This is a genomic window from Anabaenopsis sp. NIES-4685 (genome assembly GCF_059725405.1).
The window spans coordinates 2018307-2133649 of record NZ_AP043602.1 but is presented as its reverse complement, the minus strand read 5'-3'; the positions used below and the strand labels follow the sequence as shown (position 1 = coordinate 2133649).

94 protein-coding genes and 19 pseudogenes (2 of these 113 cut by a window edge) are annotated in these 115343 nt (G+C 42.0%); 54 read left to right on the top strand and 59 right to left on the bottom strand.

Annotated elements, in window-relative coordinates; all coding sequences use genetic code 11:
• The 5 genes from AC6IZ0_RS09460 to AC6IZ0_RS09440 form a co-directional block, all read right to left on the bottom strand.
• Positions 1-286, bottom strand: the start of a protein-coding gene (locus tag AC6IZ0_RS09460) for a site-specific DNA-methyltransferase (protein ID WP_497725891.1). The gene continues 1163 nt to the left of window position 1, outside the view; 286 of the gene's 1449 nt are visible here — the first part of the coding sequence; it begins with the start codon at positions 284-286; its stop codon lies off the left edge, out of view.
• A 334-nt stretch (positions 287-620) separates the two neighbouring features.
• Positions 621-1709, bottom strand: a complete 1089-nt coding sequence (locus AC6IZ0_RS09455; protein ID WP_271733218.1) for a fatty acid desaturase family protein — start codon at positions 1707-1709, stop codon at positions 621-623.
• 130 nt (positions 1710-1839) lie between these two features.
• Positions 1840-2910, bottom strand: a complete 1071-nt coding sequence (locus AC6IZ0_RS09450) for a fatty acid desaturase (RefSeq protein WP_271733220.1) — start codon at positions 2908-2910, stop codon at positions 1840-1842.
• 195 nt (positions 2911-3105) lie between these two features.
• Complete coding sequence (locus AC6IZ0_RS09445; RefSeq protein WP_497725890.1) at positions 3106-4164, bottom strand: fatty acid desaturase; 1059 nt, start codon at positions 4162-4164, stop codon at positions 3106-3108.
• Between the two features lie 213 nt (positions 4165-4377).
• Positions 4378-5196 (bottom strand): acyl-CoA desaturase, encoded by an 819-nt coding sequence (locus tag AC6IZ0_RS09440; protein WP_271733222.1) that lies wholly within the window; start codon positions 5194-5196, stop codon positions 4378-4380.
• Between the two features lie 87 nt (positions 5197-5283).
• Here AC6IZ0_RS09440 and AC6IZ0_RS09435 point away from each other — a divergent pair, with 87 nt between their 5' ends.
• Positions 5284-6516 (top strand): methionine gamma-lyase family protein, encoded by a 1233-nt coding sequence (locus AC6IZ0_RS09435; protein ID WP_497725889.1) that lies wholly within the window; start codon positions 5284-5286, stop codon positions 6514-6516.
• Between the two features lie 12 nt (positions 6517-6528).
• On the opposite strand, the pseudogene AC6IZ0_RS09430 reads toward AC6IZ0_RS09435, so the two are convergent.
• Positions 6529-7721 (bottom strand): annotated as a pseudogene (locus tag AC6IZ0_RS09430) (Coenzyme F420 hydrogenase/dehydrogenase, beta subunit C-terminal domain).
• A gap of 1121 nt (positions 7722-8842) precedes the next feature.
• Between AC6IZ0_RS09430 and AC6IZ0_RS09425 the strand changes: the two are divergent.
• The 4 genes and pseudogenes from AC6IZ0_RS09425 (at position 8843) to AC6IZ0_RS09410 (ending at position 13990) form a co-directional block, all read left to right on the top strand.
• Entirely contained in the window at positions 8843-10291 is a 1449-nt protein-coding gene (locus AC6IZ0_RS09425; protein ID WP_497725888.1) for a glycoside hydrolase 100 family protein, read from the top strand.
• Positions 10292-10623: 332 nt separating this feature from the next.
• Positions 10624-12038 (top strand): annotated as a pseudogene (locus AC6IZ0_RS09420) (glycoside hydrolase 100 family protein).
• Between the two features lie 121 nt (positions 12039-12159).
• Positions 12160-13511: pseudogene (locus tag AC6IZ0_RS09415) on the top strand (16S rRNA (cytosine(967)-C(5))-methyltransferase).
• A 59-nt stretch (positions 13512-13570) separates the two neighbouring features.
• Positions 13571-13990, top strand: coding sequence for a tellurite resistance TerB family protein (locus AC6IZ0_RS09410; protein ID WP_497726031.1), 420 nt, complete (start codon positions 13571-13573; stop codon positions 13988-13990).
• A gap of 60 nt (positions 13991-14050) precedes the next feature.
• On the opposite strand, the gene psb35 is transcribed toward AC6IZ0_RS09410, so the two are convergent.
• Positions 14051-14278 (bottom strand): photosystem II assembly protein Psb35, encoded by a 228-nt coding sequence (psb35, locus tag AC6IZ0_RS09405; RefSeq protein ID WP_497725887.1) that lies wholly within the window; start codon positions 14276-14278, stop codon positions 14051-14053.
• 140 nt (positions 14279-14418) lie between these two features.
• Between psb35 and AC6IZ0_RS09400 the strand changes: the two genes are divergently transcribed.
• From AC6IZ0_RS09400 to AC6IZ0_RS09385, 4 genes are all read left to right on the top strand, one after another.
• The gene (locus AC6IZ0_RS09400) at positions 14419-14832 is read left to right on the top strand and encodes a secondary thiamine-phosphate synthase enzyme YjbQ (RefSeq protein ID WP_200989534.1); all 414 of its coding nucleotides are present in this window, start codon (positions 14419-14421) and stop codon (positions 14830-14832) included.
• A 44-nt stretch (positions 14833-14876) separates the two neighbouring features.
• Positions 14877-15626, top strand: coding sequence for a hypothetical protein (locus AC6IZ0_RS09395; protein ID WP_497725886.1), 750 nt, complete (start codon positions 14877-14879; stop codon positions 15624-15626).
• Positions 15626-16282, top strand: coding sequence for an NAD(P)H-binding protein (locus tag AC6IZ0_RS09390; RefSeq protein WP_497725885.1), 657 nt, complete (start codon positions 15626-15628; stop codon positions 16280-16282). The genes AC6IZ0_RS09395 and AC6IZ0_RS09390 overlap by 1 nt, the downstream gene beginning before the upstream one ends.
• A 76-nt stretch (positions 16283-16358) precedes the next feature.
• Complete coding sequence (locus AC6IZ0_RS09385; protein WP_497726030.1) at positions 16359-17003, top strand: glycoside hydrolase family 24 protein; 645 nt, start codon at positions 16359-16361, stop codon at positions 17001-17003.
• A 135-nt stretch (positions 17004-17138) separates the two neighbouring features.
• On the opposite strand, the pseudogene menH reads toward AC6IZ0_RS09385, so the two are convergent.
• The 4 genes and pseudogenes from menH to AC6IZ0_RS09365 form a co-directional block, all read right to left on the bottom strand.
• Positions 17139-17941 (bottom strand): annotated as a pseudogene (gene menH, locus AC6IZ0_RS09380) (2-succinyl-6-hydroxy-2,4-cyclohexadiene-1-carboxylate synthase).
• An 86-nt stretch (positions 17942-18027) separates the two neighbouring features.
• Positions 18028-18726, bottom strand: coding sequence for a YARHG domain-containing protein (locus AC6IZ0_RS09375; RefSeq protein WP_497725884.1), 699 nt, complete (start codon positions 18724-18726; stop codon positions 18028-18030).
• A 581-nt stretch (positions 18727-19307) separates the two neighbouring features.
• The gene (locus tag AC6IZ0_RS09370) at positions 19308-20507 is read right to left on the bottom strand and encodes a CBS domain-containing protein (protein WP_497725883.1); all 1200 of its coding nucleotides are present in this window, start codon (positions 20505-20507) and stop codon (positions 19308-19310) included.
• A gap of 208 nt (positions 20508-20715) precedes the next feature.
• Entirely contained in the window at positions 20716-21057 is a 342-nt protein-coding gene (locus AC6IZ0_RS09365) for a recombinase family protein (protein ID WP_497725882.1), read from the bottom strand.
• Positions 21058-21538: 481 nt separating this feature from the next.
• Here AC6IZ0_RS09365 and trxA point away from each other — a divergent pair, with 481 nt between their 5' ends.
• The 4 genes and pseudogenes from trxA to AC6IZ0_RS09345 all read left to right on the top strand — a co-directional run bounded on the left by trxA (position 21539) and on the right by AC6IZ0_RS09345 (position 23030).
• Positions 21539-21862 (top strand): thioredoxin, encoded by a 324-nt coding sequence (gene trxA / locus AC6IZ0_RS09360; protein WP_271730752.1) that lies wholly within the window; start codon positions 21539-21541, stop codon positions 21860-21862.
• Positions 21863-21958: 96 nt separating this feature from the next.
• Positions 21959-22351: pseudogene (locus tag AC6IZ0_RS09355) on the top strand (CBS domain-containing protein); the annotation flags it as partial.
• A 9-nt stretch (positions 22352-22360) separates the two neighbouring features.
• Positions 22361-22414: a CP12 domain-containing protein gene (locus tag AC6IZ0_RS09350; RefSeq protein ID WP_497726029.1), complete on the top strand. Its 54-nt coding sequence runs from the start codon at positions 22361-22363 to the stop codon at positions 22412-22414.
• A gap of 43 nt (positions 22415-22457) precedes the next feature.
• On the top strand, positions 22458-23030 hold the full coding sequence (locus tag AC6IZ0_RS09345) for a CBS domain-containing protein (protein ID WP_271761037.1): 573 nt from the start codon (positions 22458-22460) through the stop codon (positions 23028-23030).
• A 54-nt stretch (positions 23031-23084) separates the two neighbouring features.
• Here AC6IZ0_RS09345 and AC6IZ0_RS09340 read toward each other — a convergent pair whose 3' ends face one another.
• The 10 genes from AC6IZ0_RS09340 to AC6IZ0_RS09295 all read right to left on the bottom strand — a co-directional run bounded on the left by AC6IZ0_RS09340 (position 23085) and on the right by AC6IZ0_RS09295 (position 33583).
• Complete coding sequence (locus AC6IZ0_RS09340; RefSeq protein WP_497725880.1) at positions 23085-25199, bottom strand: protein kinase domain-containing protein; 2115 nt, start codon at positions 25197-25199, stop codon at positions 23085-23087.
• Positions 25200-25247: 48 nt separating this feature from the next.
• Positions 25248-27041: a PP2C family protein-serine/threonine phosphatase gene (locus AC6IZ0_RS09335; protein WP_497725878.1), complete on the bottom strand. Its 1794-nt coding sequence runs from the start codon at positions 27039-27041 to the stop codon at positions 25248-25250.
• Between the two features lie 27 nt (positions 27042-27068).
• Positions 27069-27674 carry a double zinc ribbon and FHA domain-containing protein gene (locus AC6IZ0_RS09330; protein WP_497725877.1) on the bottom strand — a complete coding sequence of 202 codons (606 nt, stop codon included), beginning with the start codon at positions 27672-27674 and terminating at the stop codon, positions 27069-27071.
• A 163-nt stretch (positions 27675-27837) separates the two neighbouring features.
• Positions 27838-29232, bottom strand: coding sequence for a vWA domain-containing protein (locus AC6IZ0_RS09325; RefSeq protein WP_497725876.1), 1395 nt, complete (start codon positions 29230-29232; stop codon positions 27838-27840).
• A gap of 108 nt (positions 29233-29340) precedes the next feature.
• Positions 29341-29724 carry a hypothetical protein gene (locus AC6IZ0_RS09320; RefSeq protein ID WP_271761028.1) on the bottom strand — a complete coding sequence of 128 codons (384 nt, stop codon included), beginning with the start codon at positions 29722-29724 and terminating at the stop codon, positions 29341-29343.
• Entirely contained in the window at positions 29717-29860 is a 144-nt protein-coding gene (locus AC6IZ0_RS09315) for a hypothetical protein (protein ID WP_497725875.1), read from the bottom strand. The genes AC6IZ0_RS09320 and AC6IZ0_RS09315 overlap by 8 nt, the downstream gene beginning before the upstream one ends.
• 25 nt (positions 29861-29885) lie before the next feature.
• A complete protein-coding gene (locus AC6IZ0_RS09310; RefSeq protein WP_497725874.1) occupies positions 29886-30449 on the bottom strand; it encodes a hypothetical protein in 564 nt (187 codons plus the stop codon).
• Positions 30450-30646: 197 nt separating this feature from the next.
• The gene (locus AC6IZ0_RS09305) at positions 30647-32200 is read right to left on the bottom strand and encodes a VWA domain-containing protein (protein ID WP_497725873.1); all 1554 of its coding nucleotides are present in this window, start codon (positions 32198-32200) and stop codon (positions 30647-30649) included.
• Positions 32201-32204: 4 nt separating this feature from the next.
• Positions 32205-33110: a hypothetical protein gene (locus tag AC6IZ0_RS09300; RefSeq protein WP_497725872.1), complete on the bottom strand. Its 906-nt coding sequence runs from the start codon at positions 33108-33110 to the stop codon at positions 32205-32207.
• 107 nt (positions 33111-33217) lie between these two features.
• The gene (locus tag AC6IZ0_RS09295) at positions 33218-33583 is read right to left on the bottom strand and encodes an ARC6/PARC6 family protein (RefSeq protein WP_497726028.1); all 366 of its coding nucleotides are present in this window, start codon (positions 33581-33583) and stop codon (positions 33218-33220) included.
• 248 nt (positions 33584-33831) lie between these two features.
• Between AC6IZ0_RS09295 and AC6IZ0_RS09290 the strand changes: the two genes are divergently transcribed.
• The gene (locus tag AC6IZ0_RS09290; RefSeq protein ID WP_272012089.1) at positions 33832-34845 is read left to right on the top strand and encodes an IS701 family transposase; all 1014 of its coding nucleotides are present in this window, start codon (positions 33832-33834) and stop codon (positions 34843-34845) included.
• A gap of 35 nt (positions 34846-34880) precedes the next feature.
• Here AC6IZ0_RS09290 and AC6IZ0_RS09285 read toward each other — a convergent pair whose 3' ends face one another.
• From AC6IZ0_RS09285 to AC6IZ0_RS09240, 10 genes are all read right to left on the bottom strand, one after another.
• Entirely contained in the window at positions 34881-35477 is a 597-nt protein-coding gene (locus AC6IZ0_RS09285; RefSeq protein WP_497725871.1) for a hypothetical protein, read from the bottom strand.
• Between the two features lie 43 nt (positions 35478-35520).
• Positions 35521-35682, bottom strand: a complete 162-nt coding sequence (locus tag AC6IZ0_RS09280; RefSeq protein WP_497725870.1) for a hypothetical protein — start codon at positions 35680-35682, stop codon at positions 35521-35523.
• Between the two features lie 203 nt (positions 35683-35885).
• Positions 35886-36722 (bottom strand): hypothetical protein, encoded by an 837-nt coding sequence (locus AC6IZ0_RS09275; RefSeq protein WP_497725869.1) that lies wholly within the window; start codon positions 36720-36722, stop codon positions 35886-35888.
• Positions 36719-37969 carry a vWA domain-containing protein gene (locus AC6IZ0_RS09270; protein WP_497725868.1) on the bottom strand — a complete coding sequence of 417 codons (1251 nt, stop codon included), beginning with the start codon at positions 37967-37969 and terminating at the stop codon, positions 36719-36721. The genes AC6IZ0_RS09275 and AC6IZ0_RS09270 overlap by 4 nt, the downstream gene beginning before the upstream one ends.
• Positions 37953-39035, bottom strand: a complete 1083-nt coding sequence (locus AC6IZ0_RS09265; protein ID WP_497725867.1) for a hypothetical protein — start codon at positions 39033-39035, stop codon at positions 37953-37955. Before AC6IZ0_RS09265 ends, AC6IZ0_RS09270 begins: the two co-directional genes overlap by 17 nt.
• A 289-nt stretch (positions 39036-39324) precedes the next feature.
• Positions 39325-40977 (bottom strand): hypothetical protein, encoded by a 1653-nt coding sequence (locus tag AC6IZ0_RS09260; RefSeq protein WP_271734149.1) that lies wholly within the window; start codon positions 40975-40977, stop codon positions 39325-39327.
• Between the two features lie 851 nt (positions 40978-41828).
• Positions 41829-42098, bottom strand: a complete 270-nt coding sequence (locus AC6IZ0_RS09255; RefSeq protein WP_271734151.1) for a hypothetical protein — start codon at positions 42096-42098, stop codon at positions 41829-41831.
• Between the two features lie 133 nt (positions 42099-42231).
• Positions 42232-42459, bottom strand: coding sequence for a DUF4351 domain-containing protein (locus AC6IZ0_RS09250; RefSeq protein WP_271734152.1), 228 nt, complete (start codon positions 42457-42459; stop codon positions 42232-42234).
• A 423-nt stretch (positions 42460-42882) separates the two neighbouring features.
• Positions 42883-43545, bottom strand: coding sequence for an Rpn family recombination-promoting nuclease/putative transposase (locus tag AC6IZ0_RS09245; protein ID WP_497725866.1), 663 nt, complete (start codon positions 43543-43545; stop codon positions 42883-42885).
• Positions 43546-43631: 86 nt separating this feature from the next.
• Positions 43632-44744 carry a restriction endonuclease subunit S gene (locus tag AC6IZ0_RS09240; RefSeq protein ID WP_497725865.1) on the bottom strand — a complete coding sequence of 371 codons (1113 nt, stop codon included), beginning with the start codon at positions 44742-44744 and terminating at the stop codon, positions 43632-43634.
• A gap of 113 nt (positions 44745-44857) precedes the next feature.
• Between AC6IZ0_RS09240 and AC6IZ0_RS09235 the strand changes: the two are divergent.
• Positions 44858-45969: pseudogene (locus tag AC6IZ0_RS09235) on the top strand (IS630 family transposase).
• Here the strand turns inward: AC6IZ0_RS09235 and AC6IZ0_RS09230 are convergent.
• The 3 pseudogenes from AC6IZ0_RS09230 to AC6IZ0_RS09220 all read right to left on the bottom strand — a co-directional run.
• Positions 45968-46480: pseudogene (locus AC6IZ0_RS09230) on the bottom strand (ABC transporter ATP-binding protein); the annotation flags it as partial. The pseudogenes AC6IZ0_RS09235 and AC6IZ0_RS09230 sit on opposite strands and share 2 nt — an antisense overlap.
• 62 nt (positions 46481-46542) lie before the next feature.
• Positions 46543-48035: pseudogene (locus AC6IZ0_RS09225) on the bottom strand (ABC transporter ATP-binding/substrate-binding protein); the annotation flags it as partial.
• Positions 48032-48379 (bottom strand): annotated as a pseudogene (locus tag AC6IZ0_RS09220) (IS4 family transposase); the annotation flags it as partial. The pseudogenes AC6IZ0_RS09225 and AC6IZ0_RS09220, both read right to left, overlap by 4 nt.
• Positions 48380-48844: 465 nt before the next feature.
• On the opposite strand from AC6IZ0_RS09220, the gene AC6IZ0_RS09215 reads away from it, so the two are divergent.
• Both AC6IZ0_RS09215 and AC6IZ0_RS09210 read left to right on the top strand, forming a co-directional pair.
• Entirely contained in the window at positions 48845-49375 is a 531-nt protein-coding gene (locus AC6IZ0_RS09215; RefSeq protein ID WP_497725864.1) for a PM0630 family protein, read from the top strand.
• A gap of 90 nt (positions 49376-49465) precedes the next feature.
• Positions 49466-49834: a pentapeptide repeat-containing protein gene (locus tag AC6IZ0_RS09210; protein ID WP_497725863.1), complete on the top strand. Its 369-nt coding sequence runs from the start codon at positions 49466-49468 to the stop codon at positions 49832-49834.
• Between the two features lie 3 nt (positions 49835-49837).
• Here AC6IZ0_RS09210 and AC6IZ0_RS09205 read toward each other — a convergent pair whose 3' ends face one another.
• Positions 49838-50650 carry a DUF1838 domain-containing protein gene (locus AC6IZ0_RS09205; RefSeq protein WP_497725862.1) on the bottom strand — a complete coding sequence of 271 codons (813 nt, stop codon included), beginning with the start codon at positions 50648-50650 and terminating at the stop codon, positions 49838-49840.
• 15 nt (positions 50651-50665) lie between these two features.
• Complete coding sequence (locus AC6IZ0_RS09200) at positions 50666-51853, bottom strand: AbrB family transcriptional regulator (protein WP_497725861.1); 1188 nt, start codon at positions 51851-51853, stop codon at positions 50666-50668.
• A 213-nt stretch (positions 51854-52066) separates the two neighbouring features.
• On the opposite strand from AC6IZ0_RS09200, the gene bchI reads away from it, so the two are divergent.
• The 7 genes and pseudogenes from bchI (at position 52067) to cruG (ending at position 58891) form a co-directional block, all read left to right on the top strand.
• Entirely contained in the window at positions 52067-53191 is a 1125-nt protein-coding gene (gene bchI, locus AC6IZ0_RS09195; RefSeq protein WP_271730908.1) for a magnesium chelatase ATPase subunit I, read from the top strand.
• Positions 53192-53425: 234 nt separating this feature from the next.
• Positions 53426-53821: a 50S ribosomal protein L21 gene (gene rplU, locus AC6IZ0_RS09190; RefSeq protein WP_271730907.1), complete on the top strand. Its 396-nt coding sequence runs from the start codon at positions 53426-53428 to the stop codon at positions 53819-53821.
• 27 nt (positions 53822-53848) lie between these two features.
• On the top strand, positions 53849-54130 hold the full coding sequence (gene rpmA, locus AC6IZ0_RS09185; protein WP_271730906.1) for a 50S ribosomal protein L27: 282 nt from the start codon (positions 53849-53851) through the stop codon (positions 54128-54130).
• Positions 54131-54803: 673 nt separating this feature from the next.
• Positions 54804-55604 (top strand): annotated as a pseudogene (locus tag AC6IZ0_RS09180) (IS630 family transposase).
• A 75-nt stretch (positions 55605-55679) separates the two neighbouring features.
• Complete coding sequence (locus tag AC6IZ0_RS09175; protein ID WP_497725860.1) at positions 55680-56114, top strand: helix-turn-helix domain-containing protein; 435 nt, start codon at positions 55680-55682, stop codon at positions 56112-56114.
• A 603-nt stretch (positions 56115-56717) separates the two neighbouring features.
• A complete protein-coding gene (cruF, locus tag AC6IZ0_RS09170) occupies positions 56718-57626 on the top strand; it encodes a gamma-carotene 1'-hydroxylase CruF (protein ID WP_497725859.1) in 909 nt (302 codons plus the stop codon).
• A 98-nt stretch (positions 57627-57724) separates the two neighbouring features.
• The gene (cruG, locus tag AC6IZ0_RS09165) at positions 57725-58891 is read left to right on the top strand and encodes a 2'-O-glycosyltransferase CruG (RefSeq protein WP_497726027.1); all 1167 of its coding nucleotides are present in this window, start codon (positions 57725-57727) and stop codon (positions 58889-58891) included.
• Between the two features lie 8 nt (positions 58892-58899).
• Here cruG and AC6IZ0_RS09160 read toward each other — a convergent pair.
• A pseudogene (locus tag AC6IZ0_RS09160) lies at positions 58900-59810 on the bottom strand (ribonuclease H family protein).
• A 217-nt stretch (positions 59811-60027) separates the two neighbouring features.
• Here AC6IZ0_RS09160 and AC6IZ0_RS09155 point away from each other — a divergent pair.
• The 5 genes and pseudogenes from AC6IZ0_RS09155 (at position 60028) to purU (ending at position 64956) form a co-directional block, all read left to right on the top strand.
• Positions 60028-60997: pseudogene (locus AC6IZ0_RS09155) on the top strand (ABC transporter ATP-binding protein).
• Between the two features lie 9 nt (positions 60998-61006).
• Complete coding sequence (locus AC6IZ0_RS09150; protein WP_497725858.1) at positions 61007-61819, top strand: ABC transporter permease; 813 nt, start codon at positions 61007-61009, stop codon at positions 61817-61819.
• Between the two features lie 32 nt (positions 61820-61851).
• On the top strand, positions 61852-63420 hold the full coding sequence (locus tag AC6IZ0_RS09145) for a GldG family protein (RefSeq protein ID WP_497725857.1): 1569 nt from the start codon (positions 61852-61854) through the stop codon (positions 63418-63420).
• A gap of 9 nt (positions 63421-63429) precedes the next feature.
• Positions 63430-64041 carry a DUF4340 domain-containing protein gene (locus AC6IZ0_RS09140; protein ID WP_497725856.1) on the top strand — a complete coding sequence of 204 codons (612 nt, stop codon included), beginning with the start codon at positions 63430-63432 and terminating at the stop codon, positions 64039-64041.
• A 60-nt stretch (positions 64042-64101) separates the two neighbouring features.
• Positions 64102-64956: a formyltetrahydrofolate deformylase gene (gene purU / locus AC6IZ0_RS09135; protein ID WP_497725855.1), complete on the top strand. Its 855-nt coding sequence runs from the start codon at positions 64102-64104 to the stop codon at positions 64954-64956.
• Positions 64957-65170: 214 nt separating this feature from the next.
• Here the strand turns inward: purU and AC6IZ0_RS09130 are convergent, their stop codons facing one another.
• Complete coding sequence (locus AC6IZ0_RS09130) at positions 65171-65350, bottom strand: hypothetical protein (RefSeq protein WP_497725854.1); 180 nt, start codon at positions 65348-65350, stop codon at positions 65171-65173.
• Positions 65351-65580: 230 nt separating this feature from the next.
• On the opposite strand from AC6IZ0_RS09130, the gene AC6IZ0_RS09125 reads away from it, so the two are divergent.
• Positions 65581-69042, top strand: a complete 3462-nt coding sequence (locus AC6IZ0_RS09125; RefSeq protein ID WP_497725853.1) for a DUF4347 domain-containing protein — start codon at positions 65581-65583, stop codon at positions 69040-69042.
• A 1171-nt stretch (positions 69043-70213) separates the two neighbouring features.
• Here AC6IZ0_RS09125 and hisS read toward each other — a convergent pair.
• The 3 genes from hisS to AC6IZ0_RS09110 all read right to left on the bottom strand — a co-directional run bounded on the left by hisS (position 70214) and on the right by AC6IZ0_RS09110 (position 74388).
• Positions 70214-71626 carry a histidine--tRNA ligase gene (gene hisS / locus AC6IZ0_RS09120; RefSeq protein WP_271732261.1) on the bottom strand — a complete coding sequence of 471 codons (1413 nt, stop codon included), beginning with the start codon at positions 71624-71626 and terminating at the stop codon, positions 70214-70216.
• An 88-nt stretch (positions 71627-71714) separates the two neighbouring features.
• Complete coding sequence (locus tag AC6IZ0_RS09115) at positions 71715-73145, bottom strand: aldehyde dehydrogenase family protein (RefSeq protein ID WP_497725852.1); 1431 nt, start codon at positions 73143-73145, stop codon at positions 71715-71717.
• Positions 73146-73425: 280 nt separating this feature from the next.
• The gene (locus AC6IZ0_RS09110; RefSeq protein ID WP_497725851.1) at positions 73426-74388 is read right to left on the bottom strand and encodes a metal ABC transporter substrate-binding protein; all 963 of its coding nucleotides are present in this window, start codon (positions 74386-74388) and stop codon (positions 73426-73428) included.
• A gap of 87 nt (positions 74389-74475) precedes the next feature.
• Between AC6IZ0_RS09110 and AC6IZ0_RS09105 the strand changes: the two are divergent.
• From AC6IZ0_RS09105 to AC6IZ0_RS09085, 5 genes and pseudogenes are all read left to right on the top strand, one after another.
• Positions 74476-75227: pseudogene (locus AC6IZ0_RS09105) on the top strand (metal ABC transporter ATP-binding protein).
• 268 nt (positions 75228-75495) lie between these two features.
• Positions 75496-76347 (top strand): metal ABC transporter permease, encoded by an 852-nt coding sequence (locus tag AC6IZ0_RS09100; RefSeq protein WP_497725850.1) that lies wholly within the window; start codon positions 75496-75498, stop codon positions 76345-76347.
• 80 nt (positions 76348-76427) lie between these two features.
• A complete protein-coding gene (locus AC6IZ0_RS09095; protein ID WP_497725849.1) occupies positions 76428-77213 on the top strand; it encodes an HAD family hydrolase in 786 nt (261 codons plus the stop codon).
• Between the two features lie 277 nt (positions 77214-77490).
• Positions 77491-78666, top strand: coding sequence for a DNA double-strand break repair nuclease NurA (locus tag AC6IZ0_RS09090; protein ID WP_497725848.1), 1176 nt, complete (start codon positions 77491-77493; stop codon positions 78664-78666).
• Positions 78663-79618 (top strand): annotated as a pseudogene (locus tag AC6IZ0_RS09085) (DNA polymerase III subunit delta'). The gene AC6IZ0_RS09090 and the pseudogene AC6IZ0_RS09085 overlap by 4 nt, the downstream one beginning before the upstream one ends.
• Positions 79619-79822: 204 nt before the next feature.
• Here the strand turns inward: AC6IZ0_RS09085 and rpaA are convergent.
• Positions 79823-80566 carry a two component system response regulator RpaA gene (gene rpaA, locus AC6IZ0_RS09080; RefSeq protein WP_271732249.1) on the bottom strand — a complete coding sequence of 248 codons (744 nt, stop codon included), beginning with the start codon at positions 80564-80566 and terminating at the stop codon, positions 79823-79825.
• Positions 80567-80940: 374 nt separating this feature from the next.
• Between rpaA and AC6IZ0_RS09075 the strand changes: the two are divergent.
• Positions 80941-82375: pseudogene (locus AC6IZ0_RS09075) on the top strand (alkaline phosphatase PhoX).
• Between the two features lie 68 nt (positions 82376-82443).
• Here the strand turns inward: AC6IZ0_RS09075 and AC6IZ0_RS09070 are convergent.
• Both AC6IZ0_RS09070 and AC6IZ0_RS09065 read right to left on the bottom strand, forming a co-directional pair.
• Positions 82444-83799, bottom strand: coding sequence for a (Fe-S)-binding protein (locus tag AC6IZ0_RS09070; protein WP_497725847.1), 1356 nt, complete (start codon positions 83797-83799; stop codon positions 82444-82446).
• Positions 83800-83855: 56 nt separating this feature from the next.
• Positions 83856-85139, bottom strand: coding sequence for an FAD-binding oxidoreductase (locus AC6IZ0_RS09065; RefSeq protein ID WP_497725846.1), 1284 nt, complete (start codon positions 85137-85139; stop codon positions 83856-83858).
• Positions 85140-85588: 449 nt separating this feature from the next.
• On the opposite strand from AC6IZ0_RS09065, the gene rbp reads away from it, so the two are divergent.
• Positions 85589-85888: an RNA-binding regulator gene (gene rbp, locus AC6IZ0_RS09060; RefSeq protein ID WP_497725845.1), complete on the top strand. Its 300-nt coding sequence runs from the start codon at positions 85589-85591 to the stop codon at positions 85886-85888.
• Between the two features lie 147 nt (positions 85889-86035).
• Here rbp and AC6IZ0_RS09055 read toward each other — a convergent pair whose 3' ends face one another.
• Positions 86036-86653, bottom strand: a complete 618-nt coding sequence (locus AC6IZ0_RS09055; protein ID WP_497725844.1) for a gamma-glutamylcyclotransferase family protein — start codon at positions 86651-86653, stop codon at positions 86036-86038.
• Between the two features lie 133 nt (positions 86654-86786).
• Positions 86787-87266 (bottom strand): DUF8738 domain-containing protein, encoded by a 480-nt coding sequence (locus AC6IZ0_RS09050; protein ID WP_497725843.1) that lies wholly within the window; start codon positions 87264-87266, stop codon positions 86787-86789.
• Between the two features lie 193 nt (positions 87267-87459).
• On the opposite strand from AC6IZ0_RS09050, the gene AC6IZ0_RS09045 reads away from it, so the two are divergent.
• The 5 genes from AC6IZ0_RS09045 (at position 87460) to AC6IZ0_RS09025 (ending at position 93466) form a co-directional block, all read left to right on the top strand.
• Positions 87460-88662 (top strand): glycoside hydrolase family 10-like protein, encoded by a 1203-nt coding sequence (locus AC6IZ0_RS09045; RefSeq protein ID WP_497725842.1) that lies wholly within the window; start codon positions 87460-87462, stop codon positions 88660-88662.
• 354 nt (positions 88663-89016) lie between these two features.
• On the top strand, positions 89017-90489 hold the full coding sequence (locus AC6IZ0_RS09040) for a S1 family peptidase (protein WP_497725841.1): 1473 nt from the start codon (positions 89017-89019) through the stop codon (positions 90487-90489).
• Positions 90465-92483 carry a tetratricopeptide repeat protein gene (locus AC6IZ0_RS09035; RefSeq protein WP_497725840.1) on the top strand — a complete coding sequence of 673 codons (2019 nt, stop codon included), beginning with the start codon at positions 90465-90467 and terminating at the stop codon, positions 92481-92483. The genes AC6IZ0_RS09040 and AC6IZ0_RS09035 overlap by 25 nt, the downstream gene beginning before the upstream one ends.
• Before the next feature lie 112 nt (positions 92484-92595).
• Positions 92596-92790, top strand: coding sequence for a hypothetical protein (locus tag AC6IZ0_RS09030; RefSeq protein WP_497725839.1), 195 nt, complete (start codon positions 92596-92598; stop codon positions 92788-92790).
• Positions 92726-93466: a hypothetical protein gene (locus tag AC6IZ0_RS09025; RefSeq protein WP_497725838.1), complete on the top strand. Its 741-nt coding sequence runs from the start codon at positions 92726-92728 to the stop codon at positions 93464-93466. Before AC6IZ0_RS09030 ends, AC6IZ0_RS09025 begins: the two co-directional genes overlap by 65 nt.
• Positions 93467-93646: 180 nt before the next feature.
• On the opposite strand, the gene AC6IZ0_RS09020 is transcribed toward AC6IZ0_RS09025, so the two are convergent.
• Positions 93647-93790 (bottom strand): hypothetical protein, encoded by a 144-nt coding sequence (locus tag AC6IZ0_RS09020; protein ID WP_497725837.1) that lies wholly within the window; start codon positions 93788-93790, stop codon positions 93647-93649.
• Positions 93791-94339: 549 nt separating this feature from the next.
• On the opposite strand from AC6IZ0_RS09020, the gene AC6IZ0_RS09015 reads away from it, so the two are divergent.
• From AC6IZ0_RS09015 to AC6IZ0_RS09005, 3 genes are all read left to right on the top strand, one after another.
• Positions 94340-95302, top strand: coding sequence for a XamI family restriction endonuclease (locus AC6IZ0_RS09015; protein ID WP_497725836.1), 963 nt, complete (start codon positions 94340-94342; stop codon positions 95300-95302).
• Positions 95303-95362: 60 nt separating this feature from the next.
• Positions 95363-96895: an Eco57I restriction-modification methylase domain-containing protein gene (locus tag AC6IZ0_RS09010; protein ID WP_271733305.1), complete on the top strand. Its 1533-nt coding sequence runs from the start codon at positions 95363-95365 to the stop codon at positions 96893-96895.
• A 318-nt stretch (positions 96896-97213) separates the two neighbouring features.
• Positions 97214-97471, top strand: a complete 258-nt coding sequence (locus AC6IZ0_RS09005) for a hypothetical protein (RefSeq protein ID WP_497725835.1) — start codon at positions 97214-97216, stop codon at positions 97469-97471.
• 198 nt (positions 97472-97669) lie between these two features.
• Here the strand turns inward: AC6IZ0_RS09005 and AC6IZ0_RS09000 are convergent, their stop codons facing one another.
• Complete coding sequence (locus tag AC6IZ0_RS09000; RefSeq protein WP_280801948.1) at positions 97670-97930, bottom strand: Txe/YoeB family addiction module toxin; 261 nt, start codon at positions 97928-97930, stop codon at positions 97670-97672.
• Positions 97923-98177 (bottom strand): type II toxin-antitoxin system Phd/YefM family antitoxin, encoded by a 255-nt coding sequence (locus AC6IZ0_RS08995; protein WP_271733300.1) that lies wholly within the window; start codon positions 98175-98177, stop codon positions 97923-97925. The genes AC6IZ0_RS09000 and AC6IZ0_RS08995 overlap by 8 nt, the downstream gene beginning before the upstream one ends.
• A gap of 162 nt (positions 98178-98339) precedes the next feature.
• On the opposite strand from AC6IZ0_RS08995, the pseudogene AC6IZ0_RS08990 reads away from it, so the two are divergent.
• Positions 98340-98405: pseudogene (locus AC6IZ0_RS08990) on the top strand (type I restriction endonuclease subunit R); the annotation flags it as partial.
• A gap of 360 nt (positions 98406-98765) precedes the next feature.
• Positions 98766-98924 (top strand): hypothetical protein, encoded by a 159-nt coding sequence (locus tag AC6IZ0_RS08985; protein WP_497725834.1) that lies wholly within the window; start codon positions 98766-98768, stop codon positions 98922-98924.
• On the opposite strand, the gene AC6IZ0_RS08980 is transcribed toward AC6IZ0_RS08985, so the two are convergent.
• From AC6IZ0_RS08980 to AC6IZ0_RS08970, 3 genes are read right to left on the bottom strand one after another with little or no spacing between them, the layout of a single operon-like run.
• Entirely contained in the window at positions 98900-99112 is a 213-nt protein-coding gene (locus tag AC6IZ0_RS08980) for a hypothetical protein (protein ID WP_497725833.1), read from the bottom strand. The two genes, AC6IZ0_RS08985 and AC6IZ0_RS08980, sit on opposite strands and share 25 nt — an antisense overlap.
• A gap of 47 nt (positions 99113-99159) precedes the next feature.
• Positions 99160-101112, bottom strand: a complete 1953-nt coding sequence (locus AC6IZ0_RS08975; protein ID WP_497725832.1) for a hypothetical protein — start codon at positions 101110-101112, stop codon at positions 99160-99162.
• Entirely contained in the window at positions 101112-101348 is a 237-nt protein-coding gene (locus AC6IZ0_RS08970) for a hypothetical protein (protein ID WP_497725831.1), read from the bottom strand. The genes AC6IZ0_RS08975 and AC6IZ0_RS08970 overlap by 1 nt, the downstream gene beginning before the upstream one ends.
• A 1026-nt stretch (positions 101349-102374) precedes the next feature.
• Between AC6IZ0_RS08970 and AC6IZ0_RS08965 the strand changes: the two genes are divergently transcribed.
• Entirely contained in the window at positions 102375-102503 is a 129-nt protein-coding gene (locus AC6IZ0_RS08965; RefSeq protein ID WP_497725830.1) for a hypothetical protein, read from the top strand.
• A 705-nt stretch (positions 102504-103208) separates the two neighbouring features.
• Here AC6IZ0_RS08965 and AC6IZ0_RS08960 read toward each other — a convergent pair.
• The 4 genes from AC6IZ0_RS08960 to AC6IZ0_RS08945 form a co-directional block, all read right to left on the bottom strand.
• Positions 103209-105347: a hypothetical protein gene (locus AC6IZ0_RS08960; protein ID WP_497725829.1), complete on the bottom strand. Its 2139-nt coding sequence runs from the start codon at positions 105345-105347 to the stop codon at positions 103209-103211.
• A gap of 4 nt (positions 105348-105351) precedes the next feature.
• Complete coding sequence (locus AC6IZ0_RS08955) at positions 105352-106254, bottom strand: hypothetical protein (RefSeq protein ID WP_497725828.1); 903 nt, start codon at positions 106252-106254, stop codon at positions 105352-105354.
• Positions 106251-107072: a TRAFAC clade GTPase domain-containing protein gene (locus tag AC6IZ0_RS08950; protein ID WP_497725827.1), complete on the bottom strand. Its 822-nt coding sequence runs from the start codon at positions 107070-107072 to the stop codon at positions 106251-106253. Before AC6IZ0_RS08950 ends, AC6IZ0_RS08955 begins: the two co-directional genes overlap by 4 nt.
• A gap of 165 nt (positions 107073-107237) precedes the next feature.
• A complete protein-coding gene (locus tag AC6IZ0_RS08945) occupies positions 107238-107990 on the bottom strand; it encodes a hypothetical protein (RefSeq protein WP_497725826.1) in 753 nt (250 codons plus the stop codon).
• Between the two features lie 18 nt (positions 107991-108008).
• Between AC6IZ0_RS08945 and AC6IZ0_RS08940 the strand changes: the two genes are divergently transcribed.
• Both AC6IZ0_RS08940 and AC6IZ0_RS08935 read left to right on the top strand, forming a co-directional pair.
• Positions 108009-108221 carry a hypothetical protein gene (locus AC6IZ0_RS08940; protein ID WP_497725825.1) on the top strand — a complete coding sequence of 71 codons (213 nt, stop codon included), beginning with the start codon at positions 108009-108011 and terminating at the stop codon, positions 108219-108221.
• A 47-nt stretch (positions 108222-108268) separates the two neighbouring features.
• On the top strand, positions 108269-108967 hold the full coding sequence (locus tag AC6IZ0_RS08935; protein WP_497725824.1) for a hypothetical protein: 699 nt from the start codon (positions 108269-108271) through the stop codon (positions 108965-108967).
• A gap of 34 nt (positions 108968-109001) precedes the next feature.
• Here the strand turns inward: AC6IZ0_RS08935 and mutL are convergent.
• Positions 109002-110664: pseudogene (gene mutL / locus AC6IZ0_RS08930) on the bottom strand (DNA mismatch repair endonuclease MutL).
• Between the two features lie 150 nt (positions 110665-110814).
• Between mutL and AC6IZ0_RS08925 the strand changes: the two are divergent.
• Entirely contained in the window at positions 110815-111150 is a 336-nt protein-coding gene (locus AC6IZ0_RS08925) for a rhodanese-like domain-containing protein (RefSeq protein WP_497725823.1), read from the top strand.
• Between the two features lie 58 nt (positions 111151-111208).
• On the opposite strand, the gene AC6IZ0_RS08920 is transcribed toward AC6IZ0_RS08925, so the two are convergent.
• Positions 111209-112234, bottom strand: a complete 1026-nt coding sequence (locus tag AC6IZ0_RS08920) for an adenosine deaminase (protein ID WP_497725822.1) — start codon at positions 112232-112234, stop codon at positions 111209-111211.
• Between the two features lie 369 nt (positions 112235-112603).
• Here AC6IZ0_RS08920 and coaD point away from each other — a divergent pair.
• Together coaD and AC6IZ0_RS08910 are read left to right on the top strand one after the other, a co-directional pair.
• Positions 112604-113095: pseudogene (coaD, locus tag AC6IZ0_RS08915) on the top strand (pantetheine-phosphate adenylyltransferase); the annotation flags it as partial.
• On the top strand, positions 113065-113718 hold the full coding sequence (locus tag AC6IZ0_RS08910) for a DivIVA domain-containing protein (protein WP_497725821.1): 654 nt from the start codon (positions 113065-113067) through the stop codon (positions 113716-113718). The pseudogene coaD and the gene AC6IZ0_RS08910, both read left to right, overlap by 31 nt.
• Before the next feature lie 31 nt (positions 113719-113749).
• On the opposite strand, the gene AC6IZ0_RS08905 is transcribed toward AC6IZ0_RS08910, so the two are convergent.
• Positions 113750-113887, bottom strand: coding sequence for a hypothetical protein (locus AC6IZ0_RS08905; RefSeq protein ID WP_497725820.1), 138 nt, complete (start codon positions 113885-113887; stop codon positions 113750-113752).
• 51 nt (positions 113888-113938) lie between these two features.
• On the opposite strand from AC6IZ0_RS08905, the pseudogene AC6IZ0_RS08900 reads away from it, so the two are divergent.
• Positions 113939-115343: pseudogene (locus AC6IZ0_RS08900) on the top strand (AAA family ATPase) (it continues 145 nt past the right edge of the window).

The following is a 115343-nucleotide window of genomic DNA, read 5'->3' as shown; positions in this document are numbered from 1 at the left end:
AAGGATCTAATATCTTGCCCTGATTAAGCCTGTATTTTTCCAGTAAAAGCTCAACAAGAGAAGCAGAGAACGCTTCTTTATACTTATACCATCGGTAAATAGGTCTTGTTTTATTAGCTTGAAAACTTACTAAAAGTCTAGTAAGTGCAGGCTGAACTAAAAACTTAGTTTGAAAATGATGCTGCAATTGTTTGTCAAGGTTATCAATTTTTCTAAGAGCACTATTTTGGACTTCAGGGGTGATGTCGGAGATGCTTGACAGACTTGTCACAAGTATTGTCCCCATAAAACACGCATATGGTTATTATATCAGTGTCTTTATATAGTCTGCTGACTCTGGGCTACATCCCATTTGCCCTAACAGATGTGTGGAGGACAATTGGCTACAAGATTTAAGAGGATGTTTTAAAAGGGGGGAGGGTTGGGAAAAAAGCTCACAAGGTATAAGCTGAGATTTGTAGATATCAGCACCTTGTGAGTAAACGAATAAAGTATATCCTAGCAACCTAACATGGGAACAGTATCGCCATGATTCCCATCATACTCAGACGACTGGCTTGATTATTGACTAACTTTGATTTTTAAAACATCTTCTTAAGTTTTGTCAACATTGTATGAACTTAGTCTAGATGAGGTGCAGTTCCCATGAGTTTTAACCAGCGATAATTAGAAGCCAATGCGGCAGTAAAATTTGGGCAAACATTGTATTTAACGCCAAAATCTTCACAAACATCAGCTAATATTTTAGATATTTGAGGATAATGAATATGGCAAATATTCGGAAATAAATGATGAACAACTTGATAGTTAAGACCACCAAGATACCAGGTTAAAAATTGATTATTGGGAGCGAAATCAACGGTAGTTCTTGTTTGAAATATTGCCCATTCATCCTCAATCTTTAAATCACCACTGGACTCAATAAAGTCTGCTGCTTCCATAACATGAGCCAGCATGAAAATTGTAATACTCACCAAGCCATAGGTCATATAAGTAATACAAAATCCTATAAGCGCCTGAATAGGTGTATATCCGATAGTAATTGGTATTCCCAAGAATAGCCCTAGCCAAATAAATTTCCCACTCACAAAAATCAACAGGTCTATTGGTTTAAGCTTAGGAATATCATAGGTGTGATATTTCCGGTTAACCGTAATGAAACCAATATCATGTATAGACCAATAAAAGGGTATGATAGTATATATCAACCAGATGAATATATGTTGAAACGAGTGATACCATTTATGCTCAACATAGACAGTCATCCTCACTAATCCACCACCATGTATTTCTACATCATGCCCTAATAAATTAGTGTATTTATGGTGGAGAAAATTATGTCTAAACTTCCACAAATAACTAGATAGACCAATGATATCATAAGTGATACCCAAGATATTATTGACAATTTTTTTGCGAGAGTAAGCACCGTGATTTGCATCATGTCCTACATTAAAAGCAACACCAGCAATTCCCAATCCTAAGAAAATACAGCTGATGACTTTTATCCATATTTGTGGTGGTCCGAAGAGAGTAAATACCCAAGCAGAGATTACCCAGGAAAAAAGGACTGCTGTTTTAATGTACATTGCAGGATTATCTCTAGTAGAAATATTCTGCGACTGAAAATAAGCATCAACCCGGCGATTGAGTTCTTTTCTAAAACCGTAGTTTTTGGTAAAAGTTACTTTTGGTTGTGTTTCTGTCATATATGTTCTTGCACTGGATTGTATTGTGGGAGAACTTGATTCTCCTGAGCTTCTCTTATCCACCGGGTGTGTGAGATCAAAAAAGCCCGCCAAAGCGGACTTTCTTGGTATGGTTGTGGATGATATTAGCCTAGTTTTGACTCTTAGAAGTATAGTAAACCTTGCTACCTGTATCCGGTACAAATTTACAGCTAACAGCAGAACGCCATAGAGACTTCCAAATAGGTTCCTCTGACTTGCGGAAATATTCACCCATCACTGGTTTAATCGCCTCAGTCGCCTTCAACAAATTGTAATGGGGAATGTTAAGGAATATGTGGTGAGCAACATGAGTACCAATATCATGATGAATGTGATTTACCCAACCGTAATCACGGTCAATACTAGAAATTGCGCCTTTGAGAAAAGTCCAATTTTCCCCACGGTACCAAGGAATATCTGGCTCAGTATGATGTAGAAATGTTACCAAATCTAACCAAATCACAAACACAATGTAGGGCATAGCGTAGTATTTTAGCAGCCACATCCAACCCCATTGATAGGTGAAGAAACCTAGTAAACCTACCATAGCAATCCACAGTATAGTACTAGTCAACACATCCGATTTTTCCGATGGCTTAAACAGGGGGCTGCTAGGTGAAAAGTGAGAACCTTCCTTACCTGGAGAACGCTTAAATAAATACACCGGATAAGCCAAAAGAAAGACATAATATCGCCCTATCTTTTGCAATAGTGGCATTTCCTTGTACTGGGATTCAGTCACAGGATACCAGCTTTCATCATTATCGATACTGCCAGTATTTTTGTGGTGAGTTCTGTGGCTAATTCTCCAACCATGATAAGGGACTAGTATTGGTGTGTGGGATAAGTGTCCAATCAAATCATTGAGCCATTTTTGCTTAGAAAAAGATTGGTGTCCGCAGTCATGTCCAACTACAAACAAAGCCCAAAACATTGTTCCTTGCATGAACCAGAAAACTGGCCAAAAATACCAAGAATCTAGATAATAAGCCACTGCATAAAGTAGGCTAATAATCAAGATGTCACGAAAAAAGTAAAATAGGGATTTAGTTACATTTGGCTGAAAGCATTCAGCCGGTATAGCAGCTTTCAAATCCTGAAGAGTAAAGGGAAGTTGGGTTTTTTCCTCAGACAATTTACAGTCATCAGAATTATTGAAAGCGATAGTATTTGATGGCACTTGATTCTTTTGTGGGATAGAAATCAGACTTTTTTGACATATTTTTGGGATTAGCTTTCACTAATACCCTATAAGGTAATCTCTGGTAATTCAACTCAGCTTAAAAGTAGATTAAGAATTACCAGAGCCTATTTAATTTACAGGATAATCAGCACTGTTGCAAGTATTGAGAATGCAATTTATGCCGGGTGGTATTTATTGTTGTTTTCCTGCGTAATACTCATTGAAGGTCTGATAGCCAATATCAGTTTGATACAGTTGACATTGGTCTGTGATTTGCTTCATTAAAGACCAAGAAAACTGACATTCATCATGTAGATAAGGCTGCCAATTTTTCTTAATGCTGCTATAGGCTAGACGCAAATTATAAGCAGGGATAGCAGTAGAAATGTGATGGGGAACGTGGACATTGATATCATGGCAGAGGATTTCTACCCAGCGGGGATAATCACAATGAATGGTACCAAATAGTTGTGCTAAAGCCTCATTCCACTTGTTAGCTGTTTCAAAAGAAACATCTGGGGCGGTGTGATGAACAATTGTGAAGGTACTCATCCAAAAATGGTAAACCATCCAGGGTAGTAGCCAAAATTTGACAAATCCCCAAATACCAGTTGTAGCAATCAAAAGAGGAAAAACGATGGCGGCAAACACAACTACTACAGCCACAGAAAGCTTAACACTTGATTGGTCTTTGGTTTTGAATTTCCGCCAATCAAAATGTACCACTGCCCAATGTCCAATGGAACCTACCCACCACAGACGCTGACGCATAAACCTTTCAAAGGCAAATTGCTTTAAGGGTGACCAATTGGTAAACACATGTGTTCTAATGGGATGCCAAGCATTATCCTCATCCAACTTGTTGGTATGAGCATGGTGATGATTATGCTTAATTCGCCAGCTGTGGAAGGGGTAAATTAACGGCATCATAAATAAATGCCCCACTAAATCATTTACCCACATACTTTTAGCAAAAGACCTGTGACCACAATCATGGCCGATGACAAAAAAACCTGTTAAAGCAGTACCGGTAAAAATCCAAGCTAGGGGTAAGAGAAACCAAGGACTGATGGTGAGCAGATAGTAGCCCAAGGCTACCATAGAAACACTGATGAGAACTTGTGTCCAAGCTTTGCGACTGTTTTTCTCAAAACATTCCCTGGGTAAGCTTTTGATAATATCTTGTAGCTTCAGCTTGGGTTCGCCAAGGTCGTCACCTAGTTTTTGGCTGTTGATTATTGATGTAGTCATGAATACCTGGAAAACAACAGACTTCCCTACCAATTCACCAAAAAGGTGGATGGATGTAAAGTTTCTTAACATTAGCGTCTTGGATTATAGCAATCTCAGCTACACAAGCGCACTATTTTTATTAGCTATAGGAGATAATTTTCCCGGTGGTGAATGGTTATTAGTTTTTCAGGGAAATTAGCTTTGACCCACTATTAACCAATCACCTGTAAATTACTGCCTTTTACCTGCCAACTTGACATTTGTAGCTAGACCGAGTAATTGCAGTAATTGAATAGTCATCCAAGTTAAATCGATTTCCCACCATTCCAGGCCGTGACGAGCAGAGTATTGATAGGCATGGTGGTTATTATGCCAGCCTTCACCGAATACTAGCACCGCCACCCACCAGCAGTTAGTGGAGCGATCGCCAGAATCATGACTACGATAACCAAATTTGTGAGTAGCGCTGTTCACCAACCAGGTGCAATGGTACACCCAGACAATGCGAACAAAGATACCCCAGACCACAAAAGGCCAGCCACCCAGATACATGAGTAATAAACCCAGTGCCACCTGAATCAAAATAAAATATTTCTGTAAAAACTGATAAACTGAGTCTTCGGCAATATCTTTGGTGAACCGAGGAACGTCAGCATGAGCAGGAGAGTGATAAATTAACCAACCCATATGACTCCACCAGAAGCCTTTATTGGAATCATGGGGGTCTGTTTCGGTATCAGAATGTAAATGATGAATGCGATGTGTACCTACCCATTCAATTGGACCTCCTTGACAGGCCAATGTCCCACAAAACACCAAGAAATATTCCAGCCATTTGGGAGTTTGAAAACTGCGGTGAGTTACCAGACGGTGAAAACCTAGAGTAATACCCAATCCACCGGTTATCCAGTAAAGTAATAAAGCGACACCAACGGCATTCCAGCTAAAGTTACTAGGAACCAAAGCAAATAAAGCGCCGATGTGCAGAGCAATGAAAAACAGGGTATTCACCCAGTTAATTTGAGGTTTAGTTGAAGTAGCAATTGTCATGCAATAACCCGAGTAGAAATTGTCTAGCCTAATCTGCGTGATTGGAAAATCCGCATATCTAACTAATTTTTTGTGAAAGAGGAACTAATGAACAGCGTGGAACAGCTGCGGCAAGCAGAACAGGCACTGTTAGAGATTTTTTCTGGAATTGACGCTCAGGTCAAGCATAATCTGAAAAGAGTCCTGGATGCCTTTGGTCATCACCGTGTTGGGGCACACCATTTTGCTGGTGTCAGTGGTTATGGCCACGATGATTTAGGAAGACAGACGTTAGATCAAGTGTTTGCCGAAGTCATGGGTGCTGAAGCGGCGGCGGTGCGAGTGCAGTTTGTTTCTGGTACTCATGCGATCGCCTGCGCCTTATTTGGTGTGCTCCGTCCTGGAGATGAGATGTTAGCAGTAGCTGGTTCTCCCTACGATACGCTTGAAGAAGTCATTGGTTTACGAGGTAAAGGCCAAGGTTCCCTTCTTGAGTTTGGCATAAATTACCGCCAATTGGAGCTAACCCTCCAAGGAACTATAGATTGGCAAACCCTAAGTAGTAGCATTAGTGAGAACACCCGGTTAGTGTTGATTCAGCGTTCTTGCGGGTATTCCTGGCGGCCGAGTTTATCAATTAGCGACATAGAAAAAATCGTTTACCTAGTGAAACAGCAAAACCCCAACACCGTTTGTTTTGTAGATAACTGTTACGGGGAATTTATTGAAACCAGAGAACCCACAGATGTTGGTGCCGATTTAATCGCCGGGTCATTGATTAAAAATCCTGGGGGGACAATCGTCACAGCAGGGGGTTATATTGCTGGTCGTGCTGACCTAGTAGAAGCGGCCGCCTGTCGTCTCACAGCTCCTGGGATTGGTAGTTATGGTGGTGCTACCTTCGACCAAAATCGCCTGTTATTCCAGGGCTTATTTTTAGCTCCCCAGATGGTAGGGGAAGCCATGAAAGGAACTCACCTAACTGGTTATGTATTCCATAAGTTAGGTTATCCAGTCAATCCTGCACCCCTAGCACCCCGTGGGGATGTCATTCAAGCCATTAAACTCGGCTGTGCTGCCAAACTAATTGCCTTCTGTAAAGCCATACAACAGCATTCACCCGTAGGTTCCTATCTCGACCCCATTCCCGATGATATGCCGGGCTACGAGAGCCAAGTAGTCATGGCTGGGGGGACGTTTATTGAGGGAAGCACTTTAGAATTTTCCGCTGATGGTCCTTTGCGTGAGCCTTATGTGGTTTATTGCCAGGGGGGGACTCACTGGACCCATGTGGCGATCGCATTAGAGGCGGCGATAGAAGCGGTGGGAATGGCTACATAGGTCGCGGGAGATTTACTCTGGTAACTTATACTGTCCTACAATCTTCTTAGCAAACTCCGGCACATGAGCCGCTAATTTCTCTGGATAATTGCGCCTTACATACAAATAATTCCGCGTAAAATGGGAATCAATAGAAAAACGCGCATACTCTAAACCCTTGGGTCCGATTTTTTCTATTACCACACCCATGAGTTTTGCCGCCCACATGGGTAGTGTTACCCCTTTGTCGTAGGCGGGAATACTTTGTTGTACTGCTTCTTTGCGGTTCCCTTGGGATGTGACTGGCTGGGTGTTTAATTGGTCTTGCACTAAGTCAAGCATTTGTTTACCTGTATCATTTCTAACGACAATCCACTGCCAGCCAAAGGGTGCGCCCATGTAACCTACCACTAGGTCTGCTAGGGAGTTAACGTAGTCAAAGCAGGTCATGCAGGAGGGGACAAGACATCTTTGAGTTGATTGGTTTTTAAGCCAAAAAATGGTACTTTCTCGATGGATCCGTCTTCATGTTTGAAGTGAATGCGGAAGTCTTGCATGAATTCATAATGTACCACTGTCTCTGGTGAACGGCTGGTAGTTTCTAGGAATTTTTGTAGTCCGGCGCGGGTAACGTTATCTACACAGGGTGTACCTAAAACATACAGTTTTTCTAACCCTAGTTGTTTTTCTACGGCTCTGAGGGCTTGAATTTGGCAACCTACACCAATTACTAATAACTTTTTCAGCCCCGATTTTTCTATTTGTTCTAAAACCGAAAGGTTGGGGGATAATGTGGGTTTATTTACCCTGGCTGCCAGTATTTCTTCTGGTGTACGGGCGATGATGGGCATGGGTTGAAAGCGGTCTTCTTTGGTGTTTTGCACACAGATAACGCCTTCTACTAAGCCGCGATTGAGCATTTCAATGGCAATGCTACTGACAATACCCGTCCATTGTGCGCCTTCTATGGGCTGCTGTTTTTGCGCTGCGATCATGTCTTGATGAACGCCAAAGTAGAGTTCGGTTTCGTTATCTAGGTCGCGCGATCGCTTATGGGTTTGTTCTTCGAGTCCCTCTATCTGTTGATTAATAAAAGCGCAGGCTTCCTTGACATAATGAATATAATATGTATCACATAGTCCGCACTCGCTACACAATTCTTTGGCGGGGCGGCGGTTGGTCGGTTTCAGGGCTTTGGCCTTTTTATGGGGAGAAACTGAGGTCATATAAATTTTTTTTGTTTTATCCAGGAATCGCTTTTATTACCATACCTGCTATATAAAACCTAGACCAAGCTAGAGTTTACTTTCTACTTCAACGGGAGCATGGGAGCGGTTATCCCTTAGTAGACTTGCACGCCTTAGCCAGACGCGATATTTCTCTTAAGATTTACAAGAAAGACTACCGCTATCATTGCTTGGTTTTCGCCTTGGCAATAGTCTTAATTCAATACTTGATATCGTAGGATTATATATCAAGTGGGCGATTTTCTTAACTCACTTATGTCAACCCTTGTTAATATAAGTATAGTTTTGTCTATAAAATACTCAGCTTAGGACTAGCTCTACCAGCTAGAAACTTGTAGATGTCTGTGGAAGAGGAAGCCAAACAGAGAACTGGTATTGTTTGACTATTGTTTGACCCCACCCTCACCCTCCCCTTGTCAGGGGAGGGGACTGGATTTGATTGTTTTTTGTGTATTCGGTGTTCCTTCCCATTCCCTGTTCCCTGTTCCCTGTTCCCTAAGATAAAAATTACCTGTTTAATACTTTCCAAACATCCTCTTAGACGTTACTCGCAAAATTTCCCTATATTATTGGTAATTTAGGTAAAATATACACATCCTTAGAAGTATTGACATCTAAAGTTGTTTAACTTTTATATTGCATATTCTGAAAAAACATTATAAATTATGAGGTTGTAGGGGAATAATCTAATTTACTGCCTCAAAGCCCAATCTTGATTAAGTAAATATACCGTAAATAGTTGAAAGCAACTTGGAATAGTAGCGAAAATTCTTTGTTGTTTGGTAAACCCAGGTTGGAGATTGACACACAGAACACAGAACAACCTGGGACTATGTATTTTATGGCGATTCTTAGGATTTATGACGTTGCTTGAGGTAAAAAATACCTGGCTGCGCTTCACCTAAAAGATAATGAAAGAAAAGCTAATTGTGGCTTAATTTCTAGCTCAATTAGTAGCTTAAGTGACGATTTCTAACTTATTTGCTCAAAGCAGGTTGCTATTCAAAATATGGTTTTTGTTATGCTAAAGATAATAGCATAAATAATCCATCACGGTGCATCTAGTAAACAATTACCCCCTCAATGGAGTTAGTCTAGTGATGCCAATAAATGAATTAGTAACAGATGAAAATATAGAAGAACAAGCATGGTCAGCGCTAGAGAAGTCAATTCTCTATTATCAAGGTCGTCCTGTGGGAACTGTAGCGGCCTATGATGCTTCTGTGGAAGCACTTAATTATGATCAGTGTTTTATCCGCGATTTTGTCTCTTCGGCGTTAATTTTTTTGATTAAAGGTAGAACAGATATTGTTCGTAATTTCCTGGAAGAAACATTAAAGTTACAGCCTAAAGAAAGAGAACTAGATGCTTATAAGCCTGGGCGCGGTTTAATTCCAGCTAGCTTTAAAGTTGTATGCGACAATGGAGAGGAATATTTAGAAGCTGATTTTGGTGAACACGCGATCGCTAGAGTCACTCCAGTAGATTCTTGTCTATGGTGGATTATTTTATTGCGTGCTTATGTAGTGGCTACAAAGGATTATTCCATCGCCTATCAACCTGATTTCCAAAATGGTATTAGGTTAATTATGGAAATCTGCTTGGCCAATCGCTTTGATATGTACCCCACGCTGTTAGTTCCCGATGGTGCTTGTATGATTGACCGTCGCATGGGGATTTATGGTCATCCTCTGGAAATTCAGGTGTTATTTTATGGGGCTTTACGTGGAGCTCGTGAGCTGTTGATTTGTCAGGGTAATCAAGATATAATCTCAGCAATTGATAACCGCCTCCCACTGTTGTGCGCTCATATTCGCCAGCATTATTGGATAGATATTAATCGCCTCAATGCAATTTATCGTTTTAAGAGTGAAGAGTATGGCAAAGGGGCTGTGAATCTATTTAATATCTATGTAGACTCTCTTCCCTATTACGAATTAGACAAGTGGTTACCCCGTAAAGGTGGTTATTTAGCTGGTAATGTCGGTCCATCTCAGTTAGATACCCGTTTTTTTGCCCTGGGTAACTTGATGGCGATTATTTCTGACTTAGCTACAGAAGAACAGTCACAAGCTATTATGAGTTTGATTGAGGAAAGATGGGATGATTTAGTAGGAGATATGCCTATGAAAATCTGTTTCCCGGCCTTAGAGCATGAAGAATACAGAATTGTCACCGGGTGTGATCCGAAAAATATCCCTTGGTCATATCATAATGCTGGTAGTTGGCCGGTATTAATGTGGATGTTTGCCGCAGCAGCTGTCAAAACCAACAAAACTGGTTTAGCTAGAAAGACTATTGAAATTGCCAAAACCAGGTTGATTGAAGATGAATGGCCAGAATATTATGATGGTAAAAAAGGACGACTCATTGGTAAGCAAGCTAGGAAATATCAAACTTGGAGTATTGCAGGTTTTTTATTGGCAAAAGAACTGATGGATAATCCCAATTATTTACCATTGGTGAGTTTTGATGAATTACCGCCTGAAGCTGTTTCTCGGGCTTGTGAGTTTGAAATTGGGAGTGTAGAACCTTATATGCCTGGATAGTCAATCTCACGAGGTTAATTAGTTGTATTGGTCTAAGATGAAAATAAGGTTTAAAGCCCGATGTAACTACAAAGTAGTTACATTTTGCTTTTGCTATTCTCTAAATTGCTCTGAGTGATCATTTGGGAAATTGCGGCTATGGGACAATAAATTAAATCAGAAACCTTGGTGATCTTGGTTTAGGCTTGAATATCGCCCTAGATATCTTGTGGATCGACAAAAACCAGTTGTCTATATATTCATCACTCAATTAACAAGTATTGTAACTATAGCAGAGAATAAGCAGATTTTATCTGGTGCTAAAATACCATCTAAATGGAGTATTTCTCGGAATGGAAACAGAGAAATTAGTAATAGTTGATGATTTAGAAAAACAGGCCTGGGAAATTTTAGATAAGTCGATTATTTACTACCAAGGTCGTCCTGTGGGTACTCGGACAAGCTGTGAGCAGATAAAACAAGGTTTAGAGCATGACCATTGTTTTATTAGGGATTTCGTCCCCTCCGCTTTACTTTTTTTAATTAAAGGTAAATATGATATTGTTCGTAATTTCTTGGAAGAAACTTTAAAGTTACAGCCTAAAAAGAACCAATTGGATGCTTATATACCCGGACAAGGTTTGATACCAGCAAGCTTTAAGGTTGTATCAGACAATGGTCAAGAATATTTGGAAGCGGATTTTGGGGAACATGCGATCGCTAGAGTTACACCTGTTGATTCTTGTCTGTGGTGGATAGTTATATTACACGCCTATGTCAAGGCTACCAAAGATATTAGTTTCGCCTTGCAGCCTCAATTCCAGCAAGGAATTATGCTGATTATGGAAATTTGCTTGGCGACCAGATTTGATATGTACCCCACCCTGTTGGTTCCCGATGGCGCTTGTATGATTTACCGGCGTATGGGTATCTACGGTTATCCTTTGGAAATTCAAGCCCTATTTTATGCAGCCTTACGGTGTGCGCGGAAGTTGCTGATTTGTGCTGGAGATAATAAAATTGTCATCGGTATTGATAATCGCTTACCTCTATTAAGAGATCATATTCGTCGTCACTATTGGATTGATATAAAGCGATTAAATGCGATTTACCGCTTTAAGGGTGAAGAATACGGACAGTCAGCAGTGAATCAATTTAATATTTATCCTGATTCTATTCGCTATGCTAATTTGGCTATTTGGTTACCAAAACATGGTGGTTACTTAGCGGGTAATGTCGGATGTCTCAATTAGATACGCGATTTTTTGCACTGGGAAACATGATGGCGATTCTTGCTTCTCTTACCAGTGAACAGCAATCTCAAGCAATTATGAATCTGATTGAGGAACAGTGGGATGATTTAGTCGGAGAAATGCCGATGAAAATCTGTTTCCCAGCAGTGGAAAAGGAGGAATACAGAATTTTTACCGGGTGTGACCCCAGAAATATACCCTGGTCATATCATAATGGTGGTAGTTGGCCTGTGTTATTGTGGTTTTTGATTGCTGCGGCTCAAAAAACAGGTAGGACTGATGTGAGTCAACGGGATTGGGACATTGCTCAAGAACGTCTGAGTCAAAATCAATGGCCAGAATATTATGATGGTATTCGGGGGGTTTTAGTGGGCAAGAAGGCCAGAAGATATCAAATTTGGACAATTTCTGGTTTCCTCTTGGCTAAGGAGTTGATACGCAACCCGTCCCATTTAGCTTTAATCAGTTTTGCACAGTTGGATTTAGAGAATGCTTCCCAGTCTTGCGAGTTATGAGTTTTGCTTGGGCGTTGGTTGTGGTGCCGCAGTACAATAAAATAATTGTCAGAATATACTTAATTACCTCGAATTTCCATGACTCGGCGGGGTAGACAAATTATACAGTTAAAATTAGTTCATGATAAATGCCCGCCAAATAGCTTTTAATGCCTTGCGAGATGTTCATAAGGGGGCTTATGCTGATGTAGCTTTAAATAGGGTGCTGCAAAAGGTGAGCTTGCCTAGTCACGATCGCGGTTTGCTGACGGAATTAGTCTATGGTAGTGTGAGGAGGCAACGGACTCTTGATACCCTCATTGACCAACTGGCTACTAAAAAATCTCATCAACAACCCCAAGACCTGCGCACTATCATACATCTGGGTTTATACCAATTGCGTTATCAAGAGCGTATCCCGGCTTCGGCGGCTGTGAATACTACTGTACAGTTGGCTAAGGAAAATGGTTTTTCTGGTCTGACGGGTTTTGTGAATGGTCTGTTGCGCCAGTATATTCGTCTAGGGGAGAGGTTACCGGAGCCTTTGAAGTTACCTGAAAATCCTGTGGAACGTTTGGGTATTTTATACAGCTTTCCCGATTGGATTATTCAGGTTTGGTTAGATGAATTGGGTTTGGCGCAAACAGAACAACTTTGTGACTGGATGAACCAAACACCGACAATTGATTTACGGGTTAATCCCCTGCGGGCTGCTATTGAGGAAGTTGAGGGGGCTTTGGCTTCAGTTGGGATTTTAACTCGCAGGGTGCGGGATTTACCGCAGGCTTTACGATTAGTTGGGAGTACTGGCGCTATCCAAAATCTGCCAGGTTTTAGTGAGGGTTGGTGGTCTGTGCAAGATGCTAGCGCTCAACTTGTGGGTTATGTCCTCAACCCTCAAGCAGGTGAGGTGGTGATTGATGCTTGTGCAGCACCGGGGGGGAAAACAACCCATATTGCTGAATTAATGGGGGATGATGGGGAAGTTTGGGGGTGCGATCGCACTGCTTCCCGTCTGCGTAAACTCAGGGAAAATGCCCAACGGTTACATCTAAAATCTATCCGTATTTGTACTGGTGATAGTCGTCATTTACCCCAGTTTAATTCTCGGGGCGATCGCGTCTTACTAGATGCACCCTGTTCTGGGTTGGGAACCCTACACCGCCACGCCGATGCACGTTGGCGACAAACACCTGAATCTGTCCAGGAACTATCGAGGTTGCAAACAGAACTCATAGCACAGACATCTCAATTTGTCAAGCCTGGGGGTGTACTAGTTTATGCCACTTGTACACTGCATCCGGCGGAAAATGAAGGGGTGATTTCTAGGTTTTTAACTGACCATCCCGATTGGGAAATTCAGCCCCCCGGGGTTGACTCGTATGAGGCTAGGTATTCCACACCCCAAGGTTGGTCTGAAGGTTTCGGCCTCACCGACAAAACATGGATGGCTTTTTCATGGTGCGATTAAGAAAAACCAACAATTACCAATGAATACAGTTTGGGATTGTACTATTTTCTTGAAAGCTACCAACCTAGCGGAGGAAGCAGCAATGGTTACTGATTCCCATGTCAAAAAGTTAGTGAAAATCCTAATTGCTGCGGCTTGGATTGATGGTAAAATAGAACCCGAAGAACGGCAATATCTGCGCGAGATAGCTCAAGTAAAAGGGTTAGCAGGTGATCCGGAAATTAAACCTTGGCTGTATAAGTTAGTTCCTGTGCAACCGCAAGAATATTCTAGCTGGTTACGAGAATATTTAGGCGATCGCCCTAGCCCAAAAGGTTACCAAAATCTGATTTCGGCTATTAGTGAATTAATTTATAGTGATGATGAAGTAGGTGTAGAAGAAGTATGGCTGCTGACAAAAAACGAGTCAATGAAGCTGAATCAATGCAGTGAAGCAGACTATAGAGAGTTGCTCAAACAAATTCAAAAGCTTTATCGTCGCTGGGTGGAGGTGCAGAACTAAAGCTTTGAGTTGAGCAGACGCGATTCTTCGCGTCTAGCCATCCCCATGCAGAAGTAATACTTAAGACTTCGTTTTACCCGAACCTGGAGTTTCTTCTGGTTCTACTTTAGGTACAAAGTCGGGGCGATCTTTGCTTTCCCAACCGGGGGGACGTTTGGAGTTATACCAAGCTATAGAACCAATAGTGACAGCAGCAATAAAACCAACCACATACACTAAGGTAAAGGCTAAGGGAAAATGAGACCCCCCGGCTACTGCTTCCGCAGCCGTTTGCATGAATAAATTCATATAAATACCTGATATAGGTAAACTCAGTCACCAAAGGCGCTGAGAGGAAACTAATTATTGAAAGCATTTTAACATCAAAGGCACCTCAAGGTACACTCACCTTTGCTTAAAATAAAATCAACAGTCAATATAGTATCAAGATGCCGCACTACCAAAAACTACTCAGAATTTCTACCACAGGGAAAAACTTTCAGAACATCACCGCCAAAATTGCGGCTATAGTTACAGAATCAGGGGTGGAAACTGGACTTTGTACCTTGTTTTTGCGTCACACTTCCGCTAGTTTAGTGATACAAGAAAATGCCGACCCGGATGTTTTGGTAGATTTAGCCAACTTTATGGCTAAACTCGTGCCTGAGTCGGGTAAGTATATTCACGATGCTGAAGGTGCGGACGATATGCCAGCACATATCCGCACGGCACTGACCCATACTTGTGAACAGATTCCCATCAATCGCGGTCATTTAGTCCTGGGAACTTGGCAAGGTATTTATATTTGGGAGCATCGTCAGCGTAGTCATACCAGAGAATTAGTCGTCCATATTTCCAGCTAGGAACTGGATCTAGTAACTCTGTCCCCATCTCCCCTGATGTCTTTATGAACCATGACCTGAAGGGAAATCACCCTTTTCAATGCCTAGATGAGATTTTAGCCCAACAGTGTGTTAATCCATTAACTCTCAACCCCGACAAAACCTTAATCACTAGTTTTGTAGAACTGGGAAACTTAATTACTACCATGACCACAGATGAGGAATTTATTCTAGCCCTGGGGGATACCTTAAAATTGATAGTTTATGCTCAGTTGCAAAACTTCCCAGAAAATATCTTCTGGGATTTTGATTTTATGGTTAGTAGTATGGTCAGACAGGCTTTAGTAGCCGATGGGGGTTTTATGTCTTTTTTAGAATCCTTTGGTGATAAAATGGTCTTGCTCATTGAGCTATTCGGCATCAATAAAGAAATTCGCTTCCGCTACGTTCACGATTTTATTTATGGGTTTGATTGGGCAAGATGGGTACAAAGAGAACCACAAACGCGCTCAAATTCTGAGCCTTTTAGTTTGGTTTTTTTAGAGGAGTTATTGAGCAAGGGTGAAAAACTAATCAAACACATTAACTATGGTCAGTTGACATCTTATAATCTTTCTCATACAGGATACCGTAACCCCTTCGATTTTTCCCGGGAGCCGGAAGATGAGCACCTGCTACTAACTTCTTTAGCTAAAGCAAACCTCATCCCTGTGGCTACATGGGATTGGGATACCTGTCCTGTATGGGATAAACCCTTTCAAGAAATGCGCCAGCAGTTAGCATTAAAGTTAAATATTCAACCCCAGAAACACTGATGAAAGCATTTGTAGCCGGAGCAACAGGCGAAACAGGTCGCCGCATTGTCCAAGAACTCATAGCGCGCAATATTCCTGTGCGGGTTTTGGTGAGGGATATAGAGAAAGCTAGAGCTATTTTACCCAGTGAGGCACAGTTAGTTGAGGGTGATGTGTTACAACCACAAAGCCTGAATGCTGCTTTAGGAGATAGTACGGTTTTGCTGTGCGCTACGGGTGCTAAACCCAGTTTTGACCCCACTGGCCCCTATAGAGTGGATTTTGAGGGTACTAAAAATCTGGTCGCTGCGGCTAAGTCTCAGGGAATTGAGCATTTTGTTTTAGTGTCTTCTTTGTGTGTTTCTCAGTTGTTTCATCCTTTAAATTTGTTCTGGCTGATTTTGGTATGGAAAAAACAGGCTGAGGAGTATATTCAAAAAAGTGGTTTGACTTATACTATTGTCCGCCCTGGTGGTTTGAAAAATGAAGATAATTCTGATGGTGTGGTAATGCAAGGTGCTGATACGTTGTTTGATGGTAGTATTCCCCGTCAGAAGGTGGCGCGGGTGGCGGTTGAGGCTTTGTTTGAGCCTGCTTCCCGGAATAAAATTGTTGAGGTGGTGGCTAAATCAGAGGCTCCCCAAAAAAGTTGGGGGGAGTTATTTGCTAATGTTTAGTTAATTTCACTAAGTTTCTAGGATTGTGACACTCAAAGGTTTTAAACTCAAGGGCGTTGAGCATCTGATTGGCCCCATGGCGGCACTGCTGGGGTTTGTATATTTGTTACAGTGGTATATACATGGCTCGGTGCGATCGCCAAGGGATCTGGTATTTATGGTACCACAGCCACCTTTAGTCATGAGTGGGGGTGATCCTTACATCCGTGCTTTGATGCGCACCATCTCCGCTAGTGAAGCTAGTGGTAACCGTCCCTATTCTCTGTTATATGGTGGTCAGCAGGTCAATGACCTCAGTCGCCATCCAGAAATATGCGTTAGAATCGTCAGCGGACCGAATAAAAATAACTGCTCTACTGCGGCGGGTAGGTATCAAATTATTAATAAGACTTGGTTTGAAATCGCCCCTCGCTATCATCCCCAACCTCCCGGAGCCATGTTTTGGTCTACTTATAGTCTTGCACCGGAGTATCAAGATATAGTGGTTTACCGTTGGTTGAAGGATACCAGAGTTTGGAGAACTGATATTGCTCAACTGTTACGACAAGGAAAAATTCACGATGTTTTGCGGCGACTATCTCCCACCTGGACAAGTTTGGGATACGGTATAGAAACTAATTCAATTAGTAGGTCTTTGCCCCAAATTTATGAGAAAATGTTACAGGAAGAATTAAGAGCTGTGAATCAAGGAGCATTTATCACCATCAGTCCCCAGCGGTGATTTTGTCTGAGGATTTTATAGGTTTAATTATATAGGACTCCTATTTGATTTCTGAACAATTTCTGTTCCCTGTTCCCTGTTCCCTGTTCCCTGTTCCCTTTCCTCACTGATAATTTCTCAACTCAAATAGGATGACTATATAAAGTTGCGGATACTTTTGACAAATTCTCTAGTATTTTCTAAGTGAGTATTATGGCCAGCATCAGCAATAACTCTTACCTGGGTCAACATTTTTGCGCCATTTGTGTATGAATATCTCTAAATTTATGGTCATATTCCCCGGTTAATAACAGTAAAGGTATGGTGTTTTCTGGGAGTTTATGCCATAATGAGGGTTGCTTTCCAGTTCCCATAAATTGCAATGACTTGGCTAGTTCCACTGGGTGATTTTGCAACCGACTTTCTACCATGGTGGTAAATTGTGGATGGTCTTTGAGTCTTCCAAAGATGGGTTGACTATACCAATGGAGTAAGAAGTTAGTAAAGTCTTGTTTGGTAGTAGTTCTAACTAACTTTCTGGCGATTTGACCATCGGTTTTAACTCTGGTTAATTGTTCTGTTGCTGTTGCTAACCCAGGGGATGCAGATTCTAAGATGACTTTAGTAAAACGGTGGGGAAAATGTAGCGTTAGATATAAGGCTAATCTTCCACCCATGGAGTAACCGACTAAGTAGCACTGTTGAATGTTTAACTGGTCTAGTAAGTTAATCACCCCCTGGGCGACATTTTCCATTGTATAGTATTCATCCCCTCCCCATACTTGAGTTTTGCCATGTCCAGGTAAGTCAAGTGTTAAATAGGAAAATTCCTCACCCAGTAATGTAATCACTGGATCAAATTCATGAAGATTGCCAATAAAGCCATGCAAAAATAGCATAACTGGTGTGTGGGGGTGATTAATTAAATGATAGTGAATATTGTATTTTGGCAGAGTCATAAACCTATCAAAACATACTGGGAGCGTTGTTACCTTGAGTAAGATGCAAATCTCAAATATGCCAAATCAATGATGTAAACGTTCAGTTAAAAATATCTTAGTCCGGTGCGTTTTTGATATCGCAGAATCATGTCTACATTATGTTGTTGTATAGGTGTAAGCAAACGGGATGGAAATTGATTAGGCTGGTAACGTGGCTTATACCAAGGTTGACTATTGAAGTAATTTTGTAAAGTGGGATTCACAAATCGGCGACCATGAACAGCAAAAATCGCATTACGCAATAAATCCAGAGACAATGCACTGTAACCTTCTAAATCTGCTTCTTTTTTGATTTTCTTTTGAGAAAGCCAGCTATAGTCATGGAAATAGCCGGGGTAATCATAAGTAATTATGCCATTTTCATCAACTCGTGGCTCGACAGCTTTTGGTTGTCTGGCTAAGGCTGTCATCGAGGTTGGTATAATTGATAAATAGACAATATAACAAGATAAATAATTGGAATTTACCCAACCTGTTAAACCATTAACCCCAGGGTTGGGAACTTGCATAACCTGAACATAAACCCAAGGACTATGATGGTCTTTCAACAACTTAACAACATTCCCATTATTCAAACCAGCACGGGCTTCACCACCAGGTGTAAAACGCAAAGCAAGTTGTCCTGTTTTAATGTTGATTACATCACAAAACACCTGTGGAGTTTGGGCTATTAGAGTATTTTTGATGCTAAGAGATGGATTAGTAGCAACGGAGAGATGTGGGACAGTTGCTAGTATTGGCATCGGACTAAAGATAGTTAATCCAACTATGCACTTCAACAGAGATATCTTTTTAAAGATATTTATTCTTATGATACTCATTATTCTAGTTCAACTATAAATAATCGTGGTTTGATCAACTTGTTTACCTGTTTTCTGGAAAGTCATCTTTTCAACTTGATAATTTTTTAAGTTGGGATTTACAACCTCCTCATTTAGTCGGTAAGGGTCGATGGTTTCATACTACCGTGCCCATCTTTCCAGTGGGGTAGTGCCTGGGGTAAGTTTAAGAGGGTGTTTGAAAAGTTTTAGATGGTGACTTTATACACTTGCAGATCCCCCCTAACCCCCCTTAATAAGGGGGGAACTAGAATCAAAGTCCCCCTTTTCAAGGGGGATTTAGGGGGATCTAAAATTTTTGATACATCATGAGGGACTTTTAAAACATCCTCTAAAAGGTTAAATAAATCATATCGTAAACGTTGCGTAGCATGGCTTGGGCCTGCGTAGCAACATCAGTTTAAAATCCCCTGTGATTCCATCCAGGGGAGAAGTCAAGTAAATCCCTTGTAATTCAGGGTTGAGGTTAATAACAATAAAGGATTCTACTCAGAAATTCCAGCACGCAACCAATGGCGAATTGTTTGAATTTCCGTGGTGGTGGAGCTTAAATACTGTTGCTGTAATTCTGGAGATAAATTAGGGTGGTTGAGTAAGTATTCTATACGGCTTTGCACATTAGAAATCAAGGTATCTAAGTTGTCGTAAGGAATGATGTTTTGTTTGCTGTTGCTGTGGTCAGATGGGGGTACAGGTACTTGTGTATAATTAGTTTGGGTTTGGTGGGTGAGATATTGGGCTTTTTCTGCTTCTAGTTGGGATACTGTTTGTTGCAGTGTTTCTATGACTCCATGCATCTCTAGGGGGTCAAATATGCGTAACAAGCTGGTTTGAGTAACTATACCTAACTTTGCGCCCCAATCCCAGGATACTACTAATCGCTGTACTCGCCGGCGTTGCATTTGTTGATGGGCAGACCACAGGGAATCTTCGGGACTGAGTAAGAATAAGGGTGTACTCATGACTGTTTGTGCGGAAATTTTCGCCAAATTTAATCCTAATGCTTGAAATTGCACAATATCCCTTTCTGTGACAATACCCACTGGTTGAAAGGTGTAGAGAATATCATTCCAGGAATCGGTTTTGGTGATGACAATGCAACTAACTTGATGTTGTGCCATCATCTGTGCTAGGGTAAGTACCGAGGTTGCAGGTGGTGCATGAATCACTCTAGTGGTCATGACTTCTGATACCCGCCGCATTTTCAGCAAGTTGGTGGGACGTAAGACCTGTCTGAGACTTTCTGGGGAAACGATTCCTACTAGTTGTTGGTTTTCATCTACGATGACTAAGTGACGAATCCGATACCGCCGAAATAAAAATAGGGCGGCAAATATATCCTGGAATGCAGTATGAGAAAGGGTAATTACCGGATGTACCATGACTTGGGATATTTTTACCTTAGCAAAGTCCTCACCTGCTGCGGTGAGTCTGACAATATCTCGCTCTGTAAAAATACCTAATAACTGCGCCCCATCCATGACTAAAACACTACTGGAACGAACCCCAAGCATTGAATAATAACCAATTGCTGAATCATATTCAGGCAATGAGCAGGTATTACCTCGGGTTCGACTCATTAAATTAATCACGTCAGTTAGAGATGTATCCGGTGTGACAACTAGTGGCTGCCGATCTATGGCATCTTCTACACTGGGAACGCCAATCAATGGGTCATCAAGCATACTTTAGAGTTGATGTTAATTTATGAATTTTTGTAAAGATATTCGTCAGACATATATTACACATGGGACAATTGAGATACAATCCGAGGGATGTAAAGGTTAAAGTTGCTCAAGGCATTAGATGCTAAGGCTTTGAGTTATGAAGAGGTAAATATAATGTCTTAAAATAAGGTGAGTGAAAAAGGGGTTAATGGAGGGAATCTTGCCATTAGGTTGCGTCCATACCGGAAATTCTGGGAGTTTTACCATAAAGCCTGTCTAAAACCCTTTTGACTGACACAGGTCGCCACTGACTTCCTCGCTTGGTTGTATATCCTTGCTGGTTTAACCAGGTAGCAATTTGTGGAAGGGATTTTCCTGACTTGTGATGGCGGCGAATTAAGTCAATAATCTGTTGTTCGGCGGGATTGTCTACTAATTCGCCATGTACTGATTGTTGACCAAAAGCGGGAGAACCATAGCCAGCATAGCCACCGCGAGTAGCTTTCGCTTTCCGCGCCTGTTCTAGCTTGTGCCATAGGTAATAGTCTTTTGATTGTTCAGCAGTCATTGGTTTTACAAATGAAATCACCTCTGATGACATAGTATCTCAAGTTATGACAGATGCTAATCAATCAGTGGGATTTTTGAGGTAATTCTTTACCAATCAGTGAGCGGTTGGAAATGGGAAGATTGCAACAACAGGGTTAGTTAGGTGGTTGTCCTGAAGTTATTTAGAGGTAAACAGAGTTGTTTGTGAATTAGGTGGGATTTTTGACTATAAATCCCAAATTCCCAGGGGGACAGGAATCTACACCTTAAATTATGTTCATACCAAGGAAAAGGTAGGGTATTGTATGCGTAATCCTCGAAAAATCAAATTACTAAAACTTATATGGCACAAGGGCTGTAGTAATTTTGAAACCTTGACATCAAGGGAAAACTTCGCTCATTATGATTCTATCATATCCTTTACCATTGCCCGCACAAATACTGAGCGTTGATGGTACTTGGGGGGAGAATCAAGTATTAGCAATAACAAAGAGGTTCACGTGACAACTACAGTTGAATATATTCAAGAAACAGAATTTGATACCTGTTTAAGCAATAACCCATTGGTGGTGTTAGATTGCACTGCGACTTGGTGCGGTCCGTGTAAGATGGTGAGCCATTTTATGGATAAACTGGCCCAGGAATACCAAGACAGAGCCAAGATAGTGAAATTAGATGTAGGGGATAACCCCGGTATGGCTGAAAAACTGGGTATCCGTAGTCTACCGACAGTGATATTTTTTAAGGATGGTCAGCCATCAGAAACTATTGTCGGGGTAGTGGGCTATGAAAAATTTACCGCAGCTGTAGAAAAGATACTTTAAACATTTTTGAGGGATTTATCCATGCACATCAGTGTAAATATGGGGATGTCCTAGGTAAAGCATAAATTCATACTCATTGATGGGGGAAATTTAGCGATGATGAAAGCAGAAGAAATCATGACCACGGAAGTGGTAACAATTAGTGGTTCTGCAACTGTTGCAGAAGCAGTAAAACTGATGAAGGATCGTAAACTACGCTCTTTGGTGGTGGAACCGCGGACGGAAAATGACCCCTATGGGATGGTGACTGAAACGGATATTGTCTATAAAGTGGGTGCTTACGGTAATGATCCTAAACAGGTGCGAGTTTATGAGATTATGACTAAGCCCTGTGTTGTGGTTAATCCTGAGCTAGGGGTGGAATATGTGGCTCGGTTGTTTGCTAATACGCGGGTTCGTCGCGCTCCGGTAATTAAGGGTAAGTTGTTGGGAATTATCTCTATTACTGATATTCTCAGAAAAAGTGACTTTGTGGAAAATCCCAAAAGCAATTTTGCTATGTACTGCGAAGAATTTCCCAATGCTCCTGAGGCGAGAATCTACGAAGATTAATCAAGATTGTTCAACCTAAATATTAACAGGGAGTTGTCAACATATGATGAAAGCTGAAGACATCATGACCACGGATGTGGTGACAATTAGTGGTTCTGCTACTGTTGCTGATGCAGTGGATTTGATGAAGTATAAAGGGTTACGTGCTTTGATTGTGGAACCGCGCACGGAAAATGACCCCTATGGGATGGTGACTGAAACTGATATTATTTATAAAGTTGCGGCTTACGGTCAAGACCCGAAACAGATCCGGGTTTATCAGATTATGACTAAGCCTTGTATTGTGGTCAATCCTGAGCTAGGGGTGGAATATGTGGCTCGGTTGTTTGCTAATACGCGGATTCGTCGCGCTCCGGTAATTAAGGGTAAGTTGTTGGGAATTATCTCAATTACTGATATTCTCAGAAAGAGTGATTTATTTGATAATCCCAAACCGATTTTTATTGAAGATGAAATAGAAGTTGCACGGGAAGAAGCTAGACGCATTTGTGCAAGTAAGGGCGATTCTTCGCGAGAATGTGCCGCAGCTTGGGATGTTGTGGAGGAACTACTCGCATCAGCTTCTCACCTGCGATCGCAAAAGCAACAGATGGAAACACAAGAACCGGTTGATTGAGGATATCGCCAAAACAAGAACTTGATTAAGTTTCCCGTGGGGAAACTTAATCACTCAAATATTCATCCCAATCAGTTGAAAGGCCTGTTGAATATCTGCAGCTAATGAATGTTGCTGCTGTTGTGTATAGAGTTGAACAGCTTGACGATAAGCTGACAACATTTCCCGGAAGTGTTCTACTTGATTATCTTGGGCGCGAATGTTGAGTAAGACCCAGCCTAGGTTATGATGAGCTTGGGGATAATCAGGTTTAATTTGAATTGCTTGTTGTAGATAAAGGCGGGCTTTGTTCCATTCATTTAGTTTACCATGTAATGTACCTAACCGGAATAAAACAAAGGCATCACCAGGGAACTTGTGCTGGTGAGTTTCGTAAATTCGGATAGCATCGGCGCAATTATGCAGATTTTCCTGGGTAATGGCGTAATTAATTAACACCCAACTGGGGACTTGTGATTTACTGCTAGCTGGTGTAAAATTAGATAGGGCTGGAGACCATAACCCCTGTAGGGCTTGTTTCCAACCTTGAAACCCTAGGGCGAAAGCACTATCAGGGACTTGAGTAATAAATTCTTGTATCCGTCGTTCTACATCCCTGGCTTGCTGGGTAACAGTGGCGTGGTCTAGGGAGATAATCAAATAAGGATATACCCACTGTTGTAATAGTTGACTATCACTAGATGGGGTGCTGTGAGACTGTAAGTTAGACTGTAAATTAGATTTAAAAATTGCTTGGGTAGCAGCCTTTACTCCTGTTTTCCATTGCTGTTGATTAACTGCAATCCAAGCTTGGAGTCCTAAAGCAAAAGTAGAGTCAGGGGCTAACTGTAACGCTCTATTCACGGCTATTTCTGCTTGAGACCAATCACCAGACTTACCTAAGCACCAACCTAGATTAGCCTGTATCCACGCTTCCTGGGGGCTGAGTTTGGCTGCTTGTTGTAAATATTTAATGGCTTCTGACCATTTAGACTGACGACAATTCACCAGACCTAAAACCCCATAACCTCTACCATCTTGTGGTTGTAATTGTATGGCTTTTTCGGCGGCAATTTTGGCTTGATTGTCGTTGAGATACATCTGTACTAATGCGAGTTCAACTGCTGATTCACCATGGTTGGGTTCTGTTTTCAGATATTTTTCATATGCTTGTACAGCTGCTGTTAATTCCCCCTTTGCTAGTAATTCCCGGGCGCGTTTTTGGCTAGGTGAAACAAACCTCCCATTTAAAGCGTCGATTAATTCATCTGCTGTTTGAAACCGGTCTTCAACTCTAAATTGCATCCCGGTTAAAATGACTTTTTCGATTAAGGGACTCAGATGGGGGGAAAGTTGACGGGGGGGGATGAGTGTATCTGCGCTAGCTCTTTCGGGAGCGGGTGCGGGTAATTGAGCAGTTAATAACTCATACATGGACGCACACAAGGCGTAGAAATCTGTGGCTGGCCAACGTTGACTGCGGTAGCTATACTGTTCTAGGGGAGCATAACCCTGGGATAGGGTGACGCTCATTTCCCGGGTTTGTCCGGCGATAAATTCTTTAGTAGCGCCAAAGTCAATTAAGACGGCTCTGTTTTGCTGGTCAATGAGGATATTATCTGGTTTAATATCTCTATGTAATAGTTGGTTTTGATGTACTACTTTGAGGGCTTCGGCTATTTGAATAAAATAATCTGTGATTTGATTTTCTGGTAGTTTACCTTGTTGTTGGAACATTTGATATAGTGTTTTACCAGCGACAAATTCCATCACTAGGTAAACTGTATTGTTCTCCTGAAACCATTCATAGATTTTGACAATGTTTCTATGAGAGCATCGTGATAAATAACTGGCTTCGGTTTGAAAGCTGTCTAGTTGTTTTTGGCGTTCTGCTGGGGTGATGGAATGGGGCGAGCAGACTGTATTACCTGTTCTGGCGGCTTTTTCTGGCCAGAGTTCTTTAATGGCTACTTTGGCGGAGTTTTGCAGGTAAACCCCTTGATAGGTAATCCCAAAACCACCTTCTCCTAAGAGTTTTTCAATTTGATATTTTCCCTGTCCTAGGATGGTACCACTAGGTAGGTGGTATGTTGATGATGTTTGGGTGGGAGTGAGGGCAAAACCACAAGCAATGCAGATTGTAGCATTGTCTGGGTTTTCTGTCAAGCAGGTAGGACACTGAATAGTCATTGGGGTGGTAAGTCAAGGTTAGTAGACAGCGGTTTGAGTACCAGTGGTTTAACCACTGGCTACGTTTTTTTGGATGGTACACTTTAAAGCCAGGAGGGTGGCGTTATCTGATGCGCCTTTTTGTAATACTTGTGTAATGGTTTTGTCAACAGCTAGTTGTAAATCTAAGTCCGGGTGATGAGAATTATTAAAGATATCTGCAAGGTCTGAGGGGGGGACTAAATCCCATACTCCGTCGGAGCAGAGGATGATAATATCTGCATCCTCTAGGGTGAGGGATAATTCCGGGGTGGTGCGTCGGAGGTCTTGGACGTAACCATCACTTAATCTGGATTTGGAACCTATGGATTTAATTAAAACGTTGCGATCGGGATGGTCTATACTTTCTTCTAGTGTGATTTGACCACTAGCTACTAACATGGCAACTAGTGAATGGTCTTCACTTAATTGGCGAATTTCCCCTTGGCGTAACAGATAAATCCGACTGTCTCCCACATGGGCGATGATTAATTGTTGGGCGATCGCCAAAATCATGCTCAGAGTGGTTCCACCATCCTTAACTTGGTCATTAATAGCTTCATTAGCTGTGTGGAACAGTGAAGTTAACCATTGCTGATATTGTTCTAGGGTTTTACAGTCGGGAGGGATGGCGGTTTGTAGGGGAATTTCCACAGCTATTTTACTAGCTAATTCTCCGTGAGACATTCCCCCCATACCATCAGCCACAACTGCTAAAATCATGGTTTGAGAATTGCTGAGTTGTTCTTGTCTGACTCCATAGTTATCTTCATTGTGTAGCCTATGGGGAGAAAGTCCCACAGTGGAACCACTGGCAATCTGCCATTGAGTTTTAATTGTGCTATATGATTTACGAGTTTCTACTAATACGTTGAGGAGTTGAGATAGGTTAAATCTTTGCTCTGCAAGGGGAGACAGAGAAATTTTGAGGATTTGGTAAATTTGGGGTATGGGTTTGATTTGGAACTCAAGGGATAGTTCTTGAGGCAAAGGGTGTTGATGGATGATATGATATAGTAATGCCCCCACAGTATAGGTACTCATAGATTCCTGAATGGGATTCTGACTATAACCCAGTTCCGGGGCTAAATAATCTCCTAATAATCCTGATGGGAGGGTTACACCCAGGGGGTAAGCTGTGGTTAAATCAAAGAATTTGATAGGGATTCCCATTTGCACCCATGGGGGGAGAAGGGAAATCAAACACCAGTCTCTTTGATGTATATAGCGGAAAAATTGACAGACTTGGGTAGTGAGAAACAAAGACTCTTCTAGGGTATGTTCTGCTGTTAACCAAGTTTCTATGGTTTGACTCTGGTCGGGGAAATCCGTGAGGAGCAGAATTTTCTCGGTAGATGAGGTAATTTCTACTTCGGGGTAATATTCTTCTTCTAAATAATTAGATGAGGTAGTTTCTGCTGGTGACTCCCCTTCTAGTTCTTGAGTATCTGTGATCAGACTCCCCTCATCAACAGTGTCTGTTTCCTGGGGAGGGGGGGGAGTTGTCTCTAGGTTAATAGTTACAGATGCAGCTTGACTGTGGGCGAGTAACTGTGCAATTAGTTTATAGTCCCCTAGGATTTCTCTAAGTTGCAATTCTCGGTTCAGTCCACTGTCTAAAGACCCCACCCGCAGTAAACCTAATTTCATAGGTTCAGATGGGGTGGTACTATCATCTGGGGGGAAGATATTGACCTGGAAGTAATAAACATCGGCAGTTTGACCCAAGTATGATATAATTTCCACTGGGATATCACCAATGGTCAATTTACTATGGGTCTGAATGACTAAACTATTGCTGGTATCAATGGTGGGTGAAGACATGGTAAGTAAGCATGGTAATTAAACTAATTAAAGACTTTGAAACACAAGCCGAACCTTACCAAAAGCAATTTCATCACCGGGGTTGAGGGTTTCTGGGGTGGTGATTCTAGCGCCAAAGCGAGTTTGTCCCACGGGTTTGATAAATATACCGTTGGTAGACCCTAGGTCTTTGATCAACCAAGTACCGTTACTTTGGTATATTTCCCCATGGTTGCGAGAAACCGTTTCACCACCCATAAAGGCTTCTAGGTCAATATCTACTGGTCCCATATCGGGGTCAAAGACTCCCACGATCGCATTACCATCTAAGGTAAATTCTGGAACCGGGGAACCGCTTTGTTTAGGAATTAATTTGGCGATCGCACTGGGGAAGGTTTGGGGGAAGGGTGCGGGTGTAGGTATGGGTGTAGGTGGGGGTGGGGTTTGGGGTTGAATGAGGGTAGGTGATAAGGGTGTGGGTGTGGGTGTGGGTGTGGGTATGAATGGTTCTGGTATGGGTTTTAATAATTCTTGTCTAATGCGATCTAAATCGTTCATAGCTTGGGTTGCGGGTTGCAGTTCAGAACCACAAACAACGCAAAATTCAGAGTTAGGTGGGTTCTGGTCGTGTCCACAAGCGGCGCAGGTAATCATAATTTTGTGTGTCCTTGGGGTAGTTGTGTAGTGATTTTGTAGTTACAGCAGTTTTCAAGTAAATAAAGCACACACCCTAATATCATAAATCTTGTGGGGTGGGCATCTTGCCCGCCCTTTTTTAACTCAGATAACAGGGGCTTTATCTAGTTAAATTAAGGGTTTAGGTTCCAGTAATTTGACGTATTTTGTCCTGTGATATCTGCTCGTTAATGTCGTCACCCATTTTCACAGTTTTACCTTTAGCTCCTGTTTTTATGGTTTTGCGGGTTCCGGCGGATATCTTCTGAGTTTTGCGTAATTCTTCTTGAGCGCCGTTGATAGAGTCGGTTATAGCTTGGTTACCAATCTTGACTGTTATTCTGCGCGCGTTTTCTAGGAGTTGTTCAGCTTTTCCGGGGTCTTTATCGGCGATTCTTGTGGCTTCCCCAATCATTTGGGAAATATTACACTGTTGTAAGTAACCCATCACTTCTTGGTCAACTTGTGCTGCGCCCCCTTGACCAGAGACAAATTGTACCACCACGTTTTGGGGGGGTAGTTCACTGCGGATTTTTTGACCGGGGACTTCGTAGGTTAAGCCAATTTGAGCAAGGCGCGCCCGGGAAGGGGGGCGACTATCCATGCTAAATTCTAAAATAAAAATGGTTTCGTCGTTGGCGGCGGCGTTTCCTATGGGGTGGGGGTCTTGATGTAGGGGAAATTCCGCCTGGGTGGGATAGGCGCGAATAATACGACACAGTTCTACGCCTTTAAGAGTTTTCACTGTTAAGGCCAGGTTGGTGATCACTTCCTGCTGGGCAAGTGTGTATTGTTCTATGATTTGGTTGGGTAGGTCTAAGATGGAAACTTGCGTACCAATGGCGTTACCGGGAACCACATAAAATAAGCTCCCCCCGGTGGAGTCGCTCAGGTGGGTAAGTAGGTCTTCGTTAAATTCTTCTCCCACACCCAGAGCAGTGATGGGGATGTTATGGGTGGCAAAATCTGAGGCTATGTTACGACATTGGTCATCGTCAAAGGTTTGACCGTCGGTAAATACTAGGGCGCGCCGTACGGACATTTCTTGATCTTTCAAGATATCTAGGGCGCGACGTAACCCTAAACCCATGCGTGTCCCACCGGAAAAGGTGCGCAGTTTGCTGATGGCGGTTTCTAAGTTGCTGATTTCGGTGGCGCTGGTTAAGCCGATGATTTGAGAGGCTGAGTCATCAAATTGTACTATACTAATGCGATCGCTCGCCCCCAATCTACCAGAATTGACTAGGGCTGACAAGGATTCGATGACAATATCTATTTTTGTTTTCCCCCCTGTGACCTGTGTATATTCTTTGCCATCCATGACATAGCTTTTACCTGTGGGTCTGGTCTCCCCAGCGACAATTTCATACATTGAGCCACTGGTATCAATCACGAAAGTAAAAGCTGTGGGGGGACGGGTTGCAGCTACTTCTTTTGTGGGTCGCAGTTTCAGCATCACAAATAGTTTTTGTCCTGCTTGTTCTGCTGGTAGAAATTCCCGATGGGGGGTAATAGTAATGTTGAGTAGATTTGACATGGTTTTTTATCTAAAGGGAACAGGGAACAGGGAACGGGGAACGGGGAACAGGGAGAGGGTGGGGTAAAACAATATTTGATACACTAATCATAAGTTTTTAAACATCCTCTAAGCAAACACTAGGGGGGGTAGCATTCCCAGTAGTGGTTCTATCCCCGATAGGTCCGGGGTCACTAGGGCGGGAATTTCTTGATTACCTGGTTCAGATAGTTGTTCTAAATTGGCTTGACTGAGTAAGGGTAAGTTAAGTGTGATGTTACTGGCCCGGAAACCTTCTTTAATATCTTCTGACCAAGTTTTAATTATTTGCTGGAGGTGATGATCTTTGATGGCGCATAGGCTTTGATTTTGCAAGGAGGCGCGGATGTCTTCTTGGCGTTGGGGGGTAAATGCTTTTTCCGGTGTGTTTTCTTCATGGGGTTGTAGGTCTAGTTCATATCTGTATTCTTCTGGTGAACCTTTGACTTGTAGGTAAAAGAGGTATTTAATCATGGGTGACGGTTGACTGTTGACTGTTGACGGTTGACGGTTGACTGTTGACTGTTGACGGTTGACGGTTGACGGTTGACTGTACTAGAGAGCGATCGCTATGAATACTGGAAGGGAAGTAAAAGAATATTTGATACACTAATCATGACTTTTCAAACATCCTCTTAGGATAGTTGTCTCATTTCCTCTTGTACGTTCACCCCTATTTGTAAGGCTTGATCTAATATTTGACTATATTCACTCGCAGTCGCACTTACTTGTAATGCTTGTAAACCTGTGAGGTCAACAGCAAAGGATTCTGGGTTAAATCCGGGATTCTCTCTTAATATTTTGTCGGTTTGTATGGCTAGTAGTAAATCTTTTTTGGTGATTTTGATGGCTTCAATCACTTTTTCTCTGTTGCTTAAATCAATGGCGTTACCTACTGATTTCAATTGATCTAGGGTGTCAATATTTTTAATTATTTGGTTATGTCTATCTACCTCTTCTAGTAATTTGCAAAGTAGCAGCATGGGGGAATTTTTCCCAGAAAGCTGCATATATTTTTCCAAAGTTTTATAAACCGGAACTGCGGTACTGACTGACACCAGTAGGGCAAAGCCTCCTATAATATAGTCGAAAAAGCCTTTATATTCTTTGAAAATAAATAATATGGAAAAGTAAGCAGAGATGGCAAAAGCAAATCCTAGTCCACCCATATCTTGTTTGATAAATACAAAACTTAACATCTTGATTGGGTCCTCACAACAGAGAGTTTCGGAACTTTGTTGATATCTAATCCGGTTAAGTCATTTAACTCTGTACGGCTGATTTCTAGGTCTTGTAAATCAGTTTGCATAATAGTTACCCGGTAGTTGGTGCTGGATTTGACTCAACCATTTTGGCATAATTTTGACATGAATTTAACATAAATTAACATATGGGTCTAATTTTCTATGGGGGATGACATGATTTCTAGGGTGATGTTTCCTAGTTTACGGGTGTCTCCTGGTTGTAGTTGTTGAAGAGGTTTTTTCATGTTTTTTCGTTCTGCATATTCGGGGTGAAATTCCATGAGAATGTTTTCTCCTTGTTTGTAGAATTTCGCAGTGATGGGGGTGAAACCTTCCGAGGCGTTCAGGGGTATTTGTGCATCTACGGAACTACCTATAATAATCGGTTTTGCACCTAATAAGTAGGTTGTTTTTTCCGTGGGGGTCCAACGGACTAAAAGATAGGGTTCTTGACTCAGTTGTTTTTGTTCAATCCACGCAATCATTAAACCAATACAAAAACCTAGAATCACCGCACCTGATAACCGACCGGAAACATCTCCCAGGGCGATCGCAGTAATTAAAAAGGCTATGGCTCCCATGGCTCCCCCTAAAGTACCACCTAATAAGGCGTTTTTTAGCTTCAGGTTAGGTACAAAAAAGTGGGTTCCTCCTCCTAGTAAGGTTCCGAGTATTACCCAAGCAATGATTCTGCTCCCAGTTTGTAGTATGGTAATTTCTGGGAGGGAGAAAAATAAAAATTGACTCACCCCACCTGCAATCATACCCGCGCTGAGACTTCCTAGGGTGCTGATGGTTCCTTTTTTGGCTGTCAATAGGGGACGGTGCATATATTGGTTTTGTCCTATAATTAAAGATAGGCAAATACCCATGGCCAAAAATGCAGTCCAACCACCTATGCGCAGCATGGAATATTCTAAGCTCAGGTAACCTGTGGGTGCAGATTCTACTAACTCTTTACCGATGATGGCTTCGGCTTCGCGAAAGGCTTGATCAATGTCCCCTGAGTCGGCGTAGAATACTAGGGAGCGATCGCCTGTGAGTTGGGTCAGGTAGTGAATATCAGCGTCACCAGTACCTACAGCAATCAGGTTAACGTTATTATTTCTCACATCTTGGGCGGTTTTTAGAGCTTCTTCTGCACTGTCCGGTTGTCCGTCGGTAAATAAGAGGATGTTCGGCGTAAGGTTGCTATATCTTAATTGGTCGTAGGCTTTTCTTATCCCATCGGCCATGTTAGTACTACCGTCAATGTTACCCAGTTCCTGGATGGCTGTTTGTAGTTTATCCTTTTCTGTGGGGTTGGTGAGTCCAATGATGGGGGAAGCGTCACTATCAAATTTGACGATGGCCAGGCGATCGTTTCCTCCCAGTTTGGTAGTATTTACCAGTTTTAACAGGGATTCAATGACGACATCTATTTTAGATTTACCCCCGGTGACTATTCTATATTGTTTCCCATCTACGGTTTGAGTGTCTCCTGTGGGGGTAACATCCCCTGAGACTATTTCCCCCATGGAACCGCTGGTATCTATTAACAGAACTACTGCTTTTCCCGTTGCTGTGGGTGCGATTCTGGTTAGGGCTAAAAATGGTTCCCCTAGTATTATGGCTGCTATCAGGCAACCGATCGCGGCATATATGCCAAATAGTAGGGGTTTATTTCTTCTTAGGTTTCTCAATATATTTGGCATTTTATTTTGCATAATTTTAATATCTGTCTACTAAAGCCCAAACTCTGGTCTGATTGAAATCTGAACTTTCATCTACAAAAGCTGTAATATCACGAATAATTAACTTTTCACCTACTTTCAAAGGTTTATCAACTTTCTTCCCTAATTTATAATTAGGTGCTTGTGGTGGATTTTCTCTAATATTTGTTGCAGTTGTAATAGTTACAACTGTACCGGGAGATGGTACAACATAAGGATAAATTGTGACTGGTTGACGTTTTGACGGAAATAGTCTTTCTCCTTCATAAAAATCACCTGATGTATTCTCAACTAAACCTAGCCAAATCCACCCACTTGATTTATTAGAAGTATTAGAAATAGGTATAGTTTTTGGGGATGGTGTTAAGGGTGGAGGAACAACAACAGCGGGGGGTTGTTGCGGTGTTGCTGGTTGAGGGACGGGGGCAGGTGTATAAATTATTGTATGTGTGGTATTCGAGGGAGGATTGACACCAATAGGTTCATTACTTACCGGTTGAGGAGTGGTTAAGGACATTGATAGGTTAAATGTTCTTGTACCCTGGGGTGCGGAAACTTCCAAAACATATTTTCCGCTGGTGGTTAATTCCCCACTGTCAATAATTTGATTATCTGGGGTATAAACCACAATACAAACATCATCATTAGTGCTGTAGTTAAGTGTCTGACCCGATTCTGCATCAAATCTATAACCCACAGATTTAGTAGCAGTCACACGACCAGATTTAATTAATGATTGATCTAGGTCAATGTCTTCTACCGTTTGCTGGTCTAGCTTGAGTGTGGGTTTCTCTGGACAACCAGCGGGTGAGTCCACAGGTGCGATCGATGAGGAAGAATTTAATATTGGTTGACTACAGCCGTAAGTTATTAATAATATTAGTCCTAAAATGAGTTTATTCATAGTTTTTTGTAGGTAGGATCTCAACGCAGATAAAATAAGGTTAATTTATTCAAGTTAATACAGAGTATTTTTTTTAATTTTCCAAAGAAGTTTAGTATTATTAGCCATTAATTTACCTTGTTATAGTCATAGATTTTCCAGACACCGTTTTCTTGTGCAAAGACGTAAGTAAATGTACTTCTATAAGAACCTGAGTTTTTTCTATCAATACCTTGTTCTCCCTCAAGATATAACTCTTCAAAAACTCTCACTTTTATATATGGTCGTGTACCAGAGTTAGAAAATTCTTCAACATCTGTAATTTCAGATGTCGTATATGTATAGTAAAAGTTGTTATCGCGTAACCAAGCAACTGAACCATCATCTTTTGTGGTGTTATAATAAAGATTCCCTGTTGCTAATTGGTCTACTAAGTCTAAATCGTAAGGTGGCCCAAAAATTTGCGGTTTCGCCTCATACCAACTTTGAACTATTTGTAATGCTTCATCTTCAGAAATATTATTAGGACTTACGCAACTGGCACAGGCGATCGCTACGCAGAGCTTGCATCAGTGTGTAGCAATTGCTAAATGAAAGCACATTGGTATTATATAAGTGATGTCAATGGCACGGGGGGATGCCTAGTGCAGTTGATAGTAAAAAAGTATGAATAAAACCAGATTCAGATAGCGATTCATGAGAAAATAGGTAGAGGGTGTAAGAGATAATGTTGGTGATGAGCATGAGATTTACAAAGCTTAATTACTGCCAATACTTATTAAGCAGTCAAATTAATTACACGATTACCAATTTAGCAGAGCATTTAGAGCAGATTAGCCATGATGCAATTAATTATTATTTGAAGAGAGAAAAGCTAACACCTAGGTTACTATGGGAAAATGTGAAAGACATAATTGAGGAAGATGCCAATGGTTACATAATATTTGATGATAGCGTTTTAGACAAAAGATATTCTCAAGAAATAGAGATGGTGAGGAGACAATATAGTGGGAATGAACATGGTGTAGTCAAAGGAATTGGTGTGGTTAGTTGTGTATATGTGAACCCTCAATTTAAAAGATTTTGGGTAGTAGATTATCGAATTTTTAATCCTGATGTGGATGGTAAAACCAAGATAGACCATGTGAAGGATATGCTGTCAAACCTGGTGTATCAAAAGCTTTTACCGTTTGATACGGTGTTGATGGACACGTGGTATGCGGTAAACAGTTTAATGCTTTATATTGATAGTCTAGAGAAAGTTTATTATTGCCCTTTAAAAAATAATCGGTTAGTTGATGATACATTGGGTAAAGAAAAATATAAACGAATTGAATTATTAGAATGGAGCGAAGAAGAATCAGAATGTGGTAAAATCATAAAAATTAAAGGATTTCCCGCCCAGAAAAAAGTGAAATTATTCCGGGTTGCTGTTTCTAACAACAGAACGGATTATGTCGCTACCAACGATTTATCTCAAAGTTCCACGAATGTTGTACAAGAAGTGTGTAAAATTCGTTGGAAAATTGAGGAGTTTCACAGAGAGATTAAACAACTAACAGGGATTGAATCTTGTCAATGTCGTAAAGCTAGGCTTCAAAGAAATCATATTGCTTGTGCAATGTTGGTTTGGATTAGATTAAAGAATTTAGCCTATCAAACTGGCCAAACTGTTTATCAAATCAAGCATAATTTGCTGTCTAATTATTTAATACAGCAACTCAAACGCCCAAGTATTCCTATGTGCTTGGTTTAATTGAAATTGTCCCGTGGCGCGGCTCCCTCCGCTCCCTATTTGTGCCAGTTGCGTAAGTCCTGATTATGTACTGGTTGACTTACCCTCCGGGGTGAAACCCTGGGGGGTTGGGGTGTTGGTTGTTGAGTTTGTACAGGGGTAGGTGTGGGAGTCGGGGGAGGATTGACAGGGGTAGGTGTGGGAGTCGGGGGAGGATTGACAGCAATAGGTTCCTCATTTACTGGTTCAGGATTGGTTAAGGACATTGATAGGTTAAATGCTCTTATCCCCTGGGGTGCGGAAACTTCCAAAACATATTTTCCGCTGGTGGTTAATTCCCCACTGTCAATAATTTGATTATCTGGGGTATAAATCACAATACACACATCATCATTAGTGCTGTAGCTGAGTGTTTGACCCGATTCTGCACTAAATCTATAACCCACAGATTTAGTAGCAGTCACACGACCCGATTTAACTAATGATTGATCTAAGCTAATCTCTTCTACGTTTTGCTGGTCTAGATTGAGTGTGGGTTTCTCTGGACAACCAGCGGGTGAGTCCACAGGTGCGATCGCAGATCCAGAATTTAATATTGGTTGACTACAGCCGTAGGTTAGTAATAATGTTAAGCCCAAGGTAAGTTTATTCATGGTGTTGGATGACTAAATACTGATTGAAAGATGGTTTTGATAATTAGGGAGATGATTTACGGACAAATAACCAACTGTTAGCCTCATCACTCCACATCAGAGAAATTCTGGTTTTCTTATCTTCCGCAACTCTACCATTATTCATTTCATACCATAGTTGAGCATCAACTACAGCGCGATCGCTATTTTGACTAATTAGCTCCACATTACCAATTCTGATTTCTGCTACACTATCCCACCACTCTTGATAATTAGAAAAATCTCCCGATATACCTTTAAACTGGGGAGATAACCTAGTCCATGTTTGATCATATTGACGGTTATTCAGTGCTGTATAGTGGTTTCTGACAAAATCATCAGCTGGTGGCCGTGAAATAGATGGTTCTGGGGAACTAACCGACTGAGATACTAAAGCGGGGTTTGAAGGTACTGGGATAGGTATAGACTTACGTGTTTGAGTGCTTGGGGTATCGTTGACAGTAGTTTGGTCGTGGTTGGGGAACTACTAGCAGTGTCTACAGTTGTCGGTTCTGGTGTTTCAGCGCTGGGAGTATCGTTGACAGTAGTTTGGTCCGTGGTTGGGGAACTACTAGCAGTGTCTACAGTTGTAGGTTCTGGTGTTTCAGCGCTGGGAGTATCGTTGACAGTAGTTTGCTCCGTGGTTGAACTACTAGCAGTTTTTACAGGTCTAGGTCTTCGTGTTTTAGTCCTCCTGGGAGTATTTTTGACGGTAGTTTGGTTAGTGGTTGGGGGTGTCGCAGCAGTGTTTACAGTTGTCGGTTCTGGTGTGGGAGTCTCTGGAATATCTTCCACAACAGGACTGGTTAAAGACATTCCTAAACCAAATGCTCTATCATTTTGGGGTGAGGAAACCTGAACAATATATTTTCCCCTGGTCGGTAATTCCCCACTGGTAATGATTTGATTATCTGGGGTATAAACCACAATACAAATATCATCATCAGTATTGTAGGTGAGTGTTTGACCTGGTTGTGCATCAAACCTATAACCCACAGCTTCCGTAGCAGTCACACGACCAGATTTAACTAACATCTGTTCATCTAGTACAACTTCGGTGATATTTTGTTGATTGAGGTTAACTTTAGATGTCTGTGAACAATCGGAGGGTGAGGTAACAGGTGCGATAGCGAAGCGCTGCTGAAAGATCGCAGAGCGAGAATTGAATAGGGGTTGACTACAGCCGTAACTCATTAATAATATCAGGCTTAAGGTGAGTTTATTCATGTCTCTAAAGCCTGCTCTTTTAAATACTTACCCCAAAAGTAAAATGGTACCACACCAGCCAAACCAATCCCCCCCAATGTCAGTATAAATATAGTTAGGCGCACTACTCCAGGGAGCGATCGCCCAAATACAGTGATTCTGTAATCTTTAGTATCAGACTCTGCTGGTTTTTTACTTCCGGGGACATTCACCACCACTTGGACTTGATGCTTTTTCCCCCGTTCTGCATTTGGTTGGGTGTAGGTAATTTCATATTCACCTAATAAAGCATTGAGAAATAGTTGTAAGTTTTCAGCGATACTTGTAGCGTTTCCCGAAAATTCCGCAACTCCCCCCGTTAAATCAGCAATTTCCTTTAACCGTTGTTGGTCTACAAACTCATCTTCTGGAACCTTACCCGCACCAGTCCCAATATCAGCACGGGTCGCAGCTCTACCCAGCTGATATTTTTTTCCCAACTCTGCGGGAGTCAAACCATAACCCAAAGTATGTACATTAATATGACTATAGCGGTTAAATAAACTCTTTAAACTCTCAAAGTCTCGTTTTTCATTCCCCTGGTTGTGAAACCCATCCGATAACAGAATAATTGATAATCTCGGTTGTGGTTGACTGGACTTTTGCGAAATCTCAAAACGCGGGTCTTTCTCATTTCCCAAAAACTTCACCGCTTCCTTAATCGGTTCATAAAGGTTAGTAGCAGCGCAGGGTTTGACCGTTCCTAAATAGTCTAGATAGTTTTTTAGTTGAATATGACTTGCTGGGTAAAACTTATCCAAGGTTGTAGGATTCACCGGTAAATCTTGACACTTACTCCCACCCACCCCAAAGGGAACAATAGATATTTGTGTATTACCCCCCCGTTGACTAGACCTATCCACGAACTGACCCACAGCACTGATTGCACCAGCAAACCTAGTTTTACCAGTACTGTCTAACCGGTTCATACTCCCACTGTAGTCTAACAGCACAATTACCCAAGCTGGCGGGGGTGAACTTTCTTCTGGACTTTTCCAGTCTCTGGGGAGAAATTTAAATTCTTTGTTGTCTACAAGTAACTTAAAATTATTTTCTTGTAGACCCATAATTGGCCGCCTATTTTCTGCGTTAGTTACCTGAACGCGAACAGTAACCCGGTCATCGTTAACTTGAGGATTACCAACAATTTCCGCTTGATTTTGCTCTCCCCAACTGGGAGCAGCTAAGGAAGCTACTACCAACACCGACAAACTAAGCTTGTGGGTCAAGGAACCGATTATAGTAGACAAAACGATAAAATTTTTCTTCATGTTCGCCATCGGTTTTGACTGTGTGAAAAGTCAAAACGTAATTATGCTTTAAGGGTATTTGCTTTGAGGAATTTAACCGGGAACCGTTAATTTCTATTTTTTTGTAATGCTCCCTCTGAGGAACTAAGACCACCTCACGCTGTTTCACTATTAAGTCTGCCATGTGTGGAGCTACTCCAGGCAGATAAATATGTGCTCTATCTACCCCAGAGCCAATGGTTACCTTACCATTGCTGGGTAGTTGAATTGATAAACCTTCTTCAATATTCTCAACTTCACCATCACTGACAAATCTTAATAGAGATTTATCTATATATGCTGATGTTTTTTGCGAATTTTCTAATACTAGTTCACCATCCTCATCATGACTATACTCATCTTTTTTAAACCCCGTATACTCAAAACCTGTACCAGCCCTTAAAGCCGCCATATAGCTCGGAGAATTAGTAATACTAAAAACTGTCCCCAGCACTAACCCTAGAACCGCAAAACCCAAAGGGTCTTCAACACTTCTAAATTCCGCCGTTACCGTTCCCGAAGCAGCACGGATGACCTCAAAAAGCGCCGCCGCCAATAAACTGGCCGCCATCGCCCCAACACAGCTAGTATTTAAGCGTTTGCGGAACCGTTTCGGGTCCCCCGCTTCCATACTGTGCCAACGCCAGCTTAAACCCTCAGCAATACCCACCGCAGCACCAATTACCAACCATCCCAAAGTTCTCACAAATGCACTGGGAACCCCCAGCACCGGTAAAAAGAGAACCTGGGAAATTACACCACCAATCAACCCGGCTAAACCACCCAAACCCAGAGCAATTAATAAAGGTCTTTTGACAATGCGCAAGTTGAGTTTATACCTGGTGGGGTTGCTGATAAATATTTCATTCATCACCATACCCGCAGCTAAAGATATAGCTACACAGGGAAATAACACGATTTCGGGAAACTGTCTTAATATCCCCAAGTCGGTGAGGAAAAATTGACCCAAATTCCAGCCGATTAAGGCTGATGTGAGTCCAGCCAAAATGTACAGGTAGATTCTCACTTTATCTTACACTCCCATAGGGGTAAATTTTTATGTGTACGGACACTTTCTGAATAAGTACTAAACACAGGGAACAGGGAACAGGGAACAGGGAACACAGGGAACACCAAAATCAAGTTCCCTCCCCTGACAAGGACAAGACAAGGTGGACAAGGTGGACAAGAGGGGACTGGATTTTATTGTTTTTTGTGTGTTACCCAATCCTTCCGTGTGTTCCGTGTGTTCCCTAATATAAAAATTACCTGTTGAACACTTTCCAAACATCCTCTCAAAAGATTCGCTTAATTGAGTTGTTTAATACTTTCCGAACATCCTCTAAGTTATAATTAAAAAACATCCTGTGTTCTCGTCTTAACCAACCAAGTGTAATAAATGCTAATAATACCAAAACAGGTAATAAAATTTCATTCTTGCTCTTAAACTTTACTAATCTTATAATTGTCTCTACTGGGCTAATTTTTCTTTTAAAAGTCAAACCTAAAATAGTGGGTGAATATGATTCATTACTACGGTTAGGACAAGCCCCTAAAAATACCTTTTTAGAAACTATAGCATCACTTACCTGATAGAAGTAGGCAGATAAATCATATTCTTGTAGTAACTCGAATAATTGCGCCAAAGGCTTGTAGTAAGATAACTTGTAGGAATCATAAATAACAAATTCCCGACACATAATTAACTCTTGCCAAATCTTTTGAGGGAAATTCAAATTATCAAATTGTTTGGCATCAGTATCTGATTGTTGATGAATTAATTCCAAATCATAGCGCACATCATTAATGAAACGATGACGAAAAACAGCCCAAGCACCACCTTTAAGCAGTAACCAATTTATAGACTCCGGGGAAATGTGCTTTTGGAGTAACTTAGGTAAAAGTAATTTAATTCCCTTGGCTAGTTGCTCTTGGGGAAAATAATCACCGATCGCACCTTGAAACTGTAAAGAAGTATTGTGATATTCACTGGGTTGTTTACCAGGCTGAATATTTAACCATTTGAGAAACTCTGGTAAAGTCTCAGGGATGACCATGGCGCGCAGGGTGATGAGTCGCACCGAGGAAGAGCTATGGATTTTTTCACTCATGGCGGTGGTTGCACCCTCGGCATCAAATAAGCTGTACCATTCTTCTGTATTCAGTTGTTGATTTTCTAAGGTGTCAATAATTGTCTCTACAGCTGGGGGTTCAACTTGTGATATATTGATTAAGCTTTGAATGGCGGCTTTAATGGCTTTTTTAGTCGATGCTGTTTCAATAATCTGTCTTGCCAAAATCTCACAGGCTTCTAGGGAAGCGGGTTGGATGATCTGAAAACTGTGGGGTTTTACCAGTGCTTCTACATTAAACGCCCAGGAAATGGGCTGAGTTTGATCCAGATTATGTTTCCCAATGGCTAGGGTATTAACATTTGTTAAGTTATACTGCTGTGGGTGCAATAATGTGGGCTTTGTAGTTACTAGTTCTAGATCATTGGGTGTGGGGTCATAGTCAGATGAACCAGCCAAAGCTGGGTCAAAATAGGCATATTCTCCTACATATTTACTATCAAAGGGGTTAAATGTGGGTTTACCCTGACTTTCCCACCAAGCTATGAGACAGCCCAGGTTACTGGCTCCGGGGGTGAAAAAATAACGATAGAAAGAGAACTTGTAGCCGCCTTCATCCCTTGCTTGTGTGACCACAGCCATCACAGACCAAGTCTCTTCCCCAGTCCCCACCACTCGGCCAATAATGGCGGGTTGCTCGTCGGAAGCTCCTCCTATGGTCGCAAATTCTTGGTTAGCAATGGAACGCTCTACAACCGGGGGAATGGGGTCTAGGGTGGCGTTGATATATTTACCGGTAAATCCTAGAGATACCCAACCACCGTTAGGGTTTTTTTCTAGCTCAATACCTTTGCTAAATTCATATACTGGAATCATGGTTACTATGTATAGTCATCCTATTTGAGTTGAGAAATTGTCAGTGAGGAAAGGGAACAGGGAACGGGGAACAGAAATTGTTCAGAAATCAAATATGAGTTTTATATTTGTATTCACACCACCGGTCAAGTAAATAAAGTACACACATTAAGATTATAAATCTTGTGGGGTGAGCATATTGCCCGCCCTTTTCTAAATTGCTTTTCGAGTCACTCCAGATCCCCAGAATTTCTTAAAGAAGTCCAGGATCTAAATTGGTTAGGCGACTGTGTTAACTTGACTGGGTGCTATGTTATGTAGATCTTGGTACATTGCTCCAAGAAGCAAATCGCTCTGGGTTGAAAAATTCCCTTTGACGCTACACCACCGAACCGGGGGTTAGAAACCCCCGTCTCAAAGCTAAAGTCAGATAAATCTGACTAGAAAATCATCTATTTGATTATCTGGAGCTAGAAGTCGGGGTGCTGTGGGAGGGGTGCAAGATCCCCACTTCTCACATCATTAGAGGTAATCTAGGATAATTTATCTAGAAGTCGGGGAGCTGTGGGGCGATAGCGAAGCGCTGCTGCAAGCAGATCACCACCGAACCGGGGGTTAGAAACCCCCGTCTCAAAGCTAAAGTCAGATAAATCTGACTAGAAAATCATCTATTTGATTATCTGGAGCTAGAAGTCGGGGTGCTGTGGGAGGGGTGCAAGATCCCCACTTCTCACATCATTAGAGGTAATCTAGGATAATTTATCTAGAAGTCGGGGAGCTGTGGGGCGATAGCGAAGCGCTGCTGCAAGCAGATCACCACCGAACCGGGGGTTAGAAACCCCCGTCTCAAAGCTAAAGTCAGATAAATCTGACTAGAAAATCATCTTACGCAAAACATCAAGCATTCCTCGGCTTTTGAGTTCTTTGGTAAGGCTATCTATAATAATTTTCTGGACATCACTAGGGCTAGTATTAGCTAGGTATTCCCATTGTTTAGGTTGGGTGGTTTGAATAAAGTTGATGATTTGGGTGGGAAAAAAGGCGGTTTCTCGGTCGTAGTCTTTCGGGTTCCCCTGGTGGTATCCACTGATGTCTAGGAGTTCTCTTTCTATGATTTGTTCAAAGTCTTTTTCTTTGTACATTACTTTTGTTGTTCTAAGAGGATGTTTTAAAAGTCTCTCATGATGTATCAAATATTTTCATATCCCCCTAAATCACCCTTTTGTTAAAAATTTATCCCCCCTTTTTAAGGGGGGTTGGGGGGATCAATCAGTGTCATTGATGACAATAAAAAACTTTTGAAACAACCTCTAACCAGTTAGTTAAATCTGCTAGAGATTGGAGGTCAAAAATTACATCTGCTAGGTTTTCTAATTGTGCTGAAGATAAGCTATTAATTTGGCTTTCCAATGTGGGAGTAATATTGTTAAATCGCCGTTTTACTTGTCTTCTAATAATTTTTTGTTCTCCTTGTTTAATTCCCTTCTCAATTCCCTTTTCCATCCAACTGGTAACAATTTACATAATTTGTTCCTCTTCAACTAAGTTGGCTTGTTTTAACTCGGTGTTTAATTCTTCTTCTTCCGCTGTGTTTAACCTGAAAGGATGTTTAGTAAGTGATGATTAGTGTACCAAATATTCTTTTACCCCTCCCCCTTCCTTACAAAGGTAGGTTTTTAATATAATCTGTGAACGCAAGACCACCGAAGACAAGGAAGGAAAGTGGACAAGGAAGATTTTATCCGGAAAATGGTCTTTTAATGGGCTATTTTTCTTACTAAGAATACAGACTTTGTGCTGTTTTTCTCCGGTGGTCACCTTGTCCACCTTGTCCACCAAGTCTTGTCCTTGTCAGGAGAGGGGACTGGATTTAATGAATTAAATGGAGTAAAGATGTGATAAAAATTATCAAATAACCGCCATACTTTACTTTTGTTGTTCTAACCAGTTAGTTAAATCTGCTAGAGATTGGAGGTCAAAAATTACATCTGCTAGGTTTTCTAATTGTGCTGAAGATAAGCTATTAATTTGGCTTTCCAATGTGGGTGTAATATTGTTAAATCGCCGTTTTACTTGTCTTCTAATAATTTTTTGTTCTCCTTGTTCAATACCTTGTTTAATTCCCTTCTCAATTCCCTTTTCCATCCAACTGGTAACAATTTCCATAATTTGTTCCTCTTCAACTAAGTTGGCTTGTTTTAACTCGGTGTTTAATTCTTGTTCTTCCGCTGTGTTTAACCTGAGATAGGTGTCAATAAAACCTGAAATTAGTTCTATTTTAGCAGGATTTAATTGTAATGTGACTAACATTCTCAAGCATTCTAGTTTAACTCTCACCCTTTCTTGTGGCTGAAAGTCCATTTTGGTCATTAATGCAGCTGCTACGGGGTTGGGTTGGTTTAAAAAGTTGCGCCATTTGAGGTTATTTAGCTGAATGGTAAAGTAGTTAAATTCCAGTATTTTTCGGTTGGGAAAGTTAACGGTATATTGGCTTTTTTCTGGGCGTTTTGGTTCGTCGTATGAGAAGATAACTATAGGAAATATGGGAAGTAAATATTTAGCATCTAACCGAGCGAAGTAATGGAACATTCGCCGTTCAAATTCTTTTTGATTATAGGCTTGATTTTCTAGGTGAATGAGGAAATAACTGTTTTGTTTTTCCCATTTTACTTGTGCTAATTTTGTTCTTCTAGGGGGGGAATGGGAATAGATAAACTGGCATATTTTTCAGCACTAATATTTTGGATTGTTGCTTGTATAAAAATACTATTAACCCAATCCCAATAAGATTTTGACTGTAAAAATTTATAAATAAAATTGCTATCATTTCGCTGAGATATGCGCGCACGAATTAAGTAACCAGCATAAGCACATTTGCCCCAATATTTACGGTAAAAAAAAGTTTTCCCTACTGTCGCGCCACTCCTAGCTAGTAAAATATCACTTTCTTCTAAAAGGTAATCTTTTGCAATATTTTCAGGTATAGAGCGAAAAGTATCTTCTTTTAAAAAACCATCATCTTTTACATCCGTAATTCTGATATATCGAGGTAAACTAGGATCATTTACTTGTGCTGGTTCATTTGCACCGTATTTTAAAGGGTGAGACAGTAAAAATTTAAATTTTATTACTTCCCAATGCTCAGGAATATTCCCCAACCACTGAACCCCAGAATCTTTGATCGGGACGGTTGGATCTAGTCCTTTAGTGACGGCGTTGGTTATTAAAGCGGTGCGTTTTTCGTTGAGTTTGGTAATGAGGGTTTCTTGCTTACTGATGAGGTCGTCTATTTGCTTGGTTTTATAGTCGAGAAAACGGGCGATCGCCTTTTGTTCTTCTAGTGGGGGAAGGGGAATTTTTAATCTGCTGATTTGTTCAACAGATAAGCCAGGTTGTGCTCCAGAAGTTGAATATTGATTCAAATCCATTGTTTTTAATAGTTCTCCCAACCAAACCACATTAAAATTAGTTAAAGGATTAACAACAACAGCGTGTTCTGATGCCCAAAATTGGCCATTAGCATAATTAATATTTCCACATAATGCACCTTGTCTACCAATTAGAATATAGTGACCACTATGTGTATATAAATTAAAATAACCTCTTAATCCATTTCCTCCAAAAACAGGATATAAACCTTTATTTTCTATTTGTGATGATGTGATATTTTCACCACTTTTTAAACGCGCAATATATTGGATTTTTATTACCTCCCAATGCTGAGGAATATTCCCCAACCACTGAACCCCAGAATCTTTATACTGTTCATAACCCTGATACTTACCCATCACAGCACCTCCCCGAATATCGCCATAATATCTGAAGTTAAAGACCTAATAAGCTATTGTGCAGCTAGATTATATAATAAAGAATTAAGTAACTAAGCGATCGCTTCTGAAGTATGCCAGCAAGAAACCATCTGTCTCAAGAGCAAAGAGAAAAGCTATTAAAACACCTAAAAGAGGAAGATAATCCTTATGTAAGAGAAAAAATACTAATATTATTGTTGATGAATGATGGGAAAACTTACCAAGAAATAAGTGATTTTTTAGACATAGCATATACAACAGTAGCATATTGGGCAGTGCATGGTGATCCAGATAAAATAGAAAGTTTTTTAGATGGAAGAAGAGAAGGTAACTTCCGTAAAGTAACAAAAGAATATGAGAATTTATTGTTGGAAGTAATTGAGAAAAACCCTGATGAATGTGGATATGAATTTGGCAGATGGACATCAGCCAGACTAGCGACATATCTAGAAATAGAGACAGGAATAAAGTTAAGTAGTTCGCAAGTAAGGAGAATTTTAGAGAGAAAAAAGTACGTTTACCTTTGGGCAAAGTACAGCCTAGAGGATAAACAAAATCCAGAGAAGCGTAAGTTATTTAAAGAAAAATTAGCCGAATATTTAAAAATAACGAAATCAACCCCTGAGCTTTTACAGGTATGGTTTTGGGATGAGAGTGGATTTAGTTTAAGAGTGATAAGAAGAAAAACATGGGGAAAGAAAGGTAAGAGAAAAGAGGTGACAGGACAAAGGAGAAGGGGAAGAGTGAACATTATGGGAGGGTTGCGTTATCATGACAAAAAAAGAATAAACTTTGTGATTAAACAGGGAAATGCAGATGTGTTTTATGAGCAGTTGAAATCTCTGAATCATTTTTTAAGACAGGAATGGATAGAAGCAGGAAATAAGCCGGAAAATTTTCCTGATAATTCGGCTAAAATAGTTATTATTCTTGACAATGCTAGTTAAAAAAAAGAAAAGATATTTTAGCTCGGATTGAAGCCGAAATGCCAAATATTATTCTAGAATTTTTACCACCTTATAGTCCAGATTATAATTTAATTGAACTGGTATGGCATTCGGCGAAAGAATATATAGCTCACAGATTATTTGAATCGGTAGAACAGTTAGAAGAATTATTAACTAAATTGCTAAACGAAGGAGGTCTTATTATTAAATGGGAGCGCAAAGTTAAAAATAAAGGTAATGCTGTTTATTCGATTTAGCTGCACAACAGCTTACCCGTTGTCTCATACCCCCCGACATTTGTAGGGGTTTTTTCTCCATCGCGTCAGCTAGTCCCACCATGGCCAAATGTTCCCGCACAATTGCCCTTTTCTCTGGTTCTGACTTATCGGGATAAACGGCGTTGACAGCTAGGTAGATGTTTTCAAATGCAGTCCGCCAAGGGAGCAAGGCATAGTTTTGAAACACCACCATTCTATCAGGCCCTGGTTTGGTGATTGGTTGACCTTCGAGTAAAACTTCCCCAGAGGTAGGAAAGTTAAAACCAGATACCATATTTAGCAGTGTGGATTTACCGCATCCAGAGTGACCGATGACGCAAATAAATTCACCCTGTTCAACATTTAAGTTAACGCCATCCAGGACAGTGAAAGGGCCTTTCTTAGTGGGATAGACTTTGGTAACGTCTTTAATTTCTAAAAAAGGTCTGCTGCTCTTAATAGCACTTGCTGATGGTGTACTTTCGTGAAAACGCAATCTGGGGTTTTGCATGGTGGTGACCGTAATATTCAGGTTGAAGTAAATATCTAGACAAATTCGCCAATATTTTTGATTTAAGCCACTTTCCTGCGGGGTAAGTCAAGGACGACCTCTGCAATGGCGAAATCACGTTTAATCTGCAAGCTGTTGAGATATCCTATGGGGTCGTCGGAGTTAAAGGGAGTACCATCAAAAAGCTGGATCGGCTGACGAGTATAGCTGATGTCCATACCTAATTCCCTGGCGGCGGTGCTGAAGACCCGTACACGGCAGACCCTTTCTACAACTTCTACCCAGTTTCTGGGGAACGGCGTGTCACCCCAACGGGCTAACTGACTCATAATCCAGATTTGTTCGGTACGACTGGGGCGGTTGATGGCTGACTGAGCAAAAAATTGGTGGTGGGCGTATTCCCTTAATGGGCGATCAGAGGTTAGCTGAATGTATTCTAAATCAGTGCTGACATAATTTCTACCGGCCACAATTGATCTGACTTCTGCAGCATTTTCTGGACTAGAACAATATTGGCAAGCTTCCAGCAAAGCTTTAGTTAAGGCGATATGGGTGTTAGGATAGCTCTCAGCCCAATCTTCCCGCACACCGAGAACTTTACCGGGGTGTCCTAACCACACTTCCAAATCCGTAGCAATGGTAAAGCCTACACCTTCCACCGCCGCGCGGTAGTTCCAAGGTTCACCGACACAATAACCGTCTATACTTTTGTTTTGCAAGTCGGCTACCATCTGGGCGGGGGGAATGGTCTGCATATCCACATCTATATCAGGGTCAATACCACCACCGCTAACCAGTAACGCAGTAACAAGTTGTGCATGGATGCGGGATGAACTACCCCCATTGTGTGGCGTTGCTCGCCGGTACGCAGCAGGTATGTTTTGAAGTCTGATAAGGTGCGAACACCTTGATCATAAAAGTGTTTTGCTAAGGTGATGGCGTTACCGTTACGGGTCATGGTCAGGGGGGTGACTACAGGTAGGGGTCGGTTGTTATTTCCCCCCAATGTTAACCACATGGGCATTCCTGAGGGCATTTGGGCTGCATCCAGATAACCGCCACTGATACCATCAACGATACCCCGCCAGCTACTTTCTCGCACCAGGTTGACTTCATCTAAACCATGCTTAGTGAAAAACCCTTTTTCTTGAGCAACTGCTAAGGGGGCGCAGGCTGTCAAGGGTAAGAAACCTATTTCTAAGTTAACTTTTTCTAACCCATGACGAGAAACATCTGCGGTTTTGCGGGCGCGAATTTTTTTGATGCGTTTTTGCTGGTTGAGGAAGTAAATCATTTCACTGCGCAAGCTGTAGTAGCTGGGATGTTCTACTACTTCCATGCGTTTGCGGGGTCTGGAAATATCAACTTCCAGGATGTCACCAATTTTGGATTCTGGACAGTTGGTGAGCATGACAATTTTGTCCGATAACAGCACTGCTTCATCTACATCATGAGTCACCATGACGGCGGTAACTTGATTTTCTTCGCAGATTTGCATTAACTGTTCTTGTAAGTTACCTCTGGTCAGAGCATCGAGTGCGCCGAAGGGTTCATCTTGCTCGTTAATGTAATTACTGTTGAATCAATTGGACAAATTGCATATTTGTCATGTAATTTTTTCTGAACTTTTTTCTGGACTAATTGATTCAATTGATGATAAATCTTTCGGAATATTTCTCGGTTTCTATGTGTGTTAGCCTTGGAAAATGTTGAAATACTTACGTCAATTCCCGTATTATTTAATCTTTTAAATAAGTCCCGCATACTTGTTAAGCTATTATCCAAGGCATAAGCCAACCAACACTCAACATAAAGACGGCTGTTCAAAACTGGATAATCATTTTTTGGCAACGGTCTGAGGATGTCTTTGACAATCTTGGGAAATGAATTTATAATCATTATCAATTAATTTATTTTAATCCTTCGCCCAAAATTTACCATATTTTGGGCTATTTTTATGACCTCTTTCTTAACATTCAACACTTGTGGTGGGCAACAGGTAATTATTAAATAAATATTAGATAGGTCATATAAGTAAAATTATATGTTGCCAACTCACACTAACAATAGATAGACCATTACTGATGATAACTATTTATTGAGAAAATACTTCCGGCAACTTATCCATATATAGTAATGTTCATAACGGCAATGTCATGTAATTTATGTAAACCATTTATAAACCCCTATACAGAATATTTTTGTATTCCGGTGTTCCCTGGTACAGAATGGTTACAAAAATTGCTGTACATAGTCATTTTGGAAATAGACCTGTCGCCTGGATTCGGAATTATTGTGGTAATGACCCCGGAAAGCAAGTAGAATAGATGAATATATAGCAGTAACCGACCAAAAAGATTTGCTGTGGTAAATAGAAATTGGGCTGGGAGGATTGTAATAACATCTTCCATCTTGATATGTGGGTTAATAGCGTCTCCACAATTGCCCTCCTTAGCGGATAATAGTAGACGGACTGATAACTCCAGCAACACGCAACTGATTACCGCCAGTAAAGCAGAGTTTGGAGTACTCAGAGTTGACCCCCAAGGACAAAATAAATTTACCCCAACCACCAGAGTATTACTATACCAAGGTGGTAAATACGGTTGGAGGATTCAACTAAAGAATTACCGAGGTCAGGTCACATGGAGGGAAGTACTAAGATTGCCAAAAGCTCCGGAAACCTGGGCTACAGAGGATGGTGAAAGCTTGTCCTTATCAGCTGATAGTATGCAAGCTGTAACAACCCGGACAGTGTATACTACTGACGGTACTATTGATAACTTTTGGACAATGGTTCCTGGAGATCCTGGTGGTCAGCATCAAATACAGGTTTACATTGATAACCGCCTAATTGGTGCCTTTGATTTTGAAGTAATCTCCCTGAAAAAATAACCTTTGCGTAACTTTGCGTACCTTTGCGCCCCTCTGCGTTAAAAACCATTGCAGACTATCCTAGAAATAGAGATTTCACACAAGAAACTCATGGATGCTAACGAACTAATCAGACTTTATAACGCAGGCCAGAGGTATTTCCCCGCTACCCACTTAAGTAGAGTCAAGCTCATAGCCGCCTACCTACCGGGAATTAACTTGTGGGGAGCAGATCTGAGTCAAGCCAACCTAGCCCAAGCGAAACTGTGGGGAGCAGACCTGAGTCAAGCCAATTTAGCGCGAGCCAACTTAACCAGGGCTAACTTATCTGGAGTGAAACTGACCCAGGCGAATCTCCGGGGAGCGAAATTGAATTTAACCAAGTTGTATGGAGCTGATTTAACTGGGGCTTGCTATGATGACAGCACGCGGTTTTCTAGGGGCTTTGACCCCAAGAGTCACAATATGCAGAAATTTTAACGATTATAACCTTTCGGCTTCGGGTAAGGGGAAAATTGCACCAGCGAGGTAAGCCTGAAAGTGTTTTTGGAAGTATAGCCACGAGGTCATATCCTCAGCATCTAAAACAGCCTTTGGGGCTTCCTTGTACAGAGGAACACGGGTATTAATTTCATCCTGAAGTAAGCCGGGTAAGTGTGTAAAATCAGTGACCTTACAGCCAGCAGCACTGTAAATGAGATAACCAGGGCGATCGCCCATTTTCATCCAGGGTAACCATTGACCGATTCTATCCCAACTCAGTCGCAGATGGGAGACTGAATCTAGTTGCGAGTTAAATAAATCTACGGTGGGTACAGCCAACTTAAATAGTTCCGAAGCCTGATAAATGGGATATGGGCTATATTCAGCAAACTTGGGATTTGCGCCCAAGGGATTAGGATAGGTAGGAAAAATATCAAAAACAAAAGTTGTAGTATCTCCCTCAACTTGCGCGGGAAATTTACCTTGAAATTTTCCCTGTACCGGATTATTTGCTACATGCATAACAGGTACTGTTTCACCTGTCCAGGGATTTTCCCAGAGGCGCAGAATCTCCCCCGTTTGGGGACTTAAATAGTAAGTAAGTTCCCTAGAAGTAAAATCCCAGTTATCTTGTGCTGTGGGAAGGCACCTACTGACACTGACTCCCGATATTTTAAATAGCAGTTTTCTGTTCTCACCGGGGATAAAACTGTAAATTTTACCTGTCCAGGTCAGGAATGTAGATTTTCCTGGGTCAAGGGATGAACGAGTTTTGACCCATTGGTGAGCATCTAATTCTTGGTGATTAGTCATGGCAACATTGGGTGATTAAACTGACTCAGAAAGTTGGGTATCAAGACGGCGAAACAAAAAGATCCACAGGGGTAGGGAACTATTAATAGCAATCAGTCGGATTAAATGGCCAGTGGTGACAATTTCGACATCATGATTTAATGTCAGGGATACCAGGATCATTTCTGGCGCTCCTCCTGGTGCGGTAACCAGTAGACAAGTTAACCAGTCCCAAGAAGTTAACTGCATGGCCAGCATAGCAGCGATCGCACCAGCAGCTAGAGTCATAGCCACAGACATAAAACCGTAACTAATGGCTCTTGTGCCAATATTAGGTTTCTTTCCCCAATATTCACCAATGGTAATTCCCAGAAGCATTTGGCCTAATAATTTTATCAAACCGGGGGGATTAAAAGCCACATCACCCCAAACAGGTATGCACTGGAGCAAAGAATTAAACCCCAGACCAACTAATAATGCACCAAAAAACTCAGCGGCGGGGAGTTTAAATAAACCAGCCAGATAAACTACCAACGCCGTAATTAGCAGCGCCAAGCAGAGTAAGCCCAATTGAGACGGGTCAAAATTTACTACTGTATTTGTCACAGGTAAAGTTTCAGCCTGGAGAACATCAGCAACAGATGACCGTGCAATGAATGGAATCAGTAATACAACCGATGTAACACGAATAGCCTGAACCAAAGCTACAAGGGTGACATTACGATTATAATCCGCAGCAATAGATGACATAACTCCCACACCACCGGGAACCGTCGCCAACATAGAGGTTAATAAATTGGTTTGACTCAAGCGAGAGTAGATGTAGCCAATGCAGATACCACAAACTATTAAGAACAAAGTCAGAAAAATAAATACAGGAATCCCAGAAGCCAAACCCGTTAAATCGCTACCACTACTTGAAGCACCCACAGTTAAGCCCACAAGTGCCATTCCCACCTTGCGGGCCCGGCGATTAGGACTGGGATTATACTGATATACAATCCGACATATTTGTAAAACCATAGCACCCGAGGCTAGTCCCCCAAATATCCAAGCAATTCCGCCCACGTGTAATTTGACTAAGACTAAACCCAGGGGTATTGCTAGTAGCAGTTCTAGAGTAAAGATAATCAATGGCTTCACAGATAACTGTAGTGGGGAAAAACTGTGATTTTTATGAGTGGGGAACTCTTGGGTGGAAGTTAAATTAAGGTTTTGATTCATCGACCGGGGCTATTTAAATTAAATTAACTATGTACTTAAATTAACGCGCTCGACTGTGAACTCACATCTAAATAAATTTGAGTGAAATTTCCATGCAGTGTTACTACCTCAGAGGCTGATTTGAAATTACCAACCTGCTGTAGTCGCTTCTTCACCTCCTAACTGTGGCACAATAGAGAACGGTAATAAGAAAAATATTGTTAAGGTAATTTAGTGACTCCAACTGCTCAATCCACGGCCAGTGCGCGTCGCGTGGTATTCCCATTTACAGCAATTGTGGGCCAGGAAGAAATGAAACTGGCGCTGCTGTTGAACGTGATTGATCCCAAAATCGGTGGTGTAATGATTATGGGCGATCGCGGCACCGGTAAATCCACGACTATCCGGGCCCTGGCGGATTTATTGCCAGAAATCCCAGTTGTGGCCAATGACCCCTTCAATAGTGACCCCAAAGACCCCGACGTGATGAGCGATGAAGTTCGCCAGATGGTGGAACAGGGGGCGGAAATACCCGTGACTCATAAAAAAGTTCAAATGGTAGACCTACCATTGGGAGCTACAGAAGACCGAGTTTGTGGTACCATCGACATTGAGAAAGCTTTATCTGAAGGTGTGAAAGCCTTTGAACCGGGATTGCTAGCCAAGGCTAACCGAGGTATTCTCTATGTGGATGAAGTCAATTTGCTAGATGACCACCTAGTAGACGTGTTACTCGACTCTGCTGCTAGTGGGTGGAACACTGTAGAACGGGAAGGAATTTCTATTCGCCACCCAGCCCGGTTTGTGCTGGTAGGTTCTGGGAACCCCGAGGAAGGTGAATTACGCCCCCAGCTGTTAGACCGCTTTGGAATGCACGCAGAAATTCACACCGTCAAAGAACCTGCTTTACGGGTGCAGATTGTGGAACAAAGGGCGGAATTTGACCAAAATCCGCCTGAATTTCTGCAAAAATATCAATCTGAACAGGAAGCATTACAAGAAAAAATTGTCAATGCTCAGAATTTGTTACCCCAAGTCACACTTGACTACGAGCAGCGGGTGAAAATTTCCGAAATTTGTTCAGAACTAGATGTTGATGGTTTGCGTGGTGATATTGTTACCAACCGCGCCGCCAAAGCATTAACCGCTTTTGAAGGTCGGACAGAAGTCACTCTTGATGATATCAAACGTGTAATTACTTTATGTCTGCGTCATAGACTCCGCAAAGACCCCTTAGAGTCCATTGATTCTGGCTACAAAGTAGAAAAGGCTTTTGGGCGTGTCTTTGGTGTGGAATTACCCGCAGACGACCCAGCACAAAAAAATGGTGTCGGTCAAAAGTTAGGGGCGAGAAATTAACAAATTCCCCTGTTGAGTTTTGAACTGGTTGTTCAAAACTCAACACCTTATAGTAATATTTAAAACTCAACTAAACCCCTCAATCACAGTTGACATAAGCAGATTAATATAAGTATAATTATGGATTGTCTGTCTTATTCCTGCTCGGATCAGGTAGACATACACAAAAGCTAGCAACAGCGAGCGATCGCCTTTAAAGCCAGCTACCTGTACGGCAACTTCAAGGACAATTTCATGACCTACGCAATTATTGAAACTGGCGGCAAGCAACTAAAAGTTGAACCTGGTCGCTTTTACGATATTGAACTGCTCCATATCGAAGCCGACGAAAAAGTTACAATAGATTCAGTATTACTAGTGCAGCATGACGGCGAAGTCACCATAGGACAGCCGTTAGTAACAGGGGCGACGGTAGAAGGAACAATTCTCAGGAATCTGAGAGGCCGCAAAGTCATAGTTTATAAAATGAAGCCGAAAAAGAAAACCCGCAAAAAACGCGGACATCGGCAAGAAATTACTAGACTGATGATTGATTCCATCACCCTGAATGGCGCGGTATTTACTGCTCCAGAAGAGGTATCAGACGATACGAATACCGATAATTCCCCTGTAGAAGCTGTAGCTGAATAATAAAGAAAGAAAACACAAGAGGTAATTATGGCTCATAAGAAAGGAACAGGTAGTACTCGTAACGGACGCGACTCTAATGCTCAACGCTTGGGAGTCAAGCGCTACGGTGGTCAAACCGTACTAGCGGGAAACATTCTCGTACGTCAACGGGGAACCAAATTTCACCCCGGTAACAATGTTGGTATTGGTAGCGATGACACCTTGTTTGCCTTAATTGATGGTTTAGTAGCCTTTGAGAGAAAAGGTAAAGCCCGCAAAAAAGTTAGTGTTTATCCAGTTGCAACCCCAGGGGAGACAGCTACCGTTTAGATCTGCGTGGGTGGGTAATCCCCACCCTCTCCAACCACTACACATACCCTGAAGATACGAAGTGTAGTAAGTGACCGCAACCTAACCCCCCTAATGAAAAGAGCCAGATAATTAAAAAAGCTTGTAATTGTGTGAGACCAGCAGTTTGACAGTCAATTCTCGCCAAGATACCCGCACAAATAATCAGCAACATATCCAGAAATATACCGAACCAAGCTAGCATCAGAAAAAACAAGAAAGCGCCAAGAGTGGCAACAGTAAAAGACCTGAGATTTGAGCTAACTAATAGACTAGAATATTTTGAGATTACCGACACAGAAACAGTTAAGCTCGCCACTAAAACTAAAATAGCTAATATAAGTAATATCCACAGATAAAGAGGGGCATTATTATCTGATAATACCCAACCCAATGTACTGTAACTCAGTGAGACGAGTACTAAAGAAATCCAAGGTAGTGTTTTCAAACTAACATTCAATCTAAGACGGGTTGGCCTAGCCATTATAGAATCATTAATTCGGTGATTAAATCCATACAAACATCCTTGAATTTGCGCGTTCCAGTCGTGATGTTCTCCAGTGCGATATCCGCAAACATAGCAACCGCCAAGGTAATTTAAGCATAAACTATAAGTAGTCCCTTTTCATGTGAAGCGCTCGCTTGCTACAGGTATATGCCCAAGCCGTACAGTTACGACCTTCGTCAAAAAGTAATCCAAGGGATTGAACTCAATGGCTTGAAGAAAACTCAAGCCAGTCAAATGTTTAATATTAGTCGCAACACCATCACCCTATGGTTGAAGCGAAAAACCGATGGGAAAAATTTCGTGAGTTTGCTTCGGTACATAGCGATAAAACCCAAGTAGAGATGGCCTGACTCTGGCCTGAAGAAATTAGCGATCGCACAATCTCAAGAGCTTTGAAAAAAATTGGTTTTACGCGAAAAAAAAGACTTATGGCTACCGTGAGCGCGATGAGGTCAAACGACAGGCTTTCGTAACGCAGTTGTCTAAGTTACCTGTGGAGAAGATTGTATACCTCGATGAGTCAGGAATGGACAACCCAGAGCAGTATGATTACGGTTGGAACTCAAAAGGACAGCGCTTCCATGCACTTAAATCAGGTCGTCGTGAAGGTCGGGTGAACATAATTGCCGCGCTGTGTAACCATCAGCTGATAGCTCCTTTCACTGTTGAGGGTGCGTGTAATCGAATAGTATTTGAGACTTGGCTTGAAACTTGTTTGCTTCCCACACTCAAACCGGGACTGGTTGTGGTGATGGATAATGCCACATTTCATAAAGGTGGGCGCATTCAAGAACTGATTGAGGATGCAGGGTGTGACGTGTTCTACCACCTTATTCTCCAGACCTGAATCAGATTGAAAAATGTTGGTCTTGGTTAAAAAGTCGAATCCGCACGAGATGCCCTTTTTGCGTCCTAACCTCCTTGGCGGTTGCTATATTTTCCCAGTGATGCAAGATATAGCGGTTCCCAGTCTAATGAGGTACACTGATTAAGATAAGGCTGTCCATCTACTTAATGGTAAAAATGAAAGCATATTCTCTCGACTTTCGCCAAAAAATATTTGATACATACTTGGAAAGTGGAATATCACAACGTCAATTAGCAAAAAGATTCTGTGTAAGTTTAAGTTTTGTGGAGAAATTACTAAAGCAATATAGAGAAACACAAAGTATTGCTCCTAAACGGAGGACAAAACAAACTCCTACAAAGCTAAATTCTCAACAACTTAATATTCTCCAAGAAATAGTTGAAGCCAAGAATGATGCCACCTTGGGAGAAATTCGCTTAATTCTTCAAGAAAGAACAGGAATAACAATTGGTATATCTACAGTAGACCGGATGTTACAGAAGATGGAAATTAGCCTAAAAAAAAACATTGCACGCCTCGGAAAAAGAGACCCAAAGAGTTCAATCATTAAGAGTAGAATTCTGGCATCAGCTTCAGGGCATACCTGCTGAAAACCTTATATTTCTTGATGAATCGGGAGCTAATCTGTCTTTAATATAGAATTTCCCATGCTCGTGAGGTACAATTTTTTTTAGTTTGAGGGAATAGGGAACAGGGAATTGGTGTGTACTCCATGAACCTGAAAAAGGCTATAGAGGATATTTATAATTGGTTTACCCATTGTTGTTACTGTACCTCACTAGACTGACAAAGGCTATAAGATAAAAACAGATTTTTATTCAGAAGATCATGCAAGCATACAAACTCAAAGTAAAAATTGATTCATCTAATTGAGGAATTAACCAACTCTCCTTGACTGACTTAAACAACTAAGGGGTTTGAGATTGAAAATCAATCTTTGCTTTGTATTGCTTGATCTGTTCGTGAATCGCGTGTTGGTCGTCACCAGTGAGCAAAACAATCATCCTCTCACCCGCCATGATTGCCGTAATTGGCTGCTAACAGTATAAGTTCAATAGGTTATGATGCACTTACTCAGAAAAATTAACAACTTCCAGGGGAATAATGGTACAAACTAGTTAAATATTTGCGTAAATATTTGTAAACTATTAACAGCCCAGCAGCCACACGTCACATCTTGTTAAGGACTGATCATGAAACAACTTGTAATCGCGGAGCGCGTAGGCCTAATTGGCCACATCGTGTCAATGGTCTTTGGATTGGTAGGCATACTAATAGTAGTGCCGAATGCCGAAGTAATTTTCCATTTCTCTGAAATTGGACAAACTGCCATGCAGTGGAGTATGGCGGGAGGTGGTGTGGTCTATATGATCTTGGGAACCGCAGCTGTATTTTTGTATGGTTTGCGCACCTTGGGGTTAGGGAGAATTTTGGCATTTATGCTGCCAGCAATATTGATTTCCCTGACCAGTGAACTACTGGGAACCAGTACAGGATTTCCTTTCGGTCACTATAGCTATTTGAGCGGCTTGGGCTATAAAATTTCTGGTTTAGTGCCCTTCACAATTCCCCTATCATGGTTTTATTTGGGATGCGTTTCATACCTACTAGCCCGTGCTGGGTTAGAAGTGGACACAAAACCCAGTTGGTGGCGACATATTGTTGCTATTGCTTTAGGTTCCTTGCTGTTGACTTCCTGGGATTTTGTGCTTGATCCTGCCATGAGCCAAACTTCTCTACCCTTCTGGTATTGGCATCAACCGGGGGCTTTCTTTGGAATGCCTTATCAAAACTTTGCGGGTTGGTGGGGTACTGGTGCGGTGTTTATGACCGTCTCCGCCTTACTATGGAAAAACAACCCCATCAAATTTGAGCGATCGCAGCTGAATCTACCCTTAGTAGTATATTTAGCCAACTTTGGCTTTGCTACAGTCATGAGTTTAGCGGCGGGATTCTCCATCCCGGTAGTATTGGGGTGTTTCCTAGGAGTAGCCCCTGCACTAGCACTGTGGTTAAAAGGGTCAGCAGTATCTAACCAAACTGATACCCAATCAACCACCAACCAAATTTCAGTGGCAAACATCAAAGTTGCCTTGAAATAAAATTAGGGGACAGGAAGACTACCGAAGACAACCAAAAACTCATGTCTCCTGCCCAATTTTTTGTGTAATCACCATTTTCATTGCTAGATATTTTTATTGTGGAAAACGCTTTAACAGTAGAAAGCGTCATAACTTTTCTATTGCTACTTATTCAAATACCAGCAACGGCGATTTTACTTTCCCGTCTGTTGAAGGGGCCAAGAAGGTATCCCCCCATATCACCCCAACAGCCAACACCGGAACTTCTCGGTAGTGTGAGCGTTGTAGTTCCCACCCTTAACGAAGCCCTGCGTATTAGTCCGCTGTTATCTGGCTTAAGCCGCCAAAGTTACGAAGTGCGGGAAATTATTGTTGTAGACAGTAATTCCCAAGATGGAACCCCGGACTTAGTGAAAACTGCACAGCAGCAAGATCCGCGCTTTCGGTTAATCACAGATGACCCCTTACCGCCTAATTGGGTAGGTCGTCCCTGGGCTTTACATAACGGATTTTTGTATAGTTCCGAAGCAAGTAAGTGGTTTCTGGGGATGGATGCTGACACCCAACCACATCCGGGACTAGTTGCTAGTTTGGTGAAAACCGCAGAGGCCCAGGGATATGATTTAATTTCCCTCTCACCCCAGTTCATTCTCAAGTATCCCGGTGAATGCTGGCTGCAACCGGCATTATTAATGACTTTGCTTTATCGCTTCGACCCGGCGGGAATTACCACGACCCAGCCGGAAAGGGTGATGGCTAATGGTCAATGCTTTTTGTGTCGCCGTTCTGTTTTGGCTGCCGTCAGTGGTTATACTAGTGCTAGTAGTTCTTTTTGTGATGATGTCACCTTGGCGCGACATATTGCACAGCAAGGGTTTAAAGTCGGCTTCCTGGATGGCTCCCGGGTGCTGAAAGTGCGGATGTATGAGGGAGCAAGGGAAACTTGGAAGGAATGGGGTCGCAGTCTGGATTTAAAAGACGCATCTTTACCTGGTCAAGTGTGGGGCGATTTATGGTTACTCTGTGCAGTGCAAGGTTTACCTGTATTCCTAGTCCCTACTTGCTTGTTAGTTTCCTCCCCACGCCTATTATTGGGGTTAAATGTATTTCTGTTGGTTATTCGTTTTGCCCTGGTTTTTGCGATCGCACCTTCTTACGATCGCAAAACTGCTCAAGGTGGTTGGTTATTTTGGCTTTCTCCCTTAGCTGACCCCCTAGCTGTATTCCGAATCTTCCTTTCAGCATTGCGCACCCCCAGGGAATGGCGAGGGAGGAAGTATAACTGATTGCTTAGTTATATTTCATTTTCCGTTTCTAGGCGATCGCCTCGTTCTAGCTCCCAGAGAATTTGATTTCCTTCTCGTCTTACCCGTGACACAATCCAGTTGCGCCAGCGCCACTCGTCTCCTCGACTAGTGACGGCGCTGGCGTGGACATCCATCAAGTCTGCTAGTTCCGAACTGGTAATTAAATAGCCTTTTTCGGCAATTTCGTCAGCTATACGCAGAGTCTCGACCAAGTTTCTCAGTTGTTTGACCCTTGTTGTCGATAGTTGTTCTTCATTTGTGGCCGCATCTGTTACTGTGGATGGTTCCATGGCATTCATATCTGACATAAAAGTACTGTGTTCTTGTGTACTTTTGTGAACTATTCTAGATTTAGATTCATAACAGGCTACCTTTTCCCTGTCGCCTTCACCTAAAGAATGTAAAGATTTATAGGAATCAGTAGGAGATAGTTCTTGTAGAGATGGGATTTGACCGCTGGCAAATGAGCGAGCAATCACATCACAGCGCTCGTTACCTATGTTACCAGAATGCCCGCGCACGTGCTGCCAATTTATTTGTGGAGTATTCAGTTGATCGAGAATTTCTAATAGGTCTTGGTTCTGGACGGGTTTACCATCAGCCTTTTTCCAGCCTTTTTTTTCCATCCTGGTAACCACTTGGTGACACACTTAATCAGATATTCACTATCGGTATACAGGGTAATGGGTTCACCTTGTCGATATTCATGGAAGAATTTTAAAGCTGAGATCGCCGCTGTCATCTCCATCTTATTATTAGTCGTATAATTGACAGCATCACCCATTTCATGAACTGCGCCATCGGTAAAATAAGCTACTACACCCCAACCCCCAGGACCAGGGTTACCAGTGCAAGCGCCATCGGTGTATATAGTTTGAATTTTGCGTTGGTTGGACATAGTGCGGATTTGATAAAATATACAACCTTACTCCCAACCCCTCTCCTGAGCAAGGAGAAGGGAGAATTTGATACAGGTCAGAAGCGAGGTGAGGTGAGAAACCTTTTGTTGTATGTTACTTAATTTCCAGTCCCAGTACCTGAGATGAGGACAATTCCCCAAGTGATCTAAGATTGTTGGGTATTCTCTATTTTATTTTCTTCTTGCCAGCAGAACGATGATTGAAGTCGAACATCTGTGTAAAACTTACGGTTCTACCCCAGCTATTGATGATGTTACCTTTAGGGTTGAACCAGGGGAAATTTTAGGATTTTGGGCCCCAATGGTGCGGGTAAAACTACAACCATGCGGATTTTAGCGGGTTATTTACCAGCTACCAAGGGTAAAGCCGCAATTGCTGGCTTTGATGTTCATGAAAATTCCCTCGCAGTTCGTCAACGCATTGGTTATTTACCGGAAACACCACCGTTATATCCAGAAATGACCGTGGAGGGATTCTTAGATTTTGTCGCCAGAATTAAAGGTGTTCCCCGGGCGATCGCCCCCAGAAGGTGACAGCAGCGATTAAACGCTGTAACTTAGAAGATAAGCGCCAAGTAATTATCCGCAAACTATCTAAAGGATACCGCCAAAGAGTCGGCATTGCTCAAGCGATCGTCCACGACCCACCAGTAATTATTTTAGATGAACCCACTGTGGGACTTGACCCCCGACAAATTATTGAAGTCCGCAATTTAATTAAAAGTCTCGCTGGTACTCACACCATTATTCTGTCTACCCACATTTTGCCGGAGGTGAGTATGACTTGTAGCCGTGTCGCCATTATCAATGGGGGTAAAATTGTCGCCACCAACACACCAGAAAACCTGATGACCCAGTTATCAGGTGGGTCAGCATATGAAATAGAAATTGAGGGAGATGGTGATTTAGCAACACAAACTTTGCAAAATATCCCCGGTGTAAGTCTGGTAGAATCTGTTTCTAGTAATCATCCATGTGATGACAACCGCACCCACCTGCGGGTAATTTCCCAACCAGGAATGGAAGCGGGAAAAGATATTGCTGCAACATTGGTCACTGCGGGTTGGCGATTACATGAAATGCGACGTGTCAGCGCTACCCTAGAAGATGTATTTTTGCAATTGACTACAGCAGAAAAAAATCTAGATTCAGATTCACCAAACTAAGGAGCTTTAATGGGTATAGTGCTGAGTAATATTATTGCTATTTATCGCCGAGAGTTACAGAGTTATTTTATCTCTCCCTTTGCCTATGCGATCGCCAGTGTATTTTGGTTGATAGCTGGGTTATTCTTTGTGACAATTTTAGTAGGGCCTGATGGGATTTTACCAACTGTTGCCCAAATCGACCTCCAAGGACAACAGCTAAATATACCAATCCCACCTATAGATGTTCCCTATGAATTTATCCGTGCATTCCTGGATAGATTGGGGTGGCTACTGTTATTTATATTACCTATGTTTTCCATGGGATTGTATGGGTCAGAACGGAAGCTGGGTACTTTGGAACTGTTAGCCACCTCACCAGTGACTAACTGGGCGGTAGCAGTGGGTAAATTATTAGGTGTAGTCACATTTTTTACTACTCTGATTGTACCCTTATTCATCTTGCAGGCGATCGCCATCAGTGCATCTAACCCACCTATGTCGCCCACAATTACCTTACTAGGGAATTTGGGCTTAATTTTACTAGCTGCGGCAATATTATCATTAGGAATGTTTATTTCCTCCCTGACCGACAGCACTATTTTATCTGCTGTCCTCACCTTCGCGGTAATTTTATTATTATTGTTTGTTGATGTGATTGCTAAGGGGATGGGTGGAACTATGGGAGAAATAATAGGTCATTTCTCATTATTAAAACATTACAATACTCTGATTCAAGGTATTTTCGATAGCAGCGCCGTGATTTTATTCAGTAGTTATATATTCTTGGGTATATTTCTCACGGCCCAGTCAATTGATGCACTGCGTTTTGGGCGGCGGTAATTAGGGAACCAATGACTAATCAGTAATTACAAATGAAAATTATCAAAAAAAACCAACCGGTAAAATACTTATTTTTTTTAGGATTATTTTTACTTGCTGTCGGGTTAACATCTGGAATAGTGGCGGAAACCTGGGGAATCATCCCCCTGATATTCCTGATTGCAGGAACTATTACCCTTAGTTTGTGGATAGTATTGCAAAGTCAGCAATATCAATGGTGGAATAGTCGTTCCACCCAAGCAGGTGCTAATGCTGTGATTGTCATTGTAGCTGTATTCGCAATTGTGGGGTTACTTAACTTTTTGGGCACTCGTTATTACCTGCGTCAAGACTTAACAGAAACCCAATTATTTAGCCTAGCACCTCAATCTCAAGAATTAGTCAGGAGGTTAGAAAAACCAGTTAAAGTATGGGTATTTGATGTTAACAGAAATCCCCTAGACAAGGAACTACTAGAAAACTATGGGCGAGAAAGTTCCAAGTTTGAATTTGAGTATGTAGACCCCCAAGCTAGACCAACTCTAGCAAACAAATTTGGTGTTCAAGATTATGGGGAAGTGTACCTAGAATCGGGAGATAACCGCCAATTAGTCCAAAAACTAAATATCAATGAACGGTTGTCAGAAATTAGATTAACAAATCGTCTGCAACAAGTTAACAGTACAAGCACAACTCCAGTTTACTTTGTGCAAGGTCATGGCGAACATTCCTTAACATCAGGTCAAGGGGGAATTTCACAAGCCATTCAGGGATTAAGCAATATAAATTATAGTGGTTCACCACTGAATTTAGGAGAAAAATCTCAAGTTCCAAAAGATGTATCTGTTGTAGTCGTAGCTGGTGCTAAACGAGAATTATTTGATAGCGAGGTCAAGGCCTTACAAGATTATCTGAATGGTGGTGGAAATGTCCTATTAATGATTGACCCCAATACTAAGACTAATCTTGAGGGTTTACTTAAAGAATGGGGTGTTATTTTAGACAATCGTTTAGCTGTGGATGTTTCTGGATCTGCTGTAGGACTAGGCCCAGCTGTTCCGATTGTCACTGATTATGGACAACATCCTATTACGCAAGAGTTTGGTAATGGTATTTCCTTTTATCGATTAGCAAGACCTTTAGAAATTAACCCTGTAGCTGGAATTAAATCAACTATTTTACTACAAACTAAACCCTATCCTGACAGTTGGGCTGAAAGCGACCAGGAAAGCGAAAAATTAGAGTTTAACCCCGAAACAGATATCCCCGGACCTCTGACTTTAGGTGTGGCTTTGACTAAAACAATACCAACCACACCCACTGAAGGGGAAGAAAAACCCCCAGCACCGACGATGGAATCCCGGTTAGTAGTGATTGGAGATTCGGAATTTGCTACTGATGGCTTATTTGAACAGCAACTAAATGGAGATGTGTTTCTTAACTCGGTGACTTGGTTAAGTCAACAAGACCAACAACCCCTTTCTATTCGTCCCAAGGAACCCAGAAACCGCCGCATTAACTTGAGTGTCCTCCAAACCACTATGTTAGCACTTTCATCTTTATTACTATTACCATTATTGGGGTTGGTAACGGCGGTTATTATTTGGTGGAAGCGGAGATAATCAAGACATATGAAATTACCACGCACAACTTTAGTTTTAATGTTTCTGGCTCTGGGTTTGGGTGGTTTTGTCTATTTCTATGAAATCCAAGGTAGAACCCAGGGAGAACAATTACAGGCGCAAAAGCAGCAAATTTTTACCTTTACAGAAGATGATATAGAATCTTTGACCATTCAGAAACAAGATGTCACCGTCAGCTTAGAACGCCACACCCCATCAACACAACCGCAATGGTTGTTAACATCTCCCTCTACAGAACCAGCTAATGATGCGATCGTTGCTTACTTAACGAATTTATTAGTTAATGGTGAAAGCGATCGCACATTAGAAGTTACACCTAATGAATTAGAGGAATTTGGTTTTAGTCAACCCTTGGCCAGGATTAATATTAAGTTGAAAAACCAGAAGACACACCAACTAATTTTAGGTAACCCTGACTTTAACAGTCGTTTTTTATATGCTCAAACTGAGGAGAATCAAGAAGAAAATGGTAAGATAAATGTCATACTTGTGTCCACAGATTTTCAAAATGCTGTAAATCGGGAAGTTTCAGAATGGCAAGAACCAAAATATAATAGTGAGGGTCAAACAAACTCAGAAGATGAACTTATTAAAAATTAGGCGATCGCCACATTAAAACATAAAAAGCAGCGACAGAAAAATTAAACATCAACCTAGTACATGACCCAACCCACCGCCACTTTACTTATTTCCTGTCCTGACCAGAGAGGACTAGTTGCCAAATTTGCCAACTTTATCTATGCTAATGGTGGTAATATTATCCATGCAGACCAACATACGGACTTTTCGGCTGGATTATTTCTGACCCGGATAGAATGGCAGTTAGAGGGATTTAATTTACCACGAGAACTGATTGGCCCTGCATTTAATGCGATCGCTCAACCTTTAAATGCTAAATGGCAATTACATTTTTCTGATACTATACCACGTATTGCTATATGGGTGAGTCGGCAAGACCATTGTTTATTTGATTTAATTTGGCGACAAAGAGCTAAGGAGTTCGCTGCTGAGATTCCCTTAATTATTAGTAACCATGGTCAACTTAAGGAAGTAGCAGAGCAATTTGGTATTGATTTTTATCATATTCCTATTACTAAAGATAATAAGGCGGAACAGGAAGCCCAACAGCTAGAACTACTACAGAAATATAAGATTGATTTGGTAGTTTTAGCTAAATATATGCAGATTGTTAGTGCTGATTTTGTGGCTGGGTTTCCCCAAATTATCAATATTCATCATTCATTTTTACCGGTTTTTGTGGGTGCAAATCCCTATCACCGAGCTTTTGAACGTGGGGTAAAAATTATTGGTGCTACTGCTCACTATGCTACACCTGATTTAGATGCGGGTCCGATTATTGAGCAGGATGTGGTGCGAGTTAGTCACCGGGATGAGGTTGAGGATTTAATTAGGAAGGGTAAAGATTTAGAAAGGGTGGTTTTAGCTAGAGCGGTACGGTTACATCTGCAAAATCGGGTATTGGTCTATTCTAATAGGACGGTGGTATTTGAGTGATGATTATTGGTTGAGGGTTGAGGGTTGACTGGGATAGATTACCCAGCTATCCGCGAATTACTGTAATATTTATGCATTGAGGACTCTGGGTTATTTCGCTGGTGGTGCGATCGCTGGTGAAACCGCAGCAGTCTAGAGCACCGGGAGCCTGGGGTTAGAAACCCCTGTCTAATAGCTAAAGTCGGATAAATCCGACTGGGTATTAATTATCACATTAATAATAAAAGTAAGGGCGATCGCCCCTCAAACCATAGGTATTAATCCTCACATTAATAACCACAACTAACGGCGATCGACTTGATTGGATATTAAGATGATTTATCTTGTCAAATATCTGCCCTAGGATAGATGACAAAATTACCTCAATAGTATCATTGATATTTAAATATAGCATTTCCCATGCTCGTGAGGTACATTTTTTTTAGTTTGAGGGAACACCGGAACACCGGAATTGGGAATTGGGAATTGGGAATTGGGAATTGGTGTGTACTTCATGAGACTGAAAAAGGCTTTATAAAAAATTAATTACATTATTTAAAATTAAATTAATTATGGTATTTTTTGTACTATGAAGCGTAATTAAGCCAGTTCAAAACCTGAATTTTTACACCCCCGCCATTCCCCATGCTATCTACTACCCATAACACCCTTACCCCCGTGGCTATTGTATTTATTGATTCCACTGTATCCGACTATCAAACCCTCGCTGCGGGTGTTATACCAGGTATAACCACTGTTATCCTCAATCCTGATGAGGATGGTATAACTCAAATTACAAGATTTTTAGCACAGCATCCCCACTGTGACACTCTCCACATCATTTCTCACGGTGCGCCGGGATGTCTATATTTAGGTAATAGTCAAGTTAACTTAAAGAATCTTAACGTATACCAACCACAGTTAGGGCAGTGGTCAAGTCGCCATATCTGTCTCTATGGGTGTGAAGTGGCTGCGGGGGATGCAGGGGCGGAATTTATCCAGAAGTTACAGCAGCTAACCCAAAGTGTTATTAGTGCTTCCACTAGTAAAACCGGTCATCCTACCCTGGGGGGTAATTGGGATTTGGAGCTAGGTGATGGATTGGTGTCAGTACCTTTGAGTGTTGCGACATTGAAGAATTATATGGGGGTATTGGCTCCTACCTTAGTAGGGAAATGGGATTGGTTGAGCTATGCCCGTGCTGTTACAGTGGTAGGTGACTATGCTTACGCAGTGGGAGATACTTTAGAAATCATCGATATCAGTGACCCAGCCAGCCCCACCCGCAGGGGCGGTTACAATACGTCTGGCGATGCTTGGGGTGTAGAAGTAGTGGGGGACTACGCCTATGTGGCTGATTTGGATGCAGGATTGCAAATCATCGATATCAGGAACCCAGCCAGCCCCACCCTCACTAGCGTTTACAATACCTCTGGCTTGGCTTATGGTGTAGAAGTAGTGGGGGACTACGCCTATGTGGCTGATGGTAGTGCAGGATTGCAAATCATCAATATCAGTAACCCAGCTAACCCCACCCCCACCGGCGTTTACAATACCTCTGGCTTGGCTAGATCTGTACAAGTAGTGGGGGACTACGCCTATGTGGCTGATTTGGATGCAGGATTGCAAATCATCGATATCAGTGACCCCGCTAACCCCACCCTCACCGGCGGTTACAATACCTCTGGCTTTGCTAGAGCTGTACAAGTAGTGGGGGACTACGCCTATGTGGCTGATGGTAGTGCAGGATTGCAAATCATCGATATCAGCTTCCCCGCAGTCCCCACCCGCACGGGCGTTTACGATACCTCTGGCTTGGCTTATGGTGTAGAAGTAGTGGGGGACTACGCCTATGTGGCTGATGGTAGTGCAGGATTGCAAATCATCGATATCAGGAACTCCGCTAACCCCACCCGCACGGGGGTTTACGATACCTCTGGCTTGGCTTTGGGTGTACAAGTAGTGGGGGACTACGCCTATGTGGCTGATGAGGGTACAGGATTGCAAATCATCAATATCAGCAACCCCGAATTCTCCACCCTCACTCGCGTTTACGATACCTCTGGCTTGGCTTATGGTGTAGAAGTAGTGGGGATATACGCCTATTTGGCTGATTTGGATGCAGGATTGCAAATCATCGATATCAGTGACCCAGCCAACCCCACCCGCACGGGGGTTTACGATACCTCTGGCTCTGCTTTGGGTGTACAAGTAGTGGGGAACTATGCCTATGTGGCTGATGGTAGTACAGGATTGCAAATCATCGATATCAGCAACCCCGCTAACCCCACCCGCACGGGGGTTTACGATACCTCTGGCTCTGCTTTGGGTGTACAAGTAGTGGGGGACTACGCCTATGTGGCTGATGGTAGTACAGGATTGCAAATCATCGATATCAGTGACCCAGCTAACCCCACCCGCACGGGGGTTTACGATACCTCTGGCTCTGCTTTGGGTGTACAAGTAGTGGGGGACTACGCCTATGTGGCTGATGGTAGTACAGGATTGCAAATCATCGATATCAGGAACCCAGCTAACCCCACCCGCACGGGGGTTTACGATACCTCTGGCTCTGCTTTGGGTGTACAAGTAGTGGGGGACTACGCCTATGTGGCTGATGAGGGTGCAGGATTGCAAATCATCGATATCAGGAACCCAGCTAACCCCACCCTCACGGGGGTTTACAATACCTCTGGCTCTGCTTTGGGTGTAGAAGTAGTGGGGGACTACGCCTATGTGGCTGATGGTAGTGCAGGATTGCAAATCATCGATATCAGGAACCCAGCTAACCCCACCCGCACGGGGGTTTACAATACCTCTGGCTCTGCTTTGGGTGTACAAGTAGTGGGGAACTATGCTTATGTGGCTGATGGTAGTGCAGGATTGCAAATCATCGATGTGAGTGAGTTTACTACTGAACCATCTATAGGGATAATAGCGCCCACCAACGCCATACAATCAGAAGGTAACGAAGGTACTACCCCCTTCAGCTTCACAGTTACTCGCACAGGGGACACCACACGTACAAGCACAGCTAACTGGGCGGTTACAGGTACAGGAACCAACCCCGCTAACGCCGCTGACTTTGCAGGTGGAGTATTCCCCTTAGGTACAGTCACTTTTGCAGCAACGGAAACATCCCAAGTAATTACAGTGAATGTACAAGGTGATACGGTGGTAGAACCGGATGAAACGTTTGCCGTTACCTTATCTAACCCCAGTAACGCCACTATTACCACTGCTGCTGCTACCGCGACAATTCAAAATGATGACTTAATAAATCCCCCTCAACTGGCGATCGCTCCTGAAAGTAGCAATGTTACACCAGGAGGGGGAGAGATCACGTTAAACTATCGTGTGGATAACTTTAACGATTCTCAGATATCCTTTGCAGGATTTTCAATTTACTTTGATAGTTCTGAACTGAATATTAACACTGGGGATGTTAATTTGTCCAGTTCGGCAGGGACTGTAGTCGGCAAAATTATTCTTGATGACGCAACAGATGCTGATAATGACCCCAACAGTGATAAAGAATTGATTCTAACTATCAGCTCGCTTCAATCCACTGACAGTGATAACCTGTTTCTGAATATTCCTTTTACCACCACAGCGGGGTTTGATGGAGAAAGTACAGTTAACTTTGCTGCTAGCAGTGGTAACCCCAATGTGGATGTATTGGGAGTACCTTCTGTCATAGTCAGTGGACTGTCCGCCGATATTGATGGTAACGGTAGGGTGACTGGTGCTGATTTATTCTTTATTAGCCAATATCTGCTGTTACGGAATAATCCTAATGTGGATGCGATTCTGCAAAGCTCTTTTAATCTCTTTAGCAGTGAAACCGTGGGAGCTACAAACACTACAGGTGCTGCTTTGAAGAGTGCGATTACTAATGGGGTCAACAGGTTAGCCTTTGACGTTGATAATAATGGTCAAGTGACTGGGGGGGATATTTTCTTAATGACCCAAGGTTTATTACTGAGGAATAACCCTAACGTCAATGCGATTTTACAAAGTTCCTTTAATCTGTTTACCACTGAACTCACAGGACCGAGAAACACAGGAGCGGAAATTAATGCTTTTATTTCCGGGGTACTGGGGTAAATAAGTAACTGTTGAGGGTTGACTGTTGAGGGTTGACTGTTGAGGGTTGAGGGTTGAGGGTTGAGGGTTTTAATCTGGGGAAGGGGATTGATTAATTTGAAAGCATTGTTTGAGAGTATTGTTACTATTTATACTATTTGTTTTAATCTGGGGAAGGCGATGATTAGTTTGATAGTATAAATATTTACAGTAAATAACGCGGGTTTGAACAGGTTTTAATGGTGGGAATTGGTGTGAAAATGAGGGGAAAATATATCACGGTGAAGGTGAAAATGGGGAATTTTAATTTTGCGAGGGGGATGATTAATTTGAAGGCAGAATGTTAAGTAGGCGCATACTTGCACTGTTTTTGTTTTAATTCGGCGAAGGGGATGATTATTTTAAAGGTATAAATATTTACTGAAAATAAGTCCGGTTTGAACAGGTTTTAATCGCGGAAATTAGTGTGAAAATAAAGTGAAAATATATCAGAATGAAGGTGAAAAGGAAGAATTTTAACTCATTTTAATTCTCTGAAGGGGGTTGATTAATTTGACAGCTATATTTACAAATATTAATGTTAAGATTTGTTAAGTTTGAATGCGGCGAAGGGGATTGATTAATTTAAAAATTATGTTTACAAATATTAATATATTGATTAATTTGACAGTTATATTTACAAAAATTAATGTTAAGATTTGTTAAGTTTGAATGCGGCGGATTTATTGTAAATGTACAAAATAACATTAAGTTTCAATCCTGAATTTAGCTGATGAAATTAAACAGGAGTATCAAAAAATCTGGGAAAAATTATCAGCACCCCGGCGGGTTTTTTGAATTTCTCTAGCTAGAAAAGGTATTTCCTCTATATTCAAGATTTTGTTGACGGTTGACGGGTCAGGCTTTTTAAGAGCTACGACAACCGGGAGTCGGGGGTTAGAAACCCCTGTCTGATAGCTAAAGTCGGATAAATCCGACTGGGTGTTAAATTATTTCGCCGGTACTAGGTTCAATATTTATGATATCTGGGTAAATTTCCTGTGTGTTACGCGATCTGTTTGCAGCCGCGCTTGGCGAACTGCTTGCTGCAGCGCTTGGGTTATCGCATTTGGTCAAGATAATCAAATACATGATTTTCGAGTCGCACAGATCCCCGACTTGTGGACAGGTTATATGAGATTATGGGAATTATCTAAGAAGTTGGGGAGCTTACTACGCTAGTTAACCGGTTTTTAATTTCTTGTGCTAAGTTATCTAGGGTGACTTCGACTTGTTCGCCGGATTTTAAATCTTTGAGAGATGACTTTTGGGCTTTAGCTTCCTCGGAGCCAATGATTACACAAAATTGAATTCTTTGTTTATCAGCAAGTTGGAATTGTTTACCTAAAGGGCGCTGCTCAAAATTAGTTACTACATTAATTCCTGCGCGGCGCAGGTTTTGAGATACATTTAAATAAGTAGGCATTAAGTCTGCTTGCATATTTACGACCATCACTTGGGCTGGTGTGGGAGATAAAGTATTGAGAATACCAGCTTTAAGTAAGCGACTAATTAAACGAGTTAAGCCGATAGAAATACCCACACCGGGCATTTTTTCGCCTAAAAAAGTTCCCACTAATTCCTCATATCTACCGCCTGAGCAAATACTACCTAAAGCTTCATGACCTAACAAAGTTGTTTCGTAAACGGTTCCGGTATAATAATCAAGACCACGTGCAATAGATAAGTCAATACAAAACCGATTTTCTGAGACTCCTAAATTACGCACACCTGCAATGACAGTTGCTAACTCCGTCACTCCCAAATTAAATACCTGGGCTTCTGGGAGATTTTCGGCCAGATGCTTGAGCTTATCTAAAACCTGATCAACGGAACCATGAATATTAATAAAATCAATAATTTTTTGTGTATGTTCGGTATTAATGCCTTCTGCTGCCAAAGCTTGCTTAACTTTAGGTTGACCAATTTTTTCTAGATTGTCAATTATACTAATACAGGATTTAATTTTATTTTCAGGAATACCCACAGATTGAAAAAAGCCTGTAAGCACCTTGCGATTATTGATGCGAATCAGAAAATCACCAATATTAATTTTTTCAAAGATTTCGCTAATAATTGCGGGCATTTGAGCATCATAGAGTAAGCTGAGTTCACGACGAGCCACTACATCAATATCACACTGGCGGAACTGACGAAAGCGCCCATCTTTGGCGCGTTCACCCCGAAAGACTACATCCATTTGGTAACGTGCAAAAGGAAAAGTTAATTCATTGAGGTGACGCGCAATGTAAGCAGCTAGGGGTACAGTTTGGTCAAATTTTAAAGCTCTAGCTTCTGAACCTGTTTCCCCGGATTTTTCCTTTTGAGCTTGCAGATTTGGTGGTAATATAGGGTCAATGCCATAGATAATATTATCTCCTTGATTGCCCTTGGCTTGTAAAACTTCTAAACGTTCGACTGCGGGGGTTTCAATGGGAGTAAAGCCATAACTTTCAAATACGCGGCGAATGTGGTCTAACAAATATAATTCCAAGCGTTTTTCGCTGGGAAGAAATTCGGGGAATCCGCTGGGGGTAGAAAAGTTAATTTTGTCACTTTTGGCCATATTTACACCTTGTTAAATATCAGATTGGGAAATTAAGAAATTAAATTATAACGCTTCTGAGATCAATAAAATGCAGAGCCATTGTGGATTAGTGTAAATCGCCCAAACTGTGATCAAACCACCAAGGGTCGGGACTGGAGTTAGTTTTGATCAAAAATGCTTTTTTTCTGAGGAAGCGTTGAATTAACCCTCGTCCCAGGGGTGAACCTCCCAGACCGGAGAATTTAAAAGAATTTTTTTCTCCCTCAGACACAATAGCAGTCAAAGCAGCATCATTAATACTAATAGCACCAGCATCAAGTCTCCCCACGGCTAAAGCTTCCTCCTGGGAGAGTGCAAACACGGCTGCGCTTTGTCCATATATAGAATCATTTGCTAAGTATACCGCTTCCTCAAGGGTGGTAAATGGCATTACTGGCATAATGGGGCCAAAAGTTGGATCTGTCATGAGCTTCATAGAATGGTTGACTTGAGTAATCACGGTGGGACGACACCACCAACCCCCGCCTAATTGTTCTACCTTACCGCCACAATGTATTAATGCTCCCTTTTCTATTGCATCTATTAGATGGTGGTTGATAATTGCGGCTTGTTTTTCGGTGATGATAGGGCCAATTTCTCCACTGTCAAGGTGGGGATAGGCTAAGTGTAAAGTAATAGCTTTTGCTATGAGTTGATGATAAAACTTTTCAAATATTGATTGGGCTACATAAATTCTTTGAATGGAAACAAATGACTGTCCAGCGTTGAATACTGAACCCCACAAAATAGCACGGGTGGCTAATTCCAGATTGGCTGATTCTAAAACAATGGCTGGGTCTTTTCCCCCTAATTCTAAATAGGCGGGAATGAGGCGTTGAGCTGCGGCCTGAGCTACTTTTCTCCCTGTGGTTAGACTCCCGGAAAAGCAAACTAAATCTACGTTGTCTATGAGGTTAGCGCCTGTTTCTCCTCCTCCTTCGACAAAACTTAACACATCACGCAAGTCTGGTACAGTCTTGAGAGCTGTAATCAGGGGGGCGACGAAGCGGGGTGAAATCTCGCTAGGTTTGACAATGACGGCACAACCTGCTATTAATGCGGGAATGGTGTTGATTGTAGATAGCAATAGGGGTAGGTTCCAGGTGCTAATTACCCCCACTAAGGGGTAAGGTACTGATGTTTGTTCTAGGGCGATAAATGGGATGGTTGTATTTTTAGCCCAGTCTCGTAGTAGTTCTGGGCTTAACTCACACCAACGGTCAATATTATCTAGGAAAGTGTTTATTTCTAATATTGAGGTGGACAGTCTCCCGGTATCAGTTACTAAAGCCTGTGTCAGCTGTTCCTGACCAGAGACTATTGCTTGTTTCCATGTCTGTAAGGCCTCAATTCTGGCTTCTAAACCGATGTGATACCAGCGAGTTTGCGCTCTGCGAGCGCGCTGGCACTGGTGTGATAATAATCTAGGAGATGGGGGGAGAATTACATAGTCATATTTGCCATTTCGAGGGTTACGGACTTCGATGGGTTTATTCATTAGTATAATTTTTAAGTTTAAATTAAGTAGCGATCGCCAAGGTTACCTCTCATATGTGTTACTTAGAGGATGTTTGATAAGTTTTCAACAGGTAATTTTTATCTTAGGGAACAGGGAACAGGGAACAGGGAATAGGAAGGATTGGGGAACACACAAAAAACAATAAAATCCAGTCCCCTCCCCTGACAAGGGGAGGGTTAGGGTGGGGTTAAACAATAGTTGATACACTAATCATGACTTGACAAACATCCACTTAGAAAAAAATATGTTAAAAATGGAATTAATTAAGTTGAAATGGTGTGTATTTACCTCCCAATGCTTCTACAATGGTGCGAGTATTAGCTACCATCATTTTGATATAGGAATCGGTATCACTGCCTTTTGCACCAATGGAATCAGAGTATAATTTACCTGGTGCTAATTTTACACCGGCTTCTTGAGCAACGGTAGTAATTAAGGCTTTGTTGATTGTAGTCTCAGCAAAGATGGCGGGTACACCGGTGTTTTTGATAGACTCTACTAAACGCCCAACTGTTTGGGCGCTGGGTTGTTCTTCTGTACTCACACCGATTAATGTCCCGGCGATCGCCAAGCCATAGGCTTGAGTATAATATTGAAAAGCGTCATGGGTGGTGACCAGTTGGCGGTTATTTGGGGGGATAGTTTGAATTTGTTGATTAATCCAGTTATGTAATTGCTGTAATTCATTGGTTAACTCAGATGCTCTTTGAGTAAATTCTGGTGCATCTGGGGGGGATAATTTAATCAACTCATCCCGAATTATATTGACCATGGCGATGGCATTTTCTGCACTTCCCCACACATGGGGGTCTGGTATAATTTTACCATCACCTTGATCTAATTTCAAGGCTGAGACGATTTCACCCACTGCTACCTTCTGGGCTTTTTGACCCACCGCATTCATTAACTTAATTAGTCCGGGTTCCAAATCATAGCCATTATACAAGATTAAATCAGCCGTTTCTAAAACCCGGCCATCTGCTGGTGTCGGTTCATAAACATGGGGGTCTACACCTGCTTGGAGAATACTAATTAACTCAATGTCCTCTCCGCCGACTACCTCAGCCAAATCAGCAATAATAGTATTAGTTGCAACTACTCGCGGTTGTGCATCAATCTCCCCGGAGACGCGGTTACTATCTATTTGGTTACATCCGCCTATGGCCAACCCTAACAATACTCCTACCACACCTGGGCAAAATAATCTAGCTGTTGATTTCATTGAGTTACACTTGTTCTCATCTTCTTCTCATATTTAAGGTACACTATTCTCATATTCTTTTCATTTTTTCACCAAAGGGAACAGGGAATAGGGAATAGGGAACAGAGAACTATGAGTATTAATATTACCCATGTTGGGGTGCATTACCACACAGCAGCAGCTTTAACAGATGTTAACTGTATCATTAAACCAGGGAGAATCACGGGGATTTTTGGTCCTAATGGTGCTGGTAAAAGTACGTTAATGAAAGCCATGCTGGGGTTAGTCCCCTGAGTAGTGGCAGAGTTTTGTATAAAGAGAAACTATTAACCCAGCAACTAGAAAAAGTTGCATATATCCCCCAGCGGAATCAAATAGATTGGAGTTACCCTGCTACAGTGTGGGATGTGGCGATGATGGGAAGGGTAAAAAAGACGGGTTGGTTACGTAGCTTTTCCCCGGTTAGTCGTCAGGAAACTAAAAACGCCCTCCAACGGGTAGGAATGTTAGCATATTGCGATCGCCCCATAGGAGAATTATCTGGGGGACAACAACAAAGAGTATTTTTAGCCCGTGCTTTGGCACAGCAAGCAGATATATACTGCTGTGATGAACCACTAGCGGGGATTGACCAAAAAACCCAAGCTGTGATTTTTACTGTCTTTCGGGAATTAGCCGCTGCTGGTAAAATTGTTTTAGTGGTTAACCACGATTTAGGCGAATCAATTACTCACTTTGATGATTTAATTTTACTCAATCGGGAATTAATCGCTACAGGTGTACGAGAGCAAGTTCTGACAGCAGAAAACCTGAATCGCGCCTATGGTGGTCAAGTTATGTACTTTAATGACGCTGCTTAAATTATCCCTATTTCTGGTTTGGTATAAATAGGACTGGCTGAATAAATCTAAAACCTATATAAATCAAAGGTTTGAGATTGCTAAAAAACAAAATCGGTGCAGGGTTTTTCCTGGTTTTACCATCAAAAGTGGACATTTTAGGTTAAATAAATTAAATCGGAAAATTTAGGGGTGACGGATAGCTCAAACTGTTCGGTGTGTTCCCTGTTCCCTGTTCCCTGTTCCCTATCCCCACGAAAAGAATTTCTGTTGCAAACCCTAAATACCTATGATTGAAGCATTAATTGAGCCACTACAATATACCTTCATGCAGCGATCGCTCCTGGTCGCCATTATAGTCGGTTTGCTGTGTGCCGTGGTGGGTAGTTACTTAATGGTGCAAAGATTAGCATTACTGGGTGATGCTATCAGTCATTCAGTCTTGCCAGGACTGGCGATCGCCTTTATACTAGGAGCAAACATTTATTTAGGGGCATTTATAGCCGGGGTAATCAGTACAATCGCCATCACCTGGATAAAAAGCCACTCCCCCATCAAAGAAGATGCGGCCATGGGTATAGTCCTGTCAGCATTTTTCGCCACGGGGATCACTTTAATTACAGTGATTCAAAAGACCCAAAAAATCGACCTGAGTCACTTTCTGTTTGGTAATATTCTGGGGGTAACATCCCAGGAGGTGCGGGACACGGCCATGATTGCGGCTATAGTTTTAATAGTTGTGTTGTTATTATATAAAGAACTATTATTTTACACCTTTGACCCGCTGGGGGCACAAGCTGCGGGTTTACCAGTAAATCGGTTAAACTTTGGCTTAATGGTGCTGATTGCTCTGACAATTGTGGCTAGTATGAAAACTGTAGGCGTTATCCTAGTCTTAGCACTGTTAATTACACCGGGAGCGACTGCTTACCTGTTGGTGAACCGGTTACATCAAGTTATGATTTTAGGCGCATTCGCTGGGTGTATTTCCAGTATTAGCGGAATGTACCTCAGCTACTTTTTTAATTTACCCTCTGGTCCGGCGATAGTTTTAGTAGCGTCAGGCTTATTTTTGTTAGCATTACTGTTTAGTCCTAAAAACGGGATTTTTACGTCAAGAATGAGTCGTAAAAATACATAAATGATTAAATACTGACAAAAATTACAGCTTAGTTGAAAATTCTTCGTTAATCTAACAAAAGCAGTTTATTTTCCAGCAAAATGACCGGAAGCAGTCCCACAATTTTAGCCTTAGACTTTGATGGAGTAATTTGCGATGGACTAATAGAGTATTTTGAAGTCGCATGGCGAACCTATTGTAAAATTTGGTCTCCAGTAGATAACACGCCCCCAGATGATTTACCATTAAGATTCTATCGCCTCAGACCAGTGATTGAAACGGGTTGGGAAATGCCAGTTTTAATCAAAGCCTTAATAGATGGAATTCCCGAAACCTCAATTTTGCAGGAATGGGGGAAAATCACCCCCCAGATTTTATTAGAGCATAGTCTGCAATCCCAAACAATTGCCCTGCAACTTGACAATTTGCGGGATGAATGGATCAAAACTGATTTAGAAGGTTGGCTAAACCTGCATAGATTTTACCCCGGCGTAGTGGAAAGAATGAAAATCACCCTAGCCGGTGAAACAAAAATATACATTGTCACTACCAAAGAAGGACGCTTTGTTGAGCGGTTATTAGCAAGGGAAGGGGTGAACCTACCACCGGGGGTAATTTTCGGTAAGGAAGTTAAACGACCCAAATATGAAACTTTGAGAGAATTAATTGGTAAGGCTGCAGAGAAACCGGTTAAACTGTGGTTTGTAGAAGATAGGCTGAAAACATTGCAATTGGTGCAACAGCAAACGGACTTGAAAGATGTTGAACTTTTTCTGGCAGACTGGGGATATAACACCCAAACAGAAAGGAAAGCAGCCCAAATTCATCCGACAATCGGACTACTAAGCCTGTCCCAGTTTACTAAAAACTTTGCTGCCTGGCAATAAGGCCTCAAACCCTAGGCGCATGATCATCTGTGTTCATCTGTGGTGATTTTTTCCACTCACAGATGATTGAGTAAATCTAAAAATTGTGCGATAAATTTATAGCAATATAGAATAACGGTGGTTAACACAACCAACCAGACCTAGGTTATTTTATAGCCTTTTTCAGGCTCATGAAGTACACACCTATTCCCTATTCCCTGTTCCCTATTCCCTGTTCCCTGTTCCCTGTTCCCTCAAACTAAAAAAAATTGTACCTCACGAGCATGGGAAATGCTATATGCTAGATATTACAAAATTAGCGCGACAAATGCAGGGTTTAAGTCAACATCTGAGTTTAGAAGCTGCTGCAAGTCGCCAGAGGTTAGAATTAGCTCAAGAATATTTACAAAAAGCTTATGAGTCCCAGCAAGAGTTGATAGAGCTTCAGCAACGATGGCGCGATCGCATTCTGTTTGCGAATGCTACACCCATGGAACCCCTGGAAACCCGCATTAATATTCTAGTCCCCCCCAAAGTGCATACGGTTATCGCTACTGACGGGTCTCAAATTGCGCCCAACCATCATGAAATTGCTTACTGTTACTTGTTGAACATTGGTAGAGTAGTGTTACACTATGGGCAAAACCGCCAACCACTGCTAGATAGTTTACCAGAAGTATTTTATCGCCCGGAGGATTTATATATATCTCGGCAATGGGGAATTAAAACTGAGGAGTGGATGGGATATCGCCGCACTGCTTCGGAAACTACAGTTTTAGCGGAATTAGCTTGTGTAGCTAAAGGAGAAGCTCCGGCCTTAGCAATGGTGGATGGTTCTTTAATTTACTGGTTTTTAGAGCAGTTACCTTTAGATGCACGCGATCGCATTTTACCACCAATCCTGGAAGCATGGCAACAGTTGCATCTGGCTAAAATTCCCCTGTTAGGATATCTGAGCGCTTCTCGCCACATTGATTCTACCAACTTTTTCAGATTATTGACTTGTCCCCATCAGGTTCCCGACTGTAAAAGTTATTGTCCAGACCCTGCGGAAAAATCTCCTTGTCAAGTTTTTGACACTTTGAGAGATACTACTTTATGGGGAACGACATTACAACCAGGACAACGTGGTCCGATATGGCGTAGTAATAACCGGGTTTTAGAACTTTATGAGCAGCAAATAATTTACTTTTGCCACGTCCATGTAGGCAGTGAAATTGCCCGGATAGAATTCCCTGCATGGGTAGCTGAAGATACAAGTATGCTGAACCAAGCGCTGGCGCTGATGCTGTCCCAGGTGCAGAAAGGCCAAGGCTACCCTGTAGCGATCGCAGAAGCCCATAATCAAGCAGTAGTCAGGGGAGGAGATAGAACCCGTTTTTTTGCTCTTTTAGAGAGACAAATGATTAAAGCCGGTTTGAGAAATGTGGGAACTTCCTACAAAGAAGCTAGAAAACGAGGCAGTATTGCGTGATACCAGACCTATTTGCCCCAGTGTTAGGACAATCCCAAGCCATTGAACTACTTACTCAAGGGGTTAAACAAGACCGAGTCCCCCGGCTTATTTATTTGTGGGCATAGATGGTGTGGGTAAAAGCTTGGCTGCTAGGTGCTTTGTGGAACTACTTTTTTACGTAGAAACACTTAACTTGATTACGTTACAAAATCGGTTGCGTCAAGGTAATCATCCTGACTTGTGGTGGGTAGAACCAACTTACCAATACCAAGGGCAAAGATTCACGGCCGCAGAAGCAGCGGAGAAAAAACTTAAGCGCAAAGCTCCCCCGGTAATCAGACTAGAGCAGATCCGGGAAATTGGGGAATTTCTCAGCCGTCCTCCCTGGGACGCACCCAGAAACGTGGTGGTTATTGAGTCAGCCCAGACAATGGCGGAAGCTGCTGCTAATGCGTTGCTGAAAACTTTGGAGGAACCGGGAAAAGCGACAATAATTTTAATTGCACCATCCCCTGAGTCTATTTTGCCCACATTGGTGTCACGCTGTCAACGTATCCCCTTTTATCCGTTGGATACACAGTCCTTAACTCAAGTCTTGACCCAAACAGGACATGGGGCAATTTTGGCAAATCAGGCGCTATTAAATATGGCTGCTGGTAGTCCGGGTAGTGCGATCGCATCTTATGAGCAATTACAAGCAATTCCGGAAACCTTACTCCAAGATGTGAGCAAAAGACCATCATCTTACCGCCAAGCTTTAGAATTAGCCAAGAAAATCGCCCAAGAGTTAGACACAGAAGCACAACTATGGTTAGTGGATTATCTGCAACAATCCTACTGGCAACAGTGGCATCAACCACAAATCATGCACCAACTAGAACAAACTCGTAAATTCTTACTGTGTTACGCCCAACCGCGGTTAGTTTGGGAATGCACATTTATAGCCATGCTTCCCCGAAGAATGGAATGACCGCCCATTTTTGTGGATGCATCCAAGATCGGGACTTCTCCCCCTGAGAAAAGTTCTTTTTGCATACCTAATTCACACCTGTAATTATTCCATACTTTAGCTGATCAGATGCCCCCCAAATATCAACGGGTAAATAACTTGATGTGAAACTGTTCGTAGAGTAGGTTACATAACTTTACAGATGGGTGAAATCCCGGATAAATTTCACTCTATCACTGATGCGGAAGCACTCTCATTGGATTGAGGTAAGCTGGGTAACTCTAAACAATATCCTGCCCCATACACTGTTTTAATATAGCGGGGGTGACGAGGATCTGGTTCTAGTTTAGTTCTCAAGTGGCGGATATGCACCCGAATAGTTTCAATATCATCATCTGGGTCATAACCCCAAACCTCCCGCAAGATTTCGCTGGGGGAAACTGTCTGACCGTGGCGTTGCAGCAAACAGTGCAGGAGTTCAAATTCCAGATGAGTGAGTTTCACTGTTTGATTAAACCATATGGCCTCAAATCTTTCTGGAACCAGAGTTAAATTCCCATAGTTGAGAATTTCGCTATGTTTTGCTGCTTGGGGGATGCGGTCAGTACGTCGCAATAACGCCCGCACCCGTGCTAACATCTCCTCAACTTCAAAGGGCTTAGTGAGGTAATCATCCGCCCCCGCATTGAAGCCTTCCACTTTGTCATGAGTTTGACTTAAAGCCGTCAGCATCAAGACGGGAATTTCCGCCGTGCGGTCATCCCGCCGTAGGCGTTGGCAAACTGTAAACCCGTCTACTCTGGGTAACATCAGGTCAAGCATGATTAAGTCAGGTTGTAGCTGTAGCGCCAGCGCTTGACCTTTGATACCATCTTCCGCCTGGCTGACATCGTAGCCAGCCATCTCTAAATTGACGGCCACTAGTTCTGAAATGGCTGCGTCATCGTCTATGACAAGAATCCTCGGCATTATTTAATAACTTATGACTACTTCATTAAGGATAAATAAGAACCTTTGACAGATACAAAGATTTTTATCTTGATTATAAGAAACACTTAAATCTAACATAAATGTCAAATTACAAGATGGTGGCATCAGAAATAAAGTACTCTAAATCCTATATATGTTGTGTTCTTCTGCCTACAATTCGCCTCGATTCCTGGAAAATGCTGTGTAGGGAAAACGTTGTGGGGGGGGGTTCAACCCTGTTCCCTGATATAACCGCAAATTAAACTAGTTATTATTCCACCTTAATGTTCCTCGAATAAGTTCTGATAGTGCGATAGAGAAGCGCTGCTGCGTACAGGGCGATCGCGTATTTAGGTAAAGAGAAGAACAACACAATGCAAGTCTCAAGACGTAAATTTTTAACCTTAGCTGGCACAAGTGCAGCTACCGTGACAATGCTGTCACCATTGGAAGCATTTTATGCCCGGGTTGCCCGTGGTGAAATGCCCAACAGCACCGGTTATGGAAAACTGGAGGACAAGCTACCTTTAAACACAGCTGAACTGCCTGATAACTTTAAGAACATACCGATTTTAAAACTCCCTCGGACATTCAACTACACGGCCTTCCATTTTACTGGTGAGCCAATGGGCGACGGGTTCACAGTACCATCGAATCATGACGGGATGGCTGCATACTCTGGGGCTAACGGCTCAACAATTCTAGTTTGTAACCATGAACTGGGTACTTCCGCTAACCACCCTGTGAGTGGTGATAATCGCTACTCCACGGGCGCTCAGGGGGAACCAGTACGATTGTAGTGGGAGCAAACCGCAGACCCATCACAAACTTTAACTCCTTAGCAGGTACTGTTCGTAACTGTGCAGGTGGACCGACACCCTGGCGGACATGGGTTACTTGTGAAGAAACCTTTTCTACAAGCACTAACACCACTGGTACTGCTGGGACCGAAACCGCCAGACACGGTTACAACTTTGAGGTTGTAGCTGACCCGAATAGCGGTTTAGTCACCCCAGTTCCCTTGATAGACATGGGACGCTTTAACCATGAGGTTATAGCTGTGGACCCCAGAACTGGCTATGTGTACGAAACTGAAGACCGTGGTGATAGCTGCTTCTATCGGTTTGTACCTAATGTTAGACCTACCAAGGCTGGGGACTTGGCTCAAGGTGGTAGTTTGTATGCTTTAAAAGTTAGAGGTGCGGAAAACTTTGCCCTCAATACTATCAATAATCCTAATTTTGGTGGTGAACCTGGAAAGGTTAAGGTTGGTCAAAAATTGCCTGTAGAATGGGTGCAAATTGATAATCCCGACCCAGATGCTGAGAATGCTGATGCTGGGGTTGGTGTGCGTTACGAAGCTCAAAGCAAGGGTGCTGCCATTTTCTTCCGGGGTGAGGGCGCTTGGTATGGTAATCAAATGGTTTACTTTGTTGCTTCTCAAGGTGTCCACCTGTATCTGATGCTGCTAACGCCAGAGGTAATGGTCAAGTTTGGGCTTATGACCCGGCGAGAGAAGAGTTAACTTTAGTAGTTGAAGCTTCTCCGAGTGGTCAATTTTTACAAGCTCCGGATAATATCACTGTTGCTCCTTGGGGTGACCTGTTCTTATGTGAGGATGGTAGTGGTACTGATTATATTGTGGGTGTTAACGGCAAAGGTGAAGTTTATCAATTTGCCATGAATAATCTCGGTAGCAGTGAGTTTGCTGGCGCTTGCTTCTCTGCTGACGGTAGAACGATGTTTGTCAACATTCAGTCTCCGGGTATTACACTGGCTATTTTTGGTCCATGGAATCGTCGCAGATAAGTATTAAGTAGTGTTTAAATGAGAGAAAAAACTGGGAAAACCCAGTTTTTTTTGCATAAATACACAGGTTAAAAACCTAACTTCACACCCCGAATGGCATAATCTAGTAACTCCATGGGGTGCATGACTGAAATGGTTTTACCCTGTAATTGTAAATGCTTGGTAATTTGCAAGGTACAACCGGGATTAGCAGAAGCAATTAACTGTGCACCTGTATTTAACAAATTCTGTACCTTTTGCTGACCTAACTCCTCAGCTACCTCTGGTTGCAGCATATTATAAACGCCGGCACTACCACAACACAAAGCTGCGTCTATAGGTTCGGTTAGTTTCACGCCGGGAATTTGTTGTAATAATTGACGTGGTTGCACACTAATCTTTTGTCCATGGAGTAAATGACAGGCATCTTGATAAACTAAATTTAAAGGCTGATCACTTAAGGGGGATAATTTAGCTGTCAATCCTACTTTGACTAAAAATTCTTGAGCATCTTTGACTTTAGCAGCAAAAGCCTGCGCCTGGTCTCGATATTCTGGGTCATCTTGGAGGATGTGACCGTATTCTTTTAAAGTATGACCACAACCTGCAGCATTGATAATGATAAAATCTACATGGGTATTGGCAAAACTGTCAATCATTTGTTTTGCTAAACTTTGGGCTTGTTGGGTTTGTCCTTGATGTTCTGGAAGCGCCGCACAACAACCTTGAGATTTAGGAATTACGACTTCGCAACCATTCGCGGTTAATACTCGCACGGTGGCCTCATTAATGGGGGAGAAGAATAACCGTTGTACACATCCCAAAATTACCCCTACCCGGTAACGCTTTTCTCCTTGGGGGGGAATAATATCTGGTAGGTTATCTTGAAAGGATTGCAGGGTAATTTTTGGTAAAATTGATTCCATGGCTGCTAAACGGGGAGATAGTTTTTTGAGTAACCCTGTAGTTTTTACTAATTTTGGTAATCCCAACTTTTGATAAACTAGCAGGGGAAATAAAAACAGCCGTAATAAATCAGGATTAGGAAATAAGGAAAATATCAGTTTACGAATCAAGGTATCTGGTAAATTGCGCTTATAATTGCGTTCTACTTGGTGACGAGTGGCGGATATTAATTTATCGTACTGCACGCCGGAAGGACAAGTACTTACACAAGCTAAACAACCTAAACAAGAATCAAAATGTTGTACTGTGGCTGTATTTAGAGCTATTTCACCCTCGTTAATTGCATCCATTAAGTAGATGCGTCCCCTGGGTGAGTCCATCTCTTTACCAATCACCCGATAACTTGGACAAGTGGACAGACAAAAACCACAATGTACACAACTATCAATCAATTTGGGATCGGGTGGCTGATTGATATCAAAACTTTTTAAATTCTTAATCCTAGTAGTATGATTCGCGGAATTGTCAGAAACTTGCATATTTAAATTCTTTCCCTCTCTATCTGGTGTGTTTTGGTAGCTGTGTGGTTGTTTGCTTAAATCCCACCCACAAACCGACCCGGACTGAAAATATTTTTACTATCAAACTGTTTTTTAATTTGGCGCATCATATGCAAGGAATTACCAGTATATCCCCAAATATCTATGGCTTGTTTAACTGTGTTTGGTGCTGTTAAGATGCTCAAGAATCCCTTGTGAGACTGACAGCGATCGCGCATTTTTAAAACCTGATTTTTATCTTCCAATTGCCACAGACCCAAACCACTAGACAGATGAATCAAACCCATACCTGTTTGACTCAAAACCTCCACAGATGCACTAGGTAATACTCCTATTTTGCAGGTAATTGCCGAATCTGTGACGGGTTTATCCATTATTTCTCGTAATCTTTGCCATAGATGAGCGTCATGTTCATCCATATAAATTGTCCCTTTTAAACCCAATTGTTCGCCTAGTGCTAACAGTCTACGTGACTGTTCTTGGACACTTTGACTAATGCTTTGGAAGCGCGCGATTAGTCCCATACCCTGATTCTCACCTAGGGTAGAAACTAGTTGTGTGGAGAGCAAATCAGCTTGAGTTGGTGTTAAAGCACTATTACGCAGGGTGGTTGCAGCTTGGGATATGGCTTCTGGTTTACCTGTTAGCATCACTGTAGCGGATGCTGCGGGTAATGGATATACCCTTAAAGTTACTTGACTAATAACACCTAATGTGCTGTAGGAACCGGTAAATAATTTCATTAAATCGTATCCGGCAACATTTTTCACTACTCGCCCCCCTGCTTTGGCAATTTCCCCATCAGCACGGACAAAGGTAATACCTAGTAACTGGTCGCGGACACTCCCATAACGTTGTCTGAGGGAGTTGGTATCAGCTGTGGCGATTATACCGCCTATGGTTGCTAATTGCGGTTGACTGGGGTCAAGGGCAATAAATTGGCGGGATTTGGCTAAAATTTCTTGGAGATGGCAAAATTGCATCCCTGCTTCTACGGTGACGGTTAAATCACCGACTGCGTGGGCAATTAGTTGGTTGATGCTTGCTGTACTAACTATGATGTCAATATCTGTGGCTAAACCACCCCAGTTGATTTTACTAGTTTTTCCTACCGGCAGGACGCGCCAGTTTTGATGGTGGGCTTCGGCGATGACTGCTGCTAGTTCTCCTTGGGTGCGGGGATAGACGATACAATTGGGGGGTTTTGCGGATGAGATCGCCTGTTGGATGTGTTTTTGCTGTTTGGGTGGGAGGTTTTCCCAAGGATGGATGGCGGTTTGTTCGATGATAGATGCAAGACAAGAGGCGATCGCGTTCATCAGTTTTTTTTGTTTTTAGTCTCCGTATCTTAATATCTATCAAAGTTTCGACTTCGCTCAACTACCGAAATCTATAAGTTTTCGTAAGCGAACTCGCAGGGAACAATATCAGGGGGTATTGGGGGGTGTGTGGTTTCGACTTCGCTCAACTACCGACATCTATAAGTTCCCTACTTGATACACTAATCATAACTTTTAAAGATAAAAATTACCTGTTCAAAACTTATTAAATATCCTCTGATACTTAAGCAGTAATTGCTTGTGTGACTTTTTATTACGATCTTTGTCATACTCCACCAATGGTTGTTTTTTGTGTCATAGTGGGGGGAAGAGAATTGATTCGGTGATCAGATTTTGTTTTTATTATTGACGGGCTATTTCCTTTTGGTATTTACAGGCTTTTCTCCGAAACCGAAATCTCTACACTCTTACGATTTTGGAGAAATTTTATGTCAGTTTATGTAGGTAATCTATCTTATGAGGTTACACAAGATGCACTTAATGCAGTATTTGCCGAATATGGTTCTGTAAAGCGGGTACAACTGCCTACTAACCGCGAAACAGGACAACCGCGGGGTTTTGGGTTTGTAGAAATGGGTACAGATGAGGAAGAAAGCGTTGCGATCGAAGCTCTTGATGGTGCTGAATGGATGGGACGCTCCCTGAAGGTAAATAAAGCCAAACCCAGAGAAGATAAGGGTTCTTTTGGTGGTAACCGTGGTGGCGGTAATTTCCGTAGCCGTTACTAGATCAAATAGATTATACCTTTTTAACTGCTAAACACCGGCAGTAAAAAAAAGGTCATGGTTTCGTACACATGAAAATGGACTCAAACCGAGTCCGTTTTGATGTGAAAACATTAACCTAAGTGGGAAATTCATGACTGGAGTTTGAGTTTAAGCGCGTAATAGCGCTTTCTCCGCAGCTTGGATCAGATGTTCTTGGGAAAGCTGTTGTAATTTGTACATATGCTCAAACAAACTCCAGCAGTATTCTTCTGGTAATCCACAGGTAACAGCACCCCGCAAGACAACAGTAGAATACCAGTCGTTGGGTGCGAGTTCTTCTGGGAGCTTGTTCACCACTATATAAGTGCGCGTATTTTTGTAGACATTATTTTGGGAATGAATCTCTACTGTTTCCCGACGGTATAAACTTTGGGAAACACCTTCGCGTTTATCTAAGTTTACACTCAAGCGCCAGGGTAGTTGATAAAGGACACCTTTGACATGAGCTTGGTCGTCTGGTAAGACATCTAAAACCCCACACTTGCGGGTGGGAGAATAGGAATAGAACCCTAGGCGGTAACCTTTCAACACCGCTGGGCCGATAATATAATCATGGGTATTTTCACCCAGCGATCGCTTTAAGTCTACCGGACACATACAAGAACCATAGGCAAAATAGTAAAACATTGGCTCTTTTTGTGCCTGTTGTTGCAGTTTCAACTGAGGCTGGGGCAGATCATGGGATTGTACCCAACGATGGTGTGAGCGATCGCTTTGATGACTCATCTATCTTCAGAAGTATTTAATAAATATTTTATCATCAATTTCCTCAAGATACAACTTTATTCCGATAGAAAAACCGTAGTTTAAAATTATGGGTAGATAAACCCAGTAATTAATATGAGAATTAGGCTGAAATTTAAGTGCAATCCTGGGTAATTTTCCCGGCTTCTTGATTGAGCCTGACGGACGAACCCGTGCTATTAGTGTGATAAACTAAGGTTTGGTCAACAGCATCGACAGTTACTCGCCACCCTGGGACTAAAGCCTGAGTGCAGAATTCATCAGGACCAGCTAGGTTTAAACAGCCATCATTCCATGTTTGTGGTTGAGCTTGAATAATCTTGAGTTGAGAAATTGGTAAGTCTAAATTTTCAGAGACCGCTTGTAAAACTGCATTTTTGACAGACTCTGGTAGATTCATCACCTGGTTATCTGTGGGAGTATCAGTAGCTGCTAAAAGTAAAGAACCCGGGTAGCTGTGTGGGTGAGGAGCAACGGTCGCAGCAGTAACGCGGTTAATGATTGTCAACCCGCTACCCAGAGAAAAAATGCCGGTTAAAATCACCACAGTGATAATTCGGGCTTTATTGGTAATATAATTATTCTTGTGCGTCATTGTGCTGATCAAACCCCAATATTTATTATTAGTCTATTATGGCAAGCGATGGCAGCACCAGCCCTAAAGTTCCCAAAGCAGATATGACAAATATCTGCACGCAATATACAGCTATTCTCACCAGGTAAAAATCATGCAACTTATTTGCATATGGACTGGTCATAAATGATGATTCAGGCTGTGGATAGCGAATATGAATAAAAAACTCAAACTTTTTCCGCCTCAAAAGCAAGCCTCACTGGCGGTGATACTTGCCTTGAGTATAATCATCACTGTAATTATATCACTACCTCTCTATGGTCAAACCATACCAAAGGTAGAATTAAGAGGCGTGTGGCTGACAAATATTGATAGTAACGTACTATTTCAACGCCAGCGCCTGGAAAAGGCCTTGCAACGGCTGCATGAATTTAACTTTAATACAGTTTACCCGGTGGTGTGGAATTGGGGATATACATTATATCCTAGTCAAGTTGCGGCTAAAGTCATTGGGCGATCGCTAGATCCCGAACCGGGACTACAAGCAAGAGATATACTCAAAGAAATTGTGAGCGAGGGACATAAAAACAGGTTAAAAGTGATTCCCTGGGTTGAATTTGGCTTCATGGCTCCAGCTGATTCGCTCCTAGCAAAAAATCGTCCCCAATGGCTCACCAGTCGTCAGGATGGTAGTAAAATCGTCAAAGAAGGCATACATAATCGCGTTTGGTTAAATCCCTTTCACCCAGAAGTACAGGAATTTATCCAAAATCTCATAGTTGAAATCGTCAAAAACTACGACATAGACGGCATTCAATTTGACGATCATTTTGGCTTACCATCGGAATTAGGTTACGACCCCTATACAGTGACATTATATAAACAAGAACATAATGGTCAAGCTCCCCCACCAGACCCCAAAAATCCCCAATGGTTGAGATGGAGAGCGGATAAAATTACCGACTTGATGGAGCGGGTATTTACAGCCATCAAAGCCAATCAAAAAGACTGTATTGTTTCGGTTGCACCCAATCCCCAGCGTTTCTCCTACGAATATTATCTGGCAGATTGGCAGAGATGGGAAAGAATGGGACTGATAGAAGACCTAGTATTGCAGATATATCGGGATGATTTAAATGTATTTATCCAAGAACTAGAATATCCGGAGGTGAAAGCCGCCCGTAGTCATATTCCCGTAAGTATAGGTATTTTATCTGGGTTGAAAAATAGAACCGTCCCCATAGAACAAATTCAAACACAAGTAGAGAAAGTACGCGATCGCAAGTTTGCCGGAGTATCCTTTTTCTTTTATGAAACCCTGTGGAATCTCAGCCAACAACAGCCACGCAAGCGTCAAACAGGCTTGAAAAAGATATTCCCCACGCCAAGCAGCTATCCTACAGCGCATTTTATCTGAGTGAGGTATTGAGGGGCGGGCAGGATGCCCACCCCACAAGATTTATGATGTTAAGGTGTGTATTTTATTTACTTGAAAACTGCTGTAATTTACTCACAGGTTGGCAACCGTAGACAAGGGAGTGGTTAAGATCCCCGACTTTTTAGATCATTAGAGGTAGTCTGGGATAATTTAGTTTCAGAAGTCGGATCTGGGATGGGGTGCAAGATACCGGATTTCTTAGATTATTAGAGTTTGTCTGGGATAATTTAGTTTCAGAAGTCGGGGATATGTTGCGTACCTTTGCGCCCCTTTGCGTTTAACAACAGATATAATAAATACACCGTCATCCCCTCAACTTACACCCCCGCACCCATGAAACGTCACCTCGCCATTATTAGCTGTATATTACTGCTACCCCTTCCTGTCCTTGGGGAAATCACCCACAGCAAAACCTCAAAACCCCCCATAGCAGATGAATGTCAACTTATACCAGAAGACCCAGATACGGGAGCATATTCCGAAAGACAACTACAACAGCTTGTGAGACAAATCACAGTTAAAGTCAGGGGAGAGCGTGACGTAGCATCGGGGACAATTTTAGCCAAAGCTAAAACAGGTAGCTCTTACTTAGTAATGACCAACGCCCATGTAGTCAGGAGAATTAACCCCAAAAGCCTGAATATTCAAACACTAGACGGTAAAACTCATCCAGTCAAATTGCTTCCTGATGCAAACCTTGGTCAATTAGACCTAGCTATATTAGAATTTAACTCAAATCAGCAATATTGCTTACCACCAGAAGTTGCTAACTTTGATATTGATATAGATACCCCAGTCATGGCGGGGGGATACCCCAGTACAGAAAATAATATAGTATTTAGATCGGGAAGAGTTAGAAAAATTGTTTCCCAACCGAGTTTAAAAGAGGGTTATGAAATTGGCTACGACAGCGACATTGAGCAGGGGATGAGCGGCGGTGCGATTCTCAGTGTCTACGGGTATTTACTGGGAGTTAATGGTATGAGCCAATACCCTATATTAAATTTAGGTTATGTCCGTGCTGATGGACAAGAACCCACAGCAGCAGAAATTGAGGAATGGCGTGGGTATAGTTGGGGAATCCCTGTAAGTAGGGTGTTAGATGCGGTGAAACCAGAGGTGTTAACTGCTTATGGTTTACCCCAACGCCAACTCCCACCCCTACCCCAGACGGAGATCCCTGGTTATCAAGTCCCGGAAGTACCATTAACAGGGTGGTTAGGGGAATTGGAGGAAAAAGCTAAACAAATTACTGTCAGGATTGATAGTAGTAGTCAAAATAATGGTTCAGGTGTAATTATTAATCAGGAAGGAAATAGTTACATAGTCCTGACTGCAGCTCATGTGGTGTGTGAGAAGAAAGGGGGAATGGGGGAATGTCACCCCTATACTTACACTATTGTCACCGCTGATGGTCAAACACATCGAGTGGAACCTGGTAGTATTCAATATAATGAAGGGGTGGATTTAGCAGTAGTTAAGTTTAGGAGTAACCGGAGTTATGCAGTTGCTACCTTAGCTAAATATCCGACCCGAGATAATCAATATATGTTAACAGGGGGGTATCCGAGACTGGGGACAAGTTCACCCTGGCGGTTGACATTAGGACAAACTTGGAGTAGGGAAAGGGGGTTAATCCAAACTACTCTGTCAAGTTCCCAAACTAACAAGGATCCGGGAGCGCAATTATTACAAGCTGTGGGTCAAGCTGCGGGAGCTGTAGACGGGGGATATGAGTTAGTTTACAGCAGTATTACCCTGGGTGGGATGAGTGGGGGTCGGTGTTGGATACTCAGGGACGAGTAATTGGGATTCATGGAAAAGCGGAGGGGGTGAGGAATATTGCTTGGGGTGACATACACATAGGTAATAGTTTAGGGATTCCCATTAGTACCTTTTTAGCTTTAGCACCGAGATGGAATACCCGACCGCAAGGGGTGGAAGATACAGGACCACGGGAGTTAAGTCTGGAGGATGTGGAATCTATTCAAAATACTATTCTCTCAATTCCAGTTCCCCAGGGGGATGCTGATGCTAGATTGTGGATTGAACGGGGGAATCAATTGTGGCGGTTACGTCGCTATGATGAGGCGGTACAGGCTTTTGAGCGGGCGATCGCCCAAAAACCAGAGTTTTTTATTGATTTGGCTTATTATGGTCAGGGTTTGGCTTTAGGCGGGAGTAAACAATTCAAAGCAGCAGCAGCAGCGTTAGAATTGGCGGTAAAGGCTAACCCTAAATTTGTCCCCGCTTGGGATTATCTGAGTATAGTTTATAGGCAATTACAGGAGCTGGAGTCATCTTTGAGTGCTATCAATGAGGCGATTAGGCTGGAGCCTGGTAATCCTAATTTGTATAATCAGAAGTATTGGGTGTTGTTGAATTTACAGAGGTATGCAGAGGCTGAGTTGGCGATAAATCAGGCGATTGAACTCAGTCCCCGTGCTGCTTTTTACAACAATCGCGGTCGTGTTTACCTTGACCAGCAAAAATGGGATTTAGCTTTGGCTGATTTTAACCAAGCTATTGGGATTAATCCTAATTATGCTGATGCTTACATCATTCGCGGTACTGTTTACCTTAACCTGAAAAAATGGGATTTAGCTGTGGCTGATTATAGCAAAGCTATTGAACTTAATCCTGATAATTCTCTGACTTACACAGGTCGCGGTCTTGTTTACTATAACCTGAAAAAATGGGATTTAGCTTTGGCTGATTATAACAAAGTCATTGAACTTAGTCCTAATGATGCTCAAGGTTACACTGGTCGCGCTTTTGTTTACCTTGACCTGAAAAAATGGGATTTAGCTGTGGCGGATTATAGCAAAGCTATTGAACTTAATCCTAATGATGCTCAAGGTTACATCAATCGCGGTAATGTTTACTATAACCTGAAAAAATTGGATTTAGCTGTGGCTGATTATAACAAAGCTATTGCGATTAATCCTAATTTAGCTCAAGGTTACATCAATCGCGGTACTGTTTACTTTGACCTGAAAAAATGGGATTTAGCTCTGGCTGATTTCAACCAAGGCATTGAACTTAATCCTAATGATGTTCAAGGTTACATCATTCGCGGTCTTTTTTACCGTGAGTTGAAAGAATGGGATTTAGCTATAGCTGATTTTACCCAAGCCATTGAACTTGCTCCTGATTTTCTTTTAGCTAACTTTCGTATTTTGGCTTACACGTTACGCAGTCATATTTACCGTGAGTTGAAAGAATGGGATTTAGCTGTGGCTGATTACACCCAAGTTATTGAATTTAATCCTAATTTAGCTCAAGGTTATATTTGGCGGGGTGTTGTTTACGTTAACCAGAAAAATTGGGATTTAGCATTGGCTGATTTTAACCAAGCTATTGGGATTAATCCTAATTTAGCTCAAGCTTACTACAATCGCGGTGTTGTTTACCACTCACAACAAAACTATACAGCAGCGCTAGCTGAGTACAATCAAGCTCTGAGCAAAGATAAAAACAACTTACCAGCTATTAATAACATAGGTTTGATTAAATATGAACAGGGTGATAAAACCACTGCTATTAAACAATGGGAAGAAGCTATAAAAGTTAACAATAAAGTGGCAGAACCTATACTAGCCTTAGCTGTGGCTTTATATACCCAAGGACAACAAGAAAAAGCCTATGAGTTAGCTACAACAGTTTTAAACCTAGACAAAACCTTTGCTGATGTGGAGGTTTTGAGAAGGAATCTTTGGGGGGATAAAATTATCAGTGATGCTCAGAAGTTGTTATCTACCCCCACAATCAAAACTCTGTTATCCCAAATCAAGGAATAGTCTACGGAAAATGTTCACTTTCAGATATCTTGATAGTCTTGCTGTTTGTCAACTTGAGGTGATGTAGTGCCAGTAAATGTTGATAAACCCCACTTGTGGAAACAAGATGCGGATGACAACAGCACCACCCATCGCTCGTGACCGTCTGATGGGACTAGCCGGGGTGTCACCCAATCTTGTCAAAAACATGGAAGAAAAGCAACGCATCCCACCAAAAATGGATACCACAATACAAAAGCAAGTTGGTTTCTGTAGAGACGCTCCGCTTAACAGCCAAATGGACAAAGATTGGATTTACCCCAAATAATACTCAGTCTAATTTAAAGCAACTTCAGTTAAAAGATTTATTTACTATTAAACGTGGTTTAGCAACAGGGGCTAACAATTTCTTTGTGCTTACAAAAGAACAGGTAATAGCATATCAACTGCCGATTGAATTCTTAAAACCTATTCTGCCCAGTCCCCGTTATTTATTAGTTGATGAAATTGAAGCTGATATAAAAGGTAATCCCATTTTGACACAGCAGCTATTTTTGCTGGACTGTGCATTGCCTATATCTGAGGTGCAAGCCAACTATCCAATGCTGTGGCAATATTTGCAGATGGGAGTAGACAATGGAATTAGCGATCGCTATTTGTGCAGACATCGTTCTCCCTGGTATTCGCAGGAGAATCGTCCACCCTCCCCATTCCTCTGTACCTATATGGGTCGTCAAGATACCAAAAGAGGTAGACCCTTCCGCTTTATTCTCAATCACTCCCAAGCAACAGCTACTAACGTTTACTTGATGTTGTATCCCCTCCCTGTTTTGGCTCAAGCATTTTCACAAAATTCCGAATTACTTAAGCAGGTATGGCAGGCTTTAAATGGGATTTCTGATCAAATGCTCATGGGTGAAGGTCGGGTGTATGGAGGTGGACTATATAAGCTGGAACCAAAAGAATTGGGTAATGCTATTGTTTCAATTCCAATATTGTTTTAAGGTGAAACAAAACCAGAAAAATTGCTGCTTTGGAAGCTATTGCAACAGATTCTTAGACAGTTCCACCCTAGGTTTTAGCCCCTACCGCTGCAAGCAGATCAACTCGGGGATAACGTCCACCTAAATCAATGCTCCTATAATACACAACCGCATTAATAACTGGAGCGGTTTCGACTTCCCTCAACCACCAACATCAAGGGCGATCGCCGTTCCCATCACCGTAGTCGAAGGGAACATCAAGGGGCGATCGCCGTTCCCATCAGCGTAGTCGAAGGGAACATCAAGGACAATCGCCGTTCCCATCAGCGTAGTCGAAGGGAACATCAAGGACGATCGTGGTTTCGACTTCGCTCAACCACCGAGATCAGTTCCCACCAGCGTAGTCGAAGGGAACATCAAGGGGCGATCGCCGTTCCCTAAGCGTAGTCGAAGGGAACATCAAGGGGGCGATCGCCGTTCCCATCAGCGTAGTCGAAGGGAACATCAAGGACGATCGCGGTTTCGACCTCCCTCAACCACCAACATCAATACGTTCCCTGAGCGTAGTCGAAGGAAACATCAGGGGGAGGAAGTGAGGTTGACAAAAGTGAATTAGTAGATTTTATAATGGCTGTCTGGGTCAAATGGCAACAAGATGAAAATATAGGAATCCTAAACGATTCATGAACAATTTCTGTTCCCTGTTCCCTTTCCTCACTGATAATTTCTCAAGTCAAATAGGATGACTATATAGATTTACTAATTGATGAATTTACGCCAAGGCGAAAATCTAAATCAGATTGAGCATTGCTGAATACTGAGATGAAGTCTACCGAAAATGTTCACTTTCAGATATCTTGATAGTCTTGCTGTTTGTCAACTTGAGGTAATGTAGTGCCAGTAAATGCCGATAAACCCCACTTGTGGAAACAAGATATTGCCCAGTCCGTAGACTTTTACAACAGTTGGTTTATGGAATTTGCTCCTAGGGCTTACCTTGAAACTCGCATTGTCACAACTCAACAAGTTGAATCAGCATTGACTTGGACAGCCAATCTAACCAACATCACCCCCACAGTCCTGCGCCAACATCCATCCGTACTACCAATACTGCGGATGACAACAGCACCACCCATCGCTCGTGACCGTCTGATGGGACTAGCCGGGGTGTCACCCAATCTTGTCAAAAACATGGAAGACAAGCAACGCATCCCACCAAAAATGGATACCACAATGCTGGATGCCGAACTGGCAAAAATCGCTCAGGTGATAGCACGGCTAATTGATAAAGACATCTTCCCTTGGCTAGAAACAAAGCTAGATCCCACAGAGACACAAATCCACCGATCAGCAACCATTGTTGCCGACCGTCTTTGTGGAGCCTTGGCTGACCCTATTATTCGTAACACCCAAGAACAAAGACAACTGGCCACAATTAGGCAGTGGTTAGAAGAACGAGGTTACTCTTACATCAAGGGAGGTAGTGGACTAAGATTTGAAACCATGCAACCAGGAACCTTCGTGTTTCGGCTCAACATTCCCGTCAGTTTGCAGTCTGGCAACAAACAAGTCAACATCCCCATTGATGCCGTGATCATGCCCAGACAGTCTGCTCCTGGCGATTTACCTCTCCTCATTGAAGCTAAATCAGCTGGAGATTTTACCAACCCCAACAAGCGACGCAAAGAAGAAGCCATTAAAGTTGCTCAACTCAGGAGCAACTACGGTAATACAGTCCGTTTTGTTCTATTTCTTTGTGGTTATTTTGACAGCGGCTATTTAGGCTATGAAGCAGCCGAAGGAATTGACTGGTTATGGGAACATCGCATTGATGACCTAGCATTATTTGGCGTTTGACTTTCCCTCTGGCTGAAGCTGTATCGCTTCAAACATCCTCTGACGTGAAACGAGTTTTTTATGAATGTAACTACAACTACTGAGCAAGCACGGGTGTTCCGTCAATTACAACTAGATGCAGTCAAAACCCAAGCCGAACGCAATAAATTGGGACAATTTGCCACACCCACAGATTTGGCATTCGACATTGTGCAATATGCAAAAGAGTTATTAACACCACATTCCCAAATCCGGTTTCTTGACCCCGCTTTTGGTACAGGTGCTTTTTATTCCGCATTATTACAGCTATTTTCACCCATACAAGTAAAAGAAGCTGTAGGTTATGAAATTGATTCACACTACGGCTTGGAGGCAATTTCATTTTGGCGCGACACACCACTACAATTACATTTAGCTGACTTTACCCAAGCTATACCACCTAGCTGTGATGATAAAAAAGCTAACTTACTCATTTGTAATCCTCCTTATGTACGACATCATCATTTAAGCCGAATTGAAAAGCAGCGATTACAAAATCAAACTTTTCAGATCACAGGAATAAAACTCAGTCAGTTAGCTAGTCTTTACTGCTATTTCTTGTGCATGGCTGATGCTTGGATGGCGGATAATTGTATTGCTGGGTGGCTCATTCCTAGTGGATTTATGGACGTAAATTATGGACAACAAATTAGGGAGTATCTGTTAAGCAGTGTTACCTTGTTGCGTGTTCATTTGTTTCATCCAAATAATGTCCAGTTTGCAGATGCTTTAGTTACCAGTGCAGTTGTTTGGTTCAAGAAGACTGTACCACCAGCAAACCATCATATTCAATTTAGCTATGGTAAAAGTTTAGCAACACCCAACAAAAGCAAGTTGGTTTCTGTAGAGACGCTCCGCTTAACAGCCAAATGGACAAAGATTGGATTTACCCCAAATAATACTCAGTCTAATTTAAAGCAACTTCAGTTAAAAGATTTATTTACTATTAAACGTGGTTTAGCAACAGGGGCTAACAATTTCTTTGTGCTTACAAAAGAACAGGTAATAGCATATCAACTGCCGATTGAATTCTTAAAACCTATTCTGCCCAGTCCCCGTTATTTATTAGTTGATGAAATTGAAGCTGATATAAAAGGTAATCCCATTTTGACACAGCAGCTATTTTTGCTGGACTGTGCATTGCCTATATCTGAGGTGCAAGCCAACTATCCAATGCTGTGGCAATATTTGCAGATGGGAGTAGACAATGGAATTAGCGATCGCTATTTGTGCAGACATCGTTTTCCCTGGTATTCGCAGGAGAATCGTCCACCCTCCCCATTCCTCTGTACCTATATGGGTCGTCAAGATACCAAAAGAGGTAGACCCTTCCGCTTTATTCTCAATCACTCCCAAGCAACAGCTACTAACGTTTACTTGATGTTGTATCCCCTCCCTGATTTGGCTCAAGCATTTTCACAAAATTCCGAATTACTTAAGCAGGTATGGCAGGCTTTAAATGGGATTTCTGATCAAATGCTCATGGGTGAAGGTCGGGTGTATGGAGGTGGACTATATAAGCTGGAACCAAAAGAATTGGGTAATGCTATTGTTTCAATTCCAATATTGTTTTAAGGTGAAACAAAACCAGAAAAATTGCTACTTTGGAAGCTATTGCAACAGATTCTTAGACAGTTCCACCCTAGGGTTTAGCCTCTACTGTGTACATTGCGATCGCGAAGATGCTACACGGGAACCGGGGGTTAGAAACCCCCGTCTCAAAGCTAAAGTCAGATAAATCTGACTAGAAGATTATGTATTTAATCGTCCTGACTGAATGCGATCGCTGTAAGCAGATCGACCAGGGATAAGGTCTACCTAAATCAATGTTTCTATTGCACAACGGCATTAATAACTTGACCAGGATGTAAATATACAGTCCATTGTATCTGAGTGGAAGGGCGGGCAAGATGCCCAACCCACAAGATTTATGATATTAAGGTGTGGTGCTTTGCTATCTGCTTACAGCAGCGCTTCGCTATCTGCTTACAGCAGCGCTTCGCTATCTGCTTACAGCAGCGCTTCGCTATCTGCTTACAGCAGCGCTTCGCTATCTGCTTACAGCAGCGCTTCGCTATCTGCTTACAGCAGCGCTTCGCTATCGCATTGGGGTTGATTTTACCCAGTCCTTTGGAAAGCAACGGATTATGAGTATATTTTTTGTATTATTTGTATTTTTTGTATATAGCATTTCCCATGCTCGTGAGGTACATTTTTTTTTAGTTTGAGGGAATAGGGAATAGGGAATAGGTGTGTATTTCATGAGCCTGAAAAAGGCTTTAAGGGTTTTATCAAGAAGAATTAAGCATGAGAGTTTTCTTTATAAAAATGACTTAATTTATTGCTAAATTAATAATGATATCGGCAAGAAATAATAGTTACATAGACATCATCAACAGCATAAACTAAACGATTTGTATCATCAATTCGCCGTGACCAAAATCCGGCTAAATTTTCCTTGAGAGGCTCTGGCTTACCGATACCCTCAAAAGGCATCCGCATTGTCTCCTCAATCAACTTATTGATTCTTATGAGAGTCTTTTTATCTTGCCCTTGCCAGTAAAGATAATTACCCCAAGCCTCATCAGTCCAGGCTAACATTCTATTCATTTAACAAATCTCGCTGCAGCACTTTCCCCTGTTTAAATTGAGTAATGGAACGTTCTAAATGGGCTGCATTTGCCGGAGACTTCAATAAATACACAGTCTCCATGAGACTATTAAAAAACTCCAGGGACATCACCACCGCATCATCAGCATCCCGTCTGGTGATAATTGTATAGTCAGCATCTTCTGTCACCTGGTCTAAAACCGTTTTTAGACTATTTCTGGCCTCGCTAAAAGAGATAATTTTCATTTGGGGAGAACCTGTACTGTTTATTGTACAAGTATAGCGGGGTTGGGCAAATTGTACAATCCCCAGACTAACCGCTGAGATATAGCAGGGGGAAGCCTTGAAACGCTTGAATTTCAATGGTTTTATCTTCTGTTTATGTCCTAACCACCTTGGCGGTTGCTATATGTATTAGTTTATCGTGGTGAAAAACTTGCAGTTATTGAAGCTAAAAAACGCGATTTTCCCAACTTTCATGACAGCGATCGCCCTTTGCTCCCACTTATCTGATGATGTGAAAAGTCCGGTATCTTGCAGCTACAGTGAGTTGAAAAACTCAGACAGCTATTGTAATCCCAAACCCTGGCAAGATTGGCGAGATTGGCACAGTTAACAAACTGGCCTCCATCAATCTGGGTTAATCAGGTAAAACTGATATTGTATACCTTGTAAAGTTAAAAAAAATAGAAAAATGGTTGACCTAATAACAACAGACCTAATAACAACAGTTGGAGCAGAACTTGGCAAGTATTTAATACAGCAGATATTACACTATTTGTTAACCTCCACCTAAATCAATCAGAATGTAAATATACAGCCCATTTTATCTGAGTGGAAGGACGGGCAAGATGCCCACCCCACAAGATTTATGATATTAAGGTTAAGGTGTGGTGCTGGGCGATCGCCGTTCCCATCAGCGTAGTCGAAGGGAACAATACAAGGGGCGATCGCGGTTTCGACTTCGCTCAACCACCGAGATCAGTTCCCTGAGCGTAGTCGAAGGGAACATCAGGGGCGATCGCGGTTTCGACTTCGCTCAACCACCGAGTTGAGGACAGTCCTAAATCCTTAGCATCAACTGGTTCACAGCAGGTATTGTAACCAAGTTTGTCAAATAAATCTGAGATAGATTCGGGGGTTTTAATATTTTCTAAATCTTGCCAGCTAAGAGTTTGCATTCAATTATTAACCTCCTTTAATATGTTTTTAAATTCATAAATTGGAATCATTGGCCGTAGGGTGGATTTTTCCTTAATTGTTCTTGTATTTCCGGTTTTAATCGGTTATATATTGCGCCCCCATTATCTATAATGCCATCGGGTTTTATTCTTTCAATTGGTTGTTGATACTTATATATAGCTTCGACTAATTGAATTTTAGTTGCTATTCTTTTGTTATCATCTTGAGAGGTTATATCTGAGAAATTCCAATCTGAGGGTAAGTCAAGAGCCTGTTGTAATACCCGGCTTTTTTGCTGATTGTCAGATATTTTTAGTTCTTTCATAAGATTATCTAACGCCTTCTTAGTTCTATTATTAAAGTTTGCATCTTTAAGCGCTTCTTCTTTAATATTTTGTGGTAGAGTATTAATATTATTTGACTCGTCAGGTGTTGGTGGTGTTGTGTTAGCAACTGGGTTAGTTTTTTGTTCTGTAGTAACCGGGTTATTTGTTTGTGTTGTAGGATTACTATTATTTAACTTAGCATCTGTTGTTTTTTGTGTATTATTGTTCTGAGGTTGTAAAAATGTCATTTTTGCAAAAGGATAGAATCTATATAATGTAAAACCCAACAGGATCAAGATGAAAAAACAAAATATCAAAAGTGGAAGAGGATCGCTTATCAAACCATTTATCTTAGTAGCTGAATCTACTGATTTTTCAAGAATATTTTTTTTCTTATCAATTTTTATCCCCAATAAACTTATTTTTTTATCGGGATGGTTTTTCTTAACTTCTGAAAAGACGTTAACAGGAACCTGACCGACACTTACCTGATAAAAGTAGGCAGATAATTCATATTCTCTCAGTAGCTCAAATAATTTTGCCAGAGGTTTGTAAGTAGGTACTATGTAGTAAGAGTCTGAATTAGAATGTAAAGAACTAATTAACTCTTGCCACATCTCCTGGGGAAAATTTAAACCCTGACATTTTGATTGCTCAAAATTTGATTTTTGCCTAATTAATTCTAAATCATTGACAACATCATGAAGAAACTGACTACGACAAATATCCCATACCCTATCTTTAATAAATAACCACTGTATGGACTCTGGGGAAATTTCCTCTTTGAGTAACTGCGGAATAAGTAATTTAATTCCCGCTGTTAATTTGTCTTTGGGGAAATACTGACGGATAGCACCTTGAAACTGTAAAGAGGTACTTTCAGCCTCACTGGGTTGTTTACCTGATTTGATATTTAACCATTTGAGAAACTCTGGTAAAGTCTCTGGGATGACTATGGCGCGCAGGGTGATGAGTCGGACTAAGGGAGGGCTATAAATTTTTTGAGTGATGGCGGTGGTTGCACCTTGAGCATCAAATAAGCTGTACCATTCTTCTAAAGTCAGTTGGTGATTTTCTAAGGTGTCAATAATCGTCTCTACAGATGGGGGTTTGACTTGTGAGAAATTGATTAAGCTTTGTAGTGCGGCTTTAATGGCTTTTTTAGTCGATGCTTTATCAAGAGTCTTTTTTGGTGCTATGTCATCAGCGCTTGGGTCTGTAGGTGACGGGGGTAGTTTACTAATCTCCCTTTTTAAATTCTCATAAGCTCTTAAAAAAGCGGGTTGGATAATCTGAAAGCTGTGGGGTTTGTTTAGTGCTTCTACGTTAAAAGCCCAGGAAATGGGCTGGGTTTTATCTAGATTATGTTTCTTAATGGCTAGGGTATTAACAGTTGTTAAGTTATACTGCTGTGGTTGTAATAATGTGGGTTTTGTAGGTACTAATTCTATATAGTTGGCTGTGGGGTCATAGTCAGATGAAGGAGCCGAGGCTGGGTCAAAATAGGCACATTCTCCTATATTTTTACCATCAAAGGGGTTAAATGTGGGTTTTCCCTGACTTTCCCACCAAGCTAGGACATGGCGCAGGTTATTGGCTCCGGGGGTGAAGAAGTAACGATATACATATAAACTGCACCCTTTTTCATCCTTAGCTCGTGTAACTACAGCCATCACCGCCCAGGAGTCCTCCCTGTCCCCACTACCCGCCCAATGATGGCGGGTTGGTCTGTAGAAGCTCCTTCGGTGAGGGTAAATAATTCTAGGTTAGCAATGGAACGCACGATAACCAGGGGGATGGGGTCTAGGGTGCGGTTCATATGTTTAGCGGTAAATCCTAGGGATACCCAACCACCGTTAGGGGTTCTTTCTACTTTAATACCGGTGCTAAATTCGTGAATTGGAATCATGGTTATTATGTATTTGTATTTCCAACATTTTTAAAGTAAATAAAGTACACACATTAAGATTATAAATCTTGTGGGGTGGGCATCCTGCCTGCTCTTTTCTAAGTGGAATAATATTAAGATTATAAATCTTGTGGGGTGGGCATCCTGCCTGCTCTTTTCTAAGTGGAATAATATTAAGATTATAAATCTTGTGGGGTGGGCATCTTGCCTGCCCTTTTTTAAGTGGAATAATATTAAGATTATAAATCTTGTGGGGTGGGCATCTTGCCTGCCCTTTTTTAAGTGGAATAATATTAAGATTATAAATCTTGTGGGGTGGGCATCTTGCCTGCCCTTTTTTAAGTGGAATAATATTAAGATTATAAATCTTGTGGGGTGGGCATCTTGCCTGCTCTTTTCTAAATTGCTTTTCGAGTCACTCCAGATCCCAGAATTTCTTAAAGAAGTCCAGGATATAAATTGGTTAGGCGATCGCTGCAAGAAGCAGATCAACCAGGGATTAAAAATTCCGTTTGATGCTACACGGGGAACCGGGGGTTAGAAACCCCCGTCTCAAAGCTAAAGTCAGATAAATCTGACTAGAAGATTATGTATTTGATCGTCCTGACCGAATGCGATCGCTGCAAGAAGCAGATCAACCAGGGATTAAAAATTCCGTTTGATGCTACACGGGGAACCGGGGGTTAGAAACCCCCGTCTCAAAGCTAAAGTCAGATAAATCTGACTAGAAGATTATGTATTTGATCGTCCTGACCGAATGCGATCGCTGCAAGAAGCAGATCAACCAGGGATTAAAAATTCCGTTTGATGCTACACGGGGAACCGGGGGTTAGAAACCCCCGTCTCAAAGCTAAAGTCAGATAAATCTGACTAGAAGATTATGTATTTGATCGTCCTGACCGAATGCGATCGCTGCAAGAAGCAGATCAACCAGGGATTAAAAATTCCGTTTGATGCTACACGGGGAACCGGGGGTTAGAAACCCCCGTCTCAAAGCTAAAGTCAGATAAATCTGACTAGAAGATTATGTATTTGATCGTCCTGACCGAATGCGATCGCTGCAAGAAGCAGATCAACCAGGGATTAAAAATTCCGTTTGATGCTACACGGGAACCGGGGGTTAGAAACCCCCGTCTCAAAGCTAAAGTCAGATAAATCTGACTAGAAGATTATGTATTTGATCGTCCTGACCGAATGCGATCGCTGCAAGAAGCAGATCAACCAGGGATTAAAAATTCCGTTTGATGCTACACGGGGAACCGGGGGTTAGAAACCCCCGTCTCAAAGCTAAAGTCAGATAAATCTGACTAGAAGATTATGTATTTGATCGTCCTGACCGAATGCGATCGCTGCAAGAAGCAGATCAACCAGGGATTAAAAATTCCGTTTGATGCTACACGGGGAACCGGGGGTTAGAAACCCCCGTCTCAAAGCTAAAGTCAGATAAATCTGACTAGAAGATTATGTATTTGATCGTCCTGACCGAATGCGATCGCTGCAAGAAGCAGATCAACCAGGGATAACGTCCACCTAAATCAATGCTCCTATAATACACAACCGCATTAATAACTTGACCAGAATGTAAATATACAGCCCATTTTATCTGAGTGGAAGGGCGGGCAAGATGCCCACCCCACAAGATTTATGATATTAAGGTTAAGGTGTGGTGCTGGGCGATCTCCGTTCCCATCAGCGTAGTCGAAGGGAACATCAGGGGGAGGATCGCGGTTTCGACTTCGCTCAACCACCAACATCAATCCGTTCCCATCAGCGTAGTCGAAGGGAACAGTACAAGGGATACCCAACCACCGTTAGGGGTTCTTTCTACTTTAATACCGGTGCTAAATTCGTGAATTGGAATCATTGGCCGCTGGGTGGATTTTTCCTTAATTGTTCTTGTATTTCCGGTTTTAATCCGTTATATGTTGGTTGCCCATCATCTATAATGCCATCGGCTGTTAGTTTTTGACTTGTTTGATACTTATATATAGCTTCGACTAATTGGGTTTTAGTTGCGTTTATTTTGTTATCATCTTGAGAGGTTATATCTGAGAAATTCCAATCTTTGGGTAACTTAAGAGCCTCCTGTAATACCTGGCTTTTTTCCTGATCGTCAGATATGTTTAGTTCTTTCATAAGATTATCTAACGCCTCCTTAGTTCTCTTATTAAAGTTGGCATCTTTAAGCGCTTCTTCTTTAATATCTGATGGTAGAGTATTACTATTATTTGACTCGTCAGGTGTTGGTGGTGTTGTGTTAGCAACCGGGTTAGTTTTTTCTTCTGTAGTAACCGGGTTATTTGCTTGTGTTGTAGGATTACTATTATTTAACTTAGCATCTGTTGTTTTTTGTGTATTATTGTTCTGAGGTTGTAAAAATGTCATTTTTGCAAAAGGATAGAATCTATATAATGTAAAACCCAACAGGATCAAGATTAAAAAACAAAATATCAAAAGTGGAAGAGGATCGCTTATCAAACCATTTATCTTAGTAGCTGAATCTACTGATTTTTCAAGAATATTTTTTTTCTTATCAATTTTTATCCCCAATAAACTTATTTTTTTATCGGGATGGTTTTTCTTAACTTCTGAAAAGACGTTAACAGGAACCTGACCGACACTTACCTGATAAAAGTAGGCAGATAATTCATATTCTCTCAGTAACTCAAATAATTTTGCCAGAGGTTTGTAAGTAGGTACTATGTAGTAAGAGTCTGAATCAGAATGTAAAGAACTAATTAACTCTTGCCACATCTCCTGGGGAAAATTTAAACCCTCAGATTCTGATTCATCAAAATTTGATTTTTGCCTAATTAATTGTAAATCATTGACAACATCATGAAGAAACTGACTACGACAAATAGCCCACGCCCTATCTTTAATAAATAACCACTGTATGGACTCTGGGGAAATTTCCTCTTTAAGTAACTTCGGAATGAGTAATTTAATTCCCGCGCCTAATTTCTCCTTGGGGAAATACTCACGGATAGCACCTTGAAACTGCAAAGAAATACTTTCAGCCTCACTGGGTTGTTTACCCGACTTGATATTTAACCACTGTAAAAACTCTGGTAAAGTCTCTGGGATGACTATGGCGCGCAGGGTGATGAGTCGGACGAAAAGAGGGCTGTAAATTTTTTGAGCAATGGCGGTGTTTGCGCCTTGAGTATCAAATAAAGCCTTCCAATATTGAGGGGTAATTTGTTTATTATCAAGTTCTTTGACAATAACTTGCACAGCATCGGCTTTAACTTGGTTCATTAAAACTCCAATGGCTGACTTGAGCGCCGCTTCATCTATAAATACTGCTGGTAATGATCGGGGTGGTTTACTAATCTCTCTTTCTAAGGTCTCATAGGCCTTGAGGGAAGCGGGTTGGATCATCTGAAAGCTGCGGGGTTTTTCCACTGCTTCTACGTTAAAAGCCCAGGAAATGGGTTGGGTGGAATCCAGATTATGTTTCTTAATAGCTAGGGTGTGGATGGTTGTTAAGTTATACTGCTGTGGTTCTAGTAATGTGGGTTTTGTAGGTACTAGTTCTATATGGTTGGCTGTGGGGTCATGGTCGGGTGAAGGAGCCGAAGCTGGGTCAAAATAGGCACATTGCCCTATATTTTTACTATCCAAGGGGTTAAATGTCGGTCTTCCCTGACCTTCCCACCAAGCTAAGAGATAGCGCAGGTTATTGGCTCCGGGAGTCAAAAAATAACGATATACAGATAAACTGCGCCGTTTTTCATCCCTAGCTCGTGTAACTACAGCTATCACCGCCCAGGAGTCCTCCCCAGTCCCCACTACTCGCCCAATAATGGCGGGTTGGTCTGTAGAAGCTCCTTCGGTGAGGGCAAATTCTTGGTTAGCAATGGAACGCTCTACAGGGTAGGGGATGGGTTCTAGGGTGGAGTTGATATATTTACCCAGAAATCCTAGGGATACCCAACCACCGTTAGGGGTTCTTTCTACTTTAATTCCGGTGCTAAATTCGTGAATTGGAATCATGATTTTACCCTTTATCTAATTCTTGATGTCTGTCACCTGTACACAACCAATAAATGGGAGCCACTAAACCAAAGGGTCGCCACAGTTTGGGATTTTTAATGACTGCGGTTACCCCATCCCGACCACGTTTTAAAACTTGTACATTAGGTTCGGGGTATTTACTCCCCAACATCCCAAAGGCGGAAGCGGTGAAGTAGTCTACTTTACCCCCTCCTATTTGTTGCCAGGCTGTTAATTTGCGGCAGGTTTGGGGAAACCGGGCTTGGGCTAAAAATCCTGGTTTATGGCGGTTTACCCACAGTTCCGACTGTTCACACTTGTTTAAAACTAGGGCTATTCTGCGGGTAGTTGCGTTGATATCTGTGCGGTCTAGGCAGGTTAAAAATTTATCTAAGCCGTTGGCGTATTCACTATCTTTAGCCCGGCTATTACCATCGACTAAAAAGATAATCCCCGTAGCTTGGGAACAGTCTTCTAAATACTGTGCTAGTAGGGGGTCACCGCTGCGCTGAAGCAGGTCACTAAAAAACTCTCCCGAATAGTCTTTACAACTGATGTTGAGAGTTACTAGGTTAGAACCGCTAATTGGGGGGTTACGGCGGGAAAATTGCTTTTTGAGGGTAATACTTAGGGTGTAGTCTAGTAGCTCTGTTGCATCAGCTTTTAAATCCGTAGCTTCTAGTTCTAACCCCTGTTCGAGTATGTTCTGCGCTTGATTGATCAGTTCTTCCCCTGACTCCCCAATGGCGGTGACGACTTGTACGGGACTGCTGGGGTCTGCATTAGGCCATCTTGCTAATGATGCCATATAGCCGGTTTTACCGGAACCGCGATCGCCTATCACCCGAATCACGGCGTTACTTTGTTGGGGTTCTGAGTTAGCTTTAGCAAACCAATTACGCATCATTTCCTAATTTCCTCCCTGTACTTAACCAATAGAGAGGGGACGACTAGATTATAAGGTCGCCATTTTTCAGCATCTCTTAAAACAGCCAGTTTACCCTCGGTTCCCCATTCTAGGGTGCGATTGGGTCGGGGGTCTTTGCGTCCTAGTACTCCAAAGGTAGATATGGCATAAAAGCCGAGATTCTGGGCGGGGATATTCTGTTGTAATATGTGCGTGGTTCTGGGTAAATGCACCTTAAATAAATCAGTTTCGGGGTCAAGACGACCGGGCCATAATTCCCCCCGTTCACATTTACTCATGGCTACTGCTAACCGTAAATTACTAGTCCGTTCGTGTTTATCCATTAATTCCAGAAACCGTTGTATGATGCGACTGTAAGAACTATCGGTTCCCGATTGCCAATGGGTGAGTAAGATTAAACAACCGTTGACATCGGGGGTCAAACATTCCTCAATAAATTCTTGATGTAAAGGGTTGGATGAGCCAAACTCTAAATCCTCAAATATTTCTCCGGGGTAGTCCCTGGCGACTAAATTTATCTGTTCTTGTTGTTTCTGAAACCGGCGTTTAATTTCTATATTAAAGGAGTAGGAAGGTAAATCATAGATAGTGTTGACTTGAGAACTTGTAGGCTCAACGGATGCGCCTTGACTAATGATATTTTCGGCTTTATCTGCTAAGTTTCTGGTGTCGTCATTGACCGCTTGCACTTTCAAGTTTTGATATTCTTTGCTGAACTTAAATGGTTGGTAAGCTAAGGCGGCTAAATAAGTGGTTTTTCCTGACCCTCTAGGGCCAATTACCCGAATGTTTCCCATATTAATATTTGTGCTATAGGACTCGTATTTAATTTGTGAACAAAACCAAGAAATAATACCATAAATGATTCATGAACAATTTCTGTTCCCTGTTCCGGTGTTCCCTGTTCCGGTGTTCCCTGTTCCGGTGTTCCCCGTTCCGGTGTTCCCTGTTCCCTTTCCTCACTATGATTTAGCTAAAAAACTACCTATATAAATCCACGGTAGTTCTAAGACTGACCGATTATGGATGGAGGTAATAAAGCAACGGACTGATACCCGGTTTAAACTTTGATTAATCTGCTGGAGTTGGGTTTGAATAGGTCGGAAATAGCGCTGGACAACGTGCATATGGCGTTGTTGCCAATTCATTTGTGTTCCATTGGGGCTGTATTTGAGTTGTTTAGCCTCCTGTGGCAAATTACAAAACAGGTCAGCCTTATTTAAGCAAATCACTAAATGTCTGAGTTTAGGACATTCATAGCGAAAAAAGTCTACCCAGCGGTCAAAGCGGTTACACCACTGCTCTTGAGTCATAAATTCATCTGGATTTACTCCCATGTTGAAGGTCATCCCCCGATGTGGTGGCAGAATCAGGAAAATTCCCTCACTTTCACTGATTGTGTCTAAAATTTTCTGCCATTCCATTTGATTATCACATTGCCAGCTTTTTCGCCATACCTCTCCAGGCGTATCTATCCAGTCTACTGATACTGATTTATTACCAGTAGGTAACCTGACTTCCACATCTAAGGGGCGGTTGTATATGGTTTGCTGTAGGTCTGTGGGTCTGGTTCCTCCTTGTTCATCCATTAACATCCCTTGCAAAGTTTGATAGTCCTGACTGGTGACTTTGACATATTCAGTTTTGGGGTTAGATAACTCCAAAGCTAAATGTGTTTTACCCGCAGCGCGATCGCCTATATATACTACTCCCACATTTATGGCCTTATACTGATGAAAATAAGTGTATACTATCTGGTAATAGTTGCGATCGCCCCAGTGCTGCTACAAGCAGATCCCTGGGAATGTCTTCATTGTTTGTTTGCGGTTATGGGTTTTACCCTTCCTCACCCTCCCCTGAGGAAGGCTACAGGACTGGGACACAATATTACTTTCTTCCTCACAACCGTACTTTTGTGTAAACAAAACCTTTGCATAGACTGTTAAGGTGATTGGGGGATGTATAAGTAATTTACTTATCAGGAAACCAAACTATGGATAAGAAAGAAAATTCAATTTTACTATTTCTCCTCATCAACGGTATAGTAGTTACGGGGATAGCCTACGGGTGGAAGCAAATCACGTCCCTGCCTAGCTGGTATACTCACGGCAGTGGTGAGTCGGTTAATCTGAATCGGGATGACCAGAATGTGCTGGAAGTGAAACTGACTCAATGGGAAGGGGAAAATAACCGGGTGGATATTCCCTTGAATGAAACAGAATTAACTGTGTTAATGAGTCAAAAACTAGCCAAAAACCCCAAAACATCGCAAGTATTACAGGCTACAAAAGGTCTTAAAGCCAGTATTCAAGAAAATCAGGTGACAGGAGGGGTGGTAGTTCAACCATCCCAGTTACCAGATCGGGCGCGGCGGATGGTGCAGCAGGTATTACCCATGGCGGGCGATCGCCCTTTGTATATAGGTGTTACTAGTAGTCCAATAGTCCAAGATGGACGGATATATTTAAGTGATAATACGCAATTAAGTTTGGGAAGTGTGAGCCTGTCTTTGGCAGATATTACTAAGGTAACAGGGCTGAGTAAGTCAGAAATTAATCAGCAACTCAACTTAGCTATGTCTGATGTGGGGTTGAATGTGGACAGTATTGAGTTTGTGAATGGTGATCTGGTGCTGCGAGGAACCAAGACGGAATTAACCACCCAAGATATTAATAAGCAGGTTGATAGATAGATAGTTAAATAAGATTAAATCCCTTTTAAATCTCTTAAATCCCGTGACTTTTGCCAATTACCCAACTACGCCGGAAAAACCGAGCTAAAGCAGGTTCATCTAAAGATAAATAAATGGGGTCACCGTGGGGACAGGTGCGGGGGTTACGGGTTTGTTGCCATTGGTCTAGTAATGCTTGCATTTGTTCTAAACTCATGGGTGTACCATTGCGAATCGCAGTACGACAGGCGATCGCTACTTGGGCTGTTTTCAGGTCACCGCCCCAACTTAATTCTAAAATTGCTTCTGCACAGTCTTGACGCTGTTGTAACAGTGCGGGTATGCTGCGAATTGCCCAAAGTTGTTCACCAAAGGGGTCTATATCTAAACCAATGGTTTGCAGTTGTGATACTTGAGCGGGGGAAAGTTGATACATAATGATGGCGGGTTCAATGGGAACTAGTTCCCAGCGATCGCAAATTTGCTCATACAATACTCGCTCATGGGCAATGTGTTGTTCTACTAACCACATACCTTGGGGATGTTCTACCACAATATAAGTATTGTTAAGTTGGGCGATCGCTTTTAAAGGTATTGGTGTACAATGGTGTAAATGGGTAGTTTGGGGGTTAGTTTTATAACCCCCTTTACTTTCCGCTGCTTTGACTAATTGACTGACCCGTGTATGATGAAAAGACTCTGGCATCTGGGCGGAACTGATGCGCAGGGCTTGGTTAATTCCCTGGGTAATTTGTTGTTGCCAATAACCCATTTCATGCAAGTATATTTGATGTTTAGCAGGGTGACGATTCCAGTTAACTTGCTCTGGGGGAACAGTAAGATTTAATAAACAAACAGGATAGCGATCGCGTGGTAATGTCCTGTGAAATGCGGATAAAATGCTTTGCTCTAACTCTGGAGATTTGACCATACGCCCGTTAATTCCCACCCGCACCCAATCAGGACGACGGCGGTGACATCTGTCTGGTAAACCTACGACTAAAGCTAATGTACAGTTGGGGGGGTTGGGTAATTGTAGGTTAAATTCTTGGAGGTCACTATATTGCAGCTGGGGGACAATTTGCGGTAATAGTTGTCCTGTAGTGGCGGCTGCAGAAATAGTAAACCATTGGCGGTCATTTTGCCAAACTTGCCAAGTGACACGGGGATGACACAGGGCGATTTGTTGAATTGCTAGTTGTACCCCTCTGGTTTGCTGGGCGGATGTGGGTAAACCCTGGCGGCGCAGGGTACAATTACCGAACAGGTCAGACACTGTGACTACTGTACCAGGGGCGATGGCCGTGGCGGCAAATTCCACAGGTTGGCCACCATGACCATAAACAACCCGGCCAGCCGACATTTGCTCCTGGTGGACGGCTGAGAATTTCTAAATCTGCTAGGGTGGTTAAACTGTGTAAGGCTTCACCCCTAAACCCTAAACTGTTGATTTTCCATAAATCGTCAGCAGAGCGAATTTTACTGGTACTGTGTGCTAGGGCGGCTTGTTGCAAATTATCTGCGTCCATTCCGCAACCGTTATCTGCCACCTGTACCCGCCACTGTTGTGGCCATAGGGAAATTATAATCCTTGTTGCCCCTGCGTCTAGGGAATTTTCGACTAATTCCCGCACTACGGCGGCCAGGGAGTCGATCACTTCTCCGGCGGTAATGAGAGATACAATTTCTGTGGATAGGGTTTGAATAGTAGATGCCATGAGTTACAGTTTAGGGCAAGAGGCGACCACTGTATAGAGTAGGCATTTTTATTGACATTTCTACAGAATTTTTGATTCTTTGTAAAGAAACTCAGGTTTTCTCAATATTCCTGATAGATTGCTGGTGAGACAAGACAGCGAGAAATGCTTATGAACAGTGACTTAACGAGTGAGGTTCATGATCTGAAGTTTCGTTTGCAATGGGGACAACCAGGGTTTACCATCATAGATGTGCGCGATCGCCACAGTTACAATCAAAGTCGCATCACCGGTGCGATCGCCATTCCCCTAAACGATCTGGTAGAACGAGCTACATCTACACTTCACAAAGATCGCCATATTTATATCTATGGCAATGAAGATACCCAGGCTGGCTATGCAGTACAATTATTGCGCGCAGCTGGGTTTACTAATGTGATTCATATTCATGGCGGTTTGTCAGCTTGGAGAACCGTAGGGGGCGCTACAGAGGGGATAGCTGCTTAAGATTGAGTATTTTGATATTTGTCTAAGTCTCTGCGTATTTCCTCGTTTCTCTGTTAGTTTAAACCTTGGCTAGCGGTTTTAAGACTTTATCCAGTAGCAATGTAGGCGGATGATTGTAAGGCCAAGCAAAAGCATGGCGAAAAGCGGTATTTTGACAGGCTTGCAATTGCTTAAAGTTGATTATATCATATGTTAGCAAGTTTTCATACTCAAAGGGTAAGCGCATATTATGTAACCCGGCGTTATCGGTACAGATGGCGATATCTACCCCCGCTGCAAAACAACGGTCAAAAACTAATTTGAGTTGACGTATATCTTCTAATGTGCCGGTTTTGAGGTAAGTTGTGGGACATACTTCTAAACACTGTCCCCGTTGAGCTATATCCTTTAATAGTTCGGGAAATAATAGGGGAATTTGGATACCGTGACCTATGCGCATGAGGTAGGGTAGTAGTTCGGGGTGACAACCGTCTCTAGTTTCATAGAGGTGTCCGGTGGTGTTTAAGCCCTGCGATCGCCCATAATCATATAAGCTTACCCATTCTGCCATGCGTTCATGATAGTAGCGATCGCCCCCAGCGACATCGATAGCACAAACATATTGTTTATTTTGCACTGCTAGGTCAACAATTGCCTGATTGACCTCATAGGGTAAGCGGGTGTGCATACAGAGGATTTGGCTAGTGACAATGGGATACTCTGGTAAATGGCTGGCTTTTCCTACCACTTCCACAATTTCCGCCATTTTATCAATTCTGGCGGTTTGGCTGAGGTGTTCTGGTGTACGTAAATATGGGGTATAGCGCAGTTCTAAATAAGCTAAATTCTCAAAGATATAAGCCCCCCGCAGTAGGCGATAAATAAAGTAGGGTAAGGTTTCTACTGTTTGCACGCTTTCTACTAAGGTGTGTAATTCTAGATATTCATCTAAGGTGTTCCGGGGACGGGTGTAAAATTCTTCAAATTCCCCATATTCAGCAAACTGAGCAATAGAATCTTGACTATGGCGCTCAAAGTACCGCCATAAGACACGGGGAACAACCGAACCGCCCAGGTGTCTGTGTAATTCAGCGTATAAGGCCATAAGAGGTTTTTTGTAAATATGAATTTTACTAATTGTAACAAAAGCTCCAAAAAAAGAAAGCCTAACTCCCAGAATTAGTACCTGTGAGGGCGATCGCCCTAATTAGTCAGCTTTGGGGCGATCGCATAAACTCAAAAGTGGGTTAGTAGCTAGTTACTGTTGTCTTAACTAAGAATTACAAACCCTCACAGTTGCTCAAAATTTCCTGTCATCTTTTCGCTTTGTGGCAGAATTATAGTAAAATCACTGTATGCTACTAAGATTCAAAACCCAAAGGGATTTAGTCTAAGTGGACTCGTTGAATCAAGAATCTCCGTATCTTTAGAGCGGGGAGTGTGAATAGAGTAGCTTTGGTAGATTGAAAACTTTGTGATTGCTATTTATCCTGGCAGCTTTGATCCCATCACTTTAGGTCACCTTGATATCATTCAGCGTGGTAGTCGGCTGTTTGACCTGGTGATTGTTGCTGTACTACGGAATCCGAATAAAGTACCATTGTTTACAGTAGAGGAAAGATTAAATCAAATTCGGCGCACTACTCAACATCTGACTAATGTGGAAGTGGATGGTTTTGACGGTTTGACTGTTAAGTATGCCCAACAAAGACACGCACAGGTTTTACTACGAGGCTTACGGGCAATTTCCGACTTTGAAGTGGAGCTGCAAATGGCTCATACTAATAAAACTATTTCCACTCAAATAGAAACAGTTTTTCTGGCAACATCTAATGAGTATAGTTTTTTGAGTAGTAGTGTGGTAAAAGAGATTGCAAGGTTTGGCGGATCTGTTGATCATCTTGTTCCCCAAGAAATTGCCCTGGATATATATAAATGCTACAATCACACCTATCCCACGACCAATTGAATGACAACGGTAGTTATCCCCCCCCGGAGGAGTATATTAACGGAACGGAAAGCGTCAATATTATCGAGGAACTTAATCGTTTAGAGGATTTAATTCTCTATGGTTTTTGTATTCCTTTCACGGGACGCACTATAGTTGATGAAGATAAGCTGATTGAGCAAATCGATTTTATTCGCCTGTCTTTACCAGGGATTTTTCAGGAAGCTACTTTTGTGCTGCAACAAAAGGAAGAGGTTCTGCTGGAAGCTCAAGAGTATGGACGAAAAATTATAGAAGCGGCTCAAGCTAAACGAGGGCAAATTTTAGCTGAAAGTGATATCCTCAGGGAAGCCGAACAAAAAGCCCAGGAGTTGCGCAGACAAGTTGAGCAGGAATGCGAGGCGATGATGCAAGCTACTCTGGCGGAAATTGACCAAAAGCGCCGCAGTTGTGAGGAGGAGTTGGAGCAGTTGCGACGAACTGCTATAGCTCAAGCTCAAGAAATCGAAAATGGCGCGGATGAATACGCTGATACTGTCCTGGAAAATATGGAGAAGGATTTGCAGGAGATGTTAGGTATTATTGTCAATGGTCGCCAGCAGTTGCGCTGTAATACACCTCCTACGAATAGTAGAATTTAGTGACCTGTAACACCCAAGCTCATGTATCTGATTATCTTGACTTGATGCGATCGCCCAGGGGATAAAGCATCACCTGGATAAGATCCCCCACTTCTATAAAAATTGATGGTGAGAACTCGGGGATATGAGTAACGAATAAAAGCGATCGCACTGGCGTTTTGTCAGTCAACAGTCAACCGTGATCACAGTTATAATCAAATCAACCTATACGTAAACTTTTATGACTAAATGGTTTAACACAGCAGGCCCTTGTAAGCCAAATATCCACTATACCCTACCCACCAGTGAACGGTTACCCCAATTAAAACGCCTGATTGAGCAAGAGAATTACTTTGTTATCCATGCACCCAGACAAACTGGTAAAACCACTGCCATGCTCACCCTAGCACAGGAATTAACAGCCAGTGGTAAATATACCGCCGTCATGGTATCCGCAGAAGTAGGTTCGCCCTTTCCCGATCAGCCAGAAGTAGCAGAACAGGCAATTTTAGGTGCTTGGCAAGATGCTATTGACTTTTGGCTACCAACAGAATTACAACCACCTTTTTTAACTAATGGTAATCCACCTCAACGTATCGGCTCTTTCCTCAAATCCTGGGAGAAACTTCTAAGCGCCCCCTAGTGGTGTTTATTGATGAAATTGACTCTTTGCAAAATCAAACTTTAATTACTGTCTTAAGGCAATTAAGGGACGGTTTCCCCCGTCGTCCCCAAGGTTTCCCCCAATGTGTAGCCTTGATTGGGATGCGGGATGTACGTGATTATAAGGTAGCCTCTGGTGGTAGTGATAGGTTAAATACCTCTAGCCCCTTTAATATCAAAGTAGAATCTTTAACCTTAAGTAATTTCACCTTAGAAGATGTTAAAAGCTTATACGAACAACACACCCAAGCCACAGGGCAAATCTTTACCCCCCAAGCTATTAACCACGCCTACTATTTAACTCAAGGTCAACCTTGGTTAGTCAATGCGATCGCCCGTCAAGTTACAGAATACCTAGCAGAAGATGTGAATATTCCCATCACGGTAGATTTAATCAATCAAGCCAAAGATATACTAATTCAAAGACAAGACACCCATTTAGATAGTTTAGCAGAGCGACTGCGAGAGGATAGAGTAAAAGCAATTATTCAACCCATGTTAGCCGGGGAAGAATTACCAGATGTACCTAATGATGATATTCGTTTTCTCCTAGATTTAGGATTGTGTCGCTATCATCCCATCAAAGGTTTAGAAATTGCCAACCCCATATATAGAGAGGTTTTACCTAAAGTTTTAGCTTATACCCCCATTATGTCCCTAGGGGTGATTGAACCTGAATGGTTGAGTCCTAGTGGTGAATTAATCCCAGAAAAATTATTAGACTTATTCTTAGACTTTTGGCGACAACACGGGGAACCATTATTTAAAAGTACCCCCTACCCAGAAATTGCGCCCCACTTAGTATTAATGGCATTTTTACACCGCGTGGTTAATGGTGGTGGTAGCTTAGAACGGGAATACGCTATAGGCTCCGGGAGGATGGATATATGTCTGCGTTATGGGGATGTGGTCTTAGGGATGGAATTAAAAGTATGGAAACAGGGAAAACCCGACCCCTTGCAGCAAGGATTGATACAGTTAGA

Excerpts from the sequence above, each read along its gene's own strand:
- AC6IZ0_RS09455 (WP_271733218.1), bottom strand. The coding sequence starts at position 1,709 with ATGACAGAAACACAACCAAAAGTAACTTTTACCAAAAACTACGGTTTT.
- AC6IZ0_RS09445 (WP_497725890.1), bottom strand. The coding sequence starts at position 4,164 with ATGACTACATCAATAATCAACAGCCAAAAACTAGGTGACGACCTTGGC.
- AC6IZ0_RS09440 (WP_271733222.1), bottom strand. The coding sequence starts at position 5,196 with ATGACAATTGCTACTTCAACTAAACCTCAAATTAACTGGGTGAATACC.
- AC6IZ0_RS09435 (WP_497725889.1), top strand. The coding sequence starts at position 5,284 with ATGAACAGCGTGGAACAGCTGCGGCAAGCAGAACAGGCACTGTTAGAG.
- AC6IZ0_RS09425 (WP_497725888.1), top strand. The coding sequence starts at position 8,843 with ATGCCAATAAATGAATTAGTAACAGATGAAAATATAGAAGAACAAGCA.
- AC6IZ0_RS09410 (WP_497726031.1), top strand. The coding sequence starts at position 13,571 with ATGGTTACTGATTCCCATGTCAAAAAGTTAGTGAAAATCCTAATTGCT.
- psb35 (WP_497725887.1), bottom strand. The coding sequence starts at position 14,278 with ATGAATTTATTCATGCAAACGGCTGCGGAAGCAGTAGCCGGGGGGTCT.
- AC6IZ0_RS09400 (WP_200989534.1), top strand. The coding sequence starts at position 14,419 with ATGCCGCACTACCAAAAACTACTCAGAATTTCTACCACAGGGAAAAAC.
- AC6IZ0_RS09395 (WP_497725886.1), top strand. The coding sequence starts at position 14,877 with ATGAACCATGACCTGAAGGGAAATCACCCTTTTCAATGCCTAGATGAG.
- AC6IZ0_RS09390 (WP_497725885.1), top strand. The coding sequence starts at position 15,626 with ATGAAAGCATTTGTAGCCGGAGCAACAGGCGAAACAGGTCGCCGCATT.
- AC6IZ0_RS09385 (WP_497726030.1), top strand. The coding sequence starts at position 16,359 with ATGGCGGCACTGCTGGGGTTTGTATATTTGTTACAGTGGTATATACAT.
- AC6IZ0_RS09375 (WP_497725884.1), bottom strand. The coding sequence starts at position 18,726 with ATGCCAATACTAGCAACTGTCCCACATCTCTCCGTTGCTACTAATCCA.
- AC6IZ0_RS09370 (WP_497725883.1), bottom strand. The coding sequence starts at position 20,507 with ATGCTTGATGACCCATTGATTGGCGTTCCCAGTGTAGAAGATGCCATA.
- AC6IZ0_RS09365 (WP_497725882.1), bottom strand. The coding sequence starts at position 21,057 with ATGACTGCTGAACAATCAAAAGACTATTACCTATGGCACAAGCTAGAA.
- AC6IZ0_RS09345 (WP_271761037.1), top strand. The coding sequence starts at position 22,458 with ATGATGAAAGCTGAAGACATCATGACCACGGATGTGGTGACAATTAGT.
- AC6IZ0_RS09340 (WP_497725880.1), bottom strand. The coding sequence starts at position 25,199 with ATGACTATTCAGTGTCCTACCTGCTTGACAGAAAACCCAGACAATGCT.
- AC6IZ0_RS09335 (WP_497725878.1), bottom strand. The coding sequence starts at position 27,041 with ATGTCTTCACCCACCATTGATACCAGCAATAGTTTAGTCATTCAGACC.
- AC6IZ0_RS09330 (WP_497725877.1), bottom strand. The coding sequence starts at position 27,674 with ATGATTACCTGCGCCGCTTGTGGACACGACCAGAACCCACCTAACTCT.
- AC6IZ0_RS09325 (WP_497725876.1), bottom strand. The coding sequence starts at position 29,232 with ATGTCAAATCTACTCAACATTACTATTACCCCCCATCGGGAATTTCTA.
- AC6IZ0_RS09320 (WP_271761028.1), bottom strand. The coding sequence starts at position 29,724 with ATGATTAAATACCTCTTTTACCTACAAGTCAAAGGTTCACCAGAAGAA.
- AC6IZ0_RS09310 (WP_497725874.1), bottom strand. The coding sequence starts at position 30,449 with ATGTTAAGTTTTGTATTTATCAAACAAGATATGGGTGGACTAGGATTT.
- AC6IZ0_RS09305 (WP_497725873.1), bottom strand. The coding sequence starts at position 32,200 with ATGCAAAATAAAATGCCAAATATATTGAGAAACCTAAGAAGAAATAAA.
- AC6IZ0_RS09300 (WP_497725872.1), bottom strand. The coding sequence starts at position 33,110 with ATGAATAAACTCATTTTAGGACTAATATTATTAATAACTTACGGCTGT.
- AC6IZ0_RS09290 (WP_272012089.1), top strand. The coding sequence starts at position 33,832 with ATGAGATTTACAAAGCTTAATTACTGCCAATACTTATTAAGCAGTCAA.
- AC6IZ0_RS09285 (WP_497725871.1), bottom strand. The coding sequence starts at position 35,477 with ATGAATAAACTTACCTTGGGCTTAACATTATTACTAACCTACGGCTGT.
- AC6IZ0_RS09275 (WP_497725869.1), bottom strand. The coding sequence starts at position 36,722 with ATGAATAAACTCACCTTAAGCCTGATATTATTAATGAGTTACGGCTGT.
- AC6IZ0_RS09260 (WP_271734149.1), bottom strand. The coding sequence starts at position 40,977 with ATGATTCCAGTATATGAATTTAGCAAAGGTATTGAGCTAGAAAAAAAC.
- AC6IZ0_RS09255 (WP_271734151.1), bottom strand. The coding sequence starts at position 42,098 with ATGTACAAAGAAAAAGACTTTGAACAAATCATAGAAAGAGAACTCCTA.
- AC6IZ0_RS09250 (WP_271734152.1), bottom strand. The coding sequence starts at position 42,459 with ATGGAAAAGGGAATTGAGAAGGGAATTAAACAAGGAGAACAAAAAATT.
- AC6IZ0_RS09245 (WP_497725866.1), bottom strand. The coding sequence starts at position 43,545 with ATGTTCCATTACTTCGCTCGGTTAGATGCTAAATATTTACTTCCCATA.
- AC6IZ0_RS09240 (WP_497725865.1), bottom strand. The coding sequence starts at position 44,744 with ATGGGTAAGTATCAGGGTTATGAACAGTATAAAGATTCTGGGGTTCAG.
- AC6IZ0_RS09210 (WP_497725863.1), top strand. The coding sequence starts at position 49,466 with ATGGATGCTAACGAACTAATCAGACTTTATAACGCAGGCCAGAGGTAT.
- AC6IZ0_RS09205 (WP_497725862.1), bottom strand. The coding sequence starts at position 50,650 with ATGACTAATCACCAAGAATTAGATGCTCACCAATGGGTCAAAACTCGT.
- AC6IZ0_RS09200 (WP_497725861.1), bottom strand. The coding sequence starts at position 51,853 with ATGAATCAAAACCTTAATTTAACTTCCACCCAAGAGTTCCCCACTCAT.
- rplU (WP_271730907.1), top strand. The coding sequence starts at position 53,426 with ATGACCTACGCAATTATTGAAACTGGCGGCAAGCAACTAAAAGTTGAA.
- rpmA (WP_271730906.1), top strand. The coding sequence starts at position 53,849 with ATGGCTCATAAGAAAGGAACAGGTAGTACTCGTAACGGACGCGACTCT.
- AC6IZ0_RS09175 (WP_497725860.1), top strand. The coding sequence starts at position 55,680 with ATGAAAGCATATTCTCTCGACTTTCGCCAAAAAATATTTGATACATAC.
- cruF (WP_497725859.1), top strand. The coding sequence starts at position 56,718 with ATGAAACAACTTGTAATCGCGGAGCGCGTAGGCCTAATTGGCCACATC.
- AC6IZ0_RS09150 (WP_497725858.1), top strand. The coding sequence starts at position 61,007 with ATGGGTATAGTGCTGAGTAATATTATTGCTATTTATCGCCGAGAGTTA.
- AC6IZ0_RS09145 (WP_497725857.1), top strand. The coding sequence starts at position 61,852 with ATGAAAATTATCAAAAAAAACCAACCGGTAAAATACTTATTTTTTTTA.
- AC6IZ0_RS09140 (WP_497725856.1), top strand. The coding sequence starts at position 63,430 with ATGAAATTACCACGCACAACTTTAGTTTTAATGTTTCTGGCTCTGGGT.
- purU (WP_497725855.1), top strand. The coding sequence starts at position 64,102 with ATGACCCAACCCACCGCCACTTTACTTATTTCCTGTCCTGACCAGAGA.
- AC6IZ0_RS09130 (WP_497725854.1), bottom strand. The coding sequence starts at position 65,350 with ATGCTATATTTAAATATCAATGATACTATTGAGGTAATTTTGTCATCT.
- AC6IZ0_RS09125 (WP_497725853.1), top strand. The coding sequence starts at position 65,581 with ATGCTATCTACTACCCATAACACCCTTACCCCCGTGGCTATTGTATTT.
- hisS (WP_271732261.1), bottom strand. The coding sequence starts at position 71,626 with ATGGCCAAAAGTGACAAAATTAACTTTTCTACCCCCAGCGGATTCCCC.
- AC6IZ0_RS09115 (WP_497725852.1), bottom strand. The coding sequence starts at position 73,145 with ATGAATAAACCCATCGAAGTCCGTAACCCTCGAAATGGCAAATATGAC.
- AC6IZ0_RS09110 (WP_497725851.1), bottom strand. The coding sequence starts at position 74,388 with ATGAAATCAACAGCTAGATTATTTTGCCCAGGTGTGGTAGGAGTATTG.
- AC6IZ0_RS09100 (WP_497725850.1), top strand. The coding sequence starts at position 75,496 with ATGATTGAAGCATTAATTGAGCCACTACAATATACCTTCATGCAGCGA.
- AC6IZ0_RS09095 (WP_497725849.1), top strand. The coding sequence starts at position 76,428 with ATGACCGGAAGCAGTCCCACAATTTTAGCCTTAGACTTTGATGGAGTA.
- AC6IZ0_RS09090 (WP_497725848.1), top strand. The coding sequence starts at position 77,491 with ATGCTAGATATTACAAAATTAGCGCGACAAATGCAGGGTTTAAGTCAA.
- rpaA (WP_271732249.1), bottom strand. The coding sequence starts at position 80,566 with ATGCCGAGGATTCTTGTCATAGACGATGACGCAGCCATTTCAGAACTA.
- AC6IZ0_RS09070 (WP_497725847.1), bottom strand. The coding sequence starts at position 83,799 with ATGCAAGTTTCTGACAATTCCGCGAATCATACTACTAGGATTAAGAAT.
- AC6IZ0_RS09065 (WP_497725846.1), bottom strand. The coding sequence starts at position 85,139 with ATGAACGCGATCGCCTCTTGTCTTGCATCTATCATCGAACAAACCGCC.
- rbp (WP_497725845.1), top strand. The coding sequence starts at position 85,589 with ATGTCAGTTTATGTAGGTAATCTATCTTATGAGGTTACACAAGATGCA.
- AC6IZ0_RS09055 (WP_497725844.1), bottom strand. The coding sequence starts at position 86,653 with ATGAGTCATCAAAGCGATCGCTCACACCATCGTTGGGTACAATCCCAT.
- AC6IZ0_RS09050 (WP_497725843.1), bottom strand. The coding sequence starts at position 87,266 with ATGACGCACAAGAATAATTATATTACCAATAAAGCCCGAATTATCACT.
- AC6IZ0_RS09045 (WP_497725842.1), top strand. The coding sequence starts at position 87,460 with ATGAATAAAAAACTCAAACTTTTTCCGCCTCAAAAGCAAGCCTCACTG.
- AC6IZ0_RS09040 (WP_497725841.1), top strand. The coding sequence starts at position 89,017 with ATGAAACGTCACCTCGCCATTATTAGCTGTATATTACTGCTACCCCTT.
- AC6IZ0_RS09030 (WP_497725839.1), top strand. The coding sequence starts at position 92,596 with ATGACAACAGCACCACCCATCGCTCGTGACCGTCTGATGGGACTAGCC.
- AC6IZ0_RS09020 (WP_497725837.1), bottom strand. The coding sequence starts at position 93,790 with ATGTTCCCTTCGACTACGCTGATGGGAACGGCGATTGTCCTTGATGTT.
- AC6IZ0_RS09010 (WP_271733305.1), top strand. The coding sequence starts at position 95,363 with ATGAATGTAACTACAACTACTGAGCAAGCACGGGTGTTCCGTCAATTA.
- AC6IZ0_RS09000 (WP_280801948.1), bottom strand. The coding sequence starts at position 97,930 with ATGAATAGAATGTTAGCCTGGACTGATGAGGCTTGGGGTAATTATCTT.
- AC6IZ0_RS08995 (WP_271733300.1), bottom strand. The coding sequence starts at position 98,177 with ATGAAAATTATCTCTTTTAGCGAGGCCAGAAATAGTCTAAAAACGGTT.
- AC6IZ0_RS08980 (WP_497725833.1), bottom strand. The coding sequence starts at position 99,112 with ATGCAAACTCTTAGCTGGCAAGATTTAGAAAATATTAAAACCCCCGAA.
- AC6IZ0_RS08975 (WP_497725832.1), bottom strand. The coding sequence starts at position 101,112 with ATGGCTGTAGTTACACGAGCTAAGGATGAAAAAGGGTGCAGTTTATAT.
- AC6IZ0_RS08970 (WP_497725831.1), bottom strand. The coding sequence starts at position 101,348 with ATGATTCCAATTCACGAATTTAGCACCGGTATTAAAGTAGAAAGAACC.
- AC6IZ0_RS08965 (WP_497725830.1), top strand. The coding sequence starts at position 102,375 with ATGTATTTGATCGTCCTGACCGAATGCGATCGCTGCAAGAAGCAGATC.
- AC6IZ0_RS08960 (WP_497725829.1), bottom strand. The coding sequence starts at position 105,347 with ATGATTCCAATTCACGAATTTAGCACCGGAATTAAAGTAGAAAGAACC.
- AC6IZ0_RS08955 (WP_497725828.1), bottom strand. The coding sequence starts at position 106,254 with ATGATGCGTAATTGGTTTGCTAAAGCTAACTCAGAACCCCAACAAAGT.
- AC6IZ0_RS08950 (WP_497725827.1), bottom strand. The coding sequence starts at position 107,072 with ATGGGAAACATTCGGGTAATTGGCCCTAGAGGGTCAGGAAAAACCACT.
- AC6IZ0_RS08940 (WP_497725825.1), top strand. The coding sequence starts at position 108,009 with ATGAAAATAAGTGTATACTATCTGGTAATAGTTGCGATCGCCCCAGTG.
- AC6IZ0_RS08935 (WP_497725824.1), top strand. The coding sequence starts at position 108,269 with ATGGATAAGAAAGAAAATTCAATTTTACTATTTCTCCTCATCAACGGT.
- AC6IZ0_RS08925 (WP_497725823.1), top strand. The coding sequence starts at position 110,815 with ATGAACAGTGACTTAACGAGTGAGGTTCATGATCTGAAGTTTCGTTTG.
- AC6IZ0_RS08920 (WP_497725822.1), bottom strand. The coding sequence starts at position 112,234 with ATGGCCTTATACGCTGAATTACACAGACACCTGGGCGGTTCGGTTGTT.
- AC6IZ0_RS08910 (WP_497725821.1), top strand. The coding sequence starts at position 113,065 with ATGCTACAATCACACCTATCCCACGACCAATTGAATGACAACGGTAGT.